We start from the raw sequence: 115,343 nt of genomic DNA, 5'->3' as shown, positions 1-115,343 counted from the left end.
TTACGCAACACAAGATAACAAAAAGCCTCGAGTAGTCGAGGCTTTTTGCTGTGTAATCACGTGTTTATCACATGTTACATCTTTATGGGCGAACCTTATTTGGCAGACTGCTGATGAGACAGACTGTAAACGTAGGAGGCCAGCAGGTGGACCTTGTCCTCACCCAGAATGTCTTTCCAGGCAGGCATCACGCCGTGGCGACCGTGGGTGATAGTCTGTACCACCACTTCGCGGGAACCACCGTAGAGCCATGTGTTGTTGGTCAGGTCTGGCGCACCGACGGCGATACCCCCCTTGGCATCGGCCCCGTGGCAGGCAGCGCAGATGGTAAAGCGGGCTTCACCTTTCTTCGCTTCCACCAGGTCGACCTTGCGACCGGAGAGGCTTAGCACATAGGATGCTACTTCTTGCACGCCATCCTTGCCGAGGATTTCACCCCAGGCAGCCATTATCCCCTGACGACCGCCCATGATGGTGGTCTTGATATTATCCGGCTGACCGCCCCATTGCCATTCGCTGTCGGTCAGGTTCGGGAAACCGCGACCACCACGGGCATCGGAGCCGTGACACTGGGAACAGTTCTGCAGGAACAGGCGCTGACCCACTTTGAGTGCCTCCGGATCCTTGGCAATCTCGGTAATGGCACGATAGGTTTTGCCATCCGCTTCATAGGTGAGTTCACGGAACTTGGCACCATAGAGCTCGTCAGCCTTGGCCACTTCACGGTCATACTCCACCGCACGACCTTCACTCTTGGCTGATTCATTTGCCGATTTGGACTCTGCCAGCGAACGTACATCCTGGTTGGAGCTCTGCCAGCCCAGCACGCCCTTCCAGTTGCCCAGTCCCGGGAAGGCGACCAGATAAATCAGACCGGTGACGATGAAAAAGAGGAACATATAGGTCCACCATTGGGGCAGTGGGTTATTCAGTTCTTCAATTCCGTCGAAGCTGTGTCCCATGGACTTGCCTTCTTCGACACCCATTTTGTCCTTGAGGCACCACACCAACAGGATCACACAACCCAGAATGGTTCCCAGGGTTATGACGGTTACAAAAATGCTAAACAGAGTGCTCATTATTGCTTCGCTCCTGCGTTCTTGTTATCAGCACCGGGTTGCTCATCATCGGCAAAAACCAGATTGGCAGCCTCGTCGAAAGAGGTCTTGCGGCGTTTGCTATAGGCCCAGACGATGATGCCAATCATGATGGCCATCAACAGCAGGGTATAGAGACCGCGAAATGTGCCGTAGTCCATCATCGCCTCCTTATTTCAGGGCATGACCCAGTGATTGCAGATAAGCCACCAGTGCATCCAGTTCGGTCTTGCCCTTGACGGCATCAGTAGCACCCTGGATGTCGGCATCGCTATAAGGCACGCCGAAGTGATCGCGAAACAGCGCCAGTTTCTTGCCCGTCAACTCGCCGGTCAGCACTGTGGTATCAAGCCAGGGATAACCGGGCATATTGGACTCTGGCACCACATCGCGCGGATTGATCAAGTGAGCGCGATGCCAGTCATCAGAGTAACGTCCGCCCACCCGGGCCAGGTCAGGACCAGTACGCTTGGAGCCCCACAGGAAGGGGTGCTCCCAGACGCTTTCACCGGCCACAGAGTAGTGACCGTAACGTTCGGTTTCAGCGCGGAACGGACGGATCATCTGGCTGTGGCAGTTGGTGCAGCCTTCGCGGATGAAGACATCGCGTCCTTCCATCTGCAGTGCGGTATAGGGCTTGAGGCCCTCAACCGGCTCGGTGGTCTGCTTTTGGAAGAACAGCGGGGTAATTTCAACCAGGCCTCCCAGACTGATGGCGAAAATGATGCCGACCACCAGCAATGGGACGTTCTTTTCAAAGATCTCGTGACGGTTATTGTTGCTCATGCTTGGACCTCTGCATTCAGGCTGGCTGGGCCACAGGTTCCAGGGAACCTTTGGGGGCGGTGATAGTGCGATAAGCGTTGTAGGCCATCAGCAACATGCCGGTGACGAAGAAGCAGCCACCCAGGAAGCGCACAAAGTAGAAGGGGTAGGATGCCTCAAGGGCCTCAACGAAGCTGTAGGTCAAGGTGCCATCCTCGTTGACCGCACGCCACATCAGCCCCTGCATCACACCGGAAATCCACATGGCAACGATGTAGAGCACTGTGCCCACGGTCGCCAACCAGAAGTGCACGTTGATCAGGCGAACGCTATACATACGCCCTTGCTCAAACAGGTTCGGGATCAGATGGTAAACCGCACCGATAGAGACCATGGCAACCCAACCCAGCGCACCGGAGTGCACGTGACCTACGGTCCAGTCGGTGTAGTGGGAGAGGGCATTGACGGTTTTGATCGCCATCATCGGGCCTTCGAAGGTTGACATGCCGTAGAACGACAGTGACACGATCAGGAAGCGCAGGATGGGGTCATAACGCAGTTTGTGCCAGGCACCGGAGAGGGTCATGATGCCGTTGATCATGCCGCCCCAGGAGGGCACGAACAGGATCAGGGACATCACCATGCCCAGAGACTGAGCCCAGTCAGGCAGCGCGGTGTAGTGCAGGTGATGGGGACCGGCCCAGATATAGAGGGAGATCAGTGCCCAGAAGTGCACGATTGAGAGGCGATAGGAGTAAACCGGACGGCCCGCCTGCTTGGGCACGAAGTAGTACATCATGCCAAGGAAGCCGGCAGTCAGCAGAAAGCCCACCGCGTTATGGCCGTACCACCACTGCACCATGGCATCCATTGCGCCGGAGTACATGGAGTAGGACTTGGTCATGCTGAGGGGCACAGACATGCTGTTGACGATATGCAGCACGGCCACCGTGATGATAAAGGCGCCAAAGAACCAGTTCGCCACATAGATGTGGGAGGTGTTACGTGTCATCAGGGTACCGAAGAACACAATGGCATAGGCAACCCAGACCAGGGTAATGGCGATATCAATCGGCCACTCCAGCTCGGCATACTCTTTGCCACCAGTCATGCCTAGCGGCAGGGTAATGGCGGCAGAAATGATGATCGCCTGCCAGCCCCAGAACACGAAGGAGGCGAGACGGCCACCGAACAGCCTGGTTTGACAGGTGCGTTGCACCACATAAAAGGAGGTGGCCATCAGTGCGCTGACACCGAAGGCGAAGATCACTGCGTTGGTGTGGAGGGGCCGCAGGCGACTGTAAGTCAGCCAGGGAGTCTCGAAGTTGAGGGCAGGCCAGATCAACTGGGCTGCGATCAGTACGCCAACCGACATGCCGACAATTCCCCAGACAATCGTCATGACGGTAAACTGGCGAACAACGGTGTAGTTGTACTCAGGGTGGTTTGTTGTATGGCTCATCGTTATATTCCGCTTCCGATGCTGCTGTTGTTTGGTTTTGTATCCGGACAACCGGACTGGCTTCATCGAACTACCGCCCTCGCTTGTTAACACCTGTTAACGAAAGGAAAAGCAAAAGATAGTTAAATGAAAACTTCATGGGAATGATACTGAACTGACAGGTAAAATAACAGTATAAACAGTGATATATTTGGCTCCGCCGCGCCCCGTTTTTAGGGCTCTTTACCTTGTCCGAGATCACAAAAATACTATTTTTATTACACCTTATCGGGGCTGTTTGAATGAAAGAGAAATTGAGTGCACGTAAAGTATTCCACCTCTCACTGGTGCTGGCGCTACTGTTGGCGTTGGTGGCCTATCGCACCTGGTTTTCGGTTGATAACAGTGCAACGGTTGATCAGATAAAAGATCAGATTTGTGATCTTTCCCACAGCAGTTGCAGCGAATTGATTGGTGGCAAGTCGTTGACCGCGGCGATTAGTGAGTTACCGGTACGTGCAGAACAGGACTTTGTCGTGCGCCTGACAGGTGGTGATCCGGCCATCAAGCCGGTAAAAGCCTGGCTCGAAGGCAGAGATATGTTTATGGGCACCATTCCGGTGAGCTTTGAACAAATAGCCGGGGGATGGCAGGGCACCACTTTGGTGGGGAGTTGCACCTCTTCCATGATGGTGTGGCTACTCAATATTAAATGGAGCAATGGACAACGTCAGCAATTAGTGCTGTCAGTGGCGCGGGAATAACGCCACCGTGGCTGATGGTTACCGTGAAAAAATATTTGAAATTTTCCTGTCAGGCGTTACCTTGCCTGCAAGCCACAGGGAGTGAAATCGATTTAATCATGATTGAAAAAACACAGTTTTACCGCACCTTCAACCGGCAAGCCAAGGCGCTGCTTGAGGGGGAAACCGATCTGATTGCCAATTTGGCCAACCTGTCAGCGCTACTTGGACAGGAACTGACCGACATCAACTGGGTTGGTTTTTATCTGTTGCAAGGGGACAGCCTGGTGTTGGGACCATTTCAGGGCAAACCGGCCTGCGTGCGCATTCCGGTCGGTCGTGGTGTATGTGGTACTGCAGTCGCAGAGGGCAAGACCCAGCTGGTGGACGATGTGCATCAGTTCGACGGGCATATTGCCTGTGACGGGGCCAGTAACGCTGAAATTGTCATTCCGGTGCGCCGTGGTGGCGAGATCATCGGGGTGTTGGATATCGATAGTCCGATTTTTAACCGTTTCGACCAGCAAGACCGGATTGGACTCGAAGAAACAGTACAAATTTTGGAAAGCATGCTTTAAGTCATTGCTAGATGGTTCGCAAAAGGCCCCAAGCTCTCTATAATGGGGCCTTTGTTGTGCTCGGGTTATGCCCGTGCGTTTATATGAAAGCCAAGGTTATACATGGAAAACACTGAGAAGCTGAAGAACAGTAAAGAGATCGTTGCCTACCTGGTCGAGAAATTCCCGGCCTGCTTCGTTGCTGAAGGAGAGGCCAAGCCGCTCAAGATTGGCATCTTCCAGGATTTGGCCGAGCGTCTTGCTGACGATGCCAGAGTCTCCAAGACCATGCTGCGTTCTGCACTGCGTCAATACACCTCCAGCTGGCGCTATCTGCACGGCCTCAAAGCTGGCCAGGCTCGTGTAGACCTGGACGGTAACCCGGGCGAAGTGCTGACCGAAGAGCACATCGAGCATGCCAAGCAAGCGCTCAAAGAAAGCAAAGAGCGTGTGTTTGCCAGCCGTCGCACCAACACCAAAGAGAAAGAGAAGGACGAAAAGGCTAAAAAGCCCCGCCGTCCTGCTGCGCGTAAAGCTGAAAAGGCTGACGTAGCTGCCAAGCCGAAGGTTGAAGCCAAAGCGCCGGTAGCAGAAGCGCCGCTGGTCAAAGTGGATGCCGCTACGCTGAAAGTGGGGCAGGATGTACGTGTCGTCATGGGCAGGTTCCCGGTTCCGGCAACTATCAAGGAAGTGACCAAGGATGATGTGCAGGTCCAACTGCAGACTGGCATGATGGTGCGGGTCAAATCAGAGCACTTGGTTCTCTAAGGAGACAAATGTTGAAGCATGGCGTAATTCGTTTTTCCCTCGTTGCCTGTAGCCTGGCGCTTGCCGGGCTTGCACAGGCCATCGAGCCGGTGCTCAAGGAGAGTGATTTGCCTGTGTTGGCTCAAGAGAGCCAACATGCTACGGCCAGCAAGCGAATTGCCAATCTGTTTACCCGCTCGCACTACAAACAGTTCAAGCTGGATGATGCCTTTTCCTCCGTTGTTTTTGACAAATATCTGGAGAATCTGGACTACAGCCGCAATCTGTTTTTGGCCTCTGACATCAGCCGTTTTGACAAATACCGTAATGGTTTTGACACCGACCTCGAGAGAGGCCGTCTGGCACCTGCCTACGAGATGTTCAACCTGAGTCAGCAACGGCGTTATGAGCGGTTCGAATACGCCCTCAAACTGCTTGATACTCCTTTTGATTTTACCCAGACCGACAACTATCAGTTTGATCGGGAAGGGGCGGCTTGGCCCAAGGACGAAGGCGAACTCAATGAGTTGTGGCGCCAACGGGTCAAGTTCGATGCCCTGAGCCTCAAGCTCAGTGGCAAGGAGTGGCCCGAGATCAAGGAGCTGCTTGGCAAGCGTTACAACAACGCCATCAAGCGGATGTCCCAGACCGAGAGCGAGGATGTGTTCCAGCTCTTCATGAACTCCTTCGCTCGCGCCATCGAACCGCATACCAGTTATCTCTCTCCGCGTAATGCCGATCGTTTCAACACCGAGATGAACCTCTCGCTGGAAGGCATTGGTGCTGTATTGCAGGCCGAAGATGACTTTACCGTCATCCGCTCCCTGGTGCCCGGTGGTCCGGCTGCCAAATCTACCCATCTCAAGGCCGATGACAAGATCACCGGTGTTGGTCAGGAAGATGGCAAGATTGTCGATGTGATTGGCTGGCGTCTTGATGACGTGGTCGAGCTCATCAAAGGGCCGAAAGGGAGCAAGGTGAAGCTGGAGATCCAGCGTGGCAAAGGTGCTGCACTCAAAACCGAGCAGGTCGAGCTGATCCGCGACAAGGTGCGCCTCGAAGATCGTGCGGCCAAGTCAAAGGTAGTCACTGCCGAAGGCAAGAAGATCGGTGTCATCGAGATCCCCAGCTTCTACGTCAATCTCCACGACGACGTGATCAAGGAGCTCTCCAGCCTCAACAAGCAAAAGATCGATGGTCTGATCATCGATCTGCGCGGTAATGGCGGTGGTGCCCTGACCGAAGCCTCTGCCTTGAGCGGGCTGTTCTTCGCCAGCGGTCCCGTGGTGCAAATTCGTGATCACATGGGCCGTATCACGGTCAATGGCGATGACGATGGCAACGTCTACTACGGCGGCCCCATGTCGGTGATGATCGATCGGTACAGCGCCTCGGCGTCCGAGATCTTTGCTGCTGCCATGCAAGATTATGGCCGCGCCCTGATCCTGGGTGAAAACTCGTTCGGCAAGGGCACGGTGCAGCAGCATCGCAGCCTCGCCAAGGTCTATGACTTCTACGAGCAGCCGCTGGGTCACGTGCAATACACCATCGCCAAGTTCTACCGGATCGACGGTGGCAGCACCCAGAACAAGGGCGTTGCGCCGGATATCAGCTTCCCGACGCCGGTTGCTCCGCAAGAGACGGGTGAAAGCCGCGAGTTTAATGCGTTGCCGTGGGACAAGATTGCCTCCGCCAACTACCAGAGGCTCGGTAACTTCACCAGTCAGCTGCCCAAACTGCAGTCGGCTCATGAGGCCCGGATCGCCAAGGATCCTGAATTTGCTTATGTGATGCAGGACATCGCCGACTACAAGGAGGAGAAAGACAAGAAGTCGGTCTCCCTCAACGAGGCGGAGCGTGTTGCAGAGCAGGCGAAACAGGATGAGAAAGCACTTAAACGTACTAACGAGCGTCTTGCTCGTCTTGGTAAGCCGGCGGTGAAGAGTCTGGATGAACTGCCCGCTGATTTTGAAGCGCCCGATGAGTATCTCATCGAAGCGGCCAACATCACGTCGGATCTGGTCAAGTCCAGTAAGCGCAGCTGAACAAACTAACATAATGAACAAGGGCGACTCCGGTCGCCCTTTCTTTTTGTCTGGCATATCTGACGATATGCAAATTGTTTGACCCCGCCAGTTGGTTGTGACAGCCTCTTTCTCGCCTTTAACAAGCGTGGAAGCAGACAATAATGACCGATCACTCCCAGGCCATGACGGCCAAATATCGCCAGGATTATCAGGCGCCGCTCTACTGGATCGACACCCTCGACCTCGATTTCCAACTGCAGGAGCCGCTGACCCAGGTCACCGCCATCACCCGCATTCGCCGCAACGGTGAGCATAATGCGCCGCTGGTACTCGATGGTGAGCAGTTGACCCTGAAAAGCGTTGCCATTGACGGCATTCCCTATGATCACTACGAGCAAGGCGAGAGCAGCCTGACCCTGTTCAACCTGCCTGCCGAATGTGTGCTGACTATCGTCACCCTGCTGGATCCGGCCGCCAACACCGCGCTGGAAGGGCTTTACAAGTCTGGTGATGCCTACTGCACCCAGTGTGAAGCGGAAGGGTTCCGCCGCATTACCTACTATCTGGACCGTCCCGACATTCTGGCGCGCTACAGCACCCGCATTACCGCCGACAAAGATCAGTTCCCCTTCCTGCTCTCCAACGGCAACAAGGTCGATAGTGGTGATCTGGATGGCGGTCGCCACTTCGTGCAGTGGCAGGATCCTTTCCCCAAACCGAGCTACCTGTTTGCGCTGGTCGCCGGTGATTTCGATGTGGAGCGCAGCCACTACACCACCAAGAGCGGTCGCAAGGTGGCCCTCGAGATCTTCGTCGACAAGGGCAACCTCGATCGTGCCGGTTTTGCGATGGAGAGCCTCATCAACTCCATGCGCTGGGACGAGCAGCGTTTCGGCCTCGAGTATGATCTCGACATCTACATGATCGTCGCGGTGGACTTCTTCAACATGGGCGCCATGGAGAACAAGGGGCTCAACATCTTCAACTCCAAATTCGTGCTGGCCAATCCGGCCACTGCCACCGACAGCGACTACCACGGTATCGAGCGGGTGATCGGCCACGAATATTTCCACAACTGGACCGGCAACCGCGTCACCTGTCGTGACTGGTTCCAGCTCAGCCTGAAAGAGGGGCTGACAGTGTTCCGGGATCAGGAGTTCTCCTCCGATCTGGGCTCCCGCGGCGTCAACCGCATCAACAACGTGCGTACCGTGCGCGGCCCGCAGTTTGCCGAAGATGCCGGCCCCATGGCGCACCCGATCCGCCCGGATGTGGTGATCGAGATGAACAACTTCTACACCCTGACCGTCTACGAGAAGGGGTCGGAAGTGATCCGCATGATGCACACCCTGCTGGGGGAAGATGCCTTCCAGGCCGGTATGCGTCTCTACTTCGAGCGTCACGACGGCTCGGCCGCTACCTGCGATGATTTCGTGCAGGCGATGGAGGATGCTTCCGGTGTCGATCTCGGCCGTTTCCGCCGCTGGTACAGCCAGTCCGGCACGCCCGAGCTGACCGTCACTGACGAGTACGATGCCGCCAGCGGTATCTATCGCCTCCATGTGAGCCAGCACACCCCACCGACCCAGGATCAGCCGCAGAAGCTGCCGCTGCATATCCCCCTCGACATCGAGCTCTATGACCAACAAGGTGCCGTCATTGCGCTGCAATATCAGGGCAAGGCCATCGGCAACGTGCTTGATGTGCTGGAAGCGGAGCAGACCTTCGAATTCGATCAGGTGCCGGTCAAACCGGTTCCCTCCCTGCTGCGGGACTTCTCCGCGCCGGTCAAGCTGCACTATGACTACAGCGATGAAGCGCTCGCCTTCCTGATGCGCTTTGCCCGCAACGAGTTTGCCCGCTGGGATGCCGCCCAGATGCTGATCAACAAGGCGGTCATCGAAGGGGTGGCAGGGGTACAGCACGGGCAGGGGGTTGAGCTCTCCCAAACCCTGCTGGCAGCCTTCGTCGCCATTTTGGACGACAGCGAGCTGGATTTGGCCCTCAAGGCGGAGCTGCTGGCGCTGCCCGGTGAGGCAACCCTGGCCGAGCTGTTCGAGGTGGCCGATATCGACGCCATCCATCAGGTGCGCGACGCGATCCACATCCGTCTTGCCGAGGCTTTCGGCACGCGGCTGGCGGCGACCTATCAGAGCCTGCGTCTGAGCGGCTATCAGGTGGTGCACGCCGACATGGCCAAACGTGCCCTCAAAGGGGTGGTGCTCGGCTATCTGGCGGCGCTGGACTCTGAGCATGCCGACGCGCTGGTGCGCGAGCAGTATGCAACTGCCGACAACATGACCGACACCCTGACGGCGTTGCAGGTGGCCAACGGCTATCTGTTGCCATGCCGCGCCGCGCTGCTGGCCGATTTTGAGGGCAAGTGGGCCAAGGATGGACTGGTGCTGGACAACTGGTTGCGGCTGATTGGCAGCAAACCCGCCGCCGATGTGCTGGGCGAAGTGAAACAGGCGATGAGTCACCCCACCTTCAGCATTCGCAACCCCAACCGGCTGCGGGCGCTGATCGGCAGCTTCGCCATGAGCAATCAGGTGCAGTTCCATGCGGTGGATGGCAGCGGTTACCGCTTCCTGACCGATCTGCTGATCGAGCTTAACGAGGTGAATCCGCAGGTGGCATCCCGCCTCATCACGCCGCTGATTCAGTTCAAGCGACTGGATGAGGCGCGCAAGGCCCTTATCCGCGCCGAGCTGACCCGTCTAGCCAACCTTGAGGGGCTGGCACGGGATCTGTTCGAGAAGGTAAGCAAGGCACTGCAGCAGTAAGTACCGACGGGGCAGGGGCGTGAACGCGCCTGCCCTCATTGTGTGATTTGCCGTGTGATCAGGAGCAAGCGTGAAGCAGTTTACTTTTCGGCTCTCATTGAGCAGCGACGAGGTGATGCTGATGTATCAGGGCCATGCCAAACGGCTGGTGGTGCGCAGCGAACAGGGGCTGACCCTGGAACTTGGCATAGAAAAAATACGGCCCTTTGTCGCCATTAATGGTGTTCATGGCTACTTTCGGCTGAAAACGCAGGATGATTACCGCTTTATCAGTCTCGAACGCATAAATTAACAAAAATCGAACAGATTACCGACTGTTTATCTGCTTTGCGTCACTATCTATCCGGTAAACTGGCACAAAGGTAGTGGGAATTTCTGTGTTTTTGGCTATTTGCAAAATTTCTCACAGTTTAAGCCGTGATCTGCACCTTGTTTTTAACATCTCGTTAGCACCTGTCCTCGCCTTCCCTTATCCAAGCCATTACACTTCGCAACAACTCTGCACCAGCGGGTAACCAGGGTGGTTGCCTCTGCGTCGGTGGTTAATGTCGTCCGATAAGGAATATAAAAATGGCATTGAAAGACGCCCCTACCTCAGTTCTGCTCGAAAACGTTCTCAGCCTGATCCATCAGAAGTTGCCCAAAAACAGTGCCTCGCTGGTCGAGCGCTTCGTTGCCAAGTTCTACGGCAACATGGCGAGCTCCGATCTGCACGATCGCAATGACAGCGATCTCTACGGTGCGGCCCTGAGCCTGTGGAATGCCCTCAATCAGCGTACCGGCACCGACCCCTACATCCGGGTCTACAATCCCGAGCTGACCCGTCACGGCTGGCAGTCGCCCCATACCATCGTCGAGGTGATCCTGCAGGACTCGCCTTTCCTGGTGGACTCCATCCGGATGGCGCTCAAGCGGCTCAATATCACCGCTCACATGATGCTGCACCAACCGCTGCACCTCATTCGTGGCGCGGATGGCAAGATTGGCGCCATTCTGGAGCTCGACAACACCGACGGGCAGACCTCGGTTGAAACGGCATTCCTTATCGAGATTGACCACCTCACCAGCGAGGAGCAGATGGCCGCGCTGGCAGCGGAGCTCAACTCGGTGGCCGGTGAAGTGGCGCTGGCGGTCGGCGACTGGCAGCCGATGCTGGCCAAACTCAATGAGATCATCGACGAGCTGCCCAAACGCAAGAACCCGGTGAGCAAGGAGGAGGTGGCCTCCTGCGTCGCCTTCCTCAAATGGGTGGCTGCCCACAACTTTACCCTGATGGGCTATCGCCGCTACGACGTCAAGGCGGTGGAGGGGGATCACGAGATCCTGCCGCAGGCCAGTTCCAGCCTCGGTCTGATGAAGAACTCCATCAAGGAGGTGGGCCAGCGCCTTGGCAACATGCCTGCCAGTGCCCGTCACGCCGCCCTGAGCTCCGATCTGCTGATCCTCACCAAATCCAACAGCAAGTCTCGGGTGCACCGTCCTGCTTATGTGGATTACATCGGCATCAAGCGCTTCGACGAGCATGGCAAGGTGATCGGGGAAGATCGCTTCATCGGCCTCTATGCCTCTTCCATCTACAACACCAGCGCGACCCAGATCCCGCTCATCAGCCATCGCCTCGAGCGCATCATGGCCGCCTCCGGTCACGAGAAGGGCTCCCACGCCTACAAGGCACTGCTCAACGTGCTGGAAACCTATCCCCGTGACGAGCTGATCCAGGCCCGCGAAGAGGAGCTGCTGGCTACCGGTCTTGGGGTGCTGGAGATGCAGGAGCGGGACATGCTGCGGCTGTTCGTGCGTCGTGATGTCTACGGTCGCTTCTTCTCTTGCATGGTCTATGTCACCAAGGAGCGCTACAACACGGCGCTGCGGATCAAGACCCAGCAAATTTTGCAGAAATATTTTGGCAGCAACGAAGAGGTGGAGTTCAACGTCTACTTCACCGAGGGCGTGCTGGCGCGGACCCACTACATAGTGCGGGTCAACAACAACAACGTGGATGTGGATGTGAACGAAGTACAGAACAACCTGATTGAAGCGGCCCGCAGCTGGGATGACCGACTCGACTCCGTGCTGCTCTCCCACTATGGCGAGGCCCGTGGCAACGAGCTGCGCCGCCGTTTCTGCACCGCCTTCCCCCGCGCCTATAAGGAAGATGTGCTGCCGGGCTCTGCCGTGGCCGACATCATGGCGCTCGATAATCTGAGCGAAGTCGAGCCCCTCGGTATGCTGTTCTACCGCGCCCAGGAGGAGGAGAACGACCGTCGGGTACGGCTCAAGCTGTTCCATCGCACCGAGCCCATTCACCTCTCCGATGTGCTGCCGATGCTGGAGAACATGGGGCTGCGGGTGATCGGCGAGACCCCGTATCAGGTACGCACCCCGAGCGGCGATCTGTTCTGGATCCTCGACTTCTCCATGCTGCTGCGTGGTGAGCAGCCCTTTGATCTGGCCCAGAGCCAGCAGCGCTTCCAGCAGGCGTTTGCTGCCATCTGGAACAAGCAGCTGGAAGATGACGGCTTCAACCGGTTAGTACTGGGGGCAGGTCTCACTGGCCGTCAGGTCTCGGTATTGCGCGCCTATGCCAAATACATGCGCCAGACCGGCGTCTCCTTCAGCCAGTCCTATATCGAAGAGACCCTGACCCGTTATCCCGATATCGCCCAACTGCTGTTTACCCTGTTCGAGCAGCGCCTCGACCCCGCTGGCAAACAGGACGCCAAGGCAGAAGCCAAGCTGCACGAGGAGCTTGCTGCCAAGCTGGATCAGGTGGCCAACCTCGATGACGATCGCATCATTCGCCGCTATGTGGAGATGATCGACGCCACCCTGCGCACCAACTACTACCAGCTGGACAACGCGGGCAACATCAAGCCCTACATCTCCTTCAAGCTGGCCCCCTCCAGCATCACCGATATGCCGCTGCCGCTGCCCAAATTCGAGATCTTCGTCTACTCGCCTCGGGTGGAAGGGGTACATCTGCGCTGGGGCAAGGTTGCCCGTGGTGGGCTGCGCTGGTCCGATCGCAAGGAGGACTTCCGTACCGAAGTGCTGGGTCTGGTGAAAGCCCAGCAGGTGAAGAACACCGTCATCGTGCCAGTGGGGGCCAAGGGCGGCTTCTACTGCAAACAGATGCCGGTGGGAGCAACCCGCGCCGTCATTCAGGAGGAGGGCAAGGCCTGCTATCGCCTGTTTATTCGCGGCCTGCTCGATGTGACCGACAACATCATCGGCGGCGAGGTGATCCCGCCGACATCCGTGGTGCGTCACGACGAGGATGACTACTACCTGGTGGTCGCCGCCGACAAGGGCACGGCGACCTTCTCCGACATCGCCAACGAGATCAGCCTCGAATACGGCCACTGGCTCGGCGATGCGTTCGCCTCCGGCGGCTCGGTCGGTTATGACCACAAGAAGATGGGTATCACCGCCCGTGGTGCCTGGGAGTCGGTCAAGCGTCACTTCCGTGAGATCGGCATCAACTGCCAGACCACCGATTTTACCTGTGTCGGGATCGGCGACATGGCGGGGGACGTGTTTGGCAACGGCCTGCTGCTCTCCGAGCACACTCGGCTGGTGGGCGCCTTCAACCACATGCACATCTTCATCGACCCGACCCCAAATGCGGCTAGCAGTTTTGTCGAGCGGCAGCGGCTGTTCGATCTGCCGGGCTCCAGCTGGGATGATTACAACCGCGAGCTGATATCACAAGGGGGCGGCATCTTCCTGCGCTCCGCCAAGTCCATCAAACTCAGCCCCGAGATCCAGACCCTGCTTGGCAGCGACAAGGCCAGCATGGCGCCGAACGAGCTGATCAAGGCGCTGCTCTGCCTGAACGTCGATCTGCTGTGGAACGGTGGCATCGGCACCTATGTGAAGAGCGCTCGCGAGAGCGATGGGGAAGTCGGGGATCGCAGCAACGACGCGCTGCGGGTTAATGGCCGTGATCTGCGGGCCCGCATCGTGGGCGAGGGTGGCAACCTGGGCTTTACCCAGCTGGGTCGGGTGGAGTTCGCCAGCCAGGGCGGTCGCATCAATACCGACTTTACCGACAACGTGGGCGGGGTGGATTGCTCCGACAACGAGGTGAACATCAAGATCCTGCTCAACCAGCTGGTGGCAGCAGGGGATCTGACCCTCAAGCAGCGTAATCAGATGCTCTATGAGATGACTGACGACGTGGCGCAGATCGTCATCACCAACGCCTACCGCCAGTCCCAGTCCATCTCGGTCACCAGCTTCCGTGGCACCGAGCAGCTCAAAGAGCAACAGCGCTTTATTCAGGGGCTGGAGCGGGAAGGCAAGCTCGACCGTGCGCTGGAGTTCCTGCCCTCTGATGAGGAGCTCTCCGAGCGGATGGCGGCGGGGCAGGGGCTGACCCGACCCGAACTGGCGGTGCTGGTGGCCTACGGCAAGATGGTACTGAAAGAGCAGCTCAACTGCCCGGAAGTGACCGACGAGCCCTTCCTCGCCAACATGCTGGTCACCAGCTTCCCGGCCAAGGTGCAACAGCAGTTTGGTGCCCAACTGGCCGATCACCCATTGCGCTCCGAGATCATCGCCACCCGGGTGGCCAACATGCTGGTCAACGACATGGGGCTCAACTTTGCCAGCCGGATGAAGGACGAAACCGGTGCCTCGGTGGCGGAAGTGGCTTGCTGCTTCGCCATGGCCCGCGAAGTGTTTGGCATGAACCCCCTGTGGCGCGATATCGAAGGGTGCGACAACCTGGTGGATGCCCAGACTCAGCTCGAGCTGATGTTCTACAGCCGCCGTATCGTGCGCCGTGCCACCCGCTGGTTCCTGCGTGCCCGCAATCGCAGCTGGAGCATCGCTGAGAACATCGCCTTCTTCCGCCCGGCGTTCGAGACCTTAGGGAAGCACCTCTACGAGGTGATGGATGAGAGCGAAGTGGCAGAACACCGTCAGGCTGTTGCCAAATGGATGGAGAAACAGGTGCCCGAGGCCATTGCCCGTCAGGTCGCCCATATGAGTAGCCTCTTCTCCTGCCTTGATTTGGCGCAGATTGCCGCGGAGCACCAGATCGACATCCTGCTTGCTGCCAATGTCTACTATCGCCTCGGGGCCAAACTGGATCTGCACTGGTTCCTTGACCAAATCAACCATCAGCCGGTCGGCAACCATTGGCAGGCGATGGCGCGGGCCTCGTTCCGCGAAGATCTGGACTGGCAGCAACGCAGTCTCACTTCTGTGGTACTGGAAGGGTGCAAAGATCAGGGAGAATGCGCTACCATACTGGCCGACTGGATTTCGGAGCATGAGCAACTCTTGTCCCGTTGGACCCATATGTTGGCCGACTTCAAGACCACCAGTACCCACGAGTTCGCCAAGTTCTCGGTGGCCTTGCGAGAGTTGAATCTGCTCCAGTTGAATTGCCGGGCACTTTAATTGCCAGATTAAGGCATGACACCGGCATTACACCCAAAGCCCCGGCCAGTTGCCGGGGCTTTCTTTAAGGAGCAAAGATGTTGTACCCCATCGCCAGGCATTTCCTGTTCAAGCTCAATCCGGAACAGGCTCACGATCTCTCCATGAAATATTTGCCCCGTCTTCTCGGTACGCCACTCGATTGTTTCTTCCGCCAGAATTTACCCAAACGCCCCGTCACTGTCATGGGGCTTTCTTTTGCCAATCCGCTGGGGTTGGCGGCGGGTCTGGATAAAGATGGTGAGTGCATAGACGCGCTGGGTGCCATGGGATTTGGCTTTATCGAGGTAGGTACCGTCACCCCCAAACCCCAGAGCGGCAATGACAAGCCTCGCCTGTTCCGGGTTATTCCGGCAGAGGGGATCATCAACCGGATGGGATTCAACAACAAGGGGGTGGATCATCTGGTGGCCAAGGTAAAAGAGGCCAAATATCAGGGGGTGATCGGCATTAATATCGGCAAGAACAAAGATACCCCTATCGAACAGGGCAAGGATGATTACCTGATCTGTATGGACAAGGTTTATGATCACGCCGGTTATATTGCCGTCAATATCTCTTCCCCCAACACCCCGGGGTTGCGTTCGCTGCAATATGGCGAGGCGCTGGATGAATTGCTGGCAGCCCTCAAGGTGCGTCAGCAAGAGCTGGCCGCCCAATATAAAAAGTATGTGCCGCTGGCGGTTAAAATTGCCCCGGATTTAAGCCTTGAAGAAATAGACCAGGTCGCCGCTTCGCTGGTGCGTAATGGCATCGATGGGGTTATCGCCACCAATACCACCCTTGAGCGCGAGATGATTTATGACATGCCCCATGCCGGTGAAGCGGGTGGCCTGAGTGGTCGTCCGCTGCAACACAAGAGCACCGAGGTGATCCGTCATCTGGCCAAGGCGCTAAATGGTGCGCTGCCAATTATCGGGGTGGGCGGTATTGATAGTGCCATGGCCGCCCGTGAAAAATTGGCCGCCGGTGCCAGTCTGGTACAAATTTATAGCGGTTTTATTTTTAAAGGACCGGGTCTGGTCAAAGAGATCGTGACCAATATATAAGAAATAGGGTGGAGCCCTTTATTTGATGTTGCTGATTTTATCGACATGGAATAAAGTCGATAGACGAAATTTCAAGCAAGGGCTCCAACATGTTTATCCAACCGACCGATAGCTGGAAATGGCACTATGATGCCCAGAGTGACCGTCTGATGTTGGACCTGTCCGATAACATGTTATTTGCTACCGAGTATAAAGGGCGACAATTGGTGCCTAGCTCCTTTGCTACCCAGCCTTTTTGTGTCGACGATGCCGCCCTCTATTATCAGTTGATGGATAAAGCCGCCGAACTTGATTGGAGTATTCCCCATCAGGTGCAACTGGTACTCAATGCCATCGCTGTCAGTCGCTTTTATAAACCCCTGATGCCACAAAGCTGGTTTTTTAGTGAACAGCATCCGCAGGTGATCCCGCAAAACGGTGATCTGGTCTGGATGAATACACCGCATGGCAACGGGGAATTTATGGTCATTGAGGCAGGAGAGCAGGCCAGCGTCTGTTTGAACCTCACTGCCGATCTGGTATTGACCACCAGCAAAGTCCTACCCCGTTTCGGGGTGATCAAGGTGATGAATAACCGGATGAAACCGCGTATTACCGTGGCCGAGCAATATCGTCAGGTCAGTTGATCCCGCATTCTATTAACCCGCTTGCCATTATCGCGGGCGATGCTTACCTCCTTGTTTGAAGACTGTCGGTTTACCGTTTTGATTGCCATGTGATTTATCTGGTTTGCTAGAGCCCCCGCACCTTCTGTTGATCCTCTCTCTGTTTGTCATTTCTCACCATTTTCCCAACACAGCAGCGTGCTTTCCTCGTCATAAATGCAGCAAAAAAAAGTGGCGGGATATTATTCCCGCCACAACCACTGTCACTCACAATTTTCAGACTGGAGAGTACTGAAACCAGAGTAGTGAAACCAGAGTAGTGAAACCAAAGTACTGAATATGCTACTTGAACCAATGCGACTTGAATTAACGGAACCTGAATCGATGAGGCTGATTGAACAGACCACAAACCAGTCGGTTTGTGGTCTGTCTGCTTGCTTAGACCTTGAAGAAGCGGATCCCCTGATCCAGCTGCTGAATGATGTCAGTGAGCTGGGAGGCATCGTGGTTGACGCTCTCGGCCGCTGCCACGTTCTCCACTGACATCTGGGTGATCTCTTCAACGGATTGGGCAATCAGCTGGCTGGCTGCGGCCTGTTCATGGAGCATGGAGCTGATCTCCTGGATCAGTCCAACCACCTTGCGTGAACTCTGATCGACCTGAGCCATGGTGTTGCTGGAGTGATCCGTGGTCTCCCGCACGGTATCCATGCTGTCGGCGCAGGTATTCATCCCTTTCACCGCGCCTGTCGCTCCTTGCTGGATCGACTGCAGCATCTCGTTGATCTCCTGGGTTGCTTGCGTGGTACGGGCGGCCAGGGTGCGAACCTCATCCGCCACCACCGCAAAGCCACGACCCATGTCACCGGCGCGGGCCGCTTCAATGGCGGCGTTCAGCGCCAGCAGGTTGGTCTGGTCGGCCACCCCTTGGATCATCACCGAGATCTGGCTGATCCGGGTGATGTCATCAAACAGCCCCTGAACTTGCTTGGCGGAGTCATTGACCGCTGCGGTTACCCGCACCACCTCTTGGGAGGCCCGCTTGACCTGTTCTTCACCGGCGTGGGCAATCTCGCCAGACTCCATGACCACGGTATTGGCCTGATTGGCGAAGGAGGAGAGCTGGGAGACCGAGGTGGTCAACTCTTCCACCGAGGCTGCGGTATTGGCGGTAGCCAGCGACTGTTGCTGGGAGCTGGTGTTGACTTGCTGCGCGGCGGCGACCAGCTGAGAGGAGCTGGCCGTGAGCCCTTCTGCGGCATGCTGCATGGTGGAGACGATATCGCGCAGACTGCGGCGAGCGTTGATCATCGAGAGCTGCATCTGGGTCAGTTCATCATTGCCTTCCGAGTTATCTTTCGCGGTGAGATAACCGGCAGCCAGCTGTTTGATCTCTTCCATAATGCTGACCAGTGGCTGGTTGATGCTGTTGCTCAGCAGCCAACCCAGCAGCAGAGACAAGATGACGGAGATGGTGAGAATGATGTAGGTCGTGGCAGTGAGGTCAGCCACGATCACATCACTGTCTTTATAGGCTTTGGTGCCAAGTTGTTCATTGAATTCCACCAGCTGGCTGAGCTGGTCGTCGAGCACTTTGAAATTGGCAGCGGCTTCGCCTTTCATCAATTTGACAGCGGCATCGTTGTCATTGGCATAGCTGGCTGCCATGGCCTTTTTGGCACTCTCCTTGTAGATAGGCCAGGCCCGATCCGCTTGCGCCAGCGTGGTTTTCTCGGTATCGGTCAACTCGGTGGCGCGATATTTATTGAGCAACCCCTGCATTTGTTGCTCGTAGCCATCCATTTCACGGGCAATGTTGTCCATCCCGGCTTGGGTTGGCTCGATAACATAATCAAATAGTGAGCGGTTATGGTAGATCGCCTGCATATTGGCGTTGGCGAGATCCTTGATGGGAGTGAGATTGTTGATATACATCTCATTCAACATGTCGTTTATAACGCTGGTATTTTGTTTTCCATACAACCCCACTCCAATGAGGATAAGGTTTACCAGTAAAAATGAGATTATCAGCCGCACTTTAATGGAAAACTGACGTATTAGATTGTTCATAAATAGCCTCATGCTAATGATTAGCGTTCCTTGCAGTGATAAAGCGACTGCTTTTGTACTATTTCCCCCTGGTCAGGGGACAAATTCAATATGGTCTGGCTGGTGAGGTTGATCTGGCTTGCCATTCGGCAAACCAGTTTTCAATTTGGTCCAGTGGCAGAGGGCGGCTGATGTAATAGCCTTGTGCCAGTTCGCAGCCCAGCAGGGCCAGCTGTTGCCAGTCCTCTTCGCTCTCAATCCCTTCAGCCACAGTTTTAAGCCCCAGTTTTTGGCTCATCACGATCGCTGATGTCAATATAGCCAACTTCTTGGGGCTGGTATGGGCATCGTGGACAAACTCTTTATCAATCTTGATCTCGGTAAAGGGACAGCGAGATAACTGCTTCATGGAGGAGTAACCCGTCCCATAATCGTCCATGGCGACGCCAAATCCCCGTAATCTCAACCGTGCCAGCGTGCCCAACGACATGGCCAAATTTGACATCACCGTGGTTTCGGTTACTTCGATAATGATGGCGTTGCAGGGCAGTTGATGCTCCTGAACAATATTGACCATGTTCTCGACCAATTTATCGGTGGTCAGCAGGGTGACCGGCATATTAATGGAACAGCTGATGGGAGCAGGCAGGGTACTTAAGCTATTCAGTGCCTCGCAGGTGGCATGTAAAAATAGATAGAAAAAGTCCAGCGCCAATTGCCCCTGTTCCAGATGATGGACAAAACAGAGCGGCGGGAGCACCCCGTGTTCAGGGTGACGCCAGCGAACCAGCGCTTCAAAACCGTAGAGACTGGAGTCCACCATGGCGATCTTGGGCTGCAGAAAGGGGACCAACTGGCCATTATCCAGCGCCTGCTGTACATCCTCCACGGTAAAGCTGAGTTGCATCCAGTTGTTACTTTTGCGGTGTTTCAAGGGATCGCAATGCTGGAGTATGCCGTACAAATCACTTTTCCTCAGTGGCTTGGCCAGCACCCCGATCACTTCCAGCGTGCCGGCATCGGCGATGGAGTGGATCACGTCCAGTACATCCCGATCGACGGCGCTCATAACTGCGATAAACATCTGGTAGTTGGTCTGTTTTTCCAGCTGATTGATGAGTTCCACCCCGTCCATGCCAGGCATATTGAGGTCGGTGAGTAGCAGATCCACATGGTCGATCTGTTGCAGTTTGTTGAGGGCATCCTGGCCATCGTTGGCAACATGGATCTGGCCAAAGCCCAGCTCCTGCAACAGGCAGGTCACTTCGTATTGCTGGGTGCGAGAGTCATCGACCACCAGGGCACAGCGGCCCTGCCATTGCGCTAATGACATAGTTAATCCCCTGTTAATCCGGACGCGCGAGCGTCTGTGTTATCTGCGAAAGTGACATCACTTCATCGACCCCGCCGTGGGCTATCGCCTCTTTGGGCATGCCAAATACCACACAACTGGCTTCATCCTGGGCAATGGTGCGGGCGCCGGTGTCGTGCAGTTCCCGCAAACCACGTGCACCATCGTCCCCCATGCCGGTCATGATGACCCCGAGCGCATTGTGACCCGCACTCACCGCCACCGAGCGAAACAGCACATCCACCGACGGGCAGTGGCGGGAGACCGGTGGCCCCTCTTTCACTTCGGCCAGATACTGGGCGCCGCTGCGCTGGATCAGCAGATGCTTGCCGCCCGGGGCAATCAGCGCGACCCCGGGCAGCAGGCGATCGCCGGTCACGGCCTCTTTCACTTCCAACTGGGAGATACCATTGAGCCGATCGGCAAAGGAGGCGGTAAATTTGGCGGGCATATGCTGGACGATGGCGAGCCCCGGGCAGCTGGTGGGCAATCGGGTCAGCAGATACTCCAGCGCCTGGGTGCCTCCGGTTGAGGTGCCCACGGCAATGATCCGCTCGGTGGTTTTGAATTTGATCCGCTCGGCCGGGGGGGAGAGCATGGCATCTGCGCTGCGTTTGGGGGCGGGCACGAAGCCTGCGGGCTGGTTGGCCGGGAGCAAGTTACGCAATTTGGCATTGGCCGCGCCCCGGATCTCCTGGATCAGCTCATTGGCCGATTGCTGCAGAAAGCTTTTAATGCCGACAGCCGGTTTGGTGATGATGGAGATGGCGCCAGCGGCGAGGGCATCCAGGGTGACGGCGGCCCCCGCTTCGGTCAGGGAGGAGCAAATAATGACCGGGGTGGGACGTTCGGTCATGATCTTCTTGAGAAAAGTGAGGCCATCCATCCTTGGCATCTCGATGTCGAGAATGATCACGTCCGGCCAGCATTTTTTCATCTGCTGCATGGCAAAAATGGGGTCAAACGCAGCGCCAATCACCTCAATATCGGGGGCTTTGTCCAGCATCTGGGTGAGCACCTCTCGCACCAGGGCCGAGTCGTCCACGATCAAGACCCGTATCGTCATACATTATCCTTGGCCAGGGGCTCCTGGCAGCGATAGCGAGAAGGGGCTTCCTGTTCCAGCGGCAGATCTTGCTGGCGGATGATCTCTGAGTGACCAACCAGCAGATAGCCACCGGGCCTGAGCAGGCCGCATAGCTGTGATAGCACGCGCGCCTTGGTCGCTTCATTGAAATAGATCAGCACGTTTCGCAAAAAGATCACGTCGAAATCCCGCTCAACAAAGTCACTGCAGGTAAGCAGATTGAGGTTGGAGAACGAGACCTTTCTGGCCAGCTCCGGTCTGACCCGGATCTTGCCTGTGTATTCGTCATGGCCGCGCTGAAAATAGCGCAGCCACAAATGGGGGGGGACATGCCGGGCCCGTTCTGCAATGTAGATGGCGCGCTGGGCAATGGGGATCACCCGGGTATTGATGTCGGTCCCGTAGATCCGCCAACGTTCACTGATGCCGAGTTGTTCCGCCAGCACCATGGCGGCAGAGTAAGCCTCCTCCCCGGTGGAGCAAGCAGCAGACCAGATGCGTAGCGGCTGGCGGCGGCTTGCTTGCAACTGCTCGGCGTACTGTTTCAGCCAGCTGAAGTGCTGCGCCTCGCGGAAAAAATAGGTTTCGTTGGTGGAGAGCAGATTGATCGCAATTTGCCGCTCATTGGCTTCCGAGGGCTGATTTATCCACTCCCAGTAGCTGTAGTAGCTGCTGATGTTGAGTGCCCGCAGCCGTTTGGCCAGCCGTGATTGCACCAACGCTCGCTTGCAGGGCGCAAGGTCGATGCCAGCGGTAGTCAGAATAAAGCGCCGGAACAGATCGAACTCCTTTTGGCTAAGCTGCGGCCCCTGTTCCGGTGTGACGAGTGATGCCACTAGCATCCCCCTTGCTCGAGATTGAATAGCTGGCTGGTGGACGCCTCCGCCATGGCGCTGAGTTCGGCAATGGAGAGGGCTTTTTGCATATCGAGCAAAATGGCGAACTGCTGGGCGATGGTCACCACCCCCTGAATGAAATCCCCCCGGATATGGGCGCCAAAGGTCGGGGCGGGCTCTATGGTGTCGGTGGCGATCTCCAGCACTTCACACACGGCATCGAGTAGCATGCCGATCTCCTGATCTTCGCCGTTGCAGTTTGACAGGGAGAGGATCGCCACACAGGTGGTCGGTTTAAGCTCGGTCTGGGCCCGTCCGAAGCGGATGGATAGGTCGATAACGGGCACCACTGCGCCCCGCAGATTGATAATCCCCCTGACGAAGCGCGGCATCATGGGCACCGGGGTCATCCCCTCAAACTCGATGATTTCACGGATGCAGCTGATATCGACCCCATACAGCTCCCCCCCAGCATGAAGGTCACGCAGTGGAAGTGGGAGGTGGTGGTCTCAGGAGCAAGTTTGGTGCGCATATGCCGGCTCCTAGTAGTTGGTGAACTTGCCATCATCGACTTCCCGCTCCAAATCCTCGTCGTGGTGCAGGTGTGGATGTTGGCTCAGGGCGCTCTTTTTCTGGCTAACGGGTTTGGCCACATAGTGTGAACCGTGGAACGGCTGTGGCTGACGACTGTTGCCTCCCCTCAGGGTGAACTGCTGCATCAGCTCCTGCAGTTGCAGGGCGGTGGAGCTCAGCTCTTCCGAGGTGGAGCTCAGCTCCTCGGCAGAGGCGGCAGAGGCCTGCATGCCATCGCTGATCTGGGTCACCGCGATATTGATTTGTGAAACGCTGGCCCGCTGCTCGCGAGAGGCGGAGGCGATCTCTTGCACCAGGGTGGCGGTCTGATCGATGCCAGGCAGCATCTCCCGCAGCAGGGTGCCCGCCTGTTCGGCCACGCTGACCGAACGGCTGGCCAGCTCGCCAATCTCTTTGGCGGCATTTTGCGAGCGTTCAGCCAGTTTTCTGACCTCGGCCGCCACGGTGGCAAACCCTTTGCCGTGTTCACCGGCCCGCGCCGCTTCGATGGCGGCATTGATGGCCAGCAGGTCGGTTTTGTTGGCGATGTCGTTGATCACCGTGATGCGAGAGGCGATCTCTTTCATGGCGTGAACCATCTCACCGACCGCCTTGCCACTGTCGGTGGCACTGCTGGCCGCCTTGGTGGAGATATTTTCGGTCACCTTGGCGTTGTCGGCGTTCTGGCTCACGGTGGCGGCCATCTCTTCAACCGAAGCGCTGGTCTGTTCGACGCTGGATGCCAGCTCCGAGGCGGTTTGGGAGAGGGAGTTGGCGGTGGCTGCTACCTGTTCGGAGGCCGAACCGATGGCCTCCGACATGGCGCCCACTTCGTTGAGGGTATCGGAGAGGCGATGGGCCATGCTCTTGATGGCAAACAGCAGGCTGGAGGTGTCATCGGCCCGCAACTTGACCGGGGTGGAGAGATCGCCATTGGCAACTCGGGAGACAACCTGCACTGTATAGGAGGGATCGCCCCCCAGCTGGCGCAAGATACTGCGAGTCACCAGCAGCGCGAGCAGCAGGCAGATGGCAAAGGCAGAACTTGATAGCCCTATTAGCAGGCTAAAGTTGCTCTGGTAGATCACCTCGCTCTCAGCAAGAGACTGGGTGGCCAGCTTGTCATTGAGATTGACCAGCTCGGTCAGCAGATCATCCGCCTGATCAAAGGCCGGACGTCCTTGTTCTGCCATGAGCTTCGCCGCACTCTGATTATTGAGGCTGTCTCCGATGTCAGCTTGCGCGGTGTGAATGATGGTCTCGGCAGAGGTTTTATAGATGGCCCACGCCTGGTCAAAACGGGCCAGCGCATCGATCTCCGGCTGGGTCAGGCTGGTTTTGCGGTAGGCATCCAGCAACTTGTTGAGCTGCTTCTCATAGCGCAGCATGTTGCCTGCATTGGTTCTTCTGCTCTCTTCGCTCGACTCCAGAACATAGCGATAGAGCGCCCGGTTCATGTAGATCGCTTGCATATTGGCATTGGCCAGATCCCTGATAGGAACCAGCTGATTGGCATGCATGTTCTTGACCAGCTGAGCCATTGCCTTGGTGGAGTGGTAACTGGTGAGGGTCAATATCACCAGCAGCACCATCAGGATGGAGAACGAAAACACCAGTTTTGTTCTGACTTGCAAGTTGTGAAACCAGTCCATGGTTTTGACTCCGTTAATCCGGTTGATAACAGTATGGTGCGCATCAATTCCTGATGCTGAACACCGCATCAGCTTGTTGATGAAGCAAATGTTGCTCTCTGCGCCGTGCCAGCTCGATCAGCTGTGGCACATCGAGAATAAGGGCGGGCTGACCGTTGCCCAGAATGGTGGAGCCGCTGACATAGCGCAGGGATTTGAACAGCTCGCCCAGCGGTTTGATCACCGCCTGTACTTCGCCGATCAGCCGATCCACCACTATGCCTGCCCGGTTGTCGGCATAATCGACCATCACCACAAAGGCGGGCTCGTTGGCTGGGGGGAGGGCAAACAGTTCGCGCAACACGATGAAGGGCACCCACTCGCCGCGAATATTGATCTGGCGTGACGGGGTATCGAACGCCTCCGGCGGCAGGTCGATGCACTCGATCATCATGTCGAGGGGGATCACCAGTGAGGAGTGATCCACCTCGATGCGAAAACCGTCGATGATGGCAAGGGTCAGCGGCAACCTCAGCCGGAAGGTGGTGCCCACCCCCAGACGACTTTCGATGGTGGCTTCTCCGCGCAGCGACTCCAGATTGCGTTTGACCACATCAAGCCCGACCCCGCGACCGGAGAGATCGCTGACATCGGCGGCCGTGGAGAAGCCCGGCTGAAACAGAAACTGGAATATCTCCTGCTCCCCCAATACCTTGCCCTCTTGTGTCATGCCTAGGGACAGCGCCTTGGCCTGGATCTTCTCCCGATCAATGCCGCGGCCATCATCGCTCACTTCAACCACCACGGCGCCTGCGTCGTGGTAGGCATTGAGGGTGATCACGCCAGATGCAGGTTTACCCGCCTGCAGGCGCTGTTGTTCATTCTCGATACCATGGTCGACGGCGTTGCGTACCAGATGCATCAGGGGATCGGTCAGCTTCTCGACCATGGATTTGTCGATATCGGTATCGGCGTTGTTGATGTGCAGGCTGATGTTTTTACCGGTTTGTTGGGACAGTTCATGAACCAGACGGGGAAAGCGGTTGAAGATCTCGTTGATGGGCACCATCCGCAGGGTGAGGGCATCATCACGGATCCCCTCGACCAGGGTGTTGACGGTGGCGACTGACTCGACCAGCTCGGCATCCCCCCGCATTTTTGCCTGCAGGGTGGTGGCCGAGGTGGCGATCACCAGCTCGCCCACCCGGTTGATTAGTCGATCCAGTTTGGCGGCTTCAATGCGGATGTAGTGCCCTTCACCCCGCAGCGGCGCGGCTTTGAGCGGAAGGGGGAGTGGATTGTCGGCTTCGCTCTGCGGGTTGGCGGGGGCGGGCTGATCACTCGGATCACATGAGGCGGCGGGCGCTGTGTCGTATACGCCCTGTTCGATGGCATCCGCTTCTGTCCGGGTCAGCACACTGGCCGCTTCCCAGCGAGCCAGTTGCGCCGCCAGCGGTTCATTGCGCCACTGGGCCAGCCGCGCGCCCTGTTTGGCAAATTCGGCCAGATCCTGATGAGGGGTGAGCAGGCAGATAATGCTGGCGTGCGCGACAAAATCGAAGGTGCTGCGAATGCGTTCGGGGGATTGTGCGCTGCGCAGCGTGATCTCGTAACCCAGAAAACACTCGGTTGGATCAAGCAGTTGTAGTGGTGGCCACTCATGCCAGACCGGCTCGATAAAGACGATATCCCCCAGATTGGCGAGGTAGCGGATAAACGCCAGCAGATCGAAACCATCCTGATAGAGGGCAGGATAGAAGCGCAGCGACAGGTGCCATGCTCGCATATCTTGCTCGGCAGCAACGGTCTGGACGGGGAGTGAGACTGGCGGGTTGGGCATGTTTTGATGGCCCTGCAGCTGGGAGAGCAGCGCCAGGATCTGCTGGGTTTCGGTTTGCGGCAACTCGGGGTTGTGCTCGGCCCCTTGCAGCAGATCGCGCAACTGATCGTTACAGGCCAGCAGCAGATTGATCAGATGCTCATCGAGCTGGAGCTCGCCGCTGCGCAGCCTCGTCAGCATGTTCTCCATGGCGTGGGCAAACCGCACCAGCATGGATAGCCCAAGCATGCTGGCCGATCCCTTGATGGTATGGGCGGTGCGAAACATCAGATTGTAGGTATCCGGATCCGCGGGGTAGGCCTCTCTGTCCAGCAGGGCGTGCTCCAGATTGTCGCACTGCTCATAGGCCTCTTCAAAAAAGAGGGCGCGCGCTTTATTGATGTCCATCTTGAGCCCTCACCAAGGTCAGCATGGGCAACAGGCCGAGCTGACTCAACGCCTGTTGTGCCACACATTCTTCACCTGTACGGATCCGCAGACTCTTGTTCTGCTGGTTGGCTTCTTGCTGCAAGAGCGCCAGTAGCTGGGCACCACAACCATCCAGCGCCTCCAGTTGGCTGATATCCAGCACGACGATGGCAAAGTTCAGCAGGCTGAAGAGATCGTCTTGCAGCTCGCCGAGGGTCATGATGGTGAGCTCCCCCGTCAGCGTGGCGGTCGGGGGAGCATGCAGAATATCAAGCTCGAAACTCATCTCCATTGCTCCCGTTTCATGGTTGCATCACCTTGTAGACATCATCGATCAGCTTGAGTGGTTCAAACGGCTTGGTCAGCCAGATGCGCGCCCCCGCGTCAAACCCCTCCTGCCGGATCTCTGGCGAGTTCTCGGTAGTCAGCATGATGAACGGCAGATAGCGGGTCGTTGGCTGCTTCTTGACTTGCCTGAGCAGGGTCATGCCATCCATGCCTGGCATGTTGAGATCCGAAATAATCAGGTGTACGCGCTGGCGTTCCAGCTGGCCAAGAGCCGCATTGCCATCATCAGCCTCAATCACTGCAAAGCCTGCGCTTTGCAATGTCATGGTGATGGTGGCTCTGATGCTGGCAGAATCGTCCACAACGAGGATGGTTTTAGTCATGTGCATGCTCATTCATACGCGAAGAGGGTATCCGGATGACATTTCTCTAGCCCCCTAATTGTTGTCCAATAACTTGATGTGTGTAGATTTTTTAAAAATGAAGTCAAAGGATGACAAACGCAGGGATGGGAGGAGGGGATCGCGAATTTCATCCGGTGGGTGGGCGGGTTCAATTCCGCGGCTGTCATCGTTTCTACCCTAGTTTTGCATGCTCAGCGCGGCCATATAGGGTATAATGCGGCACTATTTTTATGGGTTCCCCGTGAGCGTGATGAAAGAATTTTTTGCAACCTGCCCCAAGGGGCTGGAAAACCTGTTGGCCGACGAGCTGACCACCCTGGGCGCAGAGCAGGTCCGTGAGACCGTGGCTGGCGTCCACTTCAAAGGCGAACTGGCTATTGGCTACAAGGCCTGCCTGTGGAGCCGTTTTGCCTCCCGCATCGTGCTGGTGCTGTCCGAATTCCAGATGAACGACGATCTGGATCTCTATCTGGGCGCTCACACTATCCCTTGGGAAGAGCATTTCCCCGGCACATCCACCATTGCAGTGGACTTTACCGGTACCAATCCCGCTATTCGTAATACCCAATATGGCGCGCTGAAGATCAAGGATGCCATCGTTGACCGCTTTACCAAGCGTGGCCATGTGCGTCCGGACGTTGACAAAAAATCGCCGGATATTCGCATCATGGCGCACCTGGGCAAAGGCAAGGCCAATATCACGCTGGACTTGTCAGGCCCAGCGCTGCACCAGCGTTTCTATCGTCAGGGCACAGGTGAAGCACCGCTCAAAGAGAACCTGGCCTGCGCCATGATTGCCCGTAGTGGCTGGGCCGGTGAGCCGATGATGGACCCCATGTGCGGTTCCGGTACCTTGCTGATCGAAGCGGCCTTTATCGCTGCCGACATGGCGCCGGCTCTGCGCCGCGAGCGCTTCGGTTTTGATCGCTGGCTGCAGCACGATAGCGAGCTGTGGCAGAGCCTGATGATGGAAGCGCAAGTGCGCGCCAAACGTGGTATGCAGCGTTGTGAGACCAAGTTGTTTGGTTGTGATACCGACGCCCGGGTGTTGATGAAAGCCCGTGACAACGCCAAGGCAGCCGGTGTGGCGCACCTGATTACCTTCAAGCAGGCCGAAGTCAGTGCGCTGGATAACCCCTTGCCGATGGCGAGCGCCGAAGGGGAGGCTCGTCAGGTCGGTATGCTGATCTCCAACCCGCCTTATGGTGAGCGTTTGGGCGAGTTCCCGGCGCTGCTGGAAGTGCATCAGGCCCTCGGCGATGCCTTGCGTCGCAGTTTCCAGGGCTGGCGTGTCTCTATCCTGTCGGCTTCACCTGAGCTCTTGAGCTGTCTGCGCCTGCGTGCCGACAAGCAATATCGCCTGTTCAACGGCGCCCTTGAGTGTCAGCTGCGCAATTATCAAATCGCACTGGACTCCGTGGCTTCCCAAAAAGAGGTCGCTCAGGACTTTGCCAACCGCCTGCGCAAGAATCTGAAGACCCTCGAGAAATGGGCGAGTAAAGAGGGCATCGATTGCTATCGCCTGTATGATGCCGACCTGCCGGAATACAACGCCGCCATCGACCGCTATCAGGATTATCTGGTGGTTCAGGAGTATGCTGCGCCGAAGGACATCCCCGCTCAAAAGACCCGTCAGCGTCTGCTCGACATGGTTCAGGCCGCCATCAAGGTGACCGGTATGGACGGCGAAAAGGTGATCCTGAAGGTGCGTGAGCGTCAGGAAGGCAAACAGCAGTATCAGAAGCTCTCCGAAGAGCAACACCGGATGGAAGTGCAGGAGTACGGCGCCCGTTTGTGGGTCAACCTCTACGACTATCTGGATACCGGCCTGTTCCTCGACCATCGTCAGACCCGCCGCATGCTGGGTCAGATGGCCAAGGGCAAGCGCTTCCTGAACCTGTTCGCCTATACCGGCAGTGCCACTGTGCATGCTGGGCTTGGCGGGGCCAGCGAGACCACCACCATCGACATGTCGCACACCTACCTGAACTGGGCGCAAGACAACATGCGTCTCAACTCGCTGGTGGGCCGTCAGCACAAGTTTGTGCAGGCCGATTGTCTGAAGTGGTTGTCTGAAGCCGATGATCAGTACGACCTCATCTTTATTGATCCGCCGACCTTCTCCAACTCCAAGCGGATGGATGAGAGCTTTGACGTACAGCGCGATCACCTGCTGCTGATGCAGCACCTGAAGCGCCTGCTTGCGGCAGATGGCACCCTGGTGTTCTCCAACAACAAGCGTCACTTCAAGATGGATATGGCCGGGCTTGAAGCCGCAGGTCTCAAGGCCCAGAACATTACCCAGAAGACCCGGCCGAAAGATTTCGAACGTAACCAGCATATCCATAACTGCTGGATCATCACCCATGCACCGGCGCAAGCTGAGTCGTAATGCTGACCCTGTTTCACACCGATGGCTGTCACCTGTGTGAGCAGGCTTGGGGGCTGGTGGAGCAGGCCGGCCTTGCCGCCGCCACCCGCCAGAGCGACATCATGGATGATGAGCAGTGGCTAGCGGCTTATCGGGTGCGCATTCCGGTACTGCGTGACGAGGCGGGTCGCGAACTCGGCTGGCCTTTTACGCTGGTGGAGTTGATGGCCTGGGCTGCGCATCGGGGTTGATGTTGAATTGACGATAAAACGGGGGCAGACCTTCAGTCTGCTGCCCGTTTTTTTCATATGAAATAAGGAATAAACATGGCTCTTTTAACATTGCACGGCGCATGTCTGTCGTTCAGTGATTTCCCGCTGCTCGACAACGCCGAGCTCAGCATTGAGCGCGGCGAGCGTCTCTGTCTGGTTGGCCGCAACGGGGCAGGTAAATCCACGCTGATGAAAGTGATCGCGGGCGAATTGCCCCTTGATGACGGTCGCATGGTGCAGCAGCAAGATCTCAAAGTGACCCGCCTTGAACAGGATCCGCCCGCATCGAGCGAGCTGACCGTATTTGACTACACCGCCGAAGGGTTGGCTGGCGTCGGTGAACTGCTCAAGCAGTATCACCACATCTCCATGGAGCTGGCGCACGACCCCAGCGATGCCAACATCCGCATCATGAGCGAGTTGCAAGAGCAGCTCGATTATCAGAACGGTTGGCAGTTCGAGACCCGGATCAGCCAGGTGTTGACCCTGCTCAATCTCGATCCCGACGCGACCCTTGATAGCCTCTCCGGTGGCTGGCTGCGCAAAGTTGCCCTGGCCCGCGCACTGGCTTGCGATCCCGACTTGTTGTTGCTGGATGAGCCGACCAACCACCTGGACATTGAAGCCATCAACTGGCTGGAAGAGTTCCTGAAAGATTTTCGTGGCGCCATCGTCTTTATCTCCCACGACCGGGAATTTATCCACAAGCTGGCGACCCGGATCATCGATCTGGATCGCGGCGAGATCACCTCCTGGCCTGGCAACTACGATCAGTATCTGCTGGGCAAAGAGGAGTGGCTGCGGGTCGAGGAGCTGAAAAATGCCGAGTTCGATCGCAAGCTGGCACAAGAAGAGGTGTGGGTGCGTCAGGGCATCAAAGCCCGCCGTACCCGTAACGAAGGTCGGGTGCGCGCCCTTGAGGCGATGCGAATGGAGCGTTCCCAGCGCCGTGAGCTGCAAGGCAAGGCCAAACTGCAGATGGACGATGTGAATCGCTCCGGCAAGCTGGTGTTTGAAACCGAAGGTCTGGGACTGGACTTTGGCGCTCGTACCCTGTTCCAAGGGCTGGATCTGCAAGTGCTGCGCGGCGACAAGATTGCGCTGGTTGGCCCGAACGGTTGTGGTAAATCCACCCTGATCAAATTGCTGTTGGGTCAGCTGGAGCCAAGCCGTGGCTTGGTCAAGGGCGGCACCAAGCTGGATGTGGCTTATTTTGACCAGTATCGTGATCAGCTCGATCCTGAGCAGACGGTGATGGAGAACGTGGGGGAGGGCAAGCAGGAGGTGATGGTGCGTGGTCGCTCCCGTCATATCCTCGGCTACCTGCAGGACTTCCTGTTCGAGCCCAAGCGTGCCCGTACTCCGGTCAAGGCGCTTTCCGGCGGCGAGAAGAACCGTCTGTTGCTGGCCAAACTGTTCCTCAAGCCCAGCAACCTGCTGATCCTCGATGAACCGACCAACGATCTGGATGTGGAAACCCTGGAATTGCTGGAGGAGTTGCTGGCCGACTACCCGGGCACCTTGTTGCTGGTCAGTCACGATCGTCGCTTTATCGACAATACCGTGACCGGTTGCTGGCTGTTTGAAGGGGATGGCCGCATCAGCGATTACGTCGGTGGTTATGCCGATATGATGGCCACCCGCGAGCTGCAGAGCTCACAACAGCAGCTCAAGAGCACCCAGAGCAAGGCTGCTGATTCCGCGGTAGTGGTTAGCGAAGCGCCGAAGAAGAGCAAGAAGCTCTCTTACAAGCTGCAGCTTGAACTCGACGGTTTACCTGCTCGTCTCGAACAGTTGGAAGGGGAGCTGGAAGCGCTGCAAAGCGAGATCAACCAGCCCAGCTTCTTCTCCTTGCCCAGTGATCAAACCCAGCAAAAACTGGATGCCTGTAGTGCGGCTGAAGCCGCGCTGGAACAGGCTTTTGCCCGTTGGGAAGAGCTGGAAGGACTCAAAAATCAGGATTAAGTTCCCTGTCATTAAAACTTAATCCAGTTCAGTGTCTTGTGTCACATAGCCCGGTCAGGGTGAATGTTTTTGTTTGACCGGACCTGCTCGCTGGGGTAAAGATAAAGGCGACCGATGAACAATTGGTCGCTTTTTTTGTTCCACGAAGAGGGTCGTAGATGATGAAGAGACAGAAACGGGACCGTCTGGATAGAGCTCGTGCTCGTGGTTATCAGGCTGGCGTTGTCGGCAAACAGAAAGAAGCGTGTCCGTATCAATGTCTGGATGCCCGTGGGCATTGGCTTGGTGGTTGGCGTGATGCCATGGAAGGGCGGGGCTCTGGCCTCTTCATGAAGTAATCGATACTTCATCACATATTACAAAAGGAAAGGGGCCATCGAGGCCCCTTTGCGTTATTGCGGTTTTACCACTGAGGATAGTGATCAGAATGCGGTGGTATCTTTAAACAGGCCAACTTTCAGGTCAGTTGCGCTGTAGATCGGGCGGCCATCCACTTCGACGACGCCATCAGCGATACCCATCACCAATTTGCGGTTGATGACGCGTTTGAAGGTGATCTTGTAGGTCACTTTCTTGGCAGTCGGCAGGATCTGGCCGGTGAATTTCACTTCACCCACCCCCAGAGCACGACCCTTGCCAGGGCCGCCTTTCCAGCCCAGGAAGAAGCCAACCAGCTGCCACATGGCATCCAGACCAAGGCAACCAGGCATCACGGGGTCACCCGGGAAGTGGCAATCGAAGAACCAGAGATCAGGTGTAATGTCGAGTTCAGCCAGGATCTCGCCCTTGCCATGCTCGCCGCCGTTGTCATTGATCTTGACGATGCGATCCATCATCAACATGTTGGGAGCCGGTAACTGGCTATTGCCCTCACCAAACAGCTCACCACGGCTACAAGCCAGCAGCTCTTCACGGGTAAAAGAGTTCTTGCCCTGTTCGCACAGAGAAAGGGGAGCTGCGATGGTGGTATTGTCTACGGTCACGCTGAATTTCCTTCAAATGAGTAAAGCTGCGCCAATTTAGCTTACAGCTGTTCGCTAAACAACTCCGATCTCTTTATGAGCGACCAAGCAGGCGGCCCAACAGGGCGCTCAAGAGGCCGCCTTTTCGGCCGCTGCCATTCAATTCATCCAGTCGATCCTGGATCCGGCCAAACAGGGTATCCGGCATATCCGGCTCGCCAGCCACACAGCCGGTGAGCAATTCGATAGCCTCTTCCACGTGATAAACCGGGTGGATATGGAACTGGCCCGCCGCCACAGCGGCAATCACCTCATCAGAGAGATTCAACTGCTGAGCGTTGGTGCCGGGCAAAATAATCCCTTGTTTCCCCGTTATGCCGTGGATCTGGCATACCCGGAAAAAGCCCTCAATTTTTTCATTGACGCCACCCACGGCCTCGACATTACCAAACTGATCGATGGCACCGGTCACGGCGAACTGTTGATAAATCGGCTGGCGGGCGAGGGCAGAGAGCAGGGCGCATAGCCCGGTCAGTGACGCACTGTCGCCATCAATTTCATGATACGACTGCTCGAACACCAGATTGGCAGAGAGCGGGGTAGGGGTTTCAGCCCCGAACATATTGGAGAGATAACCTTGAATGATCATCATCGCCTTGGCATGAATGTGGCCAGCGAGTTCCGCTTTTCGCTCGATGTCGATCACATCGCCATCACCCAGATGCACGGTTGCTGTAAGGCGTACCGGTTCACCGAAATCATAGGGGTGGCCAGAGACCTGAATGACGGAAAGGCCGTTGATCTGGCCAATCTCTTCACCATCGGTCTGCAGCAAGATCTGGCCATCAATGACCCCCTGATCTGACTGTTCAACCAGATAGTTGAGGCGATAATCCTGCTCTTCCAAGGCCCCCCGAATATGGTCATCGGTGACGACATCAGACTCCAGCTCGCGGGCCAGACTATCCGACATCCGCATGATGGCGGCCAGTTGTACTTCGGAGAGAGACAACCACTCCTGATGATCGCACAGTCTGCTGGCATGACGGCAGAGCGCGGCGAGGGCGGCAGGAGTAAAGTCCAGCAGGTTCCAGCGCAGGCGTAACCCAGCCAGATATTGCAAAAACTCCTGCAGATCTTCCTCGATATTGACCTCGGAAACCAGATCGGCGCGCAGGAAGATACGCTCGGACATATCGCGATCCAGCATCTGGAACTCTGCTACCTCAAGGCGATCACCCACCAGGATCAGCTTGAGCTTGATCGGCGTCGCTTCAGGGGTAAAGAAGGGGGTCAGGGTTTTCCCTTCCTGATAGGCGTTCCAGTCCAGCTCGCCTTTTTGCATGGCATTCTTCAGCTTGAACCAGAGGTGGGGCTGATCAAGCAGCTCATCCAGTTGCAAAATGAGATAGCCGCCATTGGCTTCGCGCAGCAAGCCAGGCTCCAGCAGGTGCTGGTTGGCATACACAGAGCCTTGCTCGGTCTGGTAATTGATGGAGCCAAACAGGGTATCCCAGTTCAGGTCTCGCCCATAAACCACCGGTGCTTCTTGCTGCTCGTGATGGATCAGCAGATTAATCAGCACTGGATGTTGAAACTCCAGACCCTGGGCTACGTGAGCGGCCAGATCAGACAGAAAATCATCGATCTTCGGATCATTGTTTTGCTTGCGCATGATGCGGGTGACCAGACGCTCCGCATCAAGATGGAGGCTCATCAGTTTGAGCAGCTCGCCAACCATTTCGCAGAACTCGATACCCGTGCCGGGTTGCAGCCGCAGCCAGATAGGCTTGAAGGGATTGTTCAGATTCTCGGTGTAGCAGAGATCAAACAAATCGGCATCTTTGCCATTGGAGTCGGCAATAAGGGTCTGACAGACGCCTTCATAGTCTGCACCCGGAAAACCGTTGAGCAGCATTACCGGACAGTCACCATCAAAACTGGCCAAGCGTTTGACCGCGGAGATGGCTCTGGGTTGCAATGCGGCAAAGGGGATAGGTTCAAGCTCACTGAGCATGGAGAACTGTTCAATCGCAAAAGCGGGTTTTAATTGTTCTGATGTTAATTCAGCCACTTAAGACATCCGGTCGAAGATAGGATCAATTGTTGCCATTATACACAGTTCAATTAGTGGTAACAGGAAACAAGATATTGAATTTAACATAATATACATTATGCGCAGTCATGCTTGTTGGTAGAACAAAGGGGCCAGAGGCCCCCAAATGCTGAATCAAGCTTTTTGCTTGGCAAGCTGCGCCTGATCATATCTTCGAGCAAGCTCCATTGTGTCATGCCAATCTTTCTGGCCTTGCTGAACCATCTTTGCCGACAACACATCATAAACGGGCTTGTAAGCCTGCTGTATTGCTTGTTTCATCGTATGCACAGGACAAGGATCATCAACAATGCTCTGGAAATTTGGCTCCAGATTGAAGCTGGGAAGCTCACAGCCATGTTGCAACAACTGCTCCACGAGCTGTTTAAGCTGCATGTGCATTGCTAGTGCATCCGCTTCTGTTTGGGGCCTGCTACTGAAAAAGACAGATCGAAAGTTATCTTCTAACACACCAACAGCGGAAGGTTCACGGTGCATAAAATTCTCCATAGTCCATAGAAAGAAGTATCAAAACGCTATGCCGATAACTAGCTTTATCGGCACCAAAATGGTGATCGACTATCTATCTATCTATCAGTCGTTCAATTTGGTCACTGACTGATTTGCGCCAGATGGCCTGGCTGGCCAAGCAAAGTGCCTTGTTAAAGGCGATTCCGTGCTTTGATGCCAAGGAGACGGCGACAAAGCGGGCCTGCTGTCAAGGGTCTGCACTACCTCTGGAAACATCCGTTAGGGTTCAATCCCCTACCCCACTTCGACAAAATGACCGCGCGGATGCTGGATAAAGTGCAACCGAAGGCTGAAGCAGCCTGTGCCCTGCTCCGACAGTTTGTGGGTCAATTCATGCTTAAGGCACGTTTGGCGATGGCTAATGTGGGTGGTTGGCAGGTTAAATAGAGGCTGTTGTTAAATTGCTGCAAGATGCGCTTGAGTTCATTCATGTCCTCGGGGTGGAGAGTCAAGGACCAAAGCGCTCTGGGCTGGCCGTGCTGGAGGCCATTGGTGTAGATGATGGTGCCCTCTTCGATACGTAGTTGTTTGCAGTGCGCTTCCATTTGCAGACCCACATTTGGAAACCAGATATGCAGGGTTCCTGAAGAGATAAAGGTGAACTGGGCTACCAGAGTTTCTTCACCGACGATCCTGAATGTTTTTTCCACCACCGCGACTTGCATACCTGCTCCTTGGTATCGAGGTAAATACTGACATAAACATCATCAATGGTAGCTTGATATGCAAGGGCATGGTAACTATAAATATCAATGTTATTAAAGTGTTATCACCACAGTTGGCACAATCAGAATCTTTCCGTTGCCGGTGCTTTACTCCTATTTATGTCGGCGTTGATGGTACAACCACGGAATGAAAGCCCTGCATCTTGCGATGCAGAGCTTTGTTGAATGTGATCAATACAATCAGGCTGCCAACCAGCGCTTACGTTTGGGCATGGGGGTCGAGTGGTGCAATGGTCGGGACTGAGTACAGATCTCGATGATCAGTTTTTTCAGTTCACTCATATCGGTACCCTTGAGTGTCAATGACCAGAATGCCCTCGCCTGGCTGTAGTGCATGCCATTGGTATAAAGCAGGGTGTCATTTTCAAAGCGAAGCTGATTGTAGGGCGCTTCCATCTGCAATCCGGTTTCAGGAAACCAGATATTCAAGGTGCCCGAGGGGATCAGGGTAAATTGCGCTATCAGATCGGTTTGTCCGACCAGTTTGTAGGTTTTTTTGATGATATCTAGCGGCATAGGGTTTCTCGATTTTTCAGCAAGCTATTTAATTGTTTGTTTTCTCTGCTGCGGGATGGATGTGTATCCTGCTAATGGCAATGCACTCGTCCCTTACCGCTTCGTTATTCCCTGAACCGCTTGCCACCCCAGAGAAGTACAAAATAGCAGCGCCAGCTTGAATGAGACCTTAATGAATCATCTGTTGTTTTAAAAACAAACAACAAAGAACAGGATAAAGACTCACAACCTTGCATTGCTCAATATCGTTATCTCTCACTACTACCCCAGCCGGTCGAGCGGTTTTTGTTGGGCACTCTCATGCCGTTCGCTGTTACTGGTGTGCAGATATTTAGAGGTGGTGTCGATGCTGTCATGTCCGGCATCGGCTTGTACGTGTGATAGTGGTCGCCCATGCAGATTGATATCGTGGGTGATCCCGGTATGGCGAATGGCGTGGGGTGATAGTTGCCGCATTTCAGCCCCATCCTGGGTAAATCCATCCCGCTCTGCCAGATCTGCGCCCTTGCCAATGATCATCATGATCAGGTCTCGTAACTGACGAATGCCCAGATTTGCATTGAGTTCGCCCTGCTCACGGCCATGGGCTGCTGCTTTGTGGCGAACGAACAGAGGGGTCTGTTCATCCGGCGTCGGCAGAGGAGCAAGGCCGAGGAAGCAACGATAGCGTTCAAGCGCAGCCAGCAGCGCTTGGGAGACCGCCACGGTACGCCGCTTTCCCCCTTTGCTTTGTGGAATGAAGTAGCCCCACACACCGGTTTTGCGATCCCGGCGAAACTGCCCCATCACCGGAGTGAAACCTGGCCTGGCTGCGACCTCCGAGATCCGTAGATAACAGGCATACATCAGGATGGTGAGAAAGCGGCTGCGTTCGTGCTGCTCGGGATGCTCGCGGGCCAGGGTGTCGGCCGCCTGGATCACGTAGGACCACTGCAACTCGCTGAAGCATTGAACTTGATCATCGGCCTCTTGCTGTTGTGGCCGCTTGACTCGCTGTAGTAACAAGGCGGGGTTCCTGTCCATGTACTCCTCCTGGATCAGGAACTGGAAGAAGGCGGACAAAATGGCGAGTTTGGTCTTCATGGCCTGTTCACTGAGGCGATAGGGCAAGGTTCGCCCCAGTTCCCGTTTGCCCAGAAACGGGCGCCACTGCGCATTGGGTAACCGCTCCCCCCACTCCTTGTCGAGGACGAACTGCGCCACGTTGCGATAGGCGATCAGCGATTCTGGCGGGGACTGACAGTAGTCGAGATAGCGCATCATGATGCGGCGGGTCAGATCCTTGGGGTTGATGGCAGCCTCGCAAAAGCACCAGTGCAAAAAGGTGGTCAGCTCACTGCGATAGGTTTTGTAGTTGTTTTCACTGTTGCGCTGTTCCAGCAGCCAATCGACCGCCAGTTCGTAAACCAGTCCGGCATCGGGCACATCGTTGAGGCTGAGGTTTACAAGGTACTGATTGACTTGCGGGTTGCCAGCTTCCAGATAGATCAGGCTATCAAATAGCGGCATGGCTGGCGGCAAGGATAAAGCGTGTTGAGTCATGGTGTTGCTTGTTGGTGATGATGTGAATTGGTGTGGGTCTGTGAGCAGAGACGATAGAATAGGACCTAAGCCGTGATGCATGAATACGGCTTCTGTTGGTGTCTGTACTGTCCCTTGCTGTTGCTGTTGCTGTTGCTGATTGAGGTCTCCGCGAGCGGCCTGGCCGACAACCTCGCAGTTGTTTGCTCGTTGGATCGGCTGATGTAGCTAGTCACTGCGCACTATTCAGTTATGCATTGTATATGCACCGTTGTTAAAAATTTCTCGGGGTAAATAGCCGTGAAAATGATTTTAAATGCAAATTAATTGAATGGCTTGAGCTGTTTATCCCGAGAAATAGCAGGTCTGTGCAATCAGGCGACCTGTTTGAGCGGTTTCTCTTTGCGCTTTGCTGCCGGCGTCTGCTCTTCTTCTGGACTGGCTGCTTGCACCTTACCGCCACGCAACAGGGTTTGCAGCACGTCACGTTGTTCCGCCAGATAGAACGCCAGACTTTCTTGCTGCTCTGGTGCCAGTTCAATCGGTGCACCGGCGAGCAGGGTCATCAGTTCATCGGCGGTATCCAGCAGCTTGTCGTAGGCATCGGCCTCTTTTTTGCTGGCAAAGGTCATCTTCTCTACTCCCCCACGAACAACCACATATTTGATCTCGACAGCCATGATAGCCTCCTCTTGGTAATGGTGAATAGAGTATATGTATGGATATACAGTATTGCAAATCCACGTATCGAACATGGCCTGTGGATACCATGGATAAACGCGGGTTAGCTCAAGATATAGGAAAGTGCCATTTGACATCCACGCCTGACTGGTCGGATCATTGACCCATGACTATCGTACGACACCTGTTTATTTTACTGATGGTGGAGGTGCTGCTTCTGGGGAGCATCGCCCATCTTGTTATGAGCCTCTCTTGGCCGCTTACCCTGTTAATGGTGGTGTTCGCCCTGCTGGCGTTGCGCTGTCTGGTGGTGCTGGGCAGCTGGCTGTTTACCCGCTTCTACCCCTCCCCGGCCATCGGCACTTGGGCGAGAGTGAAGATGATGGCGCAAGAGATGCTCGCCTACCTCTACACCTTTACCTGGTTACTCCCTTTTGAGCCGCTGTTGATGGCATCTGATCGGTTGCCAGCCTGTCAGCGGCCGGTGTTGCTGGTGCACGGTTATGGCTGCAGCAGGGGGATCTGGCGCACTCAGCGTGCCAGACTTGAAGCGGCTGGCCATGTGGTGGCCACCATTACCCTGATGCCACCGTTTGGCCATATCGATGAGATGGTGCCGTTGCTGGCCACCCGGATTGACGATGTGCTGGCGCAGACCGGGGCTGACAAATTGGTGCTGGTCGGTCACAGCATGGGCGGGTTGGTCTGCCGCGACTATCTGGCGGTCCATGGTGGTGACAAGGTCGCGCGCCTTATTACCCTGGCAACCCCCCATCAGGGGAGCCAGCTTGCCGCACTGGGGCTGGGGGCCAATGCCCGGGAAATGGAGCCCGGCTCTGGCTGGCTGCAGCGTTTTTCCTCGGTGCCTCTTTGTGTACCCGGGATCTCGGTGCGCACCAGTCATGACAATGTGGTGATGCCCCAAGAGCGGCAACGGCTGGCAGGTATGGAAGACCTTGAGTTACCTGCCATTGGCCATCTCTCGCTGCTCTATTCGCGACGTACCACCGACCTGTTGTTACGTCTGCTGGCTCGCGCCTGATAGCCGGATATAAAAAAGGGGCCTGATGATTCAGGCCCCCTTTTTTTGTGGATGAATTGCCAATCGGTTAGAAATGGATCCCCTTGATCAAGGTAGACACGGCAATCTTATCGGCGGCTGCTTTGGATTTATCCCCATCTTTCGGGTCGGAAAATGTGCGAAAACTGGTGTTCATGATCACCTGGGCAACACGCGGTGCCAGCGCATGGATCACCTGACCGAATACCCCAAGGCGCGTCGCCAATCGAACATGCTTGTTGATGATGGTATCGCACACCAGATCGGCTGCCTCTTCCGGTGTCATCATCGGCACTTGGTCATATTCTTTGGTGGGCGCGACCATCGGCGTTTTCACCAGTGGCATATTGATGATGGAAAAGCTAACCCCTCTGTCGGCAAACTCTGACGCGGCGGTGCGCACCCAGGCATCGAGAGCAGACTTGGAGGCCACATAGGCAGAGAAGCGCGGCGCATTGGTCAACACCCCGATGGAGGAGATGTTGATGATGTGGCCTTTTTTCTTCTCAATCATGGTGGGCAGCACGCCCATGATCACCTTGAGCGCCCCGAAGTAGTTCAGTTGCATGGTGCGCTCCAGATCGTGAAAACGCTCGAACGAGTCTTCAATGGAACGACGAATGGAACGACCGGCATTGTTGATCAGAATATCGACCCCACCGTGATCCTCGACAATTTGCCTGGTAATCGCCTCCCCCTCGGCCAGATCGGCAAGATCCCCCTGATAGACCTCGATGGCGAGGCCCAACTCGGCAAACTCGGCGCGGGTTTCGGCAATTTTTTGCTCATCGCGGGCAATGGTCACCACGGTCGCTCCCGCCCCTGCCAACTTGCGTGCAGTGGCGCGACCAATCCCCGAGGTGGCACCAGTGACTAATACCACCTTGCCTTCGACCCGCCCGCGCAGGGAGCGGTCGATAAAGAGTTCGGGATCGAGATGACGCTCCCAGTAATCCCACAAACGCCAGGCATAGCTGTGCAATGGGGGTACCTCAATGCCAGAGCCTTTCAATACCCGCTGGGTTTCGCGACTATCGAAACGGGTGGGATAGCTGATGAGGCGGAACATATCTTTGGGCAGCCCCAGATCGGCAATAGCGGCATCGCGGATCCGGCGTATCGGTGCCATGGTCATCAACATGGCGCTCAGATGACGGGGGATGAAGTTAAACAAAGAGGCATTAATGCGAATGGCGGGTTCGGGCGCGTGGGCCGCACGGGCAAAGGTGCTCAGCATGTCGCCGACCCGCATCGGGTTGGGATCCGTCAGGTGAAATGTTTTGCGATCCTCGCCTTGCTGGTGGGCGATGTAGACCATGGCGTCTACCACGAAGTTGACCGGTACGATATTGATGCGGCCCCCCTCTACACCGATGGCAGGCATCCAGGGCGGCAACAGACGGCGCAACTTCTGGATGGTTTTAAAGAAGTAATAAGGGCCGTCGATCTTGTCCATCTCGCCAGTATTAGAGTCGCCGACCACAATGCCGGGGCGGTAGATCCGCCAGGGGATGGTGCATTCGTTGCGCACAATCCCTTCTGATTCGTGTTTGGTCTGGAAATAGGGCAGCTCGAGGTGTTCGGCCTCCTCAAACATGTCTTCCCGAAACAGGCCATCGAACAGTCCTGCTGCGGCGATGGAGCTGCAGTGATGGAAGTGCCCGGCGCCCAGACGATCGGCAAGTTGCACCGCCTGGCGGGTTCCCTCGATATTGACCTGCTGCTGGATCCCCTCTTTGGCATTGAGATCATAAATGGCAGCCAGATGGAAAAAGTGATCGATACGGCCACTGAGCTGCGCCAGCTGCTCGGTTGATATGCCCAATAGTGGTAGCGTGATGTCACCAAATACCGGGATGGCTCGTTGTTCATCTACTTGCCAGAAGGCAAACAGGTCGGTCAGTTTTTCTTGATGGGATGAACGCATCAAGAAATAGACTTTGTTGTCGAGTGACGCATCCAGTATTTTTTTAATCAATCTGTGGCCTATAAAACCACTACCACCTGTAATGAAATAGTTCATGTCATCGTTCCGCTACTGATTTGGCTATTACTTACCGTTAGATATATCACGATTCATATGGAAATCTGCAATTCAATAACCAGTTCGTGAGCTATCCCTAAGTTCGGTTAATTTACAGTTTCGTTATTAGGTAGAACCCTCTATTTTTTGTCCCTAGACTGAAATTGAAAAATCAGTAATGCCACAACCGGACTGCACGTTGTCGTTGTCGCCATTACGGTTAACCATCGTTATTCAAGGAGAAGATCATCATGGCTAAAAAACTCAAGGCACTGGCAAGTTCGGTGACCGACAACCAACTCACCTCCACCATCAAGGAGTCCACTCAGCAGATATGGTTGGCTGGCTTGGGCGCCTATGCCAAAGCGCAGGAAGAGGGTGGCAAAATTTTTGAAGCGCTGGTGCAAGAAGGGGAAGCCTTACAGGCCAAAACCCGTCAGAGTGCTGACGAGAAAATTGCCGCAGTGACCGACAAAACCGCCGGGACCTGGGGTCGCCTCGAGCAGGTATTCGAAGAGCGCGTAGCGCGTGCGGTTGCCAGCCTCGGCATCCCGACCCGCAAAGATATCGACAAGCTTTCCAAGCGCATGGCGGAATTGACCGAGGTGGTACAGCAGTTACTGGATGCCGAGGACGATGCGGCCCCTGCCGCGACCGCCGAAGCAAAACCGGCTGCTGCCAAGAAACCTGCCGTCAGAAAGGCACCGGTAAAGAAGGCTCCGGTCGCCCAGGCTAAAGAGGCGGTGGTCGAACAGGCTGCGGATCTGCTCTCTGCCGCCGAGGATGCCGTCAAAGAGGTGAAGGCGAAAGCGGAAAGCGTTCTCCCCTGATCTCTGATCCTGCCAGATGGTGATTGATACCGGCCCATGCCCTTAGCTGGGCCGGTTTTTCCATTTATAGCGAGGTGGCACTATGAGTACGATCGCAATTGCCCTGGCCGGAGGCGGCCCGCTGGGCGGCATCTACGAGATAGGTGCCTGTGCTGCCCTCTCAGACAGCATCAAGGGGTTGCGTCTTGAACATGCAGACATCTACGTGGGAGTCAGTTCGGGGGCCGTGGTGGCATCGGCACTGGCCAATGGCATTTCAGCCGACAAGCTGGTGCGGATCCTGCTCAGTGATGACTCCGGTGAGATATTCGATCCTGCCACCTTACTGCGACCTGCTTTTGGCGAATATGCCGACCGGCTGAGCTCCATCCCGCCGCTGGCCTGGCAGAGCCTTGGCCATTACCTCTCTGCCCCTTGGAAGCATCGGCTGTTCGAGTCGCTGCAGGGGCTCTCCAAGGCGATCCCGACCGGGTTGTTTGACAACCACGGGGTGGATCGGATCCTGACCCAGTTTTTTTCTCGCCCGGGCCGCAGCAATGATTTTCGCCAGCTAGCTGGCCGTTTGTTCGTCGTCGCCACTGAGCTCAATACTGGCCATGCGGTGGCCTTTGGCAGCCCGGGGCTGGATGATGTTCCCATTTCGGCGGCGGTACAGGCGTCTGCGGCGTTGCCCGGATTGTTTCCCCCTTCCCTGATCAATGGTCGCTACTATGTGGACGGGGCGCTGATCAAGACCCTGCACGCCTCGGTCGCACTGCAGGAGGGGGCAGATCTGGTCTTGTGCATCAATCCACTGGTGCCTTTTGATGCCAGCATGATCCCCGGGGAGCCTACCAATCTGGTCGACAGCGGGCTGCCGGTGGTGCTGGCCCAGACCTTTCGCGCCATGATCCACTCCCGCATGCATGTGGGGATGGATCGTTACCGCCATGAATACCCCGATGCCGATGCGCTGCTGTTTGAACCCTCGGGGGCCGATAGCGAGATGTTTTTTACCAATGTGTTCAGTTATCGGGATCGTCGCCGTCTCTGTGAACACGCATTCCAGCGCACACGCAGTGACCTCTGGGAGCGACGCGAGGTACTGGCACCCGTGCTGGCCAAACATGGCCTGGAGCTCAATCTGGCTGCACTGGAAGATAAAGAACGAACCTTGCTGGCCCCCAGCAGCGGTTCGGTCGCCGCGCTGGACAAGTCACTGGAACAGCTGCAACACTGGCTTGCCAAGCGTTATCGCCACGGTGTGCGTCGTTCATTAGTCAAGGAGTAGCATGGATCGCAAGCCCAAACGCCGTACCCGGGAGCGGATCCTGACCACTGCCCTCGCCTGCTTCAATCGACAAGGGGAACCAACCGTTACCACCTCGGCCATTGCCGCCGAGATGGAGATAAGCCAGGGCAATCTCTATTACCACTTTCATAACAAGGAGGAGATCGTCAATGCGCTGTTCGCTGAGTTCGAACAGCAGATGGCTCGCCTGCTGGATGCAGTCAGTACCCCCACCGATGAAGCGGAAGATATCTGGCTCTTCCTGCACCTGATGTTTGAAGCCATCTGGCAGTACCGTTTCTTCTATTACGATATCTCGACTCTGATGAATGGCTACCATCTGGTGGAGCAGCGCTTTTCCGCTCTGCTGCGCCGCAAGGAGCACACGGCTGCGGCCATCTGCCAGCATTTGCAAATGGCCGGGCTGATGGACGGGTCGGCACAACAGATGCGTTCACTGGCGGCCAATGTGGCGCTGGTGGGCACATTCTGGATCTCTTACCAGCGGGCACTGCACCCCAAGGCGGACGCCGATATCGCCCTCGGCGTCTTCCAGGTGATGCAGCTGGTCGCACCCTTTCTGCGGGCTGATGCCCGCGCTCATCTGGGCGCCCTCGCCCACCACTACACCGATAAGGTTTGATTCACATGCTACAGGGAGAACAAGCATGACTACTTCACAACTCGAATTTGTCCCCTTCCCCTACGCGGATGCGGCTTATGACTATGCCGGCCAAAAGCTGGCGGATCACTGGGAGCGCCTCCATCAGGGGGATGCGGAACCCTGGCCTGAGGATGAACAGGTACAGGATGCCTGGCGGGCCTATCACGCCGGGGATTTTGCCCAGGCGGTGGCGCTGGGTGAAGCTGCTGGTGACGAAGGGCTCAACGTGGCAAACAAGGCGCTGGTGATCCATGCCAGTTACCTGCTGGATGACAAGTATGCCAAGCGCGCCGCCTTCGAGCGGGCCGCCAATCACGCCGAGCAGCTGCAAAAGCGCCAGCCCGACAATGCCAACGCCTGGTATTTCCACGCCCTGGCACTCGGTCGCTACAGTCAGGTGATCTCTATCACCAAAGCGCTGTCACAAGGGATTGGCGACAAGATCAAGAGCAGTCTGGAAAAGGCGCTGGCGCTGGAACCGGATCATGCCGAAGCCCATATCGCCTTCGGTGCCTGGCACGCCGAGATAGTCGACAAACTGGGGGCCATGATTGGCGGCATTACTTATGGTGCCAAAAAAGAGGAGTCAGAGCGCCACTTCAAGGTAGCGCTGGCGTTGATCCCCGATTCTGCTATTGCTCGTATGGAGTACGCCAATGCCCAGGTGATGCTGCACGGCAAGAGTCGCCTGAAAGCCGCTGAGGCGCTCTATGCCGAAGCCGCCGAGTGCCAGCCGGTGGATGCGATGGAGCGCCTCGATGTGGCTGCCGCGTGTGATGAGCTTGAGGATGAGTGATCCCTTGCTCTGCCGATAAAGAGTGAGGCCAACCTGCAGGTTGGCCTCTTTCGTTATGGCAGGAAATGAATCTGCGGTGGATCAGCCCAGTAGCGCATCGAGCTCGCGCGGGTCACAGTGCAGTGCTGGCTCCATCAACGCCAGTAACAGCAGCTGTTCAAATTCTACCGCAAAACGTGCCACCACCTGGTCGGGGTCCGGCACCAGCTTCTTGTCGGTGATCAGACCCAGCTGTACGGTATGGTCGTAAGAGAGTATGGAGACCCCCACACCGATATCCCCGGCTTGGGGTACCCAAAACAGCGGTTGGCGCAGCCGCGCGCCGGCCAGATAGAGTGTCTGCTGCGGGCCGGGCACATTGGTGATCACCGAACTGGCTTTGGCCGAGAGCAGCTCGACAGCTTGTTGTTGTAACGCCTTTGGCGCCATCCCCAGCACCTGCAGCAGATTGAGCACTACGATAGGCTGTAGCGAGGTGCGCAGTGCCAACATGCGGTCACGCACGGCATAGAGGCGTTGCAACGGATGTTCAATATCGAGCGGCAGATCCAGGGCCACCAGCCCGAACCGATTGCCAAGGGCGCCATCATCGTCTGGGGCCCGCATATTGACTGGCACCAGCGCCCGGATCTCTACCTTGTCCGCGTCATCCCCCTTCTCCTGCAAGTAGTGGCGAAAAGCACCGGCGGTGGCGGCGATCAACAGATCGTTGACCGAGCAACCCAGCACTTTGCCCACGGCTTTGATGTCTGGCAACGCAATCTGTTCCGACCAGGCAACCCGCTTGGTGCTGGCGGTTTTTCCCCGCAAGCGGCATGGGGAGTCATCGTTGAGGGTGGCAATGTGGCACAGCTCGCTGGCGACATCTCGCCCGATCTTGAGGTAATCCATGGCCTTGGTGGGATGGGTAACCACATCGACATATCTGGACCAGAGGTTGCCGGTCAACTTGAGACCTGCTCGCACTAACCTGCTGCCCCCGTGTGGCATCTCCTCCTCTTCTTGCGCTGACTCATCCTGCTGCGCTGATGGTTGGGGGCGTGGCGAACCTTGCGGGGTGTTATCCATCATGGTCAGAATGGCCCGAACCAGCGAGAAACCGTCGCCCATGGCGTGGTGGATCCGCACCACCAGCGCCTGCCCGCCGAGGGAGGTGTCAGTAAGATGCATGTCCCACAAGGGGCGCTGGTGGTTAAGGGGGGTGGAGGCGAGATCGGCCACCAGCTTTTCCAGTTCAAGCTTGCCCGCTTTGCCCGGCAGGATCACCCGTTTGAGATGTTGGTCGAGATCGAAGTCAGGGTCATGGCGCCAGTAGTACGACCCCCCTTCAAGCATGGCGCGTTGCTGAAAGCGAGGTTGTACCGACATGGTATGGCACAATCCGTCCCGCAGGCGCGGCTCATCCAGTTGGCCTTCGAACATCAAGACGCCAATAATCTGCATCAGATTATTAGGTCTGTCCATGCGTAACCAAGCAGTGTCAACGCAGGAGATAAATTCACTTAGTGGCATGGTTGTTTCCCTACAACATGAATTTAGCGAGGCGGCCAATCACAGATGCCACTCATATCCGGTGAGAGCATTCAGGGAGTGAACATAACAACAGCAACTACCGACTCGAAATATGAAAATAGAATGACCGAAAATAAAATACCCTGTTCATTAACTGCCTATTAAATAGCCACGCAAGGCAAGTGAACGGATATATTATCAGGCTGACTTGCCTGCAAATCCGGCTATTTCAGGTGTACCCCTGATGGTTTCACGCACGATGAGGGCAAGGTAGCCGGTTGCTGACATAATCGAGGATCTCCTGCTCCAGCACGCTACGCACCGGTAGCAGCATCAAGCCGAGATGTACTTCCAGTTTCAGGGTCTCATCGTCCAGGGTGAGGGTGCCATGTACCCCTGAGCCACGAAACCGCAATTCGGTCTCCTCTTCATCTGCCCATTCACAATCGAGCTGGTAGCTTTCGCTCATATCCTGAGCGATGGCTTCTGCGGCAAGGCGTGCAGCGGCAAGACCCAGAGGATGTTGACGGTTGACCTGAATGGTGGAGAGTCCGCTGCTACCAGCGAGTGAGTCATATAGAAACATGGTGAATACTCTGGGCCATAAGATATTTATTGATATTAAACACATGTTCACCACAAGTGAAAGGGGTGTTCCCATAAATGGGACTCACTTAACAGAGTAGACAGGGATGAAGGCCGTCTACGGGGCCAGGCATTTATTCCCTCCCCCTTGCGCGCTACACTTGTGATGGAACGTTCAGTAAAAGCTGCTTGTTTTTCATTCACTTGTATCTTCATACCACCAAATCCCAATCAATGGGCCCAAGGCCAGAGAGCTGTAGATGACGCATCAAGAACATGCCCACGACGACGATAGCACCCTGGGTCGGCTCTATCGCCAACTCACGCGGGTTGCCGCCTTGCGCGAACAGATGCGTGCCCACCCGGAAGATCAGCAGGATCGGGATCGGCTGCGCCAATGGCAGGCCGACAGGTTGGGGCGTACCCATCGCGATCTGCTGGAGAGTGACCGCTACGGCCCCGCCGCCGCCTTTTTCCTGACCGATCTCTATGGCCCAGGGGATTGTGCCCGCCGCGATGCAGATGTGATGCGGGTGATGCCGACCGCCGAGCGGCTGTTGCCGGAGTCCGGCCTCAAGGTGCTGGCGCAGGCGATCGAGCTTGATGCCCTCTCCGAGGAGCTGGACTACCTGATGGTGGTGGCATTGCGCCGCATTGGTGGTATCAATCCGATCAGTGCCGAACACTACGTCATTGCCTATCGTGCCGTGGGCGAGATGGCCCGTCGCGAACAGCAGATCACCCTGGTGAATGAACTTGGCATGACGCTGGACAGGCTGGCGAGAAAACCGCTGCTTGGTGCGACCCTCAAGCTGGTGTCAGGGCCCGCCCATCTGGCGGGGCTTGGCGAGCTCTTCTCCTTTGTCGAGCGGGGTTATCGGGTCTGCCATCAGATGGGGCGTGCCAACGAGTTTCTCGAGACCATCGCCAGTCGTGAGACGGCGATCATGACGGCGCTCTTTAACGGCGACAGCAGTGTGCTGGCGTAGTGTTGCGGTGAGGGATAAACCGCCAGAATAACAAAGCGGGCCGATGGGCCCGCTTTTCGTTTATAACTGCTTGCCGGTAGATATCGGTCAGATTACCAGCAGATCCATAAAGGCGTGTACCGGGGTGGCGGTAAGGCGCGGCCCGTCCTGACAGAGGGCGAGGATGTCGCGGACCCGTTTGGCCGGGAAGCGAGTCGCCAGATTGTGCTGGAATTTTTCCACCAGCAGCGGGATCCCCTCCTCCCGACGGCGACGATGGCCGACCGGGTACTCCACCTCGACCTTGGCAGTATGAGTGCCGTCCTTGAAGAAGATCTGGATGGCGTTGGCAATGGATCGTTTGTCCGCCTCCAGATATTCGCGGCTGTAGCGTTTGTCCTCCTGCACCACCATCTTGTCGCGCAGCCCGTCGATACGGGGATCGGCGGCTACATCGTCCTCGTAATCCTCGGCGATAAGGCGACCGAAGATCAGCGGCACCGCCACCATGTACTGCAGGCAGTGATCCCGATCGGCCGGGTTGTTGAGGGCCCCCACCTTGCTGATGATGCGAATGGCCGACTCATGGGTGGTGAGCTCGATGCGGTCAATCTCGTCCAGTCGTCCCTGCACCTGACCGTGCAGCTTCATGGCGCACTCCACGGCGGTTTGGGCGTGGAACTCGGCGGGATAGGCGATCTTGAACAGCACGTTCTCCATCACATAGCTGCCGTACCCCTGATGCAGAGCAAACTGGTTGCCCTTGAACAGCACGTCGTAGAAACCCCATTTTGGCGCGCTCAGCACGCCGGGATACCCCATCTCGCCGCTCATAGTGATAAGGGCGAGGCGCACCGCGCGGGAGGTGGCATCCCCCGCCGCCCAGCTCTTGCGGGAACCCGCATTGGGGGCATGGCGGTAGGTACGCAGGCTCTGGCCATCGACCCAGGCTTGGGAGACCGCATCGATCACCTGATCGCGGGTTCCCCCCAGCATATGAGTCACCACGGCGGTACTGGCGACTTTGACCAGCACCACGTGATCGAGGCCAACCCGGTTGAAGGAGTTCTCCAGCGCCAGCACACCCTGAATTTCGTGGGCTTTGACCATGGCCACCAGCACTTCGGCCATGGTGAGCGGCGCCTTGCCCTCAGCCACACGAGTACGGGAGAGCCAGTCGGCGGTGGCCAGAATGCCGCCCAGATTGTCGGAGGGGTGGCCCCACTCGGCGGCCAGCCAGGTGTCGTTGTAATCGAGCCAGCGGATGATGGCGCCGATATCCCAGGCCGCCTTGACTGGGTCGAGGCAGAGCTGGGTACCGGGCACCCGGGCACCAAAAGGCACGACGGTGCCCGGTACGATGGGGCCAAGGTGCTTGGTGCACTCTGGGAAGCGCAGAGCCAAGAGGCCACAGCCTAGCGTGTCCATCAGGCAGTAGCGGGCGGTATCGAGGGCCGCCTCGCTGGTCATGGGGTGGTTGCAGACATAATCGGCAATATCGACCAGCACCTGATCGGGCTCGGGTCTGTGGTTGACGTCGACGTTGGCGGACATCGTGATTTCCTTATCGTTGTTGTAGGGAGACAAAATGACGGGGCGCCGGGCCGACATAATCGGCGCTCGGGCGGATGATCCGGTTGTGCTCGCGCTGCTCCATCACGTGGGCACACCAGCCGGTGACCCGCGAGCAGACGAAGATGGGGGTGAACAACTTGGTCGGGATCCCCATGTAGTGATAGGCGCTGGCGTGGAAAAAGTCGGCGTTGGGAAAGAGCTCTTTTTCTTCCCACATCACCTTCTCTGCCTCGCAGGAGACGCGATAGAGGCGATCATCCCCCACCGCTTCGGCGAGCTTGGCCGACCACTCCTTGATGATGACGTTGCGCGGATCTGAAGTGCGGTAGATGGCGTGGCCAAAGCCCATCACTTTATCCTTGGCCGCCAGTCTCGCCAGCAGTTCGCGCCTTGCCTGGGCTTCATCCTGCCAGGGCTCGATCATCGCCATGGCCGCCTCGTTGGCGCCGCCGTGCAGCGGGCCGCGCAGGGTGCCAATGGCGGCGGTGATGCAGGAGAACATGTCGGAAAGGGTCGAGGCGCAGACCCGCGCAGCAAAGGTGGAGGCGTTGAACTCATGCTCGGCGTAGAGGATGAGGGAGACATGCATCACCCGACGCTCCAGCTCGCTTGGCGCCTTCTGGTGCAGCAGCGCGAGGAAATGGCCGCCGATACACTCCTCATCGGTATCGAGGGCGATGCGTACCCCTTCATGGCTGAACTTGTACCAATAGATCAGGATCCCCGGGAAGGCGGCAAGCAGCCGATCCGCCACTTCATGCTCATGTTCGAAGCCATCTTCCGGCTCCAGATCGCCGAGCATGGAGCAGCCGGTGCGCAGCACATCCATAGGATGGGCATTGGCGGGGATACGCTCCAATACCTCCAGCAGCGGCAGGGGCAAGGCGCGCAGGCGACGCAGTTCGCGCTTGTAGGCGTCAAGCTGCTGCTCACCGGGCAACTCCCCCTTGAGCAGCAGATAGGCGACCTCCTCGAACTGGGCGCTATCGGCCAGCTCCTTGATGTCGTAGCCGCGATAGGTGAGACCGGTGCCACTCTTGCCCACGGTACAGATGCTGGTCTCCCCCGCACTCTGCCCACGCAGACCTGCCCCGCCCAACGGTTTTTGCTGTCCCATACGCTGCCTCCTAATCCCTGGATGTGAACAGACGATCCAGTGTCTGCTCGTAGTGGTGATAGCCGAGATAGTCGTAGAGCGACTCCCGGGTCTGCATGGTCTCCACGACGGCCCGTTGATGGCCATCCTGGCGAATATGTTGATAGACGTTGAGGGCGGCCTGATTGGCTGCGCGGTTGGCACTTAAGGGGTAGAGCACCATGTCGACCCCGTGGGCGGCCAGTTGCTCTTTGTCAAACAGCTCGGTTTTGCCAAATTCGGTCATATTGGCGAGGATCGGCACTTTGGCCGCCTGCTTGAACTGGTCGTACTGGGCAAGCTCGGTCACCGCCTCGGCGAAGATCATGTCGGCACCGGCGGCCACATAGGCAGCGGTGCGTTCAAGAGCAGACTCCATCCCTTCCACCGCCAGTGCATCGGTGCGGGCCATGATGACGAAGTGCTGATCCTGACGGGCATCCACCGCAGCCTTGATCCGGTCGCACATTTCTTCAAGCGACACCACCGCCTTGTTGGGGCGGTGGCCGCAGCGCTTCTGAGCCACCTGATCTTCCATATGGACGGCGGCGACCCCGGCCCGTTCGAACGCGCGAATGGTGCGGGCGATATTGAATGCCCCACCCCAGCCGGTATCGATATCAACCAGCAGTGGCACGCGGGTCGCCGCGGTGATCCGCTCGGCATCGATCAGCACGTCGTTGAGGGAGGTCATGCCAAGATCCGGCAAGCCGTAGGAGGCGTTGGCCACCCCGGCACCGGAGAGATAAAGAGCTTGAAAACCGCTGCGCTCGGCCATCAGCGCCATGTAGGCATTGATGGTGCCGACGATCTGCAGGGGACCTTCGTTGGCAAGGGCGGTGCGAAAGCGCAGGCCTGCCGAGGGGGACAAACTGGACATCATGACTCCTTTCACCTGTCTAGTCTGGCTATCTAATATCACGTTTACGTTAACGTCAATCATACTTTCGTCCCATTCAGGGCGCAGGCAAGACAGCGAAACGGTTTTAGGGTAAATTTCACCGATTCATTCAACAGGTTGAATTGCATGATGGAGCCCAGTTCCGTGATTGTCTGTCCGGCGTGCGACTTGCTGATCCAGCGCAAGGCTCTGCCGCTGCGTCGCCATGCCCACTGTCCACGCTGTCACCAGCATCTTTATGGCCGCTATGCCTTTCGCCCCTCCCAGTTGATGGCATTGACCATCACCGGCTTGCTGTTGCTACCCTCCGCTTTTTTTGAACCACTCATCTATTTGCGATTAGGCGGGGTGAACTCCGATGCTGATCTGCTGCGCGGGATCCTGGTGCTGTTTGGCGAGGGAGAATGGTGGGTGGCCGGTCTGGTGCTCTGGTGCGCTGTGCTGGCACCCGTCGGGCTGCTGGCCGGTATCTTTGCACTGGCATCTGGGCTGGCCAAACGCTGGCAGATCCTGGCGCCGACCTTGAAGCTGGTTGAAGTGTTTCGCCACTGGGCCATGCTGGAGGTCTATATCGTCAGCTTGCTGGTCGCCCTGTTCAAACTGATCGATATCGCGGATGTCCAGCTTGGTGGCGGATTGCTGAGTCTGGGTATTTTGATGTTGCTCAATATGACCCTGCTGATCCTGTTTGACCCGGCGCCCTATTGGGCACGGATCCCCCTTAAGGAGGCAGCAGATGACCAGCGCCCGTGAGATGGGGCTGTGCCGCTGCCACGACTGCGGCTTGCTGGTTCGTTATCAAACCGGTGCGCGCTGCCCCCGTTGCAACAACAGGCTTCAGGTGCGCATTCCCCGTTCCCTCGCCTGGTCGTGGGGCTTGCTGGCACTCGCCACCTTTATGTTGCTACCGGCCAACTTGCTGCCCATTACCCACTTTTACAACAAAGGGTTGCTGCAGTCAGATACCATTTTCAGCGGTATCATGATGCTCTATCGCAGCAAAATGAGTGGGATTGCCACCATAGTCCTCACCGCCAGCATACTGGTGCCGGTGGGCAAGATATTGGGGCTGGGCTGGATCTGCTGGCAGTTGCAGCGGGCCAAACCGGTGCGACGCAAGCGCCAGCTTTTGATGTATCGGGTGATCGACTTTATCGGCCGCTGGTCGATGCTGGACTTGTTCGTGATTTCACTGATGGTGGCGCTGGTCGATCGCGGCGTCATGCTGAGTGTCCGGGCTGGCCCCGGTGCCACTGCCTTTGCCGGTGTGGTGGTGCTGACCATGATGTCAGCCCGCATGCTCGATCCCCGTTTACTGTGGGATAAGGCGGCCCGTTGATGAGTTCTCTGTTTCTGTATTATGTGCTGTTTAATCCAGCCAATAAGGAGTCGGTATGATCGGGGCTGAACCCGTCATTGAAAAGCGCCGCTGGTTATCGCCAGTCTGGTTGCTCCCCCTGATAGCCCTGCTGCTGGCGGGGGGCTTTCTCTATCAGCAGGTGTTGAGTCGTGGCCAACTTATTCAGGTCAACTTCGCCCAGGGTAACGGTATTTTACCGGGCAAAACCCAGATCCGTTATCAGGGGGTGGCCATCGGCGTGGTGCAAGAGATGGATCTTGCTGAAGATGGCCGCAAGATTGCGGTGATGGCCAAAATAGACAGCCGGGCTCGGCCACTGATCCGCAAAGGGTCAGCCTTCTGGCTGGTGAGCCCCAAAGCATCGCTGACCGAGATCTCCGGACTCGATACCCTGGTCTCCGGCAACTATATCAACCTGCAACCCGGGCGTGAGAACAATCCGTTAGAGGAGACCTTCGATGCACTGGAGGGGCCTCCCCCCGGCTATCAGGCTCAGGGGCGGATGCTGCACCTTACCGCTGACTCGCTTGGCTCGGTGGGGATCGGCGCCAAGCTCTACTTCCGTGGCATTGAAGTGGGCAGTGTCATCAATACCCGCCTTGGCCAGGACAACCAGAATGTCATTCTGGATCTGGTGATCGAGCCTCGTTTCGAACATCTGATCAAAGCCGATACCCGCTTCTGGAACATCAGCGGCTTCAAGGGCTCCTTCAGTCTGGCCGGGGTGAACGTGGAAGCCGGTAGCCTCACCTCCATCCTGAGCGGCGGCATCGCCTTCGACTCGCCCAAAGCCTCACCAGAGCCAGAGAAGGGTCAAATGTTTACCCTCTACAAAGGGCTGGCGGAAGCGGCGCGTGGTGAGCGCATCGATATCCTGGTTGGTGATCTCCCTATCAAGGAGGGAATGCCCATCCTCTATGAAGGGATCGAGATTGGCCGCATTGACCCCATTGGTCTGACCGACAAGGGGCGCGTGGTGACGGCGCTGATCAACCCGGAGCAAGCTTATCGCATTACCGACAAGGGCCAGCTGGTGTGGGAGAGCGTCTCCCTCTCCCCGACCGGTGTGCAACATGCGGATCGCCTGCTCTCCGGCCCTGCCATTCGCCTCGACTATGTAGCGGGCAAACCGGCGCACAAGATGACGCTGACCGATCGCGCTCCCCAGAGCGGCACCAAGGTGACGCTGCAGGCCGAGGATCTGGCCGGGCTGAATTTGGATGCACCGGTCTGGTACAAGGGATTGGAAGTGGGCCGGATCAGCCAGTTGACGCTGGATGCGCGCGGTAATGCCAGTGTCGAACTGGTGATGACGCCGAACTATGGCCATCTGCTCAACCGGGCCCGTTTTTATCGCGCTGCACCGCTGCAGATCGATGCTGATCTGAGCGGCATCAAAGTGGAAACCAGCCCAGCCAGTGCCTGGCTGGGTGGAGGGATCAAGCTGGTGCAAGCCAGTAGTGGCGAGCGGGTCAATCGGCTCTACCCGAATCAGGAGCTGGCACTGCTTGGGACTCGTGATGCCAAACCCCAGCGCTGGTTGCTGAATGCAGATCAGGCTGATGGCATCGGTATCGGCTCCCCCGTGCTTTATCTGGGATTGGAAGCGGGCAAGGTCAAACAGCTGCGCGCCGCGAAAGAAGGGGTCGAGATTGAGCTGGAAATTGACGGTGTGTACGCCCCCCTCCTCGCTCGGCAGCCGCAATTTTGGAAGAAAGCAGCCATCGACACCCGGGTAGGGGTTGACGGCGTCAAGGTCAAAGTCGGTAATCTGGCCACCTTGCTGCGCGGTGCCATCGAGTTCGACCGGCTGGGTACCGGCCGTAGCAGCCATCAGCTGTTTGACAATAAAGAGCAGGCCAGAGCCAAGGTTCGCCCCCTCTCTCTGGTGGCTGAGAGCAACCCGGGCCTCGGAGTTGGCAGCCCGATCCGTTATCGGGGGGTCGATATCGGCAAGATTGAGCAGATTGAGCTGGAGCCGTCATTGGGTCAAGTGATCTTCAAGGCAGAGCTTGATGGCCACTACGCCGAACGTTTTCTGCAATCCGGCGCCCGCTTTACGCTGGTGCAAGCCAAGCTGGGGCTGGGCGGTGTTGCTCACCTCGATACCCTGATCAAGGGGGCTTTTGTCGAAGCCCAACCTGGTAAGGGGGCAGGCAAAGATCGCTTCCCCTTGAGTCAGAGTGGTCCGGTCGGGTTGGCCTTGACCCTCAAGAGCCCTTCGGTCAACGGTCTTAGCGTTGGTAGCCCGCTGCTGTTTCGCAAACTGGTGGTGGGCAGTGTCACCAAAGTGGCGTTGGCAAGGGATGGCAGCGAGGTGCTGATTGAGGTGAGCGTGGAGCAGGAGTATGCCCATCTGGTGCGTGCCAACTCACGGTTCTGGAACGTCTCCGGAGTGAAGGCAGATATTGGCCTGACCGGCGGCACCATCGAAGTGGAGACGGTGCAGAGCCTGCTGGCGGGCGGCATCGCCTTCAATACCCCGGAGAACGAGATGGGGCCGACCGCCAAGACAGGCCACAGCTATCCACTCTACGGCAAAGCCGAGAAAGCGTGGCTGGAGTGGAGCCCGCGCATCCTGCCCTGATCTTCTTCCTCAATCACCGTTGATTGCTACAAACGCCCGGCCCGCATGCCGGGCGTTTTATTTCATCTGGTCTATTTAACCAGGGTCACCATTAAGAGAATGGCTTGGCGTGTGGTAGGATATCGACCCTCTTTTTCGGTCAACGAGACGGCGCCGTGCACGACAACACCTACCTTCCCGATCACTTTTTACACCACATTGCGGCCATCATGCCGGCTCATCTGTCTATGGATGATTTTGTGGCCAGTTGTCGGCGACCGCTGCGGCGCAGCATTCGGGTCAATACCCTCAAGATCACTGTGTGTGACTTTTTGGCACAAATGCAGCCACAGGGTTGGCAGTTTGATCCCGTGCCCTGGTGTGATACCGGCTTCTGGTTGACCCGCAGCGATGAAACGGTTCCCCTCGGCAACACCGCCGAGCATTTGAGCGGGCTGTTCTACATTCAGGAAGCGAGCTCCATGTTACCGGTGACCGCGCTATTTGCCAGCGACAAGATCAAAGCGGACGGCATGTTGCTGGATGCCGCGGCTGCCCCCGGCTCCAAGACCACCCAGATCGCTGCGCTGATGAACAATCAGGGAATGCTGGTTGCCAACGAGTTTTCCAGCAGCAGATTGAAAGTGCTCAGTGCCAATATCCAGCGCTGCGGTGTGACCAATGTGGGCATGACTCACTTTGATGCCAAGGTGTTTGGCCAGTGGCTGCCGGAAACCTTCGACGCCATCCTGCTCGATGCCCCCTGCTCCGGCGAGGGGACGGTACGTAAAGATGACGATGCCCTGCGCAACTGGAGCATCGAGAGCATCGACGAGATTGCTGCGGTGCAACAAGGGTTGCTGGAGAGCGCCTTTCATGCCTTGAAACCGGGCGGCGTGCTGGTCTATTCCACCTGCACCTTGAGTGAGCAGGAGAATCAGGCGGTCTGCCAATCCCTGCTGGACAAGTTCGGCGATGCCCTGATATTTGACTCACTGGCGGATCTGTTCCCCCATGCGGAGCAGGCCTGTACAGCGGAAGGATACCTGCACGTTTGGCCCCAGATCTTCGACAGTGAGGGCTTTTTCGTCGCCAGATTACGCAAGCAGCACTCGGTGCCCAATACCATGTTCAAACCGGGAAAGCTGGGAAAATTCCCCTTCTCACTGCTACCGGCCAAAGAGGCTGACCCCATGTTGCAAGAGATTGCGGCCACTTTTGGAGTGGTGCCGCAGGGGCAATTGTTTGGTCGCAATGACGAGATCTGGCTCTTTCCCCATCTGTTTGAACAGGTACAGGGCAAGCTGCGTTTCGATCGCATCGGTATCAAGCTGGCTGAGACCTTCAAGAAGGGTTATCGACTCACCCATCAATGGGCACTGGCTTATGGTGATAAAGCCAGTCAAGGGTTTGTCGAGCTCGACAGTGCCAATGCCCGTGAATTTATGATGGGACGAGATGTCTGGCCTGAGCAGGCAGCTGGCGCTGGTGAGGTGATCGTCCGTTATCAGGGACATACCCTGGGCATGGGGAAATGGGTGGGTAGCCGGGTCAAGAATGCCCTCCCCCGGGAGCTGGTGCGAGACAACAATCTGTTCAATGCATAGTTGGCTATTTGGTGCGTAAGCAGCTGAACGAGTCTGGAATAGCCACACTCAGGTTGAACTTCTCTTCGGAATGGCGTTGTTTCCCAAATCAGCCAGCAAGTCATGACTTCCCCAGCCCCGGGTGACCGCTACACTCGGGGCTTTCTGACAGGTAAGCCAAGGGTGTTCAGTTTGTTTATCGCGCTCACATACGCCATCACTTCTCCCACTTGACCATTGTATTTTCGCAGGGTGATTTGGCCTGCCATTAACTGTTTGAACCGGAACATCGCTGTCTCTGCCAGCGAACGACGGTGATACCCCGATATCTTCTTCCAGTGCGCCAGCCCTTCCTTGCGCATCACCTGCACCGCCTCATTTCTCGGATGGCCCTTTTTCCATAGCCCTGCGTTCTTGCGAGGCGGGATACACGCCGTCGCCCCTTTACGCGCAATCAACCGATGGCTGGCTTTGCTGTCATAGGCGCCATCCGCGTAAACACGCCCCAGCTTGCGACGCAGAGGATTGAGCAAGGTCGGCAACACCTCCGCGTCATGCACATTCTTCAGCGACACTTCTGCCGCCACGATATCGTGAGTCACCGGATCTACCGCCAGATGCAACTTGCGCCAGACTCGACGTTTCTCAGCGCCGTGTTTTCTGACTTTCCACTCGCCTTCACCAAACACTTTCAGACCCGTCGAGTCGATAACCAGGTCGGTAATGCGCCCCTTGGGGGGCTGCCGATAGGCCACCTTCACTGTGCGTGCGCGCTTGCTGACACAGCTGTAGTCCGGGGCACACAGCGGCACATTCATCAGCTCGAACAGGGAGTCGAGTAGCCCCTGAGTGGCTCGCAGCGTGAGGCTGAAAATCCCTTTGAGCATCAGAACGGTACAGATGCTCTGGTCGGTGTAGAGCTGGCTGCGTCCCCGTTTTCCGTGATGGTCTTGGTGAAACCAGTTATCCATGGCCTCGGCATCAACCCAGAAAGTGAGAGAGCCACGGTTGATCAAAGACCTGTTGTATTGAGGCCAATTGGTGATGGGGTGAAGCACTTTACCCATGATGCAGACTTGAGGGGGATGGTGGTGATCAGAGCACTGGGTTTTCAATTAGTTCCATTCAAGCTGCATCGATTTAGGAAACAACGCCCTTCGGATCTTGAAAAGCCTTGAGCCTTGTCTAAGCTTAAGGCAATCCGAACACCAGTTAGCGCACGGCTCTGCAAGGAGCCAATTCCCCTATGCCAGGTACAAGGAATTCGTACCTGGCTCTTTTTATCTCTTATCGTCCCGCCAACTCTTCATCACTAGGCTTCTACAACAGTCTCTTCCACCAGACTGGCGACTGTGTTTTCAAGCGGTGATCCCCTACCCAACTCATGTTGATAGAGCAGATCGATCGCTTGTTCTATCAGTGATGCCTGACTGTCTTCGAGGTGAATACCCAGATCAGCCAATCGCTCGGCGTGGCGATTGCTGATCCAGCATTGCAGTCGGGTATGGGTCTCCTGTTTACGTTTTACATGCTGACGCTGTCGCTCGGCGTTATTTTGTGGCACTGCCTCTTCGGCGTCACTCACTGCTATTTCATGGCTCATATGTATGACCTTGCAATGCTCCATTATCAGATTTGTTATCTCTTACTTAATGCGTTTATCCATTGGCAGAGTGCCCTTCCCTCTTGAACGCTAGGCAGCGTGGCAAATATATCATCAGATCAACGAGATATCATTTAACATAAAAAATGCGGTGACGCAGTTGTGTCAAAGCAAGCCATCGAGCGCGTGATCGGAGAATTTATGGGCATCATCGAAGTACTCCTGCAGAGTCCGCATATCCTTGTGGCGAGTGACTTCGATAATCTTGTTCATCGGTTTGCCAGCTGTGACTGCCGAGGTGATAAATCCGCGCCGCAAGCTGTGGCCGCTGACGTAGAGATCATCGATGGCCTGACCGGTTCGCCGTTTGATCATCAGGTTTATCCCTTGTGGCCCCAGGGGATCTGGCATGAGTTGCCCCCAGCGGTTCATCCGCCGAAACAGTGGCCCCTCGCTGATCCGGCTTTTGCGCAGCCAGTGCTGCAGTGCCGACACCGGGCAATGATGCTTGCCCGGGATCAGCGCAATTTCGGTTTCATGGAGTTGATGCTTGCTCGGTTTGAGGCGAAGGCGGATCCCCTGCCCCACAAAATCGAGATCGCTCACTTCAATTCTGGCCGCTTCCGAGCGGCGCAAGGCGCCACTGAACATCAAGAGCAGCAGGGTGTGATCGCGAAGGCCGGCCAGATCATTGGTGTCGATACCATCCAATACCCGAGTTAATGGTTGCAGCGTTAATGCACCTGTCTTGCGCTTACGGTTATCTCCCAGTCGTACTATACCGCGCATCATCTCCTTGATTTCGGGATGCTCGGTCGGCATTGGGTTAATGCCTTTTTGTTTGAAGGCGTAGCGGATCCCCGCCAGCCGTCTCACCAGGGTTGCCGGTTTTCGAGGTTCGCCATTACGCAGATCCCCCTTCCCCTCCTCTTTATCCAGCCATACCCAGTCGGCCAATACCCCATCTGCCTGATCTGCCAGAAAGTTCATAATGTCATGATGGGTGGTTTGCAGCGGATCCAGCCCGTGCAATTGGCACCAAAAGACAAAAATACGGGTATCGGCCTGATAAGCATTGAGGGTTGAATCGGCTTTTGAACTGCGTAAAAAGCGACGAGCCCGACTATTTAGCTGGGCATCGAAGACGGTTTGCAGTGACTGATGAGCCAGATTGGACAAGCTTGGATATATCACGGAACACTATGATTCATATGAAGTTTGAGAGGATCTTACAGGATCCTTCCCACACATCAAGTATCGATAATGAATATTATCGATACTTGATGTGGCTTGATTTAATACCTTTAACCACCATAGAACCCTATTGAACATGGCAATGTTAATAGCAGCTGTTTAGCATGCATTTAGAATAAGTAGACACAACAGTAAGTAAGAGATAACGAGGCGTTGTGTTGATATTGACGGGGGTAATCAGCTTGATATTTGAAATGTAAGAAGCCCCGAACAACGGGGCCTTTGGATTATTTTTTCGCCAGCTTGAACAGTTCAAAGAAATTATGGCTGGTCGCTTCTGCCAATTCACTGAGCGGCATCTGGCGCAGGTCGGCAATAAATTGAGCAACATCTCGCACAAAGGCAGGTTCATTCTCCCTCCCCCGATGGGGAACCGGTGCAAGATAGGGCGAGTCGGTCTCGACCAGCAATCGGTCGAGGGGCAGAGCCTTGACCACTTCTTGCAGTACAGACGCATTTTTGAAGGTGGCAATCCCCGAGATGGAGATATAGAACCCCATCGCCATCGCCGCTTGCGCCATCTCGAGAGATTCGGTGAAGCAGTGCAGCACACCGCCAACCTGATCCGCTCCCTCTTCGCGCATGATCTGCAAAGTATCTTGTTGGGCATCGCGGGTATGGATGATCAGCGGCTTGTTCAGCGCGCGGGCAACCCGGATATGTTCGCGGAAAGAGGCTTGCTGCACCTCTTTGTTCTCCGGCGAGTAGAAGTAGTCGAGCCCGGTCTCGCCAATGGCGATCACTCTTTCATCTGCAGCTTGGGTCAACAACAAGGCAGCATCCACACCGGGTTCCTGATTGAGCGGATGTACACCGCAAGAGGCAAACACCTGAGAATATGGGGCGATCGCCTCGAGCATGGTCGGGAACTGCGCCTGAGTCACACTGACACAGAGAAAATATCCCACATCCAGTTTCGCGGCCTTGGCCAGTACATCGGCCATGCTGGTCTGCTTGCTGCCATAGCTGAGGCGATCGAGATGACAGTGGGAATCAACGAGTAACATATAAAACCTTTATTCTTGTCGGAACTATAACCAGCGACTGAGCCAGTTCATCAGATGGATGGTGGGGTTGGAGAGCTGTCCCGGCTGGCAAGCCGCCTTGAGGGCAACCAGATCTTGTTCTGCCTCCAGCAGTTTTTCGCTGGAGTGCTGCTCTGCCAATCGTTGACTCAAGATCGCCAAGTCCGGCATCGCCAACTGGTGGTGACCGCATCCCGCCTGGGTTTTCAACGCGTCGCATAAAAACAGCTGCAGCCAGTGCAACCTGACCTGGGTCTCTTGCCCCAACTGGCTACAAACCGTGGTTGCTTTGATGGGGCTTTGCCGCAGAGCGACGAAACTTTCCAGCAGTTCGCGGCGAGTTCCGTCCTGTTGTTGCTCGATATAATCGAGTACCCGCAATGGGGCGCCCTGACAGATCCGCACCTGAGCCAAGGTGGCCTGATGACCCTGCTCGGCTAACCAGCGAACAGTCTCCCCTTCCGCCGGCAACTGGCAGGCATGTTTGTGACAGCGACTGAGAATGGTGGGGAGCAGCCGGGAAACCTGGGAGGCAATCAGCAACAGCAAGCTGTCGCCGGCTGGCTCTTCCAAGGTTTTCAGCAGGGCGTTGGCAGCCGATTCGGTCATCCGCTCCGCATCAGGAATGATCACCACTTTGCCACGGCCGAGCTGGGCAGAACTCTGTAACCGGGTGCAGATCTCGCGAATGGCCTCGACCCCGATGGTTTTGCTGTCGCGGGTGATAGTGCCAAGATCCGGGTGGTTGCCCTTGTCAAACAGCTGGCAAGAGTGGCAGTGGCCGCACGGTTCTCCGCGATCAGGTTGCTGGCAAAGATGCAAGCGAGCCAGTCGTTCGGCCAGCTGTTCCTTGCCAAGACCGGGATCTCCGAGCAGCAGCCAGGCGTGACCGAGCCGACCGGACTGAGCTGTCTGGCTTAAACGGTGCCAATCCGGGATCAGCCAGGGATACATAGCTGCTCGTTCGACAGATAGTGGTCCAATGCATTCTCGATGGCAGCTTTAACCTGATCCGGCGTTTGCGCCGCATCGATTACCACAATGGAATCATCCTTGGCGGCCAGTTCGAGATAACGCGCTCGGGTACGTTCGAAGAAACTGAGCTGCTCCAGTTCGATGCGATCCAGCTCGCCCCGATGGCGGGCGCGCTGCAAGCCAAGGGCGGGATCGATATCGAGATAGAGGGTGAAATCCGGCTTGAAGTTGCCGAGCACCGCCTGCTTGATGGCACCGATCAGGTTGGCATTGATACCACGGCCACCACCCTGATAGGCCTGGGAGGAGAGATCGTGGCGATCCCCTACTACCCAGATACCGTCGGCCAGTGCCGGTTTGATGCGGGTCTCCACCAGTTGTACCCGGGAAGCATACATCAACAGCAGTTCGGCTTCGATGGTAAGGCGCTCATCGTGTACCTCTTTGACGATGGCACGCATCCGCTCCGCTAGCGGGGTACCACCCGGCTCGCGAGTGCATTCGATCTTGTCGATACCGTGGCGCTGCAGATAGTCAGTGACATAACGCACGGCCGAGCTCTTCCCTGCCCCTTCCAATCCTTCGATCACAATAAATTTAGACATTAAGGTTTCTTCAATATGAATTCGCGAACCGCACGATTGTGTTCATCGAGGGTCTTGGAGAAATAGTGGGCACCGCCCCCCTTGGCGACAAAATAGAGATAGTCGCTCGCCAGCGGGTTGAGCGCTGCTTCAATAGAGGCTTTGCCCGGCATGGCGATAGGCGTGGGCGGCAAACCATCGATAACATAAGTGTTGTAGGGGTTCTTGTCGGTCAGATCGCTGCGGCGAATATTGCCATCGTAGCGATCCTTCACCCCGTAAATAACTGTGGGATCAGTCTGTAACTTCATCCCCAGACGCAGGCGATTGACAAATACAGCGGCAATTTGTGCTCGCTCATCAGGCTGGCCGGTCTCTTTTTCGATGATGGACGCCATGATCAGCGCCTCATAGGGCGTCTTGTAAGGCAGGTTGGCCTGACGTTTCTCCCAGCTCTGCTGCAAGAAGGTCTCCATATCCTGATGAGCCCGGCGCAATAGCGATAGATCGCTGGCATGGGTGGTATAGGCGTAGGTTTCCGGCAGGAACCACCCTTCCAGCTTGCCATTCTCGATGCCGAGCTCCTGCGCCAGATCGGCTTCTGATTGCTCGACCGTCAACCGCTCAAGATACGGCGCACTGGAGAGCTGCTTCTGCCAGTCCTCGAAACGGGAACCTTCAACGAAGGTAAGGCTGAAGTGAAACTCCTTGCCTGAGGCAAACAGGGAGAGGGTATCCTTGAGGGGAGCCCCTTCCTTGATCTCATAGGTGCCCGATTTGATGGCCACCAATTCAGGATGACCACGCAGCCAGAGCCGCACCGCCCATGGGCTGGTTTCCCCCTCCCCCAACTCGGTGATCAAGCGGGCAGCATGAGCCCCTTTTTCCACAGTAAAGAGCCGGGTCGGCCCTTTGTTGGTGAGTGTCTCCACCTGTTGCCATTTGTAGTGCACATAGCCCCCGGAGACGGCAACAGTCAGTGCCGCCCCCGCAAGCAGGGTGTAAAGCCGATTAAACTTCAATGACCAAACGCTCCTGTAAACGGCGACCCAATACCGCGGCGGGATAATAAATATCCTCGATGCCGTTGACCGGCACCACCCCCATCAGGGTATTAGTGAGCCATACCTCTTCTGCCTGCCATAGTGACTCCAGCGGAGCCTCCACCACACGCAACTCAATACTCATCTGTTTCAGCATCGCCATCACCTGGCGGCGCATGATGCCATCGACACCACCCCGGGCCAAATCCGGTGTAAATACCGTCTTGCCCCGACGCCAAAACAGATTGGCACTGACCCCTTCAGTCAGAAAACCACGACTGTTGAGCACTATCCCTTCGACTGCATCGCGGCTGACAAGTTCGCTTTTCAGCAATACCTGCTCCAGACGATTCAAGGTTTTAAGCCCGGCCAGCATGGGGGCATCACCGATCCGCTGGCGGCACACCACCATCTCGATACCCTCCTGTTGCCACTGGCCATAGTGGGTGGGAAATGGCGCCAGGCTGATAATGCGGGTGGTGTGCTGACAGCCACTGCCATCATAGCCCCTGCCACCCTCGCCGCGGGTCAGGATCACCTTGGCCACACATTGTGGCTGGTTGGCCACCATATCTTCAACCTCTTGGGTCAACAGATCCCAGTCAGGCTCTACCAATCCCAGCCGGTTGTTGGCCTGCTGCAACCGAGCCAGATGGGCATGCCACTGCAACACCCGGCCATCCCTGACCGCCATGGTGGTGAAATGACCGTCACCATAGGCCAGCCCCCGATCATATGCCGAGATGCTATCAAGCTTCATTCCATTGATAAGCAAAGGGATCCCTCCGATAAAAAAGGCCCGATACCGGCAGTATCGGGCCTGTGTCTTTGCCCTGCGGCAAATTATACGCGTTTGAAGATCAGTGAGCCATTGGTGCCGCCAAAACCAAACGAGTTGGAAAGGGCGTACTCGAAGCTGCCTGGCTTGGCCACGTGGGGCACCAGATCCAGATCGCACTCTTCATCCGGGTTGTCCAGGTTGATAGTGGGCGGCGCCACCTGATCACGCAGGGCCAACACAGTGATGATCGCCTCGATGGCACCGGCGGCGCCCAGCAGGTGACCAGTCATGGATTTGGTGGAGCTGATCATCAGGGATTTGGCGTGCTCGCCAAATACTGACTTCATGCCACGCAGCTCGGCCACATCACCCAGCGGGGTGGAGGTGCCGTGAGCATTGATGTAACCAATCTGCTCGGGGGCAATGCCGGCATCCTTGATGGCATTTTTCATGGCGCGCGCGCCACCGTTGCCATCGGCGGGAGGCGCTGTCATGTGATAAGCGTCACCGCTCATGCCAAAACCGACCAGCTCGGCATAGATACGGGCACCACGGGCCTTGGCGTGTTCGTACTCTTCCAGCACGAGTACACCGGCACCATCACCCAGCACGAAACCGTCGCGATCCTTGTCCCACGGACGGCTCGCTTTTTGCGGCTCGTCATTGCGGTTGGAGAGCGCCTTGGCGGCAGCAAACCCCCCCATCCCCATCGGGGTGGAGGCTTTTTCAGTACCACCGGCCACCATCACGTCCGCATCACCGTAAGCGATCATCCGGCCCGCCATGCCGATGGCATGGGTACCCGTGGTACAGGCGGTGGTCACGGCGATGTTCGGCCCTTGCAGACCCTTCATGATGGATAGATGACCAGACACCATATTGATGATGGTGGATGGTATGAAGAAGGGGCTCAGCTTGCGCGGTCCACTGTTGATCAGGCTGCTGTGGTTCTGTTCAATCAGACCCAGACCACCGATACCGGAGCCAATTGCCACGCCAATCCGCTCGGCATTCTCTTCATTGATGGTCAGGCCGGAATCATCCAGCGCCTGCATACCGGCAGCAATACCATATTGAATAAAGAGATCCATCTTGCGAGCGTCTTTACGGTTGATGCCGTATTGCTCGGGATCGAAGTCTTTGACCATGCCTGCGAAGCGGGTCGCAAACTCGCTGGCATCAAAGTGGTCGATCAGGGAAATGCCGCTCTGCCCGTTGAGCAGTGCTTGCCAGCTGGATTCGGCAGTGTTACCCACCGGGGAAAGCATCCCCAAGCCGGTCACCACGACTCTGCGTTTTGACACTGAGGTAGTCTCCGAGAGGTTTTTGAAAGGAAGCAGATATAAAAGAAGCGGCCCTTGGGCCGCTTCTTTCAGAACAGGAAATTAATCCTGATTAGCGGTGATGTAGTCGATAGCCGCTTGAACAGTGGTGATCTTCTCGGCTTCTTCATCAGGAATTTCGGTATCGAATTCTTCTTCCAGCGCCATTACCAGTTCAACGGTATCCAAAGAGTCAGCGCCCAGGTCGTCGACGAAAGAGGCGGCGTTCTTAACGTCGTCTGCTTTAACACCCAGTTGTTCGATGATGATTTTCTTTACGCGTTCTTCGATGTTGCTCATGACCTGAATTTTCCTTTAAAAATACGCTATTGCGTCTGGTTGGGGTAGTTTATTCAATTGACGTGAGTTTGCAAGTAGCTTGCCGCTGGTCAAACCACGATATTCGCCAAACTTCGGCGTATTATCGCAAATTTGAACAGATCGCACGACAAATTGATTACACCATGTACATCCCGCCATTAACATGGAGGGTTTCGCCGGTGATATAAGCTGCTTCATCAGAAGCCAAGAATACCACAGCAGCGGCAATTTCTTTTGGATCACCCAAACGGGCGGCAGGCACCTGGCTCATGATGCCACTGCGTTGATCATCATTGAGTGCGCGGGTCATGTCGGTTTCGATGAAACCTGGCGCGACCGCGTTCACAGTGATACCGCGGGATGCCACTTCCCGTGCCAACGCTTTGGTAAAGCCAACCAGACCGGCCTTGGCGGCCGCATAGTTGACTTGACCCGCATTACCCATGGTTCCCACCACGGAGCCAATGCTGATGATGCGACCATGACGTTTTTTCATCATGGCACGCAACACCGGTTTGCTCAGACGGTAGAGAGAGGTCAGATTGGTATCGATGATCTCGTTCCACTCGTCATCTTTCATCCGCATCAACAGGTTGTCACGGGTGATACCCGCATTGTTGATCAGAATGTCGATGTCGCCAAAACGCGCCTTGATGGCGGCAAAGACGGCTTCGATGGATTCCTGGCTGGTCACGTTCAGTGCCATACCGCAGCCATTGTCGCCCAAATAGGCACTGATCGCCTCGGCACCGCTCTCGCTGGTTGCAGTACCGACCACTTTTGCGCCACGGGCCACAAACGTTTCGGCAATCGCACGACCGATACCACGACTGGCACCGGTCACCAACACAACCTTATCGGTAAAACTCATCACTTGCTCCTGTTTACTTGGACTGGGCCAGCGCCTGCTCGAAAGAGGCCGCATCGTTGGCATGGATACCTTCCACACGCTTATCGATGCGCTTGGCCAACCCGCTCAATACCTTACCCGGCCCCATCTCAATCGCGAGAGTGATACCGTCATTGGCCATCTGCTCGACAGTCTCGGTCCAACGAACCGGGCTGAACAGCTGACGCACCAGGGCTTGCTTGATGGCGGCCGGATCCTGTTCACAGGATACGTCGACATTATTGATGACTGCGATGGTTGGAACCTTGATCTCGATCCCGTCCAGCGCTGCTGCCAGTTTTTCTGCGGCAGGTTTCATCAATGCGCAGTGAGACGGCACAGAGACCGGTAGCGGCAGAGCACGCTTGGCGCCCGACTCTTTCATCAGCACGTTGGCACGCTCAACCGCTTCTTTATGGCCGGCAATCACGACCTGGCCCGGGGAGTTGAAGTTGACCGGAGAGACCACCTGCCCTTGCGCCGCTTTTTCGCAGTTGGCGGCGATGGATTCGTTGTCCAGACCGATGATGGCGGCCATGGCGCCAGTGCCTTCCGGTACCGCTTCCTGCATGGCCAGACCACGCAGCTCAACCAGTTTGACGGCATCGGCAAAATCGAGTGCACCACTGCAAACCAGCGCGGAGTATTCCCCTAAGCTGTGACCCGCCATCACCGCAGGCGTTGCCCCACCCTGCTGTTGCCACAAACGCCACAGGGCGACAGAGGCAGTGAGCAGCGCAGGCTGGGTGCGCCAGGTTTTGTTCAGATCTTCAAGTGGACCATCCATCACCAGAGCAAGCAGGTCATAACCCAGCACCTGGCTCGCCTCGGCGAAGGTCTCCTTGATCACGGCATGTTGTTCGGCCAGCTCGGCCAACATGCCAACGGACTGGGAACCTTGTCCCGGGAAGGCAATGGCAAAATGGGTCATCATTGATTCCTGTTAGAAAAGATGAAAATGAAATCTGAAACGGGATGAGGCTAATGCCTCATCCCGACGAGGATCAGAGGCGAACCAGCGCCGAACCCCAGGCGAAACCGCCGCCAAATGCTTCCAGCAACACCAGCTGACCGGGTTTTATCCGGCCATCTCTGATCCCCTCATCAAAGGCGATCGGCACAGATGCCGCTGAGGTATTGCCATGTTTGTCGAGAGTCAGCACCACTTTGTCGAGGCTCATACCAAGCTTCTTGGCCGTCGCGTTGATGATGCGGAAGTTGGCCTGGTGCGGCACCAGCCAGTCCAGCTCGGTTGGCGCGATACCGGCAGCCGCCAGGGTTTCGGTCACGATCTCGCTCAGGCGGGTGACCGCTACCTTGAATACGTCGTTGCCCTTCATATACATGTAGGCTTCGAGCTCGGCACCCGGCATGCCACGGCGAGGATGTGGCAACTTGAGCAAGTCACCATAACGGCCATCAGCATGCAGGTGAGTAGAGAGAATACCGGGGGTCTCGCTGGCGCCAATCACCACAGCACCCGCCCCATCACCGAAAATAATGATGGTGCCACGATCTTGCGGATCGCACATGCGGGAGAGCACATCGGCCCCCACAACCAGTACATTACGCGCCGCGCCGGACTTAACAAACTGATCGGCAATGGAGAGCGCATAAGTGAACCCAGCGCAGGCTGCTGCCACGTCAAAAGCAGGAATACCTGGTACGCCGAGCAATCCCTGCAGCTCGCAGGCTGCGGCCGGGAAGGCATTTTCCGCACTGGTGGTGGCCAGCACTATCATGTCGAGATCGGCTGCGGTCAGACCTGCCGCATCCAGGGCGCGCAGAGCCGCCTGATGAGCCAAGGTTGCCACTGTTTCGTCAGCACCGGCAATGCGGCGCTCATGGATCCCGGTTCGTTCCACGATCCACTCATCACTGGTCTCGACCATCTGCTCAAGATCGGCGTTGGTACGCACTGAACTCGGCAAGTAGCTGCCAGTACCCAGAATTTTGCTATGCATAGAGTTCTTATAGATCCCTGTCAGAGAAGACAGCTTCAAGGCGATCTGCTATTTGCAGTGGAAGTTGATGTTTGGCCTCTTGTGCGGCCAGCAGGATCGCATTACACAAGGCACGCCGTTCAGCACGCCCATGACTTTTTACCACAATGCCGCGCAATCCTAACAGACTTGCCCCGTTATACTGGTCGGGGTTCAGGTAAGAAAAGCGTCGTTTGAACATAAACCCGGCGATACGGCCAAGAAAACTGCGTTTCTTGCGGGGATATCCGGCCAGTTCAGCCATCATCCGTACCACACCTTCTGCCGTCTTGAGCGCGACATTACCAACAAAACCATCGCAGACAATCACATCACACTCACCACTGAAGATACGATCACCTTCGATGAAGCCAACATAATTGAGTGCACTGCACTGTCGCAGCAGCTCGGCACTGTGCCGCACCAGATCATTGCCCTTGATCTCCTCCTCGCCAATGTTAAGCAAGGCGACCCGAGGCGCCGATATGCCTTCTACCTTCTCGGCCACAACGGAGCCCATTACCGCAAATTGCAGCAAGGTATCGGCATCACAACTGACGTTGGCGCCGAGATCCAGCATCATGGTGCGCTGGCCGCTCAAGGTTGGCAATGCCTTGATGAGCGCCGGTCTGTCGACCCCCGGCAAAGACTTGAGCACGCATTTGGCCATGGCCATCAAGGCACCGGTATTACCGGCACTGACACAAGCATCGGCCTCACCGGCTTTCACCAGATTGAGCACAACTCGCATGGAAGAGTCTTTAAGGGTACGCAGTGCCACGATCGGCTTGTCGCCCATGCCAACCACTTGGGATGCATGTACGAAACGAACGCGGGGATGATTGAGCAAGCCATGTTGCTGCAACAAAGAAGAGGTCTGGTGCTTGTCGCCGACCAGGATCAGTTTTAGCTGGGGCAAAAGAGACAGTGCCTGCACGGCGGCAGGCACTGTTTCAGAGGGGCCAATATCTCCCCCCATGATGTCTAGCGCGACAGTTTGCGTAGACAAAGGCAATCCTTAAGCGATTACCTTTTTACCGCGATAGAAACCATCGGCAGTCACGTGGTGACGACGATGAATTTCACCACTGGTCTGATCAACAGTCAGTGCAGCGGAGGTCAGTGCATCGTGGGAACGACGCATGCCACGCTTGGAACGGGTTTTACGGTTCTGTTGTACGGCCATTGTAGGCTAACTCCTAAATTCACTTACGTTTAAGCGCTTCAAGAACTGCAAAGGGATTCGGCCGCTCATCAGCAGGTTCGATTTCACCCCAACTCATCTCCATATTCCCTCTCGGGCAAGCATCCATAGGGTGCATTGCGACTTGAGGCAACGTGAGGATTAATTCATCCTCGAGGATTTGATGAAGATCTATCTCGCCGTTTTCATCCAACTCAATGGGCTCATAAGCTTCCGGCAGTTCTTCCTCGTTTGTTTTTTCAAACAGCGGAGTGTAGATATATTCAGCTTCACAAAGGTATTCAAACGTCTCACCACAACGTTGGCAAACCAGGTCAACCTTGGCATGGGCAGTGCCTTTCATAACGGTTAACTTCTGGACATCTTTACCAAATTGCAGTGATACATCGATATCACTCTGCAAGCCAGCGGTTGACTCTTCCAGCCTGGGCATCTGCGACTTTTCCACTATCCCGACATAATCGAGCAGTTTCAAGGCACTACGGACTGGATCAACCTTAACGGGCAACTTCACCTTTTGCATAGGGCGCGAATATTATAGGTCCAACAATGGATAGTCAAAGGAAAAAGTCCTTACCGCCGATGATTTTAACGTCACAAGTCCCTAGAATGCCGGTACTTGCTTTCATCGGTGCCTGATATTATGCCACAGAATCTGACCCTCGCCTCAACTTCTCGTTACCGTAAAGCCTTGCTGGAGAAGCTTGGCCAGCCCTTTGATTGTGCCGCACCGGATGTGGATGAACGCCCCTTGGCAGAAGAATCGGCACAGGCGTTAGTGGCCAGACTGGCCCGCGCCAAGGCACAAGTCATCGCCGATGGTCGTGATCACGGCCTGATCATAGGTTCTGATCAGGTGTGTGTCTGCGATGGCCGGATCCTCGGCAAACCGGGCACCATCGACAATGCGGTCGCGCAGTTAATGGCGGCACAGGGTCGCAGCGTAACCTTCTATACCGGTTTGTGTGTGCTGGACGCCGCGACCGGGCAGGCCCATCAACTGGTGGAGCCCTTTACCGTCCATTTTCGCACCCTTGATGAAGCCGCCATTCGCCGCTATGTCGAGGCCGAATTGCCCCTCGATTGTGCGGGCAGCTTTAAATGCGAAGGAATGGGTATTGTGCTGTTCAAGGGGCTGGAGGGACGCGACCCTAACGCCTTGATCGGTCTGCCACTGATCGGCCTGATCGAGCTACTGGCCTGCCACGGCATCGCCCTGCCCTGATGTCTCATTGCACAAAGAAAGATAACAACGACGAGCGCCAGGATCGCCGCCTCGTCTGGCAAGCACAGCCCGTGATCTTGCTGTTTCACTCTTATCCATCGGGAACCAGATAGTGCGTATAGATGATTTGAGGCTGTTTCTTTCAGTGGTTGAACTGGGCAACTTTGCCGCCGTGGCACACTCCCTTGATGTGCCACGAGCCCAAGTCAGTCGGCGGATTGGCGATCTGGAGCAGGCCCTTGGCTGCAAGCTGTTTACCCGCACCACCCGCAAACTGGCCCTGACGCCAGCCGGTACCGATTACTTTATGCAGTTGCAGGAGATTATTCCCCGACTCGAAACCCTGAACCAAAGTATCAAGAATCAGAGCTCGGCCCCCACCGGCTCGGTCAAATTGGGGTTGATCGGGGATGCCGATATTCTGGCTCACGATCTGCTACTTAATTTTCTCAGCCAGTACCCGCTCATTACGCTGGAAACCCACGTCAGTAATCTGGGTTATCACGACATCATGAACTACGGACTCGATGCCTGTGTCCACATTGGCAAAATGCAAGATAGCTCGTTTATTGCCAGACCCCTGACCACGGTGTCGCGCAAGCTTTATGCCAGTCCGGGCTATCTGGCCGAGCACGGCATGCCGCAGCAACTTGAGGATCTTCAGCAACACGCACTGCTGATCCACCGGCTTGCCAGCGGTGAACTGGAAGATTGCTGGAACTTCAACACGGGCCCACTCAAAGTGAGTAGCCGACTCATCTCCAACAGTAGCCACTATATCCGCTACGCCGTGCTCAAGGGCGCCGGTATCAGCCTGCTGCCCGAGTTGAGCGTCAAGGCGCAGGTCACCAGTGGTGAACTGCTGGAGATCCTGCCTGCCCACAAGGTCTATCTCGATGATGCCTGGCTGGTCTATCCTAGCCGCAAGGGGATGACCCATGCCGCCCGCCTGCTGATCGATAGTTTGCTGGCGGAATCGGCGCTACTACTGGACTAATTGTCACGCATTTCGAGACATTGAAGCACAGATAGACGGGATTATTAACGCTTCATGATTCAATTAAACTGGCGCCATATGATAACGCCTGTTTAAAGGAATCCTCCCATGGCACTTTCCCATCCCGGTACAACAGTGCTTAGCAGCACACTCCTGCTGCTGTTAAGCGGCTGTGGCGCCGACGCCACCACGCCCCCGCTCCAGCAACCAGCACAACTGCGCGCCGTCCAGGTGATGACCCTGGCTGACCCCGTTGCCACCCGAGCGCACAAATTTAGCGGGGTGCTGAAATCAGCCCACACCACTGACCTCTCGTTTCGCGTTCACGGCATGTTGCAGGAGCTGGTGGCGACCGAGGGCTCGCGGGTCAGCAAAGGGGAGCTACTCGCGCGCCTCGACCGGCACGATTTTCAGGTCTCAGTGAGCCAGGGAGAGGCCCAGTTAGCCGAAGCAACCGCCGCCCATCAGCTTGCACGGATCGAGCTTGCTCGGATCAGACGTGCTTGCGCCGATAACGCCATCGCCGATGTCAATCTCGATCGGGCTATCAGCGGCGAAGCACGCGCGCATGCAGCGGTCAAGCTGGCCACTCAGGGGCTGCAAAAAGCCCGTGATGCGCTGGCATATAGCGAACTGCGCGCTCCCTTTGACGGGGTGATTGGCAAGCGACATATCGACAATCACGAGTTCGTGCTGCCCGGTATCAAGGTGCTCACCTTGCATCAGCCAGATCAGCTCAATGTGGTGATCGATGTACCGGAACGCCAGGTCAGCAGGATAAAAACCGGTCAGCCGGGTCATCTTGCCTGGGGTCAGCGCCAGCAAGATCTCGCCGTCACGGTGACCGATATCGCCTCCATCCCCTCCCCGCTCAAACGCACCTATGAGGTCACCCTCTCCCTGCCTCGGGATCAGGTCAATCTGGTGGCGGGCAAGTCGGTTAATGTCACCCTCGAACTGCCGCAGCAAGCTGAAAACCCGCTCTTCTGCCTGCCCGCGATGGCGGTCAACAGTCAGGATCGCCAGTGGCATGTCTGGCGGGTGGCGCAAGACCACGTAACCCGAATCCCGGTGTCACTCCATGATCAGCAGCAGAATACCCTGTGTATCAGTGGTGAACTGACGGCTGGTGATCAACTGGTGGTCGCTGGCAGCGCCTTCGTCAGCGAGGGCGAGCAGGTCGCCATTATTGCCAACCACTCGCTGGATCAGGTGGCAATCATGGCAAACCAATCACTGGAAAAGGTCGGCAAATCATGAATCTCTCGACCTTTGTGCTACGCCAGAAGACCTTCGTGACCTTCTTCACCCTGCTCTGCACCCTTATCGGGCTGGTCTCCTACTTCCAACTTGGCAAGCTGGAAGACCCCGCTTTCACCGTCAAAAGTGCGGTGATTGTCACCCTCTACCCCGGTGCCGATGCCGGTGAGGTGGAGCGGCTGGTCACCGATCAGATCGAAACCAAATTGCAGGAGATGGCGCCGCTATGGAAGCTGCGCTCCCTCTCCCGTCCCGGCAGTTCGATGATTTTTGTCGATCTGCAGGAGCAGGTGAACTCTGCCGAGCTCCCCCAGCAGTGGGATTTGCTGCGCCGCAAGGTGGATGACGTCAAGCTGTCCCTGCCACCCCAGGCCCAGCTCACCATAGTGCAGGATGAATTTTCCGAAGTGTATGGCATGCTCTTCTCCCTTTATGGCGATAACGTCGCCATGGCCGATCTCAAGGATCACGCCCGCGAGCTGCAACGCCGGCTCAAGGCCGTCGAGGGGGTGAAGAAAGTTCAGCTGCACGGCATTCGGGAGCAGGTGATCAACATCGATCTCGATGATGAACGGTTGGCACAAGCCAACCTGACCACCCTGCAGCTGATCGATCAGCTAACCAGTCAAAACATGCCATTGCACAGTGGGGATTTCCCCCTTGGCATCGAGCAACTGCGCGTTGAACAGGGCGGTGCGTTCAACAGCGTGGAGGATATCCAGAACCTCAGCATCAAGACCGGTATCAATGGTCTCGAAAGCGCCACCGTGAAGCTCGGGGATATCGCCGACATCTATCTGGACTACCAGGATCCCGCCATGACCCTGAGCCGCTTCAATGGCCAGCAAGCGATCACCCTGGCGGTGAGCCCGGTCAACGGCATCAACGTGGTCAGCATTGGTGACACCCTCAAACAGGAGCTGGCACAGTTCGAAGCCACCCTGCCGGAGGGGGTGCATATCGGCGTCATCGCCTATCAGCCGGAGGAGGTGGCCAAGTCGGTCAATAACTTCATCCTCAACCTGGCCGAGAGCGTGATCATCGTTGTGGTTGTATTGCTGATCTTCATGGGGTGGCGCAGTGCCGCCATCGTCGGTGCCAGCCTGTTGCTGACCATCCTGTTTACCCTGATCTACCTCAATCTGACCCAGGTCGACCTGCAGCGGGTGTCGCTCGGCTCGTTTATCCTGGCGCTGGGCATGCTGGTGGACAATGCCATCGTTATCGTCGATCTCTTTGAGTCCAAATTGCGCCAGGGAATTGCTCGCCATCAGGCGGTGAGCGACAGCATCCGCGAAATGGCGCTGCCGCTGTTGGCTGCCACCCTGATCGCCGCACTGGGAACCGCACCGGTACTTTTCTCCCAGACTGATGCCGCCGAGTTTGCCCTCTCCATCGTCCAGGTGCTGTGCAGCTCCCTGCTGCTCTCATGGTTCATCGCCATGACGGTCACCCCGCTGCTCTGCTGGTATTTCATTCCAACACCGAGCCAAACCGACGGCACGGCACGGGTCTCACCCATGGCCCAGCTCTACCAAAAAGCCGTGTTCTGGTCGGTAGACCATCCAGTTAAACTGCTGCTCGGGGTTGCCCCTGTGCTGCTGTTGACCCTGGCCGCTATTCCGCTACTGCAGGTCAACTTCATGCCCTCCTCGGATCGCCCCATGCTGTTTCTCGACTACTGGCTGCCCAACGGGGGACGGATTGCGCAAACCTCCGCCGACATGCACAAAATTGAGCAGTGGCTGCTGCGTCAGCCCCAGGTGATCAGCATTTCCAGCCACGTTGGCGAGAGTGCCCCGCGCTTCTCGGTCACCGTGGAGCCCGAGCCTTTTGACAACAGCTATGGCCAGATCCTGATCAATACCCGCAGTTATGACGATATCCCTTCCCTGACGGCGGCAGGAGATGCCTGGCTGCAGGCCGAGTTCCCTTATGCCGAGCCCAGATTCCGTCCGCTCAAGCTGGCCACCAAGGATAAATTTGCCATTGAAGCCCGCTTCGTTGGACCGGATCCTCAAGAGCTGCACCGGCTGGCCAATCAGGCCAAGCAGTTGTTGGCAGCTAACCCCCACCTCATCTACATCCGGGATAACTGGCGGCAGGAGAGCAAGGTGCTGGTGCCCCTCATCAACCAGGATGCGGCAAGAATGGCCGGCGTCAATCGCACTGATATTGCCAGCGCCATTTCCCGGGCAACCGATGGTAGCCTGATTGGCCTGATGCGCCGCGATGATGATCTGATCCCCATCAAACTGCGCAGCAGCAACGCCTCGTTGGAGCACTTTGACAATATTCCGGTGCGATCCCTGCTCGGTAGCCACAGCGTCCCGATGGGACAGGTTGTCGATGGTATCGAATTCAAAGGGGAAGAGAGCATGCGCTGGCGCTACAACCGTCAACCGGCCATCACTGTGCAGGCTGACGTACGCGGCGATACCCCTTCCAATGTGCGCAAGGCCGTGGCCAGTGAGCTGGAAGCCATTGCCCTGCCCCCCGGCTACACCATGGCGTGGGGCGGCGAATACTATGACGAAAAGCGGTCGGTCGATGATCTGATGACCCAGACCCCCAAGGCGATGATCTTGATGACCATCATCCTGGTCGCCATGTTCAGCGCCTACCGCCAGCCGTTCATCATCTTGGTGACCCTGCCATTGGCCTCCATCGGCGTTGTCTGGAGCCTATTGTTGCTGGACAAACCGTTCGGCTTTATGGCGATTGTCGGCCTGATCTGCCTGAGCGGCATGATCATCAAAAACGGCATAGTGCTGATCGACCAGATCGAACTGGAACGCAAGAATGGCAGAGCGCTGGCAGAGGCGGTGAAAGTCGCGACCCTCAACCGCACCATGGCCATCTCGATGGCGGCCCTCACCACGGTACTCGGGATGATACCGCTGCTGACCGACCGGCTGTTTGATCAGATGGCGGCCACCATAGTGGGCGGGCTCTCCGCCGCCTCATTCCTCTCCCTTTTCGTGATGCCAGCCCTCTATCAACTGCTCTATCGCGGCGACAAGCAGGCGGCCATCACCCCCTCGATCAGCAAGGAGCAGTGCCATGATTGACTATCGACTCACCATGGTGGCCGCCGCCCTGCTGCTGTGCGGTTGCAGCATGACCCCAGACTATGAGGTGCCGCTGGTGGCCGTGGGGAATGTCTATCTCAATAGCCAGGAAACAGCGGGGATCAGCGCGGTCAAGCCCGTGGCTGGGGTGCACTGGTGGCAGCAGTTCAATGATCCGCAGCTCGACCAGCTGATCGTGGCCGCCCAGCAACAGAACATCCCCATCAGGATGGCCAAGGAGCGGATCAACGCCGCGCAATCCTATCAGGCGGCGGTCTCCTCCCTTAAAGTGCCTACCGTCTCCCTTAATGCCGGTTATCTGGATATGCGGCTGAGCGAGAATGGGCCGCTGAGCGGCCCTGCCGTCACCGAATATGCGCTGCCGCCCCAGCTGGGGGGCAGTAGCATCAGCCTGATCGATCGCGACAGCCATGCCCATCTGGCCAGCGCATCCATCGGCTGGGAGGCAGACCTGTTTGGCCGGATCGATGCCATGAGCCAGGCCGCCAGCATCCGGGTTGAGCAGGCCGAGCTGCTGCAGCGCAACCTCACCACCCTGATGACCGCCGAGGTGATCAACAACTACTTGCAGTATCGCGCCGCTGAAGAGCGCATGGCCATCACCCGCCAGACCATCACCGAACAGCAACAGGTGCTGGATCTGGTGCTCTCCCTCCAGCGCCACGGTTATGGATCTGAGCTGGATATAGCCAATGCCCGCACCGCCCAGGCCACCACAGAAGCCATGCTGCCGATGCTCGACAGTGCTCGCGCCGTCCATCTTGGTCGGCTGGCCATTTTACTTGGGGAGACCACCGCCCAGACCCGCAACCGGCTCGGTGACGGCGTCTTGCCACAGATGAAGGGGTTGATCCCGGTGGGCCTGCCATCAGATCTGCTGACCAGACGATGGGATATCGCCCTTGCCGAGCGGGAGATGGCTGCGCGCAACCAGCAGCTGGGCGCCACCATCGCCAACCAGTACCCGAAACTGATGTTGACCGGTACTCCCGGGGTATCGGCCCACAACCTGGACGATCTGCTCTCCTCGGGTTCCGTGGGTTGGTCCCTTGGTGCTGGCATAAGTTGGAACCTGTTCGACGGCGGACGAGGTGCTGCCATGGTGGATCTGCAAGAAGCGGCATTTCGGGAGTCCGCCCTCGCCTATCAGCAGGTCGTCAATGGCGCCTTCAACGAGGTAGATACGGTGCTCAATGCCTATGCAAACAGCCAGGAATATTACCGCTTGATCAACCAAGCCGACCAACAGGCTCGCCTGGCTGTCAACAAAGCAACCAGCCTCTATCGGGCCGGGCTCGAGAACCATCTGAGCGTGCTCAATGCCCAGCGCGTCAGCAACAACCTGCAGGATGCCAAAGTACAGGCCAGGCTCAATACCGCCACCACAGTGGTGATGTTGCACAAGGCGCTGGGTGGCGAATGGACAGTGCCACAAGCCCCCGCGCATGAGGGAACAGCAGGATAAACAAGATGAAAAAAAGAGCCCGGCCAATTGGCCGGGCTCTTTTTTTCGATGGGATTCAGGCATTCACAATAACTGTTGCAGCGCAGCCATGGTATCCACCACTGCCGATGGCCGGTGACGACTGAGGGCATCACGGTTATCGACCCCCCAGCTGACGCCAATTCGCGGCATGGCAATCGCCTCGGCCATCGCCATATCATGCACCGAGTCACCGATCATCACCGCCTGCCGGGGCAATAGCCCAAGCTCGGCCAGGATCTGCTCAAGCATCAAAGGATCAGGCTTGGAGCGCGCCTCATCGGCCCCCCGGCTGGTGATGAACAAGGAGCGCAACCCAGTCTCGTCCAATACCCGGTCAAGACCACGACGTGATTTTCCGGTGGCGACAGCCAGCAGCAACCCCTGGGTGTGCCAGCCACGCAACAACGCCTCTGCCCCAACAAATAAAGGGCTGGGAGTCACATCGTGCAGATAGTGATGGCGATAGCGGTCGGTCAGCGCGGTGATCTGACGCTCATCATCGCCACAACCAAACAGGCGGGACATGGCCACATCAAGACTCAAACCGATAATTTGCCGGATCTGGGCTGGGGCTGGCACCGCCAGTTCGCAATCGCTGGCGGCCCCTTGCACACAGGCAACAATCCGGCCCACCGAATCCATCAAGGTACCGTCCCAATCGAAAATGGCGAGCCGGATATCTTGCATTAGCGAGCCAGTTTTTCCAGGAAGCCGTCAAGCTCAGGAGCAAGAGGAGCCTCCATCTGCATCTCGCGACCATCGGCAGGATGAATAAAGCTCAGCTTCCAGGCATGCAAAAACAGTCGTTTCAGCCCTTGGCTGCGCATTTTCTCGTCAAACGCCGCTTCGCCATACTTATCGTCGCAAGCGATCGGGTGACCGGCATGCAGGGTATGAACGCGGATCTGGTGGGTGCGGCCGGTGATCGGACTACACTCGACCAGGGTCGCTTCGGCGAATTGACGCACGATCCTAAACCGGGTTTCAGACGGTTTGCCATCAGCACTGACTCGCACCACCCGTTCACCGGATTGCAGATCGTTTTTGCGCAGCGGTGCGTTGACCACTTTGACGTGAGCCTGCCACTTGCCACGAACCAGCGCCAGATACTGCTTGCGCATGGTCTTGACTCGCAGTTGTTCATGCAGGCTACGCAAAGCGCTGCGCTTTTTGGCAACCAGCAGCACGCCGGAGGTATCGCGGTCGAGACGGTGTACCAGCTCGAGGAAGCGAGCGTCCGGACGCAAAGCACGAAGCCCCTCGATAACGCCAAAGCTGAGGCCACTGCCACCGTGTACTGCCATGCCAGAGGGCTTGTTCAGCACGATCATGGCCTCGTCTTCGAACAGGATCTGGCTCTCCAGACGCTGGATAACCCCCAGATTAGCCGACGGCAATTCATTTTTTTCGGCAACGCGGACAGGGGGCACCCTTATCACGTCACCCGCGCAGAGTTTGTACTCCGGTTTGATGCGCTTTTTGTTTACCCGCACTTCGCCTTTGCGAAGGATGCGATAGATCAGGCTCTTGGGGACGCCCTTTAGCTGAGTCTTGAGAAAATTGTCTATGCGCTGCCCGTCATGCTCAGCTTCGATGGTGAGCAGCTGCACTTGTTGTTGTATCTGTGTCATGGCGCGGATTTTAACACTGCCAAGGCCCCTTGGCTGCATGGTTTGTTGAAAAATGGCGCCTTGCTATAAAAGAGGTTTAAATGGGATAATAAACAAGGTTTTGTCATTGTGTTCAAGCCTTGTACTAAGTGGCCAAATAGTATGCCACCCAATCCCGAAACACCGTGTATACAAGAACATGACGGTTCCCGGGTGCGAGGTACAACGCATGGAGAACACAAACATTACCGTTTATTTGTCTCCACTGCGGCACCCTTAACTCGTCACCTCTCGAGAAGTGACGACCAGAGCGCCCTTAGTTTGCGCCTCATGCATACCCCAGCCGGGAGGTTGCCCAAGTATGCTGAAGACCCGAGGCCGGCGCCGGCAGGACCCAAGTGGAGGAAATCAAAATGACACAATAATGAGAACTCAATGAAAAGAATGCTAATCAACGCAACTCAAGAAGAGGAGTTGCGCGTAGCGCTGGTTGACGGACAACAGCTTTACGATTTGGATATTGAAAGTCCGGGACACGAGCAAAAGAAAGCGAATATTTACAAAGGTAAAATCACCCGCGTAGAGCCCAGCCTTGAAGCTGCTTTTGTCGACTACGGCGCCGAACGACACGGTTTCCTGCCGTTGAAAGAGATCGCCCGCAACTATTTCCCCTCCGGTTACTCCTATCAGGGTCGTCCCAACATCAAAGAAGTGGTCCGCGAAGGCCAGGAAGTGATCGTTCAGATTGATAAAGAAGAGCGTGGCACCAAGGGTGCAGCCCTCACTACCTTTATCAGCCTGGCTGGTAGCTATCTGGTACTGATGCCGAACAACCCCCGTGCCGGTGGTATCTCCCGCCGCATTGAGGGTGATGAGAGAACGGAACTGAAAGAAGCCCTGAACGGACTGACAGTGCCGGAAGGCATGGGTCTGATCGTGCGTACTGCCGGTGTTGGCAAATCGCCCGAAGAGCTGGAATGGGACCTGAATGTTCTGCTCAACCACTGGGACTCCATCCACAAGGCATCACAAGAGCGCACTGCGCCCGTGCTTATCCACCAGGAAAGCAACGTGATCGTGCGTGCCATTCGCGATTATCTGCGTCGCGATGTGGGTGAAATCCTGATTGATGACCCGGTGATTTTTGAACGTGCCCGTGCTCACATCGAGCTGGTTCGTCCCGATTTCCTCAATCGGGTGAAGTTGTACAAGGGTGAAGTTGCCCTGTTCAACCACTTCCAGATTGAGAGCCAAATCGAGTCAGCCTTCCAGCGCGAAGTGCGCCTGCCCTCCGGCGGCAGCATCGTCATCGATCCGACCGAAGCACTGACCTCCATCGATATCAACTCCTCCCGCGCCACCAAGGGCGGCGATATCGAAGAGACTGCGCTGCAAACCAACCTGGAAGCGGCCGACGAAATTGCCCGTCAATTGCGCCTGCGCGACCTGGGTGGCCTGATCGTCATCGACTTCATCGACATGACCCCTGTTCGCAACCAACGCGAAGTGGAAAACCGTCTGCGTGAAGCGGTGCATCAGGATCGCGCCCGCATTCAGCTGGGACGTATTTCCCGCTTCGGTCTGCTCGAAATGTCGCGCCAACGTCTGCGCCCCTCTCTCAACGAGTCCAGCAGCCACATCTGCCCTCGTTGCCAGGGTCAAGGTGTCATTCGTGACAACGAATCCCTCGCATTGTCCATCCTGCGTCTCATCGAAGAAGAGGCCATGAAAGACAATACCGAGCAGGTACACGGTCAAGTGCCGGTCGATGTTGCCGCCTATCTGCTCAACGAGAAGCGCGCCGCCATCGCCAGCCTGGAACAGCGCAATGATGTCCGTGTTTACATCATTCCGAACCAGCATCTGGAAACGCCGCACTACGAAGTTACTCGCATTCGTCAAAACGAGATTGCGGAAGCGGCCAGCTATGAGCTGAAAACCGAAGTGGCCAAGCCGACCTACCAGCCGAAACAGGCCCAGGTGATCGAACGTGAACAGCCACTGTTGCAAGGTTTTGCCCAACCGGTACAACCTGCTCCTGTAGCCGCTCCGGCCCCGGTTGCAGCAGCCACTGCCGCACCAGCCCAAGCCGGTTTCTTTGGCAAACTGATCAAGGGTATTGCAGGTCTGTTCAGCAATGATGCCGCCCCTGCCGCAGTGAAAGCGCCTGCCGAACAACCGGTTGAGCGTGAAGCTCGCAAGGATGACGGTCATCGTCACCAGCGTGATGACGCCCGTGGCCGTGGTCAGCGTCCTCGTCGTGACGACAATCGCAATAACCGCAACAATGCGGAAGCTGGCGAGAAACGTGAAAACGGTAACCGTGAAGGTGGTGAAAACCGCAATCGCCGTCCTCGTAAAGAGCGTGAACCCCGTCAGGAACGCGAACCGCGCGCTGAAGCTCGTAATGAGCAGCGCATGGAGCGTGAACCCCGTGGTGACGTGCAACCGCGCGTTGAACGTGAGCCTCGCGAACCTCGTCAAGAGCGCGAGCCCCGTGCACCTCGTCCGGCCCGTGAGCCCCGCGCTCCTCGTGAACAGCGTGCTGAAGTCGTTGTTGAAGCAGTAGAAGCCATTGACACTGTAGAAGCCGCGATCGAGCCGCGTCAGGAAAAAGAGCAGAAAGTGGCTGAGCGCCGCGAACGTCGTCAACTGCGTAAGCAGATCCGTGTCGATGTCGTTGCTACCGATGCCCCTGCCCTGCCGGTTGACGAGGCACCAGCTGAAGTGAACGAGGCAACCGTGGGTAATGAGCAGGAAGAGCAGACCGAAGGTCAACGCCGCTCCCGTCGTACCCCTCGTAGTCAGCGCATTGAAGGTCAGCGTCGCAAGCGTATCAACGAAGATACTCGTAGCCAGCGTGATGAAGAGCAGCAAGCAGATGTCACTCTGACAGCCGCGGCCCAGGCCGATGCTGCTCAGGTCAAAGTGGAAGAGCCTGCCGTACCAGTCGTCACTATTCCTAGCGCAGACGCCATTGCTGCGGCACTGCAGGCATCTTCAGCCTTGACTGAACATGTGGTTGTAGAAGCTGTTGCCGATGACATCCGTGATCAGGTCGTCGCAACCGAGGTTCACACTGCCGTGGCTGACGTTACTCCAACAGCACCGACTGCCGCACCTGCGCAGCTGGTTGCTGATGTGGTAGTCGCTCCTGTTGTTGCCGAGATGACACCTGTCATTGAAGTCGCGCCGGTTGCCGACGTCGTTGAAGTGGCTGACGTGGTGATTGCACCCGCTCCGGTGGTAGAAACTGCCTCAGTAGCTGCAGTTGCCGTTGAAGCTGCGCCAACTACCGAAGTAACGGCACCTGTGGTCATTACTGAGATAGCCGTGATCGAGCCCGTCGTTGTGGCCGCTGTTGAACCTGTTGCCAAGGAAGCGGTTGCCGCCCCAGTGGCCAAGCAGGTCAACAAAGGTGCCGGTTTGCTGGCCCGCGCTCGCAAAGCCTCTGCACCTATGGCCACCCCTGCCGAGGTGCCTGTCGTTCAGGTTAGCAGTGAGCCAGTGAGCCATCCGCCACTCGTTCGCAGTGAAGTGGCCAGTTCTGGCCGTCACGGTGGCAGTACTGCTGCAGTTAACGTGGCAACCAGCCCTGCTGGTCGACCATAACAGATCAGAGTTACCTGATTTGCCAAAAGCCACACCATCCGGTGTGGCTTTTTTATTGCCTCTCACACGCTCATTTTGTCGCTCTCTTTTAGTGCCGCCCTGCTAGTCCTGCCCCCCCTTTAGCCTTTGCTTAACCGTTTTGATCAAAGCGCAAATATCTTCCGATAGATAACTCGATACTTAACTTTATGTGTTGTATTCAATATCTAGTTTGTTGGCATATAAGCAGGTGCAAATATTGAGCAAGCATCTGCGCCCACTTCACCCCACTGCAATAAGTGGTTTCCCCTATGGGTGCTATATAGAGATATGGGCGTGCTTGCCGATATCGAGTTCATCTCTTTCTTCCTGCGGATTTAAAAAAGAAACAGCCCAGCAAACTTAGCTTGCTGGGCTGTGGATCTGGCTGACCATGATCTGAATCCGACCCCCGGTAACAGGGTCAAATTGCCTCATCGGCGCTTATTGTGCCAGCAGGTGACCTACCAGCTCATAACGCCACCCTTGCAGCAGCATCGGCTTGTCGCTGCGGGCCCGCTCTTCGTCGTTCATCCGCCAGCTCCAGGTGAAGTACTGGTGAATGATCTTCTTGCTGGCAATCAGCTCGGGCGGAATGTTGCTGGCCTTGGCCTTCTCTTCCACCATGGCCTTGATGCGCTTGAGCTCGGCCTTGTACTGGGGGAAGTCCACCAGCCGACGAATCGGCTCGGGCCAGCTGTCAGGATCGCTCTGCTGGGCGCGGGCGACGATATCGAGCATCCGCTTGCCGTGGATCTTGATCTCGATGGGGGCCAGTCCCAGTTCGTTGAGATCGCGCATGGAGGTCGGACGACGCTCCGCTACCTTGAACAGGTGCAGCTCTTTGACCACGAAGTTGAGGGCCAGATCGCGGCGTACCGCCTCTTGCTGACGCCAGGCGGCCAGCTCGCGCAGGATGGCGAGCTCACGGCGACCCAGCTGCCAGGCGTTGACGATTTCAAGATAAGCCTGACGGGGATCGCTGCCCTGGGTCTTGCGGGCGGAGTGGTTTTGGCACTCCTGCTCGAACCAGGCAAACTTGCCGCTTTCCCGCAGTTTGGCCATCACTTTCTCGTAGAGCGGCATCAGGTAGAACACATCCGCCGCTGCGTATTCGAGCTGACGCTCGGTGAGCGGACGGGCCAGCCAGTCGGTGCGCGCCTGATCTTTTTCCAGCTCGACCCCGAGGAATTCGTTCACCAGCGCGCCAAAGCCGACCGAGACGCCGTAACCGAGGAAGGCGGTAGCCAGCTGGGTGTCGTGCATCTGGTTGGGCAGGTGGCCCGCCTGATGTTGAATAAGCTCCAGATCTTCGCCTGAGGCGTGCAGGATGGCGATCTGCCCTGCCCTGCCCAGTCGCTGCCAGAGGGGGGAGAGATCCAGCGTCAGCGGATCCAGCAGCGCCAGATGCTCGCCGTCATAGATCTGGAACAGGCCAAGCTGGGGATAGTAGGTGCGGGTGCGAACGAATTCAGTATCGATAGCCAGGGGAACGTCGGCCAGAGAAGCGAGATAGTGCTCAAGTTCGGCTTGCTGAGTGATAAGTTGATAGTGCATCTGTGCCTGCGCGGTTGATCAGGGCCAAAAAGAAAAAACCGTGGGATGACCCACGGTTTTGCATAACGACGGTGCTGATTTGCAGAAGGTTCTGCAGCCGCAGTCCGGTTATTGCTTGGCAATCTCCTCGTCGCGCAGTACGCGGCGCAGGATCTTGCCCACATTGGTCTTGGGAAGTTCGTCGCGAAATTCTACCAGTTTCGGCACCTTATAGGCAGTCAGATGTTTGCGGCAGTGGGCAATAATCTCGTCCTCATGCAATTTTGCATCTTTCTTGACCACAAAGATCTTCACCAGCTCGCCAGAAACCTGGTGCGGCACGCCGACGGCGGCCACTTCCAGCACTTTCGGGTGCAGGGCAACGACATCTTCGATCTCGTTCGGATAGACGTTGAAGCCGGAGACCAGGATCATGTCCTTCTTGCGGTCAACGATCTTGAAGAAGCCCTGCTCATCGCATACGGCGATATCACCGGTACAGAGCCAGCCATCCTGCATCACTTCAGCAGTCGCCTCGGGGCGCTGCCAGTAGCCGGTCATCACCTGCGGGCCGCGTACCTGCATCTCGCCGGGAGTGCCGAGGGCGTGGATCACCTGACCGTTGTCATCCACCAGACGGATCTCGGTAGAGCAGACCGGCAGACCGATAGAGCCGTTGTAATCGGTCAGATCGTAGGGGCAGACGCTCACCAGTGGCGAACACTCGGTCAGGCCATAGCCTTCCAGCAGCGGGGTGTCGGTCAGCGTCTTCCACTTTTCCGCGACCGCGCGCTGCACCGCCATGCCGCCGCCGATAGTCAGCTTGAGCTTGTCAAAGGAGATGCCTTGAAACTCTTCGTTGTTGACCAGCGCATTGAACAGGGTGTTGACCCCGGTGATGCAGGTGAAGGGGTACTTCTTGATCTCTTTGACAAAGCCCGGGATGTCGCGCGGGTTGCTGATCAGCAAGTTGTAGCCGCCGACTCGCATAAAGAGCAGGCAATTCACGGTCAGGGCAAAGACGTGATAAAGCGGCAATGCGGTGACCACGAACTCCTTGCCGCGCTCCAGCATGGGGCCATAGACGCCGAGGCACTGCTCGACGTTGGCAATCATGTTGCGATGGGTCAGCATGGCCCCTTTGGAGAGGCCGGTGGTGCCACCGGTGTACTGCAGGAAAGCGAGATCGTCGTTGGTGATCTCCGGCTTGATGTACTGCAGGAAACGCCCCTTGATGAGCGCCTGACGCATGGTGGTGGCGTGGGGCAGATTGTATTTCGGCACCAACTTCTTGACGTACTTGACCACGAAGTTGACCAGGGTGCCCTTGGCCAGCCCCAGGTTGTCCCCCATGCGAGTCAGGATGACGTGCTTGATTGGGGTGTCGTAGACCACTTTTTCCAGGGTATGGGCAAAGTTGGAGACGATAACGATGGCCTTGGCGCCGGAGTCTTTGAGCTGATGCTCCAGCTCGCGCGGGGTATAGAGCGGGTTGACGTTGACCACTATCATGCCTGCCCGCAGGATGCCGAACACAGCGATGGGATATTGCAGCAGGTTCGGCATCATCACCGCGACCCGATCACCCTTCTCCAGCTTCAGCTCGTTTTGCAGATAGGCAGCAAAGGCGCGGGACTGCTCTTCCAGTCGGCGGTAGGTGATGGTCTGTCCCATGTTGACGAAGGCTGGCTGGTCGGCAAACTGGGTCACCGAGGATTCGAACATCTCGACCAGGGAGCTGTATTGATCTGGATTAATCTCGGCGGGAACCCCTTGTGGATAACGCTTCAGCCAGACTTTTTCCACGAACTTCTCCTGCATAACTAGCACCTGTGCACTCACTGTGTTGCCTCCGTCCCTGTTCACATCCATTTAAATCGGTCGTTTTAAGCTGATACTCTAATGCGCCCATACTTACACAGCGCAACATTGATTAACAGCGAATTAACAATGAAAAAATGTGAGGGGGATGACAAACTTGGAATTATTGAAAGCCGGTGATTCTACCGAACTTGACAAAACTTTACGATACAAACGGCCGTATCAGCCGAATTTTCCATATGAAAATGGTGGTTTCCACCCAATATGACCCGCTCGATCTGCTGGAAGGCATCCTGACGGACTTGCCATTGTGTTTCCAGCGCAGCGAATCCCTGCTCCCCCTGGATCAACAGCACCGGACAACGGATAGCCGCCATCAGTGCCCGGGCCTGCCCTTCGCTCATTCTAAGGGGCGAAAGATCCCGCAAACGGGGATCGCTACGCCAGTGCCAGCGCCCTGCCTGCTTTTCAAGCTGCCGCTCACAGATCAGGCGCGCCGCCTGCGCCGTGATATCCGCCACTTTGCAACGGGCGGCTACGGCTTCATCGATGGAGGCAAAACCGTTGGCACTGCGCTCCCGGGTGCGACTGCGGTTTAAAATCGCTCGTCGCAACTGGGCCGGTACCTCCTCATCGGGCTGACTGAGCGGCCCCAACCCCTCCAGCATGATCAGCCGCTCTACCTGCTCGGGAAATACTCCGGCATAGGCCGAGGCGATCAGCGCCCCGAGAGAGTGACCGAGCAGAGTAAAACGCGACCACCCTGCCGCCTGGACGATCTGGTAGAGATCGTCCAGCCAGTCGACAAAGACATAGGGGGTGGTCTTGTGATCGGAGTGACCGTGCCCAGGCAGATCGACACAGATGAGATGAAAATCCCCCAGATGCGGCGCCAGCGGCAAGAAGCTGGCACTGTTGTCAAGCCAGCCATGCAAGGCAATCAGCAGGGGTTTTCCCTGCTGATCATGCTCAGCGGATTGGTTCTCCAGCAGGGCCACCTGCCGCCCGTCCGCCAGGGTGAGCAGACGTTCGTGCAGCGTGTTCATCATTGGGTTGATCATGGCCAGCCTTAGCGACGCAGCGGCCGTCTCGGCCAGAAGGGATCATAGAAGGGGTCGTAGAAGTAGGGGTCCATATAGCGTACCTCCACCTCTTTGACTGGCGGCCACAACTTGCTGGAGGTGGTATCAATCACCGAGAAGCGGTACTTGTGCTGGCCAATCTGGCCATCCACCGGCTTGCCGATGGTGCCGAGCACTGTCAGGCTTCGCCCCTTGGCATAGAGGGTCGGGTCGACAAAGCCCTTCATAACAGCGAAAAAGCGGCCCGGACTCTGCTCGGTCTGCTCCGGTACCCCGTTGGATCTGAGCGGCAGATAGACCATTTCGATGACGCTCTGATCCGCTAAATTGTGCACCGCCGAGATAACGCCGCTCCAGCGGGCCGGTTTGCCCTCCATCCCGCCAAGGGCGGGTTGATAGGCCACCAACTGGTTTTCGGGCTCATAGGCCAGCTCCTTGGGGACCGAGCTGCAGGCCCCGAGCAGCAGGGCCAGCGCCCCTACCACCATCCCGCGTTTCATCATGTCGCTTCTGGTCTTACGCATCATGTCACTCTCCTGTTGCCGGCGTGGCCCGTCGGGGCCACCCGCTTGTGTTGCAGCTGATGAGCGGCAAGAGCGACATGCCTCTTGCCCTTATTCGCGACCCGGCAGTTTTTTCCAGGTCACCTTGTCACGCAAATAGACCGGCGTTGCCTGCTCCACCGGCACCGCCTCCCCCGCCAGCCAAGCGGCGCGGGCCAGCGGCAACATGTCTTCTGCCGCCGGGAAGCGCACCTGACTCACCGCCAGCTCATCGGCAAGACCACTCAAAATCTCGCCATAGGTCTCAAAACCGGTGCCGACGCAGGTCACCCGACCCGCCAGCTTGCCACGGACGTCAACCAGCGTCGCGGGATCGCTCACCACCTCGTCGCCCACCAGCTGCATGCGGCCATCGATCAGCTCATAGCGGCCGAAATAGACCTCGTTCATCCGCGCATCGATGGCGGTCAGCACCTGTTCGGCGCCATCCAGTCGATAGGCGCCTTGCGCCATGGCGGCCAGCGTCGAGATGCCTATCAGCGGCACACCCACCCCGAACGCCAGCCCCTGCGCCACACTGATGCCGATCCGCACGCCGGTAAAGGAGCCCGGGCCGCGGCCGAACGCGATGGCATCGAGGTCACTCAAGGTTATCCCGGCATCGTCTAACACAGCCTGAACCATCGGCAGGATTTTTCGGGTGTGATCCCGTGGCGCCTCCTCCCAGCGAGAAAACAGCGTGTCACCCACCAGCAAGGCGGCGGAGCAGGCTTCGGTGGCGGTATCAACGGCCAGGATCTTCAACTCGTTCATGCTTTCCAATCTCTATAAAATCAGTCAATTACATAACCGGCAAGCGAGATATGCTCACCCGTTGTTCAAATCTGTTAGCTGGCGGCACATTTATTCACCGCGTTCAGGGCGATCGAAAAAACACCCCAGCGTTCCCAACTCCCGGGTGCGAGGGATGGCAGGCAGACTCTTGATAAAGGTGGCGCCGTAAGGTTTGTTGACCATTCGTGGATCACAGATCACCAGCACCCCGTGATCACTGCGATCACGAATAAGCCGTCCCACCCCCTGTTTGAGGGCAATCACCGCCTTGGGCAACTGCAGTTCGGCGAAGGGATCGCCACCCTTGAGCTTGCAATCATCCACCCGCGCCTTGAGCAGCGGATCATCGGGGCTGGCAAACGGCAGCTTGTCGATGATAACACACGACAACGCCGCCCCTCGCACGTCGATCCCCTCCCAAAAGCTGCTGGTCGCCACCAGCACGGCGCGGCCATTCTCGACAAACTCCTTGAGCAGCCGCTGCTTGTTGTCCTCCCCCTGCAGCAAGACGGTACGGCCAATCTCCCGGCGCAGCACCTCGGCCACCTGACGCATCACCTGATGGCTGGTGCAGAGGAAGAAACAGCCACCCGGTGTCTTGTTGATCAGCGGGATCATCAGATTGGCCAGCTGCTCGCCACGGCCAAAGGCGTTGGGCTCCGGCAGATAGCGAGGCACACAGAGTCGCGCCTGCTCGCCATAGTCGAACGGGCTGTCGAGGATAAGCTCGGCGCTGCCCGCCAGCCCCAGCTCGGCCTTGAAGTGATCAAAACGCATATCCACCGTCAGGGTGGCGGAGGTAAAGACCCAGGCCACCTCCGGTTTTTGCACCTCGGCACTGAATCGCTCGGCCACCGAGAGCGGCGTCAAATTGAGGGAAAAATGGAGCCGCGAACAGTCATACCAGTATGAAAAACCGGTCTGGTTGACCGCCAGCACCTCACCGAGGCGAGTGCGCAGCTCGCAGATCCGCTCGAAGGCGTGATCCAGCTGCTCGCCACGGCCAAGCGCGAGTTTGAGCACCTCATAGCAAAGCCCGATGGCGTCGTTGAGACGAGCCAGCGCCTGGCCCCAGAGCGATTGGCGCAGCATGTCGCGGGTATTGCCACGACCGCCATCCACCCCGAAGGCGAGACGCAGATCCTGACTGGCGATAGAAAGCCGGTCCGCCGCCTTGCCGAGCTGGGCCATGTCGTGGGCTTCGGCCCGATAGGCCAGCTGGATATCCTGCGCCAGATCTTGGATGGTACGGCTGCCCACCGACTTGCCGAAGTAGTTGGTGGCGATCTCCGGCAGCTGATGCGCCTCATCAAAGACATAGACTTGCGCTTGGGGCACCAACTCGCCAAATCCGGTGTCTTTCACCGCCATATCGGCGAAGAAGAGGTGATGATTGATCACCACCACCTGGGCATCCATGGCGCGGCGTCGAGCCACCACCAGATGGCAGTCGTCGTAATAGGGGCAGTCGCGACCGAGGCAGTTGTCGTTGGTGCTGGTGACGTGGGAGAGGATTTCGGCGTTCTCCTGCAATCCCGGAATATCCCCCACATCGCCGTTATCGGTGGCGGTGGACCAGGATTTGACCTTCACCAGATCGTTCAGTAATTCAGGTTTGTGCAGATGGGATTCGCTCAAGAGCCGGTTCATCCGCTCGATGCAGAGATAGTTGCTGCGCCCCTTGAGCAGGGCCACCGGCGGGGTATAGGAGAGCGCGCCTGTGATGGTCGGAAGATCCCGATAGAAGAGCTGCTCCTGCAGGTTCTTGGAGCCGGTGCTGATCACCACCCGCTTACCGGACTCCAGCGCAGGCACCAGATAGGCGTAGGTCTTGCCGGTACCGGTCCCCGCCTCCACCAGCAGACGGCCACCACTTTTGATGGCGCTCGCAACCGCTTCGGCCATCTCCAGTTGGGGAGCGCGGGCTTTGAAACTGTCGATATGGCTGGCCAGAGGGCCATCTGGCTTGAACAGGGTCTGGATGGTCAAAAGGGCGTCCCGCAGCAAAAGCGGCCATTATGCCAAAAGCACGGCAAAAGCGGGACAGATAATCTGTTCAGACGAACAGATCGATCTGATGCTCGGGATCCAGCTTGTGATCGTCCTCTTCCGCCTTGGGCTGATCACGCTTGGCGGGCGTGCTATACGCCTGTTGGCGCTGCTGGGAGTCACTGTTGTCAGTGCTGGCCTTGCGCAGCTGATGCTTTTTGCTGATCTGGTTCACTTCCCGCTTGATCTCTTCGCTGCCGGGCGCGGCGGGAGCCCGGGGCAAAATGGGGAACAACAAGTCCTGGCTGGGCATGATGGCGACTCCTTCAGGGGTTATTGTCTAGTTATCGACCAAAAAACCGTTTTCTCCACTTTAATCGATCAAATCACAATTTCGGGTTGCATTTTCTGTCAAGGCAGGTAGTTTAAATCAGGCGTCAATTACGACATCTTATTTTGTAAAGGATTGATTACATGAAGTTCACCACCCTGAAGACTCATCACCACCATCATCATCCCGACTAGTCTTTCAGGAGGTTGACTGCTGGAAGACACTTAACTGGTGACTTCCAAAAGGACCGCAAGATTCATAAACCCTCGGAAGCACACACTTCCGAGGGTTTTTTCGTTTTTGACTAGAAGGAAATCGAGCAAATGGAAACACAACGTCTGCGTATCGCCATGCAAAAGTCCGGTCGTCTTAGCCAGGACTCCCAGGCCCTGTTCAAGAGCTGCGGCCTCAAGATCAACCTGCGCGAGCAGCGCCTTATCGCCCATGTCGAGAACATGCCCATCGATATCCTGCGGGTGCGCGATGACGATATCCCGGGTCTGGTGATGGAAGGGGTGGTCGACCTTGGCATCATCGGCGAGAACGTGCTGGAAGAGGCGCAGTTGATCCGCGCTTCCCAAGGATTGCCTGCGGAGGTTAAGACCCTCAAGCAGCTCGATTTTGGCGGCTGCCGCCTCTCGCTGGCGGTGCCTGAAGATGTGACCTACACAGGGCCAGAAAGTCTGGCAGGCAAGCGCATCGCCACCTCCTACCCCGGGCTGCTCAAGCGCTTCTTTGACGAAAAGGGTCTTGGCTTCAAAAGCGTAATGCTGGGCGGCTCGGTAGAAGTGGCACCCCGTGCGGGTCTGGCCGATGCCATCTGCGATCTGGTCTCCACCGGCGCGACCCTGGAGGCCAATGGTCTGAAAGAGGTGGAGGTGATCTACCGCTCCAAAGCGGTACTGATACAGGCCCCCAACCCCTTGTCCGATGCCAAGCAGCAGCTCATCGACAAACTGCTGCCCCGCATTCAGGGGATGCAGCAGGCGCGCGAGAGCAAGTACATCATGCTGCACGCCCCCAAGGACAAGCTCGATGCAATCACCGATCTGCTGCCGGGTGCCGAGCGCCCCACCATCATGCAACTGGCCGGTGATACCAATCAGGTGGCTCTGCACGTTGTCTCCAGCGAGACCCTGTTCTGGGAGACCATGGAGCAGCTCAAGGCGCTGGGTGCCAGCTCCATTCTGGTGCTGCCCATCGAAAAAATGATGGAATAAGGAAGGGATATCATGCAGACCCTGATCTGGAAGACCCTCTCCCCTGCCCAGCAGGCCGACGTGCTGACCCGGCCAGCCCTCAATGACGAGGCCGATATCGGCGCCGTGGTCAAAGAGATCATCGCAGCGGTGCGCAGCCGTGGCGATGAGGCCCTGCGCGAGCTGAGCCTGCGCTTCGAGCGCGCCCCCCGTGAGCGGTTGCGCGTCAGCGAAGCCGAGATTGAAGCTGCCTGCGCGCGGCTGGATGACGACATCAAAAGCGCCATCGAAGCGGCCATTGCCAATATTCGTACCTTCCACGCTGCCCAAGTGCAGCCAGTGGTACGGGTGGAAACCCAGCCCGGGGTGGTGTGCGAGCTGCGCACCCAGCCCATCAGCCGGGTCGGCCTCTATGTACCGGGGGGCAGCGCGCCGCTCCCCTCCACCGTGATGATGCTGGCCATTCCAGCCGCCATCGCCGGTTGCCGTGAAGTGGTGCTCTGCACCCCGTCCCCCGCCAGCGACGAGATCCTGTTTGCCGCCCGCGCCTGCGGGGTCGAGAAGGTGTTCGCCATTGGCGGCGCCCAGGCCATCGCGGCGATGGCTTACGGCACCGAAAGCATTCCCAAGGTGGACAAGATCTTCGGCCCGGGCAACGCCTATGTGACCGAAGCCAAGGGGCAGGTATCCCGTGACTGGCGCGGCGCCGCCATCGACATGCCCGCTGGCCCCTCCGAGGTGCTGGTCATTGCCGACGAGAGCGCCAACCCCGCCTTCGTGGCGGCGGATCTGCTCTCCCAGGCCGAGCACGGCCCCGACAGTCAGGTAGTGCTGGTGACCACCTCGCCGCTGCTGGCCGATGCCATCGCAGGGGAAATAAAAAGCCAGCTGGCCAAGTTGAGCCGCCGGGATATCGCCGCGCAGGCGCTCGGCAGCAGTCTGGTGATCCTCTGTGACGATCTGGCCGAAGCGTGCGCCATCTCCAACGCCTATGCGCCGGAGCACCTGATTGTGCAGACCCAGGCGCCCCGCGATCTGCTGGATAAACTCGAGAACGCCGGTTCCATCTTTCTTGGCCAGTGGACGCCCGAGTCGGTCGGCGATTATGCCAGCGGCACCAACCACACCCTGCCCACCTATGGCTATGCTCGCACCTGCTCGAGCCTTGGCCTCGCCGATTATCAGCGCCGCTACACGGTGCAGGAGCTGAGCGCCGAAGGCATTCGCGGCCTTGGCCCTATCGTCGAGCGCATCGCAGAGGCCGAAGGGCTCGATGGCCACAAAAATGCCGTCACCCTCAGATTGAACGCCCTGGCCGCCGCGCCCCAACCAACAGCACAGCAGAAGGATTTGTCATGAGCATTGCCAATCTGGCGCGCCGCGTGGTGCGGGCCCTCACCCCTTATCAATCCGCCCGCCGCATTGGCGGCAAGGGCCACGTCTGGCTCAACGCCAACGAGGCGCCGCAGGCCTATCCCTTCACCATCGAGGGGAGCCGTCTCAACCGCTACCCGAGTGCCAACCGGCCGAGGTGGTGAACAGCTATGCCGCCTACGCAGGGGTTAATCCGGATCAGGTACTGGTGAGCCGCGGCGCCGACGAGGCCATCGAACTGCTTATTCGCACCTTCTGCGAAGCCGGTGAAGATCAGATCCTGATCTGCCCGCCCACCTACGGCATGTACGCCATCAGCGCCGAGACCTGCGGCGTCGGCATCGTCGAACAGCCGCTCACCGCCAGCCGCCAGCCGGACTGGCCCGCCATCGCCGATCGCCTCGGCGATGTGAAGCTGGTGTTTCTCTGCTCCCCCAACAACCCCACCGGGGATCTGGTTGGGCGCGACGGTCTCATCGCTCTGCTGGAGAAGGCCCGGGATCGCGCCATCGTGGTGGTGGACGAGGCCTATATCGAGTTCTGCCCAGAGGCGTCCGTGGTAGACCTGCTGGCCCGCTTCCCCAATCTGGTAGTGACCCGCACCCTCTCCAAGGCTTTTGCGCTGGCGGGGATCCGCTGCGGCTTTACGCTGACAAGCCCCGAGGTGATCGCCATGCTGGCCAAGGTGATCGCCCCCTATCCCATCCCCGAGCCCATCGCCCAGATCGCGGCGCAGGCACTCTCCCCCATGGGGCTGGAGCTGATGCGCGAGCGAGTGGTAGAGCTCAACAAGCAAAAAACCGCCTTCAAGGCAGAGCTGGCAAAGCTTGCCTGCGTGAAGGAAGTATTCGAGGACAAGGGCAACTTCGTGCTGGTGCGCTTTGTGGATGGCGCAGCCGTCTTTGCCGCCATGAAGGCCGCCGGCATCATACTGCGGGATTTCTCGACCAAACCCGGACTTGATAACAGCATTCGCGTCACTATCGGCTATCAGGGCGAGATGGATGCCGTGCTGGCGGTATTGCGTGATCTGCCCTCTCCCACTTTGTAAGACAAGGATGTAGCGATGAAGACCCCGTTTTTGTTTATCGACCGCGACGGCACCCTGATTGAAGAGCCGGTGACCGACAAGCAGGTGGACAGCCTCGCCAAGCTGCGCTTCGAGCCCATGGTGATCCCGGTGCTGCGCGAGTTGCAGGCCGCCGGTTACGTGCTGGTAATGGTGACCAATCAGGATGGGCTGGGCACTGCCAGCCTGCCGCTGGAGAACTTCCAGCCCCCCCACGACCTGATGATGCACCTGTTTGAGTCGCAAGGGGTGAAGTGGGAACAGGTGCTGATCTGCCCGCACTTCCCCACCGACGGTTGCAGCTGCCGCAAGCCCCACCTCGGGCTGGTGAAGGAGTACCTCGCCTCGGGTCGCATCGACTTTGCCAACTCCTTCGTGATTGGCGATCGCCAGACCGATCTGCAGCTTGCCGAGAACATGGGCATTGGCGGTATTCGCTACCACCCGCAGGATCACGACTGGCTCGCTATCCGTGATCAGCTACTGTCCAAGGGCCGCACTGCCGAGGTGGAACGCTACACCAAGGAGACCCGTATTCAGGTCGCGGTGGACTTGGACCCTTCTGCCACAAACAAGAGCGGCGGCAACCAGATCGCCACCGGTATCGGCTTCTTTGATCACATGCTGGATCAGATCGCTACCCACGCCGGTTTCCAGCTCAAGCTGAACGTCAGCGGCGATCTGCATATTGACGATCACCACACGGTGGAAGATGTGGGGCTGGCGCTGGGTCAGGCGCTGCGTCAGGCCCTTGGCAACAAGCGCGGTATCGGCCGCTTCGGCTTCGTGCTGGCGATGGACGAGGTGCAGGCGGTGATCGATGCGCGCCCGCTGACCGAGCAGGAGGTGAGCACAGCGCTGGATCTCAGCGGTCGCCCCTACTTCGTGTTTGACTGCCCGAGCGGTTTTGGCCGCGACAATGTGGGCGAGATGGCCACCGAGATGGTGCCCCACTTCTTCCGCTCCCTCTCGGACGCCATGGCCATTACCCTGCAGATGAAGGTGGGCAGCGGCAACACCCACCATCAGGTGGAGGCGCTGTTCAAAGGCTTTGGCCGCGCCCTGCGTCAAGCCATTCGGGTGGAAGGGAGTGACCTCCCCTCCAGCAAGGGAGTGCTGTGATGGATGTGAGCAAGCAGAAGCTGGTCATTATCGATACAGGCTGTGCGAATCTGGCCTCGGTCAGAATGGCCTTCGAGCGCCTCGGCGTGACGCCGCTGGTCTCCAGCCAGGCGGCTGATATCGAGCAGGCGGACAAGCTGATCCTGCCCGGTGTCGGCACCGCGGTGGCCGCCATGAACAACCTCAACGAGCGCGGGCTGGTGCCCCTTATTCGCGCCGCCAAGCAGCCGCTGCTGGGCTTTTGCCTCGGCATGCAGATGCTGGCGGAGGCCTCCGAAGAGAGCATGGGCACGCAGGGTTCGCCAGATACGCTTATCGACTGCCTTGGCATAGTGCCGGGCAAGATCCGGTTGATGGAGGTCGGCACCTTACACCAGTCAAGCCTGCGCCTGCCCCATATGGGCTGGAACCAGATTGAGCATGACGAGACCCATCCCCTGCTCAAGGGGATCCCGAGCGGCAGCTACTTCTACTTCGTTCACTCCTATGCGCTGGAGGTGACCGACGCGACGCTGGCGACCTGCGACTACGGCAAGCCTTTCACCGCCATCGTGGGCGGGGTCGCAGAGCACAGTAACTTCTTTGGCGCCCAATTCCACCCGGAGCGCTCAGGCGCAGCCGGTGCCCGTTTGCTGCAAAATTTTCTGGAGCTATGAATGATCATTCCCGCAATTGACCTGATCAATGGTCAGGTGGTCCGTCTCTATCAGGGGGACTACGAGCAGAAGACCGAATACAGCAGCAGCCCGCAGGCGCGCTTCGATGAATATGTCTCCCAGGGGGCGGTCCAGCTCCATCTGGTGGATCTGGACGGTGCCAAGGATGCCAAGGCGCGCCAGCTGCCCCTACTGACCCAACTGCTGTCGGCCACCGAAGCGCCGGTGCAGGTCGGCGGCGGCGTGCGCACGGAGCAGGATGTGGCAGATCTGCTGGCCGCCGGTGCCAGCCGGGTGGTGATCGGCTCCACCGCCGTCAAATCCCCGGATCTGGTGGCCAGCTGGATGGAGAAATATGGCCCCGAGCAGATAGTGCTGGCGCTGGACGTCAATATCGATGCCCAAGGCAATCGCCATATCGCCGTGGCAGGCTGGCAGGAGAACAGCGGTGTGACCATCGAAGCGCTGATCGAACGCTTCCTCCCCGCCGGTCTCAAGCATGTGCTCTGCACCGACATCAGCCGTGACGGCACCCTGGCTGGCACCAACGTCGAGCTCTATCGGGATCTCTGCGCCCGCTACCCGAGCGTCGCTTTTCAGGCTTCCGGCGGCATTGGCGGCATCGCGGATATCGAGGCGCTCAAGGGCTCCGGCGTCAAGGGGATCATCCTTGGCCGCGCCCTGCTGGAGGGCAAGTTCTCGGTGGGTGACGCCATCGCCTGCTGGCAAACGCCCGCAGCCGTTACCACAGGAGGCAACTGATGCTGGCAAGACGCATTATCCCCTGCCTCGACGTGAAAGATGGCGTGGTGGTCAAGGGGGTGCAGTTTCGCAACCACGAGGTGATGGGCGGTATTGTCGAACTGGCGCGCCGCTACGCCGAGGAAGGTGCTGACGAGCTGGTGTTCTATGACATCACCGCCTCCAGCGATGCGCGGGTGGTGGACAAGAGCTGGGTGAGCCGGGTAGCGGAGGTGATCGATATCCCCTTCTGCGTCGCCGGTGGCATCAAAAGTGTCGAGGATGCCCGCCAGATCCTCGAATTTGGCGCCGACAAGGTCTCCATCAACTCTCCGGCGCTGGCCGACCCAACCCTGATCAGCCGACTGGCCGAGCGCTTTGGCGTGCAGTGCGTGGTGGTGGGAATTGACTCCTACTTCGATGCCGAGACGGGCCACTATCAGGTCAAACAGTTTACCGGTGACGAGAGCCGTACCCGCACCACCGCCTGGCACACCCTCGATTGGGTGCAGGAGGTGCAAAAGCGCGGCGCGGGCGAAATCGTGCTGAACGTGATGAATCAGGACGGCATGCGTCAGGGTTATGATCTCGACCAGCTCAAACTGGTGCGCAGCGTCTGCAAGGTGCCGCTGATTGCCTCCGGCGGCGCTGGCGCCATGGCACACTTCCGCGATGCCTTTACCCTCGCCGATGTGGACGGGGCGCTGGCCGCTTCTGTGTTCCACAAGGGCCTTATCCCCATTCCCGAATTGAAACGCTGGCTGAAAACCGAAGGAGTCGCCATCCGTGAATAATCAAGAGATTGCAAACCAGATCCCGCTCGTGGAGCGGCTCGACTGGGAAAAGTGTGATGGTATGATCCCCACCATCGTCCAGCACGCCGCCAGCGGCGAGGTGCTGATGCAGGGCTTTATGACCCGCGAAGCGCTGGAAAAGACCCAGACCACAGGTCAGGTCACCTTCTTTAGCCGCAGCAAACAGCGGCTCTGGACCAAGGGTGAAAGCTCGGGCAATGTGCTCCAACTCGTCGCCATCAGCACCGACTGCGATCAGGATTCTCTGCTGATTGCCGCCAACCCCGTCGGCCCCACCTGCCACAAAGGGACAACCTCCTGCTTTAATGGCCACCCGCTGCCGCCCCTCGGTTTTCTGGCAGAGCTGGAGCAGGTGCTGGCAGCCCGCAAAGGGGCCGATCCGGCCACCAGCTACACCGCCAGCCTCTACGGCAAAGGGACCAAGCGCATCGCCCAGAAGGTAGGTGAAGAGGGTGTGGAAGTGGCGCTGGCCGCGATGGCCAAGGATCGGGAAGAGCTCATCAACGAATCTGCCGATCTGCTCTACCACCTGACCGTGCTGCTGCAAAATGAAGGGCTGGGATTACAGGATGTGGTGCAGCGGCTTTATGAGCGGCATAATAAATAAACTGTACTGTGATAGATGGGCGTATAGCCCATCTATCATCTTAAACAACAAGCTAATTCAACAAGATCACTATAATCATCCAAAGTGAAATTGTGACTCGCCAGATGATATGCCAAGGTTGTGACTTATACCGTTAATTCTGGAAACTATCTATACGATGGTGAGTTAACTCTTCAGGGCGTTTATCTGTCTCGTTAAGTAAAAACCGTCTATTTTTATTGGTATAGAAAAACTTGGATATATGTGACCAAACTAATACCAATATGATGTCTAGTTTTTAGTCTATTTATCAGAACAATACCAGCCTTGTTAACGTAATAATTATCGATCAACAGAAATTGTACTACTTGTGGGGCGTGGCCTCATAACGCCCCAGTACCCTAGCATTCCATTTTGCCAGCTCTCCACACAAATAAAACGGCCAGCCACTATCACCAGCGGATGTTAGCTGGCGGACTTGAGAGATTTTTTAACTCGTTTGAGTGCCATCTGCCGCTTGAGCGGTGACAGGTAATCAATGAACAAGTTGCCATCCAGATGATCAATTTCATGCTGCATGACAATGGCCAAAAAATCGCTGCTCTCAATCGTAATCGAATTGCCTTTTCGATCCAGTGCAGATACCACCACCGAGCTGTAACGCTCGACATCCGCGTAGTAATCCGGCACGGAGAGACATCCCTCTTGTCCAAGTACCTTTTCAGTACCGCTTATCACTTGTGGATTAATCAAAACCAGCGGCTGATCCCTGCTCTCGGACAAGTCGATAATAACGACGGCCTCTTTACGCCCGACTTGAGTCGCGGCCAAACCAATCCCGTTTTCCGTCGCATACAGGGTCGCCAGCATGTCATCGATCAGCCCCTGTACGGCAGCGATATCCTCAACCCGCTCGGCCTTGAGCCTCAATTTGGGGTCGGGAGCCGTCAAAATATTCAAAATTGCCATCACAACTCTCCATTAACCACTTTATTCAATCCGAGGTCACAGCCCAACGGCCGAGACATGGAGACAAACGCCTGATCCTCTTCTACCACCTGGTAGCCAAGGCGTTGATAAAACCGTATCGCCCTATGGTTGTCTGTGAAGCTGGACAAGGTGACCCGGCATTTCCCCTCACGCTCAGCCTCCTGATGAAGCCGTTCCATCACGGCTGCGCCAAGCTGCCGCCCCTGGCACTGAGGGAAAATGATCAGCAGATGAACATGCTGGGCATCCTCATATGGCTTGCTACATAACAGACCAATGCGTTCTCCCCCATGCAGGATCCACGAAAACCATTGCGGCAGATAGGAACTGGCTAGCCGTTCGCGTTGAAATTGGTCATCCCAGCCAAAGAGCGACTCAACATAGGGGAAAATCCCCTGTTTCACGACAATAAAGACCTGTTCAAATTCATTTTGCGACACATCAATCAGCTCAATATCCATCTCTTTCCCTGCACAAGCCATATTGAATACGCTGTTAGCGTACAACCACCCTATTACGATTTTTCCAAAAGGCTGCAGATTCTGAAGCATCACGAGCGGTCACAACACCTCAACCTTTACCTTGATAACACCTTCGCGAATATTGGCGATGGAGCCGAAGGCGGATTTGGAGAGATCGATAATGCGCCCGCTTTTAAAGGCACCGCGGTCATTGACCTTGACCACTACGCTCTTGCCATTGGCGAGGTTGGTCACCCGCACCATGGAGCCAAAGGGCAATTCCATATGGGCGGCGCTATTGAGGTTGTTGCGATAGAGCTCGCCGCTGGCGGTCTTTTTACCGTGATAGCGGTCGGCATAATAGCTGGCATAACCGGTCTCGCTGTAGCCGCGCCAGCTGCCGCCGTGGCTCTCGTCATAACGGCTGCTACAGGCGGCCAGCAGCAGGCAGACAAGCAACAGCCCCCCTTTGCAGGCCGATTGCACCACTCCCTCTCTCCCGATGCCGCGCATCTACTTCTCCTCGCTCACCTTGCCGGATAGATAGCCGGCGGAACATAACGCATCGCAGTAACGGGGAGATTCTCCCCATACCGGCAAGCCACCGCAATCTAGGCGGCCCCTTGCCATCATGGCGCCCAGCCCGGTGCCAGTGCAGTGGCCACCGCGATTGTTGCAATAAACACAGGATTTAAATCACCACTGTTGCACCCAAGAGACAATCAAGGGGCAACTTCTCTGCTCTCGTTTGCCAACAAGAGCACGCAAACACCCTCCGATCTGCGTCCGAAACGCAGCACAACAAGAGGGATACTTAACCAGAACCGGGCAAGCCCGTTCATCCGCAGCCTTACCCCATCAGGGGCAGCGCCGCTACTTTGCCATATTTTCCCAATAAAAAGGGAGGCGAATGCCTCCCTTTTCTCTTGCTATTTGCCCATCAGAGTCAGGCGATCAGCTTGTCATCGGCAAAGCCGAAGCCGCGCAGGCCCACCACATGCACATGCTCGTGCTTGCCCTGCACCTTACGGATGAGCTTGTAGGTGGTGCCCTTCTCGGGGCTGATGTTCTCGGGCGCCGCGATAAGCAGCTGCATATCCTGCCGCTCGCACAGCTCGAACAGGGTGGCGATGGATTTGCCATCCAGACGGGCCGCTTCGTCGAGGAACAGCAGACGGCAGGGGGCGATATCCTTGCCACGCAGACGGCGGGACTCCTCCTCCCAACTGATCAGCACCATCAGCAGGATGGCCTGACCGGTACCGATCGCCTCACCGGTGGAGAGCGCGCCGCTCTCGGCCCGCAGCCAGCCATCGGCCCCACGCTGCACCTCGATCTCCAGCTCCAGATAGTTGCGATAGTCGAGCAGCACGTCGCCCATCACCTGATAGCTGCGATCCCCCTGCTCGATCTGCGGATTCAGGCGCTGGAACAGCTTGGCCATCGCCTCGGAGAAGCTGAGCTCCTTGTCGGCGAACAGATCGTTGTGCATGGCGGTTTGGTCGGCCAGCGCCGTCAGCAACCGAGTATGGGCCTCGCGGATATTGACGTTGAGGCGTACCCCGCGCACCAGACCAAAGGCAATGTTCTGCAAGCCCTGGTTGAGCACCCGAATGCGGTTCTGCTCGCGGCGGATGATGTTGGTGATCTTGGCCGCCACCTCGTGGGAAGAGAGCGACAGGTGGTTTTCCCGCTGCTTGAGCTCATCGGCCAGACGGGCCAGCTCGATCTCCATCTCCTCGATCGCTTCCACCGGATCATCGGAGCGGATGATGTCGTTGCGGATGCGATCTTTGAGGTAACGGTAGACCTGCACGTAGAAGGCGACCTTCTGCTCGGTGCTGCGGTTACCCTCCGACAGGCGCAGCGCATCGCGCAGGGCCTCGTCGTGGGCCACAGCCACGCGCAGGGCGCCGAGGGCCTTGTCCGACATGGAGCGCAGCTCGTCGCTGTCGAGATAAGCCAGCTCGCGCTTGTTGAGGCGCTTCTCGACGTCGGTCTCCCGCGCCAAACGCACCACCCGCGACCAGCTCGCCTTGTGGCCTACCAGAGATTTACGGGCGCTGAAGTAATCCTTGCCTTCGAGCGTGAGACGACCACCGAGGGATTCGATCTCGCGCTTGGTCACCTGCAGCTGGGCCTCGGCGCTGGTGCGACGGGAACGGGTGCGGATCAGCAGCTCTTCAATCTCTTTCTTGTGGGCGCGGGACTTCTCTTCCATATCGTCAGAGAGGGTCAGCCCCATGGCCGCCAGCTCCTGCTCGAACTCGGTCAGGGTCTGGCGCTTGGCCGAGGCGCTGGAATCAAGGGCGGTGCGCAGTTGCAACGCCTCGGTGTGACGCTGGGCAATCTGCTTGTGCTGCTCGCCGGCGGTGCGGGCCGCCAGCTCGGCCGCCTTGAGCTTCTCTTTGAGTCGCTCGCTCATCTCGGAGGCCTTGCCAAGCAGGTCTTGCGCATCCTGATAGGCAAAGTGCGGCAGACGGGCCACCAGCTGATCGAGGGCGTAGCAACGGCGCTTCTGCTCGGCCAGCAAGTCGCTCAGCTCATCGTAGGCCGCCTGCAGGGCGGCCAGATCCTGCGGATCCTGACGCAGCACCTGCACCACTGTCTCGAGCGTCTCCAGCGCCTTGCCGTGCTTGGCGATAAAGACTTCGGCCAGTTTCAGCGCTTCCACATCGGCGTGGGCCGCCTCGAGGCGGGCCGCCAGCTCTGTCTCGGCAAACAGGTGGGCAAAGGGCAGCATCCCCTGCACCAGCTGGATATGGCGGGCCAGCTGGGCGGTGGCGGCTTTGGCCTCGGCCAGCTGCTTGTCACACTCGGCGATGGCACCCTGCAATCCCCGCAGTTCGGCCTGTTTGGCCTGCACTTCGGCTTCGGGGTCGGGGCGGAAGGCGATATCCAGATGCTGGCCGATAAAGTCGCGAAAATGTCCGTAGAGACGGTGGTACTTCTGCTGCTCGAAGGCGGCCTTGGCGTAACCCTCGATGAGCCCTTCGCGCTCAAGATCGAGCTGCTCAATGCGTTTTTCACGGGCGGCGCGGCCAAACAGCGGCAGCTCGGGATAGCGGGAGAAGCGCACCTGACGCTTGCTGGTGCGCACCAGCACGGCGTCTCCCAGCTCGTCGGCTTCCACCAGGTCTTCGTCAAAGGAGTCGGGGTTGCCCTGAATGAGGTAGATATCCTCCGGGCAATCTTCCAGCTTTTTCAGTCGCTCGATGGCGCCCTCGAGGTCGAGCACCACCAGGGCGCTGCGAGCCGGGCCATAGAGCGCGGAGTAGTAAGGGGCATCGTCGATGGAGATGTCGTCATAGACATCGGAGAGCAGCACGCCCCCCACCTGCTCGGCGATGCGAGCAAGGCGCGGATCCGCCTCACCGGCACCCAGCTGCAGGTTGCGAATTTGCAGCTCCAGCGCCTGTTTCTGCGCCGCGATGCGGTTGCTCTCCTGCTCGAACTCGCGCTCCTTGTCGAGCACACTCTGCATGCCGGCAGAGAGCGCCTCGGCGGTAGCCAGCGGCAATCCGCTCTGCTCGCGCAGCTGCTCGAGCTTTTCAAAGGATTTGAGCCAACGGGGTGCCAGCTTGGTCAGCTCCGCAATATCGCGTCCGAGCTGGACACCTTGATGCTCGAGGCTGGCGCGGCGCTGGTTCACCTCCGCCTGCTGCTCACTCAGCTCTTCCTGACGGGTGCGCTGGGCTTCGAGGAAGATCTCCAGCTCGTCTTGACTGGCGATCAGCTGGCCAGAGGCCTGCTGCAATTCGTCGCGTAATTTGAACAGCGCCTGCTGGCTGTCGCTCTCTTTCTCGAGGCGAGCCAGCGCGGCGCGCAGCCCCTGCCCCTGGGCAATGCGGGCCTTGTCTTCGATGTGACGCTTGAGCAGCGCCTGCGCTGTGGGCCAAGCGGCCTCGCGCACTGTCTCGGGGGCGATGCTCAAAAGCAGCGCCAACGCCGCTTCGTGCTCGGCCACTGCCGCCTTGGCCAGCGCCAGTTGCTGCTCGGCGCCCAACACCCGGCTGGTGAGGCTCTGCTCGGCGGCGCGGAACTGGTGCAGGGTGTCGCTCGCCTGTTCGGCTGTCAGCCCCGGCAGCTCGCACTGCTCGCGGGCAGTCTCCAGCGCCTGCACCGCCTGACGGTACTGGATGGCGCGGGTCTGCTGAATATCAAGCGCCTGCTGATAGTCGGCCAGCTGGGTCTTGAGGCTGTCTACTTCGGCCTGCGCCAGCTCCTTGCGCTCTTCCACCTCCAGCAGCTGACTGTGGATCTCCTCGACGATCGCTTGTTGTTGCTCCAGCTTGTCGACCAGCTCCGCCAGATCGGCGCGGTACATCTCGATCTTCTTTTGCAGCGCCACCGCAGCCAACACTTTTGCCAAGTGATCGGCGGCAGACTCAGCCTCGGCAGTCAGCAATTTCTCGCGGTTGGTGAGCTGCTCCACCTCGTCGGCCAGATAGATGGCGCGCTGGCGCTCTTCGGCCAAGATGCGGCGTTTCTCCGCCAGCTCCTGACGCGCCTTGAGGGCCAGCTCGGAGAGACGGCTCTTTTCGGCAGCGTTGCGCACATAGTCCGCCGCCACATAATGGGTGGTCTCGGTGATCAGGTTCTTGAACAGATCCCGCTGACCTTGGGTCTCTTTAATGGCTTCCAGGGTGCGGCGGTTTTCATAGATGGCCGCCTCCATGTCCTGAAACGCCTTGCGCACCCCGGAGTTCTCCGGCAGCAGGTATTCACGCAGGGAACGGCTGATGGACGAGGAGATACCGCCGTAGAGAGAGGCTTCGATCAGGCGATAGAACTTGCCGCGATCCTTCTGATCGCGCAACTTCTTCGGGGTAATACCGAACTCGAACATGAAGTTGTGGTAGTCGGTCACCGTATTGAACTTGGCGACCTTCATGGCCCCCAGCTCGGCGGCCGCCCCTTTCAGATCGGTAAAGGCGCGCACCCGGCCCTTGCCGTCCTCTAGTTTTTCCAACAGCAGATCGGTGGGTAGCAGCTGCTCCGGCACATCCACCAGCGCGAACGGGGTGATGTTGACCTTGTTGTCGCGGTTGGCCACTTGCTCGAGGTGGACGCCGACCCAGATCCGCTGTTCGCGGCTGTTCATCACTTCCAGCAGCGAATAGCAATGGCCGCGCTGCAGCTTGCCGTAAAGCCCCTTGTCACGGGAGGCACTGCTGGAGCCCGCTTCCGTGGTGTTACGGAAATGGAGCAGCGACTGATCGGGAATGAGCGCCGCAATAAAGGCCGCCATGGTGGTGGACTTGCCCGCGCCGTTGCCGCCAGAGAGAGTGGTGACCAGCTGGTCAAGATCGAAGGTGCGGGCGAAGAAGCCGTTCCAGTTGACCATGGTCAGGGATTTGAATTTACCTCTCACGCAGCACTCTCCATAAAAGCAAAATTGGGCGCCATCAAACCAATCATCTCCATCAGGGCCTGACTTTTAACGCTGCAGGTCATCTTCCACCTCCAGTTCAAGCTGTTCTTCATCAAGATCCGCTTCGATATCGTCAAACAGCGAATCGCTGCTCGGCATCTCGTCGTCGTGGAAGATGGCTTCACCTTCCTGGATCATCCGCAGCTGCACGGCGCGCGGATCTTCGTCGGAGCGCACGTCGGCGGCAAAGCGGAACACAGATTCGTTGACCCGGAATTTGTCGCTGTTGCCAAGGGCGGTGATCATGCCAAGGCGACGCAGGCGGCGCATGGAGGTACGGATCTTCTCCAAGAGTTTCTTCTTGTCGAGATCGGTACCGCCGGAGCGGCTGTTGACCATCCGCAGCAGCTGCTTCTCGTCAGCCAGGCTCAACACCTCTTCTTGCAGCTCACCCATGGTGAACACCCCTTCCGAGGCCAAGCGATCCGGGCTCAGGTAGAGGTAGCAGAGCACCTTACCCACCAGCATATCGAGCTCAGACAAAACCGTGGTGCCGATGTCGGCGCTGGGGCGCGGACGCAGGTAGAAGAAGCCTTCCGGCGCCTTGATCAGTTCAACCTGATAACGGCCGTAGAAGATCTCCAGCTCGTTGTGGTACTCCACCAGTGCCGAATGGGGTTCGAAATCGTCGGCAGTGATGTGACGGCCGGAGCGCAAGGCGGTGTCGATGCGCGGAAACAAGGGGTTGGCAATCGCCTCTGCGAGTCGCAGCGGCAAGGGAAACTCAGTATTGATCAATGACATAGGCCTGAACCTTGGATCCAGCTTGGTTAATGGGTTTCCATGCGGGTTGGCGGTGCAGATCGCGCTCGCCGCTGGCATGGCCCAGGCGCACAGCCTGGTCGATCAGAAGGCGCGCCACATCGAAATGGGCGTGAGCCGGGTAGTCCAGCAGGTATTCCCGCAGCACATCGGCCAAATCCAGCTGCTGGCCCTGCTCGGGATAGCGGGCCAGATAACGCTCGATGCGCTCCGCCAGCTCCTGGTTGATATCCACCATCTCCATGTACTCCATCTCGAGGGGCACCTCGCCGGTCACCTCCTCGTCGTGGATAGCGATGGTTTCATCCCGCAGCTCCAGCAGACGGGGCTCCTCGGCAATGCGCAGCAGCCAGTTATGCTGCTCGAAATTGCGGATGGAATCGCGCAGCCGCTGGCTGAAGGCACGGTTCTTGTCCATGTCGATGGCGTTGCGGATAAATTTGTGGACGTGGCGGTCATAGCGGGACCAGAGCTCGATGCACTGCTGGCCCCAGCTGGTGATGACATCAAGCCGCCCCTGCAAGGCGTGAGTCAACTCCTCGACGTGGAACAGATCGTCACGCCCCTGAGCTGCCTCCTGAATGTTGAGCAGCCCCGCCTGCAGGCGGTGACCGGCGGCGTCTAGGGTGTCTTGCAGCTCGCGCAGGGTCTGTCCGGTCTCATGCAGCAGTTTTTCGCAGCTGTGAATGGCATCGACCCAGTTCTGGGTCAGCAAGGCCGCGATCTCGCTCTTGACCTGATTCTGCTGCTCATCCATGGCGCGCTGGGTCAGATCGATACGCCCCAGGGTCTCTTCCAGCGAGAAGGTGAGCCGTGGCAGCACCTCTGCATCCCACTGTTCGCGGGTGTTGGTCTCAAGCGCCGCCTTGCGGGCAGTGTCGAGTTCGGCCGCCAAGTGCTCGAGCAAAATGGAGAGCTTGATGGAGTCGACCGGACGCTGGTCGAGAAAGAAGTCAACGATGCCGACCCCAAGGCGCGACAGGCGATAGAGGCTCTCCCCCGCCACCATGTCGGTGTTGAAGCGCGACAGCATCTGCTGGCGAATAAGGTCGTTGATGGCATTGTTGGCGCGACCGGTGAGGGTCTCGTCCATCTGGCCAAAAGCGTTGCTGACGTAGCCAAAGGCATCGTGCAGCGCCGCTTCCGACAAGTCCGATTCATCTTCGGACAGTGTCTTGATTGCAATCAGAAAGGCCAGCCGGTCGGTAGGCAGGCTCAGCGCCAACCCCTCCTGCCTGACCCACCCTACTATCTCCGGCAAAGAACGCTCGGGCAGGGTACGGGATGTACTCATCATGACGTTGTCATCTCGTTGTTGTAATTGAGCGCACAAACTTGCGCGCGGCTACATCCGGTAGCATCAAAAAAATCACGTTATTCAGGGCTTCAGCTGGCGGGTTGCACCGCCATCGGCTGGTCGGTTTTTGTGCCATCACATGGATACATGGACCCAGATACGGCAAAAAAACACCGACGAGGTTATCTCCTCAGCAGCCCACTCGTCGACCTATCAACTGGCGGGTTTCTGCGCCATCACATGGATATAGCGCCCCAGTCCGACAAACGGCTCCTGACGGCAATATTGCTGCTCCATGGCCAGCAGATCGTCGAATTTCTCGCTCTGATCCTGCCGGTTGCGCATATAGTCGTGGATCACCCGCACCCCGGTCTTGCCGATGATCTTGAGCCCCCCTCGCCCGATCCAGTCATAGACCTGCTCCGGCAACTGGGGATTGGTGGGGGTCAACGGAAGTTGACGCTTCTTGCGCAGGCCGAGCCGCACATAGTCAAAATTGCCCACCACCAGACTCTGAAACAGCAAGCCATGGCGGTTGTAAAAAAGCAGCGACAGTATGCCCCCTGCCTTGACGAAAGGGAACAGACCTAGCAGGGTCTGGCGCGGCTCGGCGAGCCACTCCAGCACCGCATGGCAGAGCACCAGATCAAAGGTGCCGGTCACATGGGCCTTGAGATCCTGAATGGGGCAATGGATGAGACGAATTCTGTCTTGCAGCCCCTTTTCGGCGATCTGGCTGCGAGCCAGCTCAAGCATGTCGGCAGAGAGATCGCACAGCTCCACCTGATGGCCCATGGCCGCCAGCTTCTGGGCAAAATAGCCAAAACCGCCCCCCGCATCGAGGATGCGCAACGGTCGATTGCCAAGGCGGGCCAGGCAGGCTTCGATGTCACTCCAGACGATGGTGGTGCGAATGCGCCCCTTGGTGGAGTCATAAATGTTACGGGCGAACTTGTCGGTGCGGCCGTCAAAACTTTGATCTTGCTTCAAAAACACTCAACTTTAGCCGCTGCATTGGGCATGACGAAAAAGAAGGGTATTCTGTCACATCCCGAATTTGCTGAAAACTCAAGGAAGTGTGACTCGTGTTTGAGCTCAACCTGTTTGTGGTCAAAAAATGGCTAGGCCAACTGCTGATGCCACTCCCCTTCTCTCTCTCCCTGCTGCTGCTCGCCCTGCTGCTGCTCTGGTTCACCCGTTTCCAAAAAACCGGCAAGCTGCTGGCCACCTTGTCACTGCTGATTGTCACCGTGATGGGGATGCGACCGGTGAGCTACGAACTGGCCAGAGGGCTGGAGCAGACCTTCCCACCGTTCGAGGTGAGCCAGCATCCCAAGATCGAGGCGATCGTGGTGCTTGGCAACGGCCATGTCAGCGATCCGGCGGTGCCCGAGCGCTCCTGGCAGAATAATATCGCCCTGGCCCGCACCCTCGAAGGGGTGCGCCTCGCCCTGGCCTATCCCGACGCGGAGCTAATCTTTTCGGGTTATGTATCAGGGGATATCCTCTCCAACGCCGAGGTCAACGCCCGGATGGCGATGAGCCTCGGCATCCCCCGCGCCCGAATGACGTTGTTTGAAAACAACAAAGACACCCATGACGAAGCGGTCAGCATCAGTGTCCATCTCAAGGGTAAAGAGGTGGCACTGGTGAGTTCGGCCACTCACCTGCCCCGCGCCATGGCACTTTATCAGAGCCAGGGACTCAATGCCGTGCCAGCCCCCACCGACTACACCGCCAAGCAGAGCCAGGTAGCACAGCCGCTCTACAGCTATTTACCCAAAGGGCGTTATCTGATGTATTCCGAGGCTGCCATCCACGAATGGATTGGAGTATGGTGGGCCCGCTTGCGGGGGCAGGTTAACGAATGAGCGATCAAGCGTTTCATTTCTGATTTGGATCAGGAAAGCGAAAAAAAATTACGTCATTTGCCGCCGGGTCAGCTATCTTGGGCTCGGTTCAATTCATATAATGTCGCGCAATCAAATGCCTAGGAGATATACAAGATGAGACAGCACCTGGTAATGGGTAACTGGAAACTGAACGGCACCAAAGCTTCTGTTGAAGCTCTGATCAAAGGACTGACCCCGGCTGCTGCCGCTCATCCTTCTGTGCAAGTCGCCGTCTGCCCGCCGGTTATCTTTTTGGGTCTGGTTGAGCAGCTGACCGCTGACAGCAAAATTGCTTACGGTGCCCAGAACGCTGACCTTCACGAGTCTGGCGCCTTCACCGGCGAAAACGCCCCCTCCATGCTGAAAGCGTTCGGTTGCACCTACTCCCTGGTCGGCCACAGCGAGCGTCGTACCCTGCACGCAGAGACCGACGACGTGGTTGCTGCCAAGTACGAAGCGATCCAAAAAGGTGGCCTGGTGCCAGTTCTGTGCATCGGTGAAACTCTGGAGCAGTTCGAAGCCGGTGTGACCAAGAACGTGGTTGAGACCCAGCTGAAAGCCGTTATCGACCGTTGCGGCATCGCCTCTTTCAGCAACGCCGTTGTTGCATATGAGCCGGTATGGGCCATCGGTACTGGCAAGACTGCCACTCCGGAGATCGCTCAGTCCGTTCACGCGCACATCCGTCAGTATCTGGCCGGTTTTGACGCTGCTATCGCTGCCAAAGTACAGGTTCTGTACGGCGGTTCCGTCACTGGTGCCACTGCTGCCGACCTGTTCGGTCAGCCGGACATCGACGGTGGCCTGGTCGGTGGTGCGTCCCTGAAAGTGGACGACTTCTCCCAGATCATCGCGGGCGCAGCCCAGTAATCCTCGATTACTAATAAGAGAGGGGCACGTCCCCTCTCTATATCGCTTTTCCTATGGTCACCCCGCATTCCATAGGAAAGCCGATATAGTAAAAGTGGCTTGTCTATTTCAACATTCGTATTTGACAACTCAGATCCAGAGGCACTCATGACCAAACAAATCAAACGTATTGGTGTTTTGACCAGTGGTGGCGACGCACCGGGTATGAACGCAGCTATTCGCGCCGTGGTTCGCGCCGGTTTGCATCATGGCCTGGAAGTTTACGGTATTTATGATGGCTACCTCGGCCTGCACCAGGATCGCATCGTCAAGCTGGAGCGCCACAGCGTCTCCGACGTGGTCAACCGTGGTGGTACTTTCCTCGGTTCTGCCCGTTTCCCTGCTTTCAAAGATCCGGCGGTACGTGCCGAAGCTATCCAGAACCTGAAAAAGCATGGCATCGATGCGCTGGTGGTGATTGGCGGTGATGGCTCCTACATGGGTGCCAAGAAGCTGACCGAAGAGGGTTTCCCCTGCATCGGCCTGCCGGGCACCATCGACAACGACATCGCCGGTACCGACTTCACCATCGGCTTTGATACTGCACTGAACGTGGTTGTTGACGCCATCGACCGTCTGCGCGACACCTGCAGCTCCCACCACCGCATCTCAGTGGTCGAGATCATGGGCCGCCACTGTGGCGATCTGGCCATGTCTGCGGCCGTTGCTGGCGGTGCCGAGTACGTGATCGTGCCGGAAGTGGCCTTCGACAAAGAGAAGCTGCTGCAACAGATCAAGGAAGGCGAAGCCAAAGGCAAGCGTCACGCCATCATCACCATCTGTGAACACGTCACCGACGTCAATGTACTGGCCAAGGACATTGAAGCGCTGACCGGTCGTGAAACCCGCGCCACCATTCTGGGCCATATCCAGCGTGGCGGGGCCCCGACTGCGCGCGATCGCATCATGTCCAGCCGTATGGGCGCCTTCGCTGTTGAGCAACTGCTGGCTGGCCAGGGTGGTCGCTGCGTCGGTATTCAGGGTAACGTCATGGTGCATCACGACATCATCGACTGCATCGAGAATCTGAAGCGTCCGTTTAACCAGGAACTCTACGATCTCTCTACCACCCTGTTCTAAGCGACTGCCGTTTAGATAGCTTGGTAATGCAAAAAACCCTCCGCTGGAGGGTTTTTTCTATTTGAAGCAACCAGCCATAGCGCCAGCATGGCTGCTCATCCATCGCCCGGAACGGCTAACGGCCTCTCTGGCAACGTGCCGCCATCATCCTGCTCCTATCGCAACCCTGCGCACGGGAAGCGCGCTCATCCTCCCCTGCATTGTCTCTGCTCTCCCCCTTGCCCTATCAGGGAATATGGGCATGCCGCTGCTGTTACAACACGCACATCCGCCGCAACTATCCCCCTGCATCCAACCCATATCAATGACGACGGGCTCTGGCGGCCCCTCTTGATGGTTGACGATCAAACAGACCTCTCAATGCCCGATAGCTGACTGTCCACCACCCATCGTCCATATGTCAGCGGGATTACCGTGACTTGGCGGCTCAACCAGAGGCATGTCGTGCAAGCAGCCCCCGATATGCGGTCATCATTACCAGTGGTTACTTTTTTTGGCGGGGTTATCTTCGCCAGAAATGGTCAACAGCATGATTGCGACAGTTTTCATCACCCATCCAGCGCCATAATAGCTGTGTTAATTTACCAAAAATTAAGATGGAGCCACATAAACCCCATTCAAAGCAACCTCATCAAAAACATAAAATACTGATTTATAATGCATTTATCCAAACCAGTTGATTAAAAAAACGCCACCAAGCCAAATGGTAGATAAAAACAGCACAAGATGACAAAAACAGACCGTTCGCCTCCTGCGACCACCAAAACACCCATTTAAACAATAATGCACTTGTTTTAAGGGCTGGTTATGGTATCTTGACTGCATCAACCAACAATCTGGGTAGAAGAAAATGAAAGAATTTGTTGTTACTGCCGTCTTTACGGTGTTTTTTACCCTGGTTGCTGTCTCTCTGCCCTCACTGTCACAGTTCTGAGCCGGATAGAGAGACATCAATCCGGAACATTCCTGTCAGGCATGCCTGTTTTATCGCCACTAACTGGCGCTTTTCAACAGCACTGTCGTGATAGCCAACATAGATATGATTTCTGTACGTTGACGCTGCTTCTTTCGCCACAAGGGTGTAACCAGGATGGTTTAACCACACTCTGTTTGGCCTGATGGAGTTGAACCAGCAGCAGATCATATCCGAGGGGAGCCAAGCTCCCCTTTTTGTTGCCTGCCATTCAGCCCCCCCAGCCGCAGCTACAAGTTGACCGTCTCTACACTCGACATTGTTCCCCAGCCAGAGATACCCATTCACTGCAGCGCAAACCGCCAGCAGCACCTTGCTCACGCTTGCCCCCTGATACCTGTCCGGCAGATATAAAAAAGCCCCCACCATCATGGCAGGGGCTCGCGTCACACAGTTTCAGCTCAAAGCTGTTATGCCTTGTTCCAACGCTGTGGGTCATATTCCGGGCTAAAGCGGTCAACAATGACAGCACATGCCGCATCACCGGTGATATTGAGGGAGGTGCGGATCATGTCAAACAGACGATCCAGCGCAAACAGCAGCGGCAGCCCTTCAATGGGGATCCCGGCTGCCAGCAGCACGGCAACCACCAGGAAGCTGGGGCCCGGCACACCGGCCTGACCGATCGCCCCCAGGGTGGAGGTCACTATGATGGCAGCCCAGGCACCGACACTCAGGTCGATGTTGTAAACCTGCGCAAAGAAGATGGCGACCAGACCGTAATAGATGGCGTTGCCGCTCATGTTGATGGTGGCCCCCAGCGGCAGCACGAAGGAGGCGGTCGCGTTGGTCACTTTCAGATCATGCTCGCAGGTCTCCATGTTGACCGGCAGGGTCGCCATGGAAGAAGCGGTGGAGAAGGCCACGATCTGCGGCTTCTTCATGGCAGAGAGGTACTTCATCACCGGCGTATTGGAAAACGCCATCACCAGCAGCGGATAGACCACAAAGCCGAAGATCAGGATGGCAGCCACGTAGACCACGAACAACTTGAGTACCAGCGTCAGCACGTCGAAGCCATAGGTACCGATGGCTTCAGCCATCAGACCAAACACCCCGAGCGGCGCGATGATCATCACCTTGTTGATCATCCAGACGAAGGCATCCACCAGGGTATTGAGCCCATCGACCAGCGGCTTGGCGCGTTCGCGCGGCTGTTTGGCCAGCGCAATGCCGAGGAACATACAGAACACCAGGATCTGCAGGATGTTCGCCTCGTTAAGCGACTGGAACACGTTGGTGGGGATCATGCCAAGCAGGGTGGCAACCGCATCCGGCAACGCCCCTTTATCGGCATAGTCACCGCTAAACATGGCGGAGGCTGAACCAAAATCGACCCCGACACCGGGTTTGAAGATCTGCCCCATCACCAGCGCCAGCAGCACAGCCAGTGCTGACGTGC

Annotated in this window: 99 protein-coding genes, 1 pseudogene and 1 other annotated feature (1 of these 101 running past the window's edge); of the genes and pseudogenes, 40 read left to right on the top strand and 60 right to left on the bottom strand. The window is 57.2% G+C overall.

Translation table 11 applies throughout. The features are described 5' to 3' along the window. Positions 1–95 precede the first annotated feature (95 nt). The 4 genes from ccoP to ccoN are packed head-to-tail and all read right to left on the bottom strand — an operon-like array spanning position 96 to position 3,324. Positions 96–1,079 carry a cytochrome-c oxidase, cbb3-type subunit III gene (ccoP, locus tag CK911_RS06890; RefSeq protein WP_098969434.1) on the bottom strand — a complete coding sequence of 328 codons (984 nt, stop codon included), beginning with the start codon at positions 1,077–1,079 and terminating at the stop codon, positions 96–98. Next, positions 1,079–1,258 (bottom strand): CcoQ/FixQ family Cbb3-type cytochrome c oxidase assembly chaperone, encoded by a 180-nt coding sequence (locus tag CK911_RS06885; protein WP_068978880.1) that lies wholly within the window; start codon positions 1,256–1,258, stop codon positions 1,079–1,081. Before CK911_RS06885 ends, ccoP begins: the two co-directional genes overlap by 1 nt. A gap of 10 nt (positions 1,259–1,268) precedes the next feature. After that, positions 1,269–1,883 carry a cytochrome-c oxidase, cbb3-type subunit II gene (gene ccoO, locus CK911_RS06880; RefSeq protein ID WP_068978879.1) on the bottom strand — a complete coding sequence of 205 codons (615 nt, stop codon included), beginning with the start codon at positions 1,881–1,883 and terminating at the stop codon, positions 1,269–1,271. A 16-nt stretch (positions 1,884–1,899) separates the two neighbouring features. After that, entirely contained in the window at positions 1,900–3,324 is a 1,425-nt protein-coding gene (ccoN, locus tag CK911_RS06875) for a cytochrome-c oxidase, cbb3-type subunit I (protein ID WP_068978878.1), read from the bottom strand. A gap of 281 nt (positions 3,325–3,605) precedes the next feature. On the opposite strand from ccoN, the gene CK911_RS06870 reads away from it, so the two are divergent. The 9 genes from CK911_RS06870 to CK911_RS06830 all read left to right on the top strand — a co-directional run bounded on the left by CK911_RS06870 (position 3,606) and on the right by CK911_RS06830 (position 17,286). Next, a complete protein-coding gene (locus tag CK911_RS06870) occupies positions 3,606–4,067 on the top strand; it encodes a hypothetical protein (RefSeq protein WP_098969433.1) in 462 nt (153 codons plus the stop codon). Between the two features lie 98 nt (positions 4,068–4,165). Next, positions 4,166–4,624 (top strand): GAF domain-containing protein, encoded by a 459-nt coding sequence (locus tag CK911_RS06865; RefSeq protein ID WP_098969432.1) that lies wholly within the window; start codon positions 4,166–4,168, stop codon positions 4,622–4,624. 102 nt (positions 4,625–4,726) lie between these two features. Next, positions 4,727–5,371 (top strand): RNA chaperone ProQ, encoded by a 645-nt coding sequence (gene proQ, locus CK911_RS06860; protein ID WP_068978875.1) that lies wholly within the window; start codon positions 4,727–4,729, stop codon positions 5,369–5,371. Positions 5,372–5,379: 8 nt separating this feature from the next. Next, a complete protein-coding gene (gene prc, locus CK911_RS06855) occupies positions 5,380–7,395 on the top strand; it encodes a carboxy terminal-processing peptidase (protein WP_098969431.1) in 2,016 nt (671 codons plus the stop codon). 143 nt (positions 7,396–7,538) lie between these two features. Further along, positions 7,539–10,163, top strand: coding sequence for an aminopeptidase N (gene pepN / locus CK911_RS06850; protein ID WP_098969430.1), 2,625 nt, complete (start codon positions 7,539–7,541; stop codon positions 10,161–10,163). Between the two features lie 70 nt (positions 10,164–10,233). Beyond that, complete coding sequence (locus CK911_RS06845; RefSeq protein ID WP_042023382.1) at positions 10,234–10,455, top strand: DUF2835 domain-containing protein; 222 nt, start codon at positions 10,234–10,236, stop codon at positions 10,453–10,455. Between the two features lie 278 nt (positions 10,456–10,733). After that, positions 10,734–15,572: an NAD-glutamate dehydrogenase gene (locus tag CK911_RS06840; protein WP_098969429.1), complete on the top strand. Its 4,839-nt coding sequence runs from the start codon at positions 10,734–10,736 to the stop codon at positions 15,570–15,572. Between the two features lie 77 nt (positions 15,573–15,649). Then, the gene (gene pyrD, locus CK911_RS06835; protein WP_042023386.1) at positions 15,650–16,660 is read left to right on the top strand and encodes a quinone-dependent dihydroorotate dehydrogenase; all 1,011 of its coding nucleotides are present in this window, start codon (positions 15,650–15,652) and stop codon (positions 16,658–16,660) included. A gap of 89 nt (positions 16,661–16,749) precedes the next feature. After that, a complete protein-coding gene (locus tag CK911_RS06830; RefSeq protein ID WP_098969428.1) occupies positions 16,750–17,286 on the top strand; it encodes a cell division protein ZapC in 537 nt (178 codons plus the stop codon). 417 nt (positions 17,287–17,703) lie between these two features. Here CK911_RS06830 and CK911_RS06825 read toward each other — a convergent pair whose 3' ends face one another. The 9 genes from CK911_RS06825 to CK911_RS06785 form a co-directional block, all read right to left on the bottom strand. Beyond that, the gene (locus CK911_RS06825; RefSeq protein WP_098969427.1) at positions 17,704–19,335 is read right to left on the bottom strand and encodes a methyl-accepting chemotaxis protein; all 1,632 of its coding nucleotides are present in this window, start codon (positions 19,333–19,335) and stop codon (positions 17,704–17,706) included. 85 nt (positions 19,336–19,420) lie between these two features. Beyond that, on the bottom strand, positions 19,421–20,647 hold the full coding sequence (locus tag CK911_RS06820; RefSeq protein ID WP_098969426.1) for an EAL domain-containing response regulator: 1,227 nt from the start codon (positions 20,645–20,647) through the stop codon (positions 19,421–19,423). A 13-nt stretch (positions 20,648–20,660) separates the two neighbouring features. After that, the gene (locus CK911_RS06815; protein WP_098969425.1) at positions 20,661–21,731 is read right to left on the bottom strand and encodes a chemotaxis response regulator protein-glutamate methylesterase; all 1,071 of its coding nucleotides are present in this window, start codon (positions 21,729–21,731) and stop codon (positions 20,661–20,663) included. Further along, positions 21,728–22,588: a protein-glutamate O-methyltransferase CheR gene (locus CK911_RS06810; protein WP_253860389.1), complete on the bottom strand. Its 861-nt coding sequence runs from the start codon at positions 22,586–22,588 to the stop codon at positions 21,728–21,730. The genes CK911_RS06815 and CK911_RS06810 overlap by 4 nt, the downstream gene beginning before the upstream one ends. Then, positions 22,588–23,013, bottom strand: coding sequence for a chemotaxis protein CheW (locus tag CK911_RS06805; protein ID WP_253860414.1), 426 nt, complete (start codon positions 23,011–23,013; stop codon positions 22,588–22,590). Before CK911_RS06805 ends, CK911_RS06810 begins: the two co-directional genes overlap by 1 nt. A 117-nt stretch (positions 23,014–23,130) precedes the next feature. Further along, the gene (locus tag CK911_RS06800; protein ID WP_098969423.1) at positions 23,131–24,813 is read right to left on the bottom strand and encodes a methyl-accepting chemotaxis protein; all 1,683 of its coding nucleotides are present in this window, start codon (positions 24,811–24,813) and stop codon (positions 23,131–23,133) included. Positions 24,814–24,856: 43 nt separating this feature from the next. Beyond that, the gene (locus CK911_RS06795) at positions 24,857–27,019 is read right to left on the bottom strand and encodes a chemotaxis protein CheA (RefSeq protein ID WP_098969422.1); all 2,163 of its coding nucleotides are present in this window, start codon (positions 27,017–27,019) and stop codon (positions 24,857–24,859) included. Continuing rightward, positions 27,006–27,326 (bottom strand): lipid asymmetry maintenance protein MlaB, encoded by a 321-nt coding sequence (locus tag CK911_RS06790; RefSeq protein WP_098972511.1) that lies wholly within the window; start codon positions 27,324–27,326, stop codon positions 27,006–27,008. Before CK911_RS06790 ends, CK911_RS06795 begins: the two co-directional genes overlap by 14 nt. Before the next feature lie 16 nt (positions 27,327–27,342). After that, entirely contained in the window at positions 27,343–27,711 is a 369-nt protein-coding gene (locus tag CK911_RS06785; protein WP_042023407.1) for a response regulator, read from the bottom strand. 235 nt (positions 27,712–27,946) lie between these two features. On the opposite strand from CK911_RS06785, the gene rlmKL reads away from it, so the two are divergent. The 4 genes from rlmKL (at position 27,947) to rmf (ending at position 32,678) form a co-directional block, all read left to right on the top strand. After that, complete coding sequence (gene rlmKL, locus CK911_RS06780) at positions 27,947–30,124, top strand: bifunctional 23S rRNA (guanine(2069)-N(7))-methyltransferase RlmK/23S rRNA (guanine(2445)-N(2))-methyltransferase RlmL (RefSeq protein ID WP_098969421.1); 2,178 nt, start codon at positions 27,947–27,949, stop codon at positions 30,122–30,124. Then, positions 30,124–30,354, top strand: a complete 231-nt coding sequence (locus tag CK911_RS06775) for a glutaredoxin family protein (RefSeq protein ID WP_042023414.1) — start codon at positions 30,124–30,126, stop codon at positions 30,352–30,354. The genes rlmKL and CK911_RS06775 overlap by 1 nt, the downstream gene beginning before the upstream one ends. 75 nt (positions 30,355–30,429) lie before the next feature. After that, positions 30,430–32,340 (top strand): ABC transporter ATP-binding protein, encoded by a 1,911-nt coding sequence (locus tag CK911_RS06770; protein WP_098969420.1) that lies wholly within the window; start codon positions 30,430–30,432, stop codon positions 32,338–32,340. Between the two features lie 161 nt (positions 32,341–32,501). Then, the gene (gene rmf, locus CK911_RS06765; protein ID WP_082186839.1) at positions 32,502–32,678 is read left to right on the top strand and encodes a ribosome modulation factor; all 177 of its coding nucleotides are present in this window, start codon (positions 32,502–32,504) and stop codon (positions 32,676–32,678) included. Positions 32,679–32,762: 84 nt separating this feature from the next. On the opposite strand, the gene fabA is transcribed toward rmf, so the two are convergent. From fabA to CK911_RS06730, 7 genes are all read right to left on the bottom strand, one after another. After that, positions 32,763–33,323 (bottom strand): 3-hydroxyacyl-[acyl-carrier-protein] dehydratase FabA, encoded by a 561-nt coding sequence (gene fabA, locus CK911_RS06760; protein ID WP_098969419.1) that lies wholly within the window; start codon positions 33,321–33,323, stop codon positions 32,763–32,765. A 73-nt stretch (positions 33,324–33,396) separates the two neighbouring features. After that, positions 33,397–35,376, bottom strand: a complete 1,980-nt coding sequence (locus CK911_RS06755; RefSeq protein WP_042023424.1) for a Lon protease family protein — start codon at positions 35,374–35,376, stop codon at positions 33,397–33,399. A 156-nt stretch (positions 35,377–35,532) separates the two neighbouring features. Then, the gene (locus tag CK911_RS06750) at positions 35,533–35,895 is read right to left on the bottom strand and encodes a hypothetical protein (RefSeq protein WP_098969418.1); all 363 of its coding nucleotides are present in this window, start codon (positions 35,893–35,895) and stop codon (positions 35,533–35,535) included. A 359-nt stretch (positions 35,896–36,254) separates the two neighbouring features. Continuing rightward, positions 36,255–36,593, bottom strand: coding sequence for a hypothetical protein (locus tag CK911_RS06745; protein WP_098969417.1), 339 nt, complete (start codon positions 36,591–36,593; stop codon positions 36,255–36,257). Positions 36,594–36,833: 240 nt separating this feature from the next. Beyond that, positions 36,834–37,169, bottom strand: coding sequence for a hypothetical protein (locus CK911_RS06740; RefSeq protein WP_052443858.1), 336 nt, complete (start codon positions 37,167–37,169; stop codon positions 36,834–36,836). Between the two features lie 261 nt (positions 37,170–37,430). Further along, positions 37,431–38,678, bottom strand: coding sequence for a tyrosine-type recombinase/integrase (locus tag CK911_RS06735; RefSeq protein ID WP_172954092.1), 1,248 nt, complete (start codon positions 38,676–38,678; stop codon positions 37,431–37,433). A gap of 386 nt (positions 38,679–39,064) precedes the next feature. Beyond that, a complete protein-coding gene (locus CK911_RS06730) occupies positions 39,065–39,370 on the bottom strand; it encodes a YebG family protein (protein WP_042023440.1) in 306 nt (101 codons plus the stop codon). 167 nt (positions 39,371–39,537) lie between these two features. Here CK911_RS06730 and CK911_RS06725 point away from each other — a divergent pair, with 167 nt between their 5' ends. Continuing rightward, complete coding sequence (locus CK911_RS06725; protein ID WP_068978601.1) at positions 39,538–40,413, top strand: triacylglycerol lipase; 876 nt, start codon at positions 39,538–39,540, stop codon at positions 40,411–40,413. 67 nt (positions 40,414–40,480) lie between these two features. On the opposite strand, the gene CK911_RS06720 is transcribed toward CK911_RS06725, so the two are convergent. Next, the gene (locus CK911_RS06720; RefSeq protein WP_098969415.1) at positions 40,481–42,454 is read right to left on the bottom strand and encodes an SDR family oxidoreductase; all 1,974 of its coding nucleotides are present in this window, start codon (positions 42,452–42,454) and stop codon (positions 40,481–40,483) included. 251 nt (positions 42,455–42,705) lie between these two features. On the opposite strand from CK911_RS06720, the gene CK911_RS06715 reads away from it, so the two are divergent. The 4 genes from CK911_RS06715 (at position 42,706) to CK911_RS06700 (ending at position 46,014) form a co-directional block, all read left to right on the top strand. Then, positions 42,706–43,284 (top strand): phasin family protein, encoded by a 579-nt coding sequence (locus tag CK911_RS06715; RefSeq protein ID WP_098969414.1) that lies wholly within the window; start codon positions 42,706–42,708, stop codon positions 43,282–43,284. 82 nt (positions 43,285–43,366) lie between these two features. Then, entirely contained in the window at positions 43,367–44,554 is a 1,188-nt protein-coding gene (locus CK911_RS06710; RefSeq protein ID WP_098969413.1) for a patatin-like phospholipase family protein, read from the top strand. A 1-nt stretch (position 44,555) separates the two neighbouring features. After that, on the top strand, positions 44,556–45,197 hold the full coding sequence (locus CK911_RS06705) for a TetR/AcrR family transcriptional regulator (protein ID WP_098969412.1): 642 nt from the start codon (positions 44,556–44,558) through the stop codon (positions 45,195–45,197). 25 nt (positions 45,198–45,222) lie between these two features. Continuing rightward, positions 45,223–46,014, top strand: a complete 792-nt coding sequence (locus tag CK911_RS06700; protein ID WP_068978596.1) for a hypothetical protein — start codon at positions 45,223–45,225, stop codon at positions 46,012–46,014. An 81-nt stretch (positions 46,015–46,095) separates the two neighbouring features. Here the strand turns inward: CK911_RS06700 and CK911_RS06695 are convergent, their stop codons facing one another. Then, positions 46,096–47,526, bottom strand: coding sequence for a wax ester/triacylglycerol synthase family O-acyltransferase (locus CK911_RS06695; protein WP_098969411.1), 1,431 nt, complete (start codon positions 47,524–47,526; stop codon positions 46,096–46,098). Positions 47,527–47,776: 250 nt separating this feature from the next. Next, a complete protein-coding gene (locus CK911_RS06690; protein WP_162511951.1) occupies positions 47,777–48,112 on the bottom strand; it encodes a polyhydroxyalkanoic acid system family protein in 336 nt (111 codons plus the stop codon). Between the two features lie 259 nt (positions 48,113–48,371). Here CK911_RS06690 and CK911_RS06685 point away from each other — a divergent pair, with 259 nt between their 5' ends. Then, positions 48,372–49,100 (top strand): hypothetical protein, encoded by a 729-nt coding sequence (locus CK911_RS06685; RefSeq protein ID WP_068978594.1) that lies wholly within the window; start codon positions 48,372–48,374, stop codon positions 49,098–49,100. Between the two features lie 87 nt (positions 49,101–49,187). Here CK911_RS06685 and CK911_RS06680 read toward each other — a convergent pair whose 3' ends face one another. Genes CK911_RS06680 through prpB form a run of 3 tightly spaced genes read right to left on the bottom strand, consistent with a single transcriptional unit; the run spans position 49,188 to position 52,669 of the window. Further along, positions 49,188–50,633 (bottom strand): bifunctional 2-methylcitrate dehydratase/aconitate hydratase, encoded by a 1,446-nt coding sequence (locus CK911_RS06680; RefSeq protein ID WP_098969410.1) that lies wholly within the window; start codon positions 50,631–50,633, stop codon positions 49,188–49,190. 10 nt (positions 50,634–50,643) lie between these two features. Further along, a complete protein-coding gene (prpC, locus tag CK911_RS06675; protein ID WP_098969409.1) occupies positions 50,644–51,771 on the bottom strand; it encodes a 2-methylcitrate synthase in 1,128 nt (375 codons plus the stop codon). 10 nt (positions 51,772–51,781) lie between these two features. Then, entirely contained in the window at positions 51,782–52,669 is an 888-nt protein-coding gene (prpB, locus tag CK911_RS06670) for a methylisocitrate lyase (RefSeq protein WP_098969408.1), read from the bottom strand. 147 nt (positions 52,670–52,816) lie between these two features. Here prpB and CK911_RS06665 point away from each other — a divergent pair, with 147 nt between their 5' ends. The 4 genes from CK911_RS06665 (at position 52,817) to rsmF (ending at position 58,223) form a co-directional block, all read left to right on the top strand. Continuing rightward, positions 52,817–53,443: a paraquat-inducible protein A gene (locus tag CK911_RS06665; protein ID WP_042021933.1), complete on the top strand. Its 627-nt coding sequence runs from the start codon at positions 52,817–52,819 to the stop codon at positions 53,441–53,443. Then, entirely contained in the window at positions 53,427–54,029 is a 603-nt protein-coding gene (locus CK911_RS06660; RefSeq protein ID WP_098969407.1) for a paraquat-inducible protein A, read from the top strand. The genes CK911_RS06665 and CK911_RS06660 overlap by 17 nt, the downstream gene beginning before the upstream one ends. Positions 54,030–54,084: 55 nt before the next feature. Continuing rightward, a complete protein-coding gene (locus tag CK911_RS06655) occupies positions 54,085–56,637 on the top strand; it encodes an MlaD family protein (RefSeq protein WP_098969406.1) in 2,553 nt (850 codons plus the stop codon). A gap of 155 nt (positions 56,638–56,792) precedes the next feature. Beyond that, entirely contained in the window at positions 56,793–58,223 is a 1,431-nt protein-coding gene (gene rsmF / locus CK911_RS06650; RefSeq protein ID WP_098969405.1) for a 16S rRNA (cytosine(1407)-C(5))-methyltransferase RsmF, read from the top strand. A 128-nt stretch (positions 58,224–58,351) separates the two neighbouring features. On the opposite strand, the gene CK911_RS06645 is transcribed toward rsmF, so the two are convergent. From CK911_RS06645 to yceD, 16 genes are all read right to left on the bottom strand, one after another. Beyond that, entirely contained in the window at positions 58,352–59,269 is a 918-nt protein-coding gene (locus CK911_RS06645) for an IS5-like element ISAs4 family transposase (protein ID WP_098972507.1), read from the bottom strand. Positions 59,270–59,514: 245 nt separating this feature from the next. Then, complete coding sequence (locus tag CK911_RS06640) at positions 59,515–59,805, bottom strand: RepB family protein (RefSeq protein WP_098972505.1); 291 nt, start codon at positions 59,803–59,805, stop codon at positions 59,515–59,517. Between the two features lie 165 nt (positions 59,806–59,970). After that, positions 59,971–60,960, bottom strand: a complete 990-nt coding sequence (locus tag CK911_RS06635) for a site-specific integrase (RefSeq protein ID WP_172954091.1) — start codon at positions 60,958–60,960, stop codon at positions 59,971–59,973. A 326-nt stretch (positions 60,961–61,286) separates the two neighbouring features. Beyond that, on the bottom strand, positions 61,287–62,066 hold the full coding sequence (locus tag CK911_RS06630; protein WP_098969403.1) for a TatD family hydrolase: 780 nt from the start codon (positions 62,064–62,066) through the stop codon (positions 61,287–61,289). 24 nt (positions 62,067–62,090) lie between these two features. Further along, the gene (holB, locus tag CK911_RS06625) at positions 62,091–63,038 is read right to left on the bottom strand and encodes a DNA polymerase III subunit delta' (protein ID WP_098969402.1); all 948 of its coding nucleotides are present in this window, start codon (positions 63,036–63,038) and stop codon (positions 62,091–62,093) included. Further along, positions 63,023–63,664, bottom strand: a complete 642-nt coding sequence (gene tmk, locus CK911_RS06620) for a dTMP kinase (RefSeq protein WP_098969401.1) — start codon at positions 63,662–63,664, stop codon at positions 63,023–63,025. The genes holB and tmk overlap by 16 nt, the downstream gene beginning before the upstream one ends. Next, on the bottom strand, positions 63,664–64,665 hold the full coding sequence (mltG, locus tag CK911_RS06615) for an endolytic transglycosylase MltG (protein ID WP_068978571.1): 1,002 nt from the start codon (positions 64,663–64,665) through the stop codon (positions 63,664–63,666). Before mltG ends, tmk begins: the two co-directional genes overlap by 1 nt. Further along, the gene (gene pabC / locus CK911_RS06610; RefSeq protein ID WP_098969400.1) at positions 64,655–65,461 is read right to left on the bottom strand and encodes an aminodeoxychorismate lyase; all 807 of its coding nucleotides are present in this window, start codon (positions 65,459–65,461) and stop codon (positions 64,655–64,657) included. The genes mltG and pabC overlap by 11 nt, the downstream gene beginning before the upstream one ends. A 68-nt stretch (positions 65,462–65,529) precedes the next feature. After that, a complete protein-coding gene (fabF, locus tag CK911_RS06605) occupies positions 65,530–66,771 on the bottom strand; it encodes a beta-ketoacyl-ACP synthase II (protein ID WP_098969399.1) in 1,242 nt (413 codons plus the stop codon). A gap of 81 nt (positions 66,772–66,852) precedes the next feature. After that, on the bottom strand, positions 66,853–67,089 hold the full coding sequence (gene acpP, locus CK911_RS06600; protein WP_042021919.1) for an acyl carrier protein: 237 nt from the start codon (positions 67,087–67,089) through the stop codon (positions 66,853–66,855). A gap of 157 nt (positions 67,090–67,246) precedes the next feature. After that, positions 67,247–67,981, bottom strand: a complete 735-nt coding sequence (gene fabG / locus CK911_RS06595) for a 3-oxoacyl-ACP reductase FabG (protein WP_042021916.1) — start codon at positions 67,979–67,981, stop codon at positions 67,247–67,249. A 13-nt stretch (positions 67,982–67,994) separates the two neighbouring features. Beyond that, positions 67,995–68,930, bottom strand: coding sequence for an ACP S-malonyltransferase (fabD, locus tag CK911_RS06590; protein ID WP_098969398.1), 936 nt, complete (start codon positions 68,928–68,930; stop codon positions 67,995–67,997). 73 nt (positions 68,931–69,003) lie between these two features. Then, the gene (locus CK911_RS06585) at positions 69,004–69,963 is read right to left on the bottom strand and encodes a beta-ketoacyl-ACP synthase III (RefSeq protein WP_098969397.1); all 960 of its coding nucleotides are present in this window, start codon (positions 69,961–69,963) and stop codon (positions 69,004–69,006) included. A gap of 7 nt (positions 69,964–69,970) precedes the next feature. After that, positions 69,971–70,990 carry a phosphate acyltransferase PlsX gene (gene plsX, locus CK911_RS06580; protein WP_098969396.1) on the bottom strand — a complete coding sequence of 340 codons (1,020 nt, stop codon included), beginning with the start codon at positions 70,988–70,990 and terminating at the stop codon, positions 69,971–69,973. A 9-nt stretch (positions 70,991–70,999) separates the two neighbouring features. Further along, positions 71,000–71,167, bottom strand: a complete 168-nt coding sequence (gene rpmF / locus CK911_RS06575) for a 50S ribosomal protein L32 (protein ID WP_042021907.1) — start codon at positions 71,165–71,167, stop codon at positions 71,000–71,002. Positions 71,168–71,186: 19 nt separating this feature from the next. Beyond that, positions 71,187–71,708 carry a 23S rRNA accumulation protein YceD gene (yceD, locus tag CK911_RS06570; RefSeq protein ID WP_042021904.1) on the bottom strand — a complete coding sequence of 174 codons (522 nt, stop codon included), beginning with the start codon at positions 71,706–71,708 and terminating at the stop codon, positions 71,187–71,189. A gap of 120 nt (positions 71,709–71,828) precedes the next feature. Here yceD and CK911_RS06565 point away from each other — a divergent pair, with 120 nt between their 5' ends. The 5 genes from CK911_RS06565 to CK911_RS06545 all read left to right on the top strand — a co-directional run bounded on the left by CK911_RS06565 (position 71,829) and on the right by CK911_RS06545 (position 79,224). Further along, complete coding sequence (locus CK911_RS06565) at positions 71,829–72,410, top strand: nucleoside triphosphate pyrophosphatase (RefSeq protein ID WP_098969395.1); 582 nt, start codon at positions 71,829–71,831, stop codon at positions 72,408–72,410. A gap of 112 nt (positions 72,411–72,522) precedes the next feature. After that, positions 72,523–73,407, top strand: coding sequence for a LysR substrate-binding domain-containing protein (locus CK911_RS06560; RefSeq protein WP_098969394.1), 885 nt, complete (start codon positions 72,523–72,525; stop codon positions 73,405–73,407). Between the two features lie 108 nt (positions 73,408–73,515). Beyond that, complete coding sequence (locus tag CK911_RS06555; protein WP_098969393.1) at positions 73,516–74,667, top strand: efflux RND transporter periplasmic adaptor subunit; 1,152 nt, start codon at positions 73,516–73,518, stop codon at positions 74,665–74,667. Continuing rightward, on the top strand, positions 74,664–77,738 hold the full coding sequence (locus tag CK911_RS06550; protein ID WP_098969392.1) for an efflux RND transporter permease subunit: 3,075 nt from the start codon (positions 74,664–74,666) through the stop codon (positions 77,736–77,738). The genes CK911_RS06555 and CK911_RS06550 overlap by 4 nt, the downstream gene beginning before the upstream one ends. After that, positions 77,731–79,224 (top strand): efflux transporter outer membrane subunit, encoded by a 1,494-nt coding sequence (locus tag CK911_RS06545; RefSeq protein ID WP_098969391.1) that lies wholly within the window; start codon positions 77,731–77,733, stop codon positions 79,222–79,224. The genes CK911_RS06550 and CK911_RS06545 overlap by 8 nt, the downstream gene beginning before the upstream one ends. A gap of 63 nt (positions 79,225–79,287) precedes the next feature. On the opposite strand, the gene CK911_RS06540 is transcribed toward CK911_RS06545, so the two are convergent. Both CK911_RS06540 and rluC read right to left on the bottom strand, forming a co-directional pair. Next, positions 79,288–79,932, bottom strand: coding sequence for an HAD-IA family hydrolase (locus CK911_RS06540; protein WP_098969390.1), 645 nt, complete (start codon positions 79,930–79,932; stop codon positions 79,288–79,290). Beyond that, on the bottom strand, positions 79,932–80,876 hold the full coding sequence (gene rluC / locus CK911_RS06535; RefSeq protein ID WP_206665165.1) for a 23S rRNA pseudouridine(955/2504/2580) synthase RluC: 945 nt from the start codon (positions 80,874–80,876) through the stop codon (positions 79,932–79,934). The genes CK911_RS06540 and rluC overlap by 1 nt, the downstream gene beginning before the upstream one ends. Before the next feature lie 414 nt (positions 80,877–81,290). Between rluC and rne the strand changes: the two genes are divergently transcribed. Next, the gene (rne, locus tag CK911_RS06530; RefSeq protein WP_098969388.1) at positions 81,291–84,467 is read left to right on the top strand and encodes a ribonuclease E; all 3,177 of its coding nucleotides are present in this window, start codon (positions 81,291–81,293) and stop codon (positions 84,465–84,467) included. A gap of 462 nt (positions 84,468–84,929) precedes the next feature. On the opposite strand, the gene rnd is transcribed toward rne, so the two are convergent. The 7 genes from rnd to CK911_RS06495 all read right to left on the bottom strand — a co-directional run bounded on the left by rnd (position 84,930) and on the right by CK911_RS06495 (position 92,563). Beyond that, the gene (rnd, locus tag CK911_RS06525; protein ID WP_098969387.1) at positions 84,930–86,042 is read right to left on the bottom strand and encodes a ribonuclease D; all 1,113 of its coding nucleotides are present in this window, start codon (positions 86,040–86,042) and stop codon (positions 84,930–84,932) included. Positions 86,043–86,150: 108 nt separating this feature from the next. Next, entirely contained in the window at positions 86,151–87,827 is a 1,677-nt protein-coding gene (fadD, locus tag CK911_RS06520; protein WP_098972501.1) for a long-chain-fatty-acid--CoA ligase FadD, read from the bottom strand. A gap of 197 nt (positions 87,828–88,024) precedes the next feature. Then, positions 88,025–88,888, bottom strand: a complete 864-nt coding sequence (locus CK911_RS06515) for an alpha/beta fold hydrolase (RefSeq protein WP_253860413.1) — start codon at positions 88,886–88,888, stop codon at positions 88,025–88,027. A 23-nt stretch (positions 88,889–88,911) separates the two neighbouring features. Continuing rightward, complete coding sequence (locus CK911_RS06510) at positions 88,912–89,427, bottom strand: Slp family lipoprotein (RefSeq protein ID WP_098972499.1); 516 nt, start codon at positions 89,425–89,427, stop codon at positions 88,912–88,914. 111 nt (positions 89,428–89,538) lie between these two features. Continuing rightward, positions 89,539–90,240 carry a tRNA (adenosine(37)-N6)-threonylcarbamoyltransferase complex dimerization subunit type 1 TsaB gene (tsaB, locus tag CK911_RS06505; RefSeq protein ID WP_172953970.1) on the bottom strand — a complete coding sequence of 234 codons (702 nt, stop codon included), beginning with the start codon at positions 90,238–90,240 and terminating at the stop codon, positions 89,539–89,541. Positions 90,241–90,330: 90 nt separating this feature from the next. Beyond that, entirely contained in the window at positions 90,331–92,250 is a 1,920-nt protein-coding gene (locus CK911_RS06500) for an ATP-dependent DNA helicase (RefSeq protein ID WP_098969385.1), read from the bottom strand. A gap of 67 nt (positions 92,251–92,317) precedes the next feature. Beyond that, a complete protein-coding gene (locus tag CK911_RS06495; RefSeq protein WP_098969384.1) occupies positions 92,318–92,563 on the bottom strand; it encodes a hypothetical protein in 246 nt (81 codons plus the stop codon). Between the two features lie 187 nt (positions 92,564–92,750). Next, positions 92,751–92,875 (top strand) — a sequence feature (His leader region). A gap of 29 nt (positions 92,876–92,904) precedes the next feature. Here CK911_RS06495 and hisG point away from each other — a divergent pair. The 8 genes and pseudogenes from hisG to hisIE all read left to right on the top strand — a co-directional run bounded on the left by hisG (position 92,905) and on the right by hisIE (position 100,164). Then, positions 92,905–93,801: an ATP phosphoribosyltransferase gene (gene hisG, locus CK911_RS06490; protein ID WP_098969383.1), complete on the top strand. Its 897-nt coding sequence runs from the start codon at positions 92,905–92,907 to the stop codon at positions 93,799–93,801. A gap of 12 nt (positions 93,802–93,813) precedes the next feature. Continuing rightward, positions 93,814–95,139, top strand: a complete 1,326-nt coding sequence (gene hisD, locus CK911_RS06485; RefSeq protein WP_098969382.1) for a histidinol dehydrogenase — start codon at positions 93,814–93,816, stop codon at positions 95,137–95,139. After that, positions 95,136–96,205: pseudogene (hisC, locus tag CK911_RS06480) on the top strand (histidinol-phosphate transaminase). Before hisD ends, hisC begins: the two are co-directional and overlap by 4 nt. Positions 96,206–96,220: 15 nt before the next feature. Next, positions 96,221–97,345, top strand: coding sequence for a bifunctional histidinol-phosphatase/imidazoleglycerol-phosphate dehydratase HisB (hisB, locus tag CK911_RS06475; RefSeq protein ID WP_098969381.1), 1,125 nt, complete (start codon positions 96,221–96,223; stop codon positions 97,343–97,345). Continuing rightward, complete coding sequence (gene hisH, locus CK911_RS06470) at positions 97,345–98,001, top strand: imidazole glycerol phosphate synthase subunit HisH (RefSeq protein ID WP_098969380.1); 657 nt, start codon at positions 97,345–97,347, stop codon at positions 97,999–98,001. The genes hisB and hisH overlap by 1 nt, the downstream gene beginning before the upstream one ends. Beyond that, the gene (hisA, locus tag CK911_RS06465) at positions 98,002–98,763 is read left to right on the top strand and encodes a 1-(5-phosphoribosyl)-5-[(5-phosphoribosylamino)methylideneamino]imidazole-4-carboxamide isomerase (RefSeq protein ID WP_042037662.1); all 762 of its coding nucleotides are present in this window, start codon (positions 98,002–98,004) and stop codon (positions 98,761–98,763) included. After that, positions 98,763–99,536, top strand: coding sequence for an imidazole glycerol phosphate synthase subunit HisF (hisF, locus tag CK911_RS06460; RefSeq protein ID WP_019446757.1), 774 nt, complete (start codon positions 98,763–98,765; stop codon positions 99,534–99,536). Before hisA ends, hisF begins: the two co-directional genes overlap by 1 nt. After that, positions 99,529–100,164: a bifunctional phosphoribosyl-AMP cyclohydrolase/phosphoribosyl-ATP diphosphatase HisIE gene (hisIE, locus tag CK911_RS06455; protein ID WP_098969379.1), complete on the top strand. Its 636-nt coding sequence runs from the start codon at positions 99,529–99,531 to the stop codon at positions 100,162–100,164. The genes hisF and hisIE overlap by 8 nt, the downstream gene beginning before the upstream one ends. Positions 100,165–100,608: 444 nt before the next feature. Here hisIE and def read toward each other — a convergent pair whose 3' ends face one another. The 7 genes from def to cmoM all read right to left on the bottom strand — a co-directional run bounded on the left by def (position 100,609) and on the right by cmoM (position 110,077). Then, complete coding sequence (gene def / locus CK911_RS06450) at positions 100,609–101,112, bottom strand: peptide deformylase (protein ID WP_098969378.1); 504 nt, start codon at positions 101,110–101,112, stop codon at positions 100,609–100,611. After that, entirely contained in the window at positions 101,112–101,594 is a 483-nt protein-coding gene (locus tag CK911_RS06445) for an N-acetyltransferase (protein WP_098972495.1), read from the bottom strand. Before CK911_RS06445 ends, def begins: the two co-directional genes overlap by 1 nt. A gap of 99 nt (positions 101,595–101,693) precedes the next feature. After that, positions 101,694–102,107 carry a septal ring lytic transglycosylase RlpA family protein gene (locus tag CK911_RS06440; protein ID WP_050490001.1) on the bottom strand — a complete coding sequence of 138 codons (414 nt, stop codon included), beginning with the start codon at positions 102,105–102,107 and terminating at the stop codon, positions 101,694–101,696. Positions 102,108–102,540: 433 nt separating this feature from the next. Beyond that, positions 102,541–106,968 (bottom strand): chromosome partition protein MukB, encoded by a 4,428-nt coding sequence (gene mukB / locus CK911_RS06435; protein WP_098969377.1) that lies wholly within the window; start codon positions 106,966–106,968, stop codon positions 102,541–102,543. 66 nt (positions 106,969–107,034) lie between these two features. Further along, complete coding sequence (gene mukE / locus CK911_RS06430; RefSeq protein ID WP_068978542.1) at positions 107,035–107,772, bottom strand: chromosome partition protein MukE; 738 nt, start codon at positions 107,770–107,772, stop codon at positions 107,035–107,037. Then, a complete protein-coding gene (gene mukF, locus CK911_RS06425; protein WP_098969376.1) occupies positions 107,753–109,087 on the bottom strand; it encodes a chromosome partition protein MukF in 1,335 nt (444 codons plus the stop codon). The genes mukE and mukF overlap by 20 nt, the downstream gene beginning before the upstream one ends. A 213-nt stretch (positions 109,088–109,300) precedes the next feature. After that, the gene (gene cmoM, locus CK911_RS06420; RefSeq protein ID WP_042021857.1) at positions 109,301–110,077 is read right to left on the bottom strand and encodes a tRNA uridine 5-oxyacetic acid(34) methyltransferase CmoM; all 777 of its coding nucleotides are present in this window, start codon (positions 110,075–110,077) and stop codon (positions 109,301–109,303) included. A 110-nt stretch (positions 110,078–110,187) separates the two neighbouring features. Between cmoM and elyC the strand changes: the two genes are divergently transcribed. The 3 genes from elyC (at position 110,188) to pfkA (ending at position 112,968) form a co-directional block, all read left to right on the top strand. Further along, positions 110,188–110,958 carry an envelope biogenesis factor ElyC gene (elyC, locus tag CK911_RS06415; protein ID WP_098972493.1) on the top strand — a complete coding sequence of 257 codons (771 nt, stop codon included), beginning with the start codon at positions 110,188–110,190 and terminating at the stop codon, positions 110,956–110,958. Positions 110,959–111,093: 135 nt separating this feature from the next. Next, positions 111,094–111,849, top strand: a complete 756-nt coding sequence (tpiA, locus tag CK911_RS06410) for a triose-phosphate isomerase (protein WP_042021855.1) — start codon at positions 111,094–111,096, stop codon at positions 111,847–111,849. A 147-nt stretch (positions 111,850–111,996) separates the two neighbouring features. Beyond that, on the top strand, positions 111,997–112,968 hold the full coding sequence (pfkA, locus tag CK911_RS06405; RefSeq protein WP_042021853.1) for a 6-phosphofructokinase: 972 nt from the start codon (positions 111,997–111,999) through the stop codon (positions 112,966–112,968). A 922-nt stretch (positions 112,969–113,890) separates the two neighbouring features. On the opposite strand, the gene CK911_RS06400 is transcribed toward pfkA, so the two are convergent. After that, positions 113,891–114,262 (bottom strand): hypothetical protein, encoded by a 372-nt coding sequence (locus CK911_RS06400; RefSeq protein ID WP_157774539.1) that lies wholly within the window; start codon positions 114,260–114,262, stop codon positions 113,891–113,893. Positions 114,263–114,351: 89 nt separating this feature from the next. Then, on the bottom strand, positions 114,352–115,343 hold the 3' portion of the coding sequence (locus CK911_RS06395) for a dicarboxylate/amino acid:cation symporter (protein ID WP_083221041.1). The gene runs 250 nt beyond the window's last position; only the last 992 of its 1,242 coding nucleotides appear in the window; its start codon lies beyond the right edge, outside the window; its stop codon occupies positions 114,352–114,354.

Source organism: Aeromonas sp. CU5, from assembly GCF_002586745.1.
In the GTDB taxonomy this organism is placed as follows: Bacteria; Pseudomonadota; Gammaproteobacteria; order Enterobacterales; family Aeromonadaceae; genus Aeromonas; species Aeromonas sobria.
Note: the sequence above shows the minus strand (reverse complement) of the source record. Positions and strands in the feature narration are given on the sequence as shown.

Coding starts and splice junctions, on each gene's coding strand:
- CK911_RS06440 (WP_050490001.1), bottom strand. CDS start 102,107: ATGCGCGGCATCGGGAGAGAGGGAGTGGTGCAATCGGCCTGCAAAGGG.
- CK911_RS06660 (WP_098969407.1), top strand. CDS start 53,427: ATGACCAGCGCCCGTGAGATGGGGCTGTGCCGCTGCCACGACTGCGGC.
- CK911_RS06565 (WP_098969395.1), top strand. CDS start 71,829: ATGCCACAGAATCTGACCCTCGCCTCAACTTCTCGTTACCGTAAAGCC.
- CK911_RS06550 (WP_098969392.1), top strand. CDS start 74,664: ATGAATCTCTCGACCTTTGTGCTACGCCAGAAGACCTTCGTGACCTTC.
- CK911_RS06445 (WP_098972495.1), bottom strand. CDS start 101,594: ATGGATATTGAGCTGATTGATGTGTCGCAAAATGAATTTGAACAGGTC.
- rmf (WP_082186839.1), top strand. CDS start 32,502: ATGAAGAGACAGAAACGGGACCGTCTGGATAGAGCTCGTGCTCGTGGT.
- mukF (WP_098969376.1), bottom strand. CDS start 109,087: ATGATGAGTACATCCCGTACCCTGCCCGAGCGTTCTTTGCCGGAGATA.
- CK911_RS06740 (WP_052443858.1), bottom strand. CDS start 37,169: ATGCCGCTAGATATCATCAAAAAAACCTACAAACTGGTCGGACAAACC.
- CK911_RS06720 (WP_098969415.1), bottom strand. CDS start 42,454: ATGAACTATTTCATTACAGGTGGTAGTGGTTTTATAGGCCACAGATTG.
- prc (WP_098969431.1), top strand. CDS start 5,380: ATGTTGAAGCATGGCGTAATTCGTTTTTCCCTCGTTGCCTGTAGCCTG.
- CK911_RS06695 (WP_098969411.1), bottom strand. CDS start 47,526: ATGCCACTAAGTGAATTTATCTCCTGCGTTGACACTGCTTGGTTACGC.
- CK911_RS06630 (WP_098969403.1), bottom strand. CDS start 62,066: ATGTTACTCGTTGATTCCCACTGTCATCTCGATCGCCTCAGCTATGGC.
- pepN (WP_098969430.1), top strand. CDS start 7,539: ATGACCGATCACTCCCAGGCCATGACGGCCAAATATCGCCAGGATTAT.
- rluC (WP_206665165.1), bottom strand. CDS start 80,876: ATGACACAGATACAACAACAAGTGCAGCTGCTCACCATCGAAGCTGAG.
- ccoP (WP_098969434.1), bottom strand. CDS start 1,079: ATGAGCACTCTGTTTAGCATTTTTGTAACCGTCATAACCCTGGGAACC.
- CK911_RS06510 (WP_098972499.1), bottom strand. CDS start 89,427: ATGATGAAACGCGGGATGGTGGTAGGGGCGCTGGCCCTGCTGCTCGGG.
- CK911_RS06750 (WP_098969418.1), bottom strand. CDS start 35,895: ATGCACCGTGAACCTTCCGCTGTTGGTGTGTTAGAAGATAACTTTCGA.
- rnd (WP_098969387.1), bottom strand. CDS start 86,042: ATGCACTATCAACTTATCACTCAGCAAGCCGAACTTGAGCACTATCTC.
- CK911_RS06800 (WP_098969423.1), bottom strand. CDS start 24,813: ATGGACTGGTTTCACAACTTGCAAGTCAGAACAAAACTGGTGTTTTCG.
- CK911_RS06540 (WP_098969390.1), bottom strand. CDS start 79,932: ATGCAAGATATCCGGCTCGCCATTTTCGATTGGGACGGTACCTTGATG.
- CK911_RS06775 (WP_042023414.1), top strand. CDS start 30,124: ATGCTGACCCTGTTTCACACCGATGGCTGTCACCTGTGTGAGCAGGCT.
- CK911_RS06785 (WP_042023407.1), bottom strand. CDS start 27,711: ATGACTAAAACCATCCTCGTTGTGGACGATTCTGCCAGCATCAGAGCC.
- CK911_RS06710 (WP_098969413.1), top strand. CDS start 43,367: ATGAGTACGATCGCAATTGCCCTGGCCGGAGGCGGCCCGCTGGGCGGC.
- CK911_RS06665 (WP_042021933.1), top strand. CDS start 52,817: ATGATGGAGCCCAGTTCCGTGATTGTCTGTCCGGCGTGCGACTTGCTG.
- CK911_RS06815 (WP_098969425.1), bottom strand. CDS start 21,731: ATGACGATACGGGTCTTGATCGTGGACGACTCGGCCCTGGTGCGAGAG.
- CK911_RS06515 (WP_253860413.1), bottom strand. CDS start 88,888: ATGAACACGCTGCACGAACGTCTGCTCACCCTGGCGGACGGGCGGCAG.
- CK911_RS06555 (WP_098969393.1), top strand. CDS start 73,516: ATGGCACTTTCCCATCCCGGTACAACAGTGCTTAGCAGCACACTCCTG.
- CK911_RS06885 (WP_068978880.1), bottom strand. CDS start 1,258: ATGGACTACGGCACATTTCGCGGTCTCTATACCCTGCTGTTGATGGCC.
- CK911_RS06690 (WP_162511951.1), bottom strand. CDS start 48,112: ATGTTTCTATATGACTCACTCGCTGGTAGCAGCGGACTCTCCACCATT.
- pfkA (WP_042021853.1), top strand. CDS start 111,997: ATGACCAAACAAATCAAACGTATTGGTGTTTTGACCAGTGGTGGCGAC.
- CK911_RS06870 (WP_098969433.1), top strand. CDS start 3,606: ATGAAAGAGAAATTGAGTGCACGTAAAGTATTCCACCTCTCACTGGTG.
- CK911_RS06790 (WP_098972511.1), bottom strand. CDS start 27,326: ATGAGTTTCGAGCTTGATATTCTGCATGCTCCCCCGACCGCCACGCTG.
- rpmF (WP_042021907.1), bottom strand. CDS start 71,167: ATGGCCGTACAACAGAACCGTAAAACCCGTTCCAAGCGTGGCATGCGT.
- CK911_RS06705 (WP_098969412.1), top strand. CDS start 44,556: ATGGATCGCAAGCCCAAACGCCGTACCCGGGAGCGGATCCTGACCACT.
- CK911_RS06745 (WP_098969417.1), bottom strand. CDS start 36,593: ATGCAAGTCGCGGTGGTGGAAAAAACATTCAGGATCGTCGGTGAAGAA.
- CK911_RS06730 (WP_042023440.1), bottom strand. CDS start 39,370: ATGGCTGTCGAGATCAAATATGTGGTTGTTCGTGGGGGAGTAGAGAAG.
- hisG (WP_098969383.1), top strand. CDS start 92,905: ATGGAAACACAACGTCTGCGTATCGCCATGCAAAAGTCCGGTCGTCTT.
- CK911_RS06655 (WP_098969406.1), top strand. CDS start 54,085: ATGATCGGGGCTGAACCCGTCATTGAAAAGCGCCGCTGGTTATCGCCA.
- acpP (WP_042021919.1), bottom strand. CDS start 67,089: ATGAGCAACATCGAAGAACGCGTAAAGAAAATCATCATCGAACAACTG.
- yceD (WP_042021904.1), bottom strand. CDS start 71,708: ATGCAAAAGGTGAAGTTGCCCGTTAAGGTTGATCCAGTCCGTAGTGCC.
- CK911_RS06680 (WP_098969410.1), bottom strand. CDS start 50,633: ATGTCCGCCAACGTCGACGTCAACCACAGACCCGAGCCCGATCAGGTG.
- tmk (WP_098969401.1), bottom strand. CDS start 63,664: ATGTCTAAATTTATTGTGATCGAAGGATTGGAAGGGGCAGGGAAGAGC.
- CK911_RS06725 (WP_068978601.1), top strand. CDS start 39,538: ATGACTATCGTACGACACCTGTTTATTTTACTGATGGTGGAGGTGCTG.
- prpB (WP_098969408.1), bottom strand. CDS start 52,669: ATGTCCAGTTTGTCCCCCTCGGCAGGCCTGCGCTTTCGCACCGCCCTT.
- tpiA (WP_042021855.1), top strand. CDS start 111,094: ATGAGACAGCACCTGGTAATGGGTAACTGGAAACTGAACGGCACCAAA.
- CK911_RS06495 (WP_098969384.1), bottom strand. CDS start 92,563: ATGCCCAGCCAGGACTTGTTGTTCCCCATTTTGCCCCGGGCTCCCGCC.
- CK911_RS06585 (WP_098969397.1), bottom strand. CDS start 69,963: ATGCATAGCAAAATTCTGGGTACTGGCAGCTACTTGCCGAGTTCAGTG.
- CK911_RS06770 (WP_098969420.1), top strand. CDS start 30,430: ATGGCTCTTTTAACATTGCACGGCGCATGTCTGTCGTTCAGTGATTTC.
- CK911_RS06820 (WP_098969426.1), bottom strand. CDS start 20,647: ATGTCATTAGCGCAATGGCAGGGCCGCTGTGCCCTGGTGGTCGATGAC.
- pyrD (WP_042023386.1), top strand. CDS start 15,650: ATGTTGTACCCCATCGCCAGGCATTTCCTGTTCAAGCTCAATCCGGAA.
- CK911_RS06715 (WP_098969414.1), top strand. CDS start 42,706: ATGGCTAAAAAACTCAAGGCACTGGCAAGTTCGGTGACCGACAACCAA.
- rlmKL (WP_098969421.1), top strand. CDS start 27,947: ATGCGGCACTATTTTTATGGGTTCCCCGTGAGCGTGATGAAAGAATTT.
- CK911_RS06840 (WP_098969429.1), top strand. CDS start 10,734: ATGGCATTGAAAGACGCCCCTACCTCAGTTCTGCTCGAAAACGTTCTC.
- mukE (WP_068978542.1), bottom strand. CDS start 107,772: ATGTCATTGATCAATACTGAGTTTCCCTTGCCGCTGCGACTCGCAGAG.
- fabG (WP_042021916.1), bottom strand. CDS start 67,981: ATGAGTTTTACCGATAAGGTTGTGTTGGTGACCGGTGCCAGTCGTGGT.
- hisD (WP_098969382.1), top strand. CDS start 93,814: ATGCAGACCCTGATCTGGAAGACCCTCTCCCCTGCCCAGCAGGCCGAC.
- rne (WP_098969388.1), top strand. CDS start 81,291: ATGAAAAGAATGCTAATCAACGCAACTCAAGAAGAGGAGTTGCGCGTA.
- hisF (WP_019446757.1), top strand. CDS start 98,763: ATGCTGGCAAGACGCATTATCCCCTGCCTCGACGTGAAAGATGGCGTG.
- CK911_RS06645 (WP_098972507.1), bottom strand. CDS start 59,269: ATGGGTAAAGTGCTTCACCCCATCACCAATTGGCCTCAATACAACAGG.
- CK911_RS06825 (WP_098969427.1), bottom strand. CDS start 19,335: ATGAACAATCTAATACGTCAGTTTTCCATTAAAGTGCGGCTGATAATC.
- CK911_RS06545 (WP_098969391.1), top strand. CDS start 77,731: ATGATTGACTATCGACTCACCATGGTGGCCGCCGCCCTGCTGCTGTGC.
- proQ (WP_068978875.1), top strand. CDS start 4,727: ATGGAAAACACTGAGAAGCTGAAGAACAGTAAAGAGATCGTTGCCTAC.
- CK911_RS06685 (WP_068978594.1), top strand. CDS start 48,372: ATGACGCATCAAGAACATGCCCACGACGACGATAGCACCCTGGGTCGG.
- CK911_RS06865 (WP_098969432.1), top strand. CDS start 4,166: ATGATTGAAAAAACACAGTTTTACCGCACCTTCAACCGGCAAGCCAAG.
- CK911_RS06830 (WP_098969428.1), top strand. CDS start 16,750: ATGTTTATCCAACCGACCGATAGCTGGAAATGGCACTATGATGCCCAG.
- def (WP_098969378.1), bottom strand. CDS start 101,112: ATGGCAATTTTGAATATTTTGACGGCTCCCGACCCCAAATTGAGGCTC.
- CK911_RS06795 (WP_098969422.1), bottom strand. CDS start 27,019: ATGGACATCAATAAAGCGCGCGCCCTCTTTTTTGAAGAGGCCTATGAG.
- hisA (WP_042037662.1), top strand. CDS start 98,002: ATGATCATTCCCGCAATTGACCTGATCAATGGTCAGGTGGTCCGTCTC.
- fabD (WP_098969398.1), bottom strand. CDS start 68,930: ATGACCCATTTTGCCATTGCCTTCCCGGGACAAGGTTCCCAGTCCGTT.
- tsaB (WP_172953970.1), bottom strand. CDS start 90,240: ATGAACGAGTTGAAGATCCTGGCCGTTGATACCGCCACCGAAGCCTGC.
- CK911_RS06700 (WP_068978596.1), top strand. CDS start 45,223: ATGACTACTTCACAACTCGAATTTGTCCCCTTCCCCTACGCGGATGCG.
- ccoN (WP_068978878.1), bottom strand. CDS start 3,324: ATGAGCCATACAACAAACCACCCTGAGTACAACTACACCGTTGTTCGC.
- CK911_RS06640 (WP_098972505.1), bottom strand. CDS start 59,805: ATGAGCCATGAAATAGCAGTGAGTGACGCCGAAGAGGCAGTGCCACAA.
- ccoO (WP_068978879.1), bottom strand. CDS start 1,883: ATGAGCAACAATAACCGTCACGAGATCTTTGAAAAGAACGTCCCATTG.
- CK911_RS06735 (WP_172954092.1), bottom strand. CDS start 38,678: ATGCCGCTATTTGATAGCCTGATCTATCTGGAAGCTGGCAACCCGCAA.
- holB (WP_098969402.1), bottom strand. CDS start 63,038: ATGTATCCCTGGCTGATCCCGGATTGGCACCGTTTAAGCCAGACAGCT.
- hisB (WP_098969381.1), top strand. CDS start 96,221: ATGAAGACCCCGTTTTTGTTTATCGACCGCGACGGCACCCTGATTGAA.
- prpC (WP_098969409.1), bottom strand. CDS start 51,771: ATGGGACAGCAAAAACCGTTGGGCGGGGCAGGTCTGCGTGGGCAGAGT.
- hisH (WP_098969380.1), top strand. CDS start 97,345: ATGGATGTGAGCAAGCAGAAGCTGGTCATTATCGATACAGGCTGTGCG.